The organism is Hyphomonas sp., from assembly GCF_046313975.1.
In the GTDB taxonomy this organism is placed as follows: Bacteria; Pseudomonadota; Alphaproteobacteria; order Caulobacterales; family Hyphomonadaceae; genus Hyphomonas.
Genome location: NZ_JBKBXB010000004.1, coordinates 1 through 107,884, shown reverse-complemented (window position 1 = coordinate 107,884; position 107,884 = coordinate 1). Strand labels below are relative to the sequence as shown.

Annotated in this window: 119 protein-coding genes and 2 tRNA genes; 70 read left to right on the top strand and 51 right to left on the bottom strand. The window is 64.3% G+C overall.

The window, feature by feature from the left end; genetic code table 11:
- Positions 1–437: 437 nt before the first annotated feature.
- Both ACK4TE_RS02995 and ACK4TE_RS02990 read right to left on the bottom strand, forming a co-directional pair.
- Entirely contained in the window at positions 438–2,909 is a 2,472-nt protein-coding gene (locus ACK4TE_RS02995; protein WP_409909991.1) for a DNA translocase FtsK, read from the bottom strand.
- Positions 2,910–3,127: 218 nt separating this feature from the next.
- Positions 3,128–4,486 (bottom strand): ammonium transporter, encoded by a 1,359-nt coding sequence (locus ACK4TE_RS02990; RefSeq protein ID WP_409909990.1) that lies wholly within the window; start codon positions 4,484–4,486, stop codon positions 3,128–3,130.
- A 213-nt stretch (positions 4,487–4,699) separates the two neighbouring features.
- Here ACK4TE_RS02990 and ACK4TE_RS02985 point away from each other — a divergent pair, with 213 nt between their 5' ends.
- On the top strand, positions 4,700–5,938 hold the full coding sequence (locus ACK4TE_RS02985; protein WP_409909989.1) for an FAD-dependent monooxygenase: 1,239 nt from the start codon (positions 4,700–4,702) through the stop codon (positions 5,936–5,938).
- A gap of 55 nt (positions 5,939–5,993) precedes the next feature.
- On the opposite strand, the gene ACK4TE_RS02980 is transcribed toward ACK4TE_RS02985, so the two are convergent.
- From ACK4TE_RS02980 to ACK4TE_RS02965, 4 genes are all read right to left on the bottom strand, one after another.
- Entirely contained in the window at positions 5,994–6,296 is a 303-nt protein-coding gene (locus ACK4TE_RS02980; RefSeq protein ID WP_409909988.1) for a gamma-butyrobetaine hydroxylase-like domain-containing protein, read from the bottom strand.
- Positions 6,293–6,535, bottom strand: coding sequence for a Trm112 family protein (locus ACK4TE_RS02975; RefSeq protein WP_409909987.1), 243 nt, complete (start codon positions 6,533–6,535; stop codon positions 6,293–6,295). Before ACK4TE_RS02975 ends, ACK4TE_RS02980 begins: the two co-directional genes overlap by 4 nt.
- 8 nt (positions 6,536–6,543) lie before the next feature.
- Complete coding sequence (locus ACK4TE_RS02970) at positions 6,544–7,188, bottom strand: LON peptidase substrate-binding domain-containing protein (protein ID WP_409909986.1); 645 nt, start codon at positions 7,186–7,188, stop codon at positions 6,544–6,546.
- 66 nt (positions 7,189–7,254) lie between these two features.
- Positions 7,255–8,142 carry a tetratricopeptide repeat protein gene (locus tag ACK4TE_RS02965; protein WP_409909985.1) on the bottom strand — a complete coding sequence of 296 codons (888 nt, stop codon included), beginning with the start codon at positions 8,140–8,142 and terminating at the stop codon, positions 7,255–7,257.
- Positions 8,143–8,307: 165 nt separating this feature from the next.
- Here ACK4TE_RS02965 and ACK4TE_RS02960 point away from each other — a divergent pair, with 165 nt between their 5' ends.
- Together ACK4TE_RS02960 and ACK4TE_RS02955 are read left to right on the top strand one after the other, a co-directional pair.
- Positions 8,308–8,970, top strand: a complete 663-nt coding sequence (locus ACK4TE_RS02960) for a LolA family protein (RefSeq protein WP_409909984.1) — start codon at positions 8,308–8,310, stop codon at positions 8,968–8,970.
- Positions 8,971–9,216: 246 nt separating this feature from the next.
- Positions 9,217–10,026 carry an exodeoxyribonuclease III gene (locus ACK4TE_RS02955; protein WP_409909983.1) on the top strand — a complete coding sequence of 270 codons (810 nt, stop codon included), beginning with the start codon at positions 9,217–9,219 and terminating at the stop codon, positions 10,024–10,026.
- Between the two features lie 9 nt (positions 10,027–10,035).
- Here the strand turns inward: ACK4TE_RS02955 and ACK4TE_RS02950 are convergent, their stop codons facing one another.
- Positions 10,036–10,722, bottom strand: a complete 687-nt coding sequence (locus ACK4TE_RS02950) for a response regulator transcription factor (protein WP_409909982.1) — start codon at positions 10,720–10,722, stop codon at positions 10,036–10,038.
- A gap of 120 nt (positions 10,723–10,842) precedes the next feature.
- Here ACK4TE_RS02950 and ACK4TE_RS02945 point away from each other — a divergent pair, with 120 nt between their 5' ends.
- Complete coding sequence (locus ACK4TE_RS02945; RefSeq protein ID WP_409909981.1) at positions 10,843–11,337, top strand: L,D-transpeptidase; 495 nt, start codon at positions 10,843–10,845, stop codon at positions 11,335–11,337.
- On the opposite strand, the gene ACK4TE_RS02940 is transcribed toward ACK4TE_RS02945, so the two are convergent.
- The gene (locus tag ACK4TE_RS02940; RefSeq protein ID WP_409909980.1) at positions 11,334–11,993 is read right to left on the bottom strand and encodes a YggS family pyridoxal phosphate-dependent enzyme; all 660 of its coding nucleotides are present in this window, start codon (positions 11,991–11,993) and stop codon (positions 11,334–11,336) included. The genes ACK4TE_RS02945 and ACK4TE_RS02940 overlap by 4 nt on opposite strands.
- Between ACK4TE_RS02940 and ACK4TE_RS02935 the strand changes: the two genes are divergently transcribed.
- A complete protein-coding gene (locus ACK4TE_RS02935; RefSeq protein ID WP_409909979.1) occupies positions 11,992–12,630 on the top strand; it encodes a thiamine phosphate synthase in 639 nt (212 codons plus the stop codon). The two genes, ACK4TE_RS02940 and ACK4TE_RS02935, sit on opposite strands and share 2 nt — an antisense overlap.
- Here the strand turns inward: ACK4TE_RS02935 and ACK4TE_RS02930 are convergent.
- Both ACK4TE_RS02930 and ACK4TE_RS02925 read right to left on the bottom strand, forming a co-directional pair.
- Positions 12,620–13,081, bottom strand: coding sequence for an NtrZ family periplasmic regulatory protein (locus tag ACK4TE_RS02930; RefSeq protein WP_409909978.1), 462 nt, complete (start codon positions 13,079–13,081; stop codon positions 12,620–12,622). The genes ACK4TE_RS02935 and ACK4TE_RS02930 overlap by 11 nt on opposite strands.
- A gap of 74 nt (positions 13,082–13,155) precedes the next feature.
- Complete coding sequence (locus ACK4TE_RS02925; RefSeq protein WP_409909977.1) at positions 13,156–14,334, bottom strand: porin; 1,179 nt, start codon at positions 14,332–14,334, stop codon at positions 13,156–13,158.
- A gap of 121 nt (positions 14,335–14,455) precedes the next feature.
- Between ACK4TE_RS02925 and ACK4TE_RS02920 the strand changes: the two genes are divergently transcribed.
- The 4 genes from ACK4TE_RS02920 to holA are packed head-to-tail and all read left to right on the top strand — an operon-like array spanning position 14,456 to position 19,002.
- Positions 14,456–14,884: a DUF3576 domain-containing protein gene (locus ACK4TE_RS02920; RefSeq protein WP_409909976.1), complete on the top strand. Its 429-nt coding sequence runs from the start codon at positions 14,456–14,458 to the stop codon at positions 14,882–14,884.
- A 49-nt stretch (positions 14,885–14,933) separates the two neighbouring features.
- Positions 14,934–17,498, top strand: coding sequence for a leucine--tRNA ligase (leuS, locus tag ACK4TE_RS02915; protein ID WP_409909975.1), 2,565 nt, complete (start codon positions 14,934–14,936; stop codon positions 17,496–17,498).
- Positions 17,495–17,971 carry a hypothetical protein gene (locus ACK4TE_RS02910; protein ID WP_409909974.1) on the top strand — a complete coding sequence of 159 codons (477 nt, stop codon included), beginning with the start codon at positions 17,495–17,497 and terminating at the stop codon, positions 17,969–17,971. Before leuS ends, ACK4TE_RS02910 begins: the two co-directional genes overlap by 4 nt.
- Positions 17,971–19,002 carry a DNA polymerase III subunit delta gene (holA, locus tag ACK4TE_RS02905; RefSeq protein ID WP_409909973.1) on the top strand — a complete coding sequence of 344 codons (1,032 nt, stop codon included), beginning with the start codon at positions 17,971–17,973 and terminating at the stop codon, positions 19,000–19,002. Before ACK4TE_RS02910 ends, holA begins: the two co-directional genes overlap by 1 nt.
- Here the strand turns inward: holA and ACK4TE_RS02900 are convergent.
- The 9 genes from ACK4TE_RS02900 to hemE form a co-directional block, all read right to left on the bottom strand.
- The gene (locus tag ACK4TE_RS02900; RefSeq protein ID WP_409909972.1) at positions 18,999–19,943 is read right to left on the bottom strand and encodes a ParB/RepB/Spo0J family partition protein; all 945 of its coding nucleotides are present in this window, start codon (positions 19,941–19,943) and stop codon (positions 18,999–19,001) included. The genes holA and ACK4TE_RS02900 overlap by 4 nt on opposite strands.
- Positions 19,940–20,749: a ParA family protein gene (locus ACK4TE_RS02895; RefSeq protein WP_409909971.1), complete on the bottom strand. Its 810-nt coding sequence runs from the start codon at positions 20,747–20,749 to the stop codon at positions 19,940–19,942. Before ACK4TE_RS02895 ends, ACK4TE_RS02900 begins: the two co-directional genes overlap by 4 nt.
- On the bottom strand, positions 20,736–21,365 hold the full coding sequence (gene rsmG, locus ACK4TE_RS02890) for a 16S rRNA (guanine(527)-N(7))-methyltransferase RsmG (protein ID WP_409909970.1): 630 nt from the start codon (positions 21,363–21,365) through the stop codon (positions 20,736–20,738). The genes ACK4TE_RS02895 and rsmG overlap by 14 nt, the downstream gene beginning before the upstream one ends.
- A gap of 3 nt (positions 21,366–21,368) precedes the next feature.
- Positions 21,369–23,234 (bottom strand): tRNA uridine-5-carboxymethylaminomethyl(34) synthesis enzyme MnmG, encoded by a 1,866-nt coding sequence (mnmG, locus tag ACK4TE_RS02885; RefSeq protein ID WP_409909969.1) that lies wholly within the window; start codon positions 23,232–23,234, stop codon positions 21,369–21,371.
- A gap of 66 nt (positions 23,235–23,300) precedes the next feature.
- Positions 23,301–24,632 carry a tRNA uridine-5-carboxymethylaminomethyl(34) synthesis GTPase MnmE gene (mnmE, locus tag ACK4TE_RS02880; RefSeq protein ID WP_409909968.1) on the bottom strand — a complete coding sequence of 444 codons (1,332 nt, stop codon included), beginning with the start codon at positions 24,630–24,632 and terminating at the stop codon, positions 23,301–23,303.
- A 10-nt stretch (positions 24,633–24,642) separates the two neighbouring features.
- Positions 24,643–25,932, bottom strand: a complete 1,290-nt coding sequence (rho, locus tag ACK4TE_RS02875) for a transcription termination factor Rho (protein WP_409909967.1) — start codon at positions 25,930–25,932, stop codon at positions 24,643–24,645.
- Positions 25,933–26,077: 145 nt separating this feature from the next.
- The gene (locus tag ACK4TE_RS02870) at positions 26,078–26,509 is read right to left on the bottom strand and encodes a CopD family protein (RefSeq protein ID WP_409909966.1); all 432 of its coding nucleotides are present in this window, start codon (positions 26,507–26,509) and stop codon (positions 26,078–26,080) included.
- A 10-nt stretch (positions 26,510–26,519) separates the two neighbouring features.
- On the bottom strand, positions 26,520–27,593 hold the full coding sequence (hemH, locus tag ACK4TE_RS02865) for a ferrochelatase (RefSeq protein WP_409909965.1): 1,074 nt from the start codon (positions 27,591–27,593) through the stop codon (positions 26,520–26,522).
- Positions 27,594–27,600: 7 nt separating this feature from the next.
- Positions 27,601–28,638: a uroporphyrinogen decarboxylase gene (gene hemE / locus ACK4TE_RS02860; protein WP_409909964.1), complete on the bottom strand. Its 1,038-nt coding sequence runs from the start codon at positions 28,636–28,638 to the stop codon at positions 27,601–27,603.
- Positions 28,639–28,980: 342 nt separating this feature from the next.
- Between hemE and ACK4TE_RS02855 the strand changes: the two genes are divergently transcribed.
- Genes ACK4TE_RS02855 through dnaQ form a run of 5 tightly spaced genes read left to right on the top strand, consistent with a single transcriptional unit; the run spans position 28,981 to position 32,531 of the window.
- Positions 28,981–29,823 carry a pyruvate, water dikinase regulatory protein gene (locus tag ACK4TE_RS02855; protein ID WP_409909963.1) on the top strand — a complete coding sequence of 281 codons (843 nt, stop codon included), beginning with the start codon at positions 28,981–28,983 and terminating at the stop codon, positions 29,821–29,823.
- A complete protein-coding gene (locus tag ACK4TE_RS02850; protein WP_409909962.1) occupies positions 29,820–30,416 on the top strand; it encodes a Maf family protein in 597 nt (198 codons plus the stop codon). Before ACK4TE_RS02855 ends, ACK4TE_RS02850 begins: the two co-directional genes overlap by 4 nt.
- Positions 30,413–31,228: a shikimate dehydrogenase gene (gene aroE / locus ACK4TE_RS02845; protein WP_409909961.1), complete on the top strand. Its 816-nt coding sequence runs from the start codon at positions 30,413–30,415 to the stop codon at positions 31,226–31,228. Before ACK4TE_RS02850 ends, aroE begins: the two co-directional genes overlap by 4 nt.
- Positions 31,225–31,833, top strand: a complete 609-nt coding sequence (coaE, locus tag ACK4TE_RS02840) for a dephospho-CoA kinase (protein ID WP_409909960.1) — start codon at positions 31,225–31,227, stop codon at positions 31,831–31,833. Before aroE ends, coaE begins: the two co-directional genes overlap by 4 nt.
- On the top strand, positions 31,830–32,531 hold the full coding sequence (gene dnaQ, locus ACK4TE_RS02835; protein WP_409909959.1) for a DNA polymerase III subunit epsilon: 702 nt from the start codon (positions 31,830–31,832) through the stop codon (positions 32,529–32,531). Before coaE ends, dnaQ begins: the two co-directional genes overlap by 4 nt.
- A 3-nt stretch (positions 32,532–32,534) precedes the next feature.
- On the opposite strand, the gene secB is transcribed toward dnaQ, so the two are convergent.
- On the bottom strand, positions 32,535–33,023 hold the full coding sequence (secB, locus tag ACK4TE_RS02830; RefSeq protein ID WP_409909958.1) for a protein-export chaperone SecB: 489 nt from the start codon (positions 33,021–33,023) through the stop codon (positions 32,535–32,537).
- 136 nt (positions 33,024–33,159) lie between these two features.
- On the opposite strand from secB, the gene ACK4TE_RS02825 reads away from it, so the two are divergent.
- From ACK4TE_RS02825 to ACK4TE_RS02815, 3 genes are all read left to right on the top strand, one after another.
- A complete protein-coding gene (locus tag ACK4TE_RS02825) occupies positions 33,160–33,777 on the top strand; it encodes a Tim44/TimA family putative adaptor protein (RefSeq protein WP_409909957.1) in 618 nt (205 codons plus the stop codon).
- Positions 33,778–33,842: 65 nt separating this feature from the next.
- Positions 33,843–35,021, top strand: coding sequence for a murein transglycosylase A (locus tag ACK4TE_RS02820; protein ID WP_409909956.1), 1,179 nt, complete (start codon positions 33,843–33,845; stop codon positions 35,019–35,021).
- Entirely contained in the window at positions 35,018–35,539 is a 522-nt protein-coding gene (locus ACK4TE_RS02815; RefSeq protein ID WP_409909955.1) for a Smr/MutS family protein, read from the top strand. The genes ACK4TE_RS02820 and ACK4TE_RS02815 overlap by 4 nt, the downstream gene beginning before the upstream one ends.
- A gap of 117 nt (positions 35,540–35,656) precedes the next feature.
- Here the strand turns inward: ACK4TE_RS02815 and ACK4TE_RS02810 are convergent, their stop codons facing one another.
- Together ACK4TE_RS02810 and ACK4TE_RS02805 are read right to left on the bottom strand one after the other, a co-directional pair.
- Positions 35,657–36,706: an aspartate-semialdehyde dehydrogenase gene (locus tag ACK4TE_RS02810; RefSeq protein ID WP_409909954.1), complete on the bottom strand. Its 1,050-nt coding sequence runs from the start codon at positions 36,704–36,706 to the stop codon at positions 35,657–35,659.
- Between the two features lie 25 nt (positions 36,707–36,731).
- Positions 36,732–37,403 carry a DUF1013 domain-containing protein gene (locus ACK4TE_RS02805; RefSeq protein ID WP_409909953.1) on the bottom strand — a complete coding sequence of 224 codons (672 nt, stop codon included), beginning with the start codon at positions 37,401–37,403 and terminating at the stop codon, positions 36,732–36,734.
- Positions 37,404–37,621: 218 nt separating this feature from the next.
- On the opposite strand from ACK4TE_RS02805, the gene ACK4TE_RS02800 reads away from it, so the two are divergent.
- Positions 37,622–38,887 (top strand): retroviral-like aspartic protease family protein, encoded by a 1,266-nt coding sequence (locus ACK4TE_RS02800; RefSeq protein ID WP_409909952.1) that lies wholly within the window; start codon positions 37,622–37,624, stop codon positions 38,885–38,887.
- On the opposite strand, the gene ACK4TE_RS02795 is transcribed toward ACK4TE_RS02800, so the two are convergent.
- Positions 38,877–39,851 carry an NAD(P)H-quinone oxidoreductase gene (locus ACK4TE_RS02795; RefSeq protein WP_409909951.1) on the bottom strand — a complete coding sequence of 325 codons (975 nt, stop codon included), beginning with the start codon at positions 39,849–39,851 and terminating at the stop codon, positions 38,877–38,879. The genes ACK4TE_RS02800 and ACK4TE_RS02795 overlap by 11 nt on opposite strands.
- Before the next feature lie 92 nt (positions 39,852–39,943).
- Here ACK4TE_RS02795 and ACK4TE_RS02790 point away from each other — a divergent pair, with 92 nt between their 5' ends.
- Both ACK4TE_RS02790 and ACK4TE_RS02785 read left to right on the top strand, forming a co-directional pair.
- Positions 39,944–40,132 (top strand): DUF1192 family protein, encoded by a 189-nt coding sequence (locus ACK4TE_RS02790; RefSeq protein WP_409909950.1) that lies wholly within the window; start codon positions 39,944–39,946, stop codon positions 40,130–40,132.
- Between the two features lie 62 nt (positions 40,133–40,194).
- Positions 40,195–40,728, top strand: coding sequence for a DUF1465 family protein (locus ACK4TE_RS02785; RefSeq protein ID WP_409909949.1), 534 nt, complete (start codon positions 40,195–40,197; stop codon positions 40,726–40,728).
- 7 nt (positions 40,729–40,735) lie between these two features.
- Here the strand turns inward: ACK4TE_RS02785 and ACK4TE_RS02780 are convergent, their stop codons facing one another.
- Entirely contained in the window at positions 40,736–41,383 is a 648-nt protein-coding gene (locus ACK4TE_RS02780) for a TetR/AcrR family transcriptional regulator (RefSeq protein WP_409909948.1), read from the bottom strand.
- Between the two features lie 149 nt (positions 41,384–41,532).
- Between ACK4TE_RS02780 and ACK4TE_RS02775 the strand changes: the two genes are divergently transcribed.
- Entirely contained in the window at positions 41,533–42,162 is a 630-nt protein-coding gene (locus tag ACK4TE_RS02775) for a carbonic anhydrase (protein ID WP_409909947.1), read from the top strand.
- Positions 42,163–42,280: 118 nt separating this feature from the next.
- A tRNA-Ala gene (locus ACK4TE_RS02770) sits at positions 42,281–42,356 on the top strand.
- 51 nt (positions 42,357–42,407) lie between these two features.
- Here the strand turns inward: ACK4TE_RS02770 and ppa are convergent.
- The 4 genes from ppa to ACK4TE_RS02750 all read right to left on the bottom strand — a co-directional run bounded on the left by ppa (position 42,408) and on the right by ACK4TE_RS02750 (position 44,813).
- Entirely contained in the window at positions 42,408–42,941 is a 534-nt protein-coding gene (gene ppa, locus ACK4TE_RS02765; protein ID WP_409909946.1) for an inorganic diphosphatase, read from the bottom strand.
- A gap of 96 nt (positions 42,942–43,037) precedes the next feature.
- The gene (locus ACK4TE_RS02760) at positions 43,038–43,859 is read right to left on the bottom strand and encodes a lysophospholipase (RefSeq protein WP_409909945.1); all 822 of its coding nucleotides are present in this window, start codon (positions 43,857–43,859) and stop codon (positions 43,038–43,040) included.
- Between the two features lie 49 nt (positions 43,860–43,908).
- Positions 43,909–44,208, bottom strand: coding sequence for a putative quinol monooxygenase (locus ACK4TE_RS02755; RefSeq protein ID WP_409909944.1), 300 nt, complete (start codon positions 44,206–44,208; stop codon positions 43,909–43,911).
- Entirely contained in the window at positions 44,205–44,813 is a 609-nt protein-coding gene (locus ACK4TE_RS02750) for a TIGR02466 family protein (protein WP_409909943.1), read from the bottom strand. Before ACK4TE_RS02750 ends, ACK4TE_RS02755 begins: the two co-directional genes overlap by 4 nt.
- Positions 44,814–44,948: 135 nt before the next feature.
- Between ACK4TE_RS02750 and ACK4TE_RS02745 the strand changes: the two genes are divergently transcribed.
- Positions 44,949–46,124, top strand: coding sequence for a DUF4189 domain-containing protein (locus ACK4TE_RS02745; RefSeq protein ID WP_409909942.1), 1,176 nt, complete (start codon positions 44,949–44,951; stop codon positions 46,122–46,124).
- Positions 46,125–46,162: 38 nt separating this feature from the next.
- Here the strand turns inward: ACK4TE_RS02745 and ACK4TE_RS02740 are convergent, their stop codons facing one another.
- The 4 genes from ACK4TE_RS02740 to ACK4TE_RS02725 form a co-directional block, all read right to left on the bottom strand.
- Positions 46,163–46,768, bottom strand: coding sequence for a dihydrofolate reductase family protein (locus tag ACK4TE_RS02740; RefSeq protein ID WP_409909941.1), 606 nt, complete (start codon positions 46,766–46,768; stop codon positions 46,163–46,165).
- An 11-nt stretch (positions 46,769–46,779) separates the two neighbouring features.
- The gene (locus ACK4TE_RS02735; RefSeq protein ID WP_409909940.1) at positions 46,780–47,223 is read right to left on the bottom strand and encodes an SRPBCC family protein; all 444 of its coding nucleotides are present in this window, start codon (positions 47,221–47,223) and stop codon (positions 46,780–46,782) included.
- Positions 47,224–47,252: 29 nt separating this feature from the next.
- The gene (locus tag ACK4TE_RS02730) at positions 47,253–47,867 is read right to left on the bottom strand and encodes a TetR/AcrR family transcriptional regulator (RefSeq protein WP_409909939.1); all 615 of its coding nucleotides are present in this window, start codon (positions 47,865–47,867) and stop codon (positions 47,253–47,255) included.
- A 155-nt stretch (positions 47,868–48,022) separates the two neighbouring features.
- A complete protein-coding gene (locus tag ACK4TE_RS02725) occupies positions 48,023–48,913 on the bottom strand; it encodes a class I SAM-dependent methyltransferase (protein WP_409909938.1) in 891 nt (296 codons plus the stop codon).
- Between the two features lie 174 nt (positions 48,914–49,087).
- Here ACK4TE_RS02725 and ACK4TE_RS02720 point away from each other — a divergent pair, with 174 nt between their 5' ends.
- A complete protein-coding gene (locus ACK4TE_RS02720) occupies positions 49,088–49,567 on the top strand; it encodes an Hsp20 family protein (RefSeq protein ID WP_409909937.1) in 480 nt (159 codons plus the stop codon).
- 63 nt (positions 49,568–49,630) lie between these two features.
- Here the strand turns inward: ACK4TE_RS02720 and ACK4TE_RS02715 are convergent, their stop codons facing one another.
- Positions 49,631–50,638 carry a glutathione S-transferase family protein gene (locus ACK4TE_RS02715; protein ID WP_409909936.1) on the bottom strand — a complete coding sequence of 336 codons (1,008 nt, stop codon included), beginning with the start codon at positions 50,636–50,638 and terminating at the stop codon, positions 49,631–49,633.
- A gap of 143 nt (positions 50,639–50,781) precedes the next feature.
- On the opposite strand from ACK4TE_RS02715, the gene ACK4TE_RS02710 reads away from it, so the two are divergent.
- Positions 50,782–51,831 carry a glycosyltransferase gene (locus ACK4TE_RS02710; protein WP_409909935.1) on the top strand — a complete coding sequence of 350 codons (1,050 nt, stop codon included), beginning with the start codon at positions 50,782–50,784 and terminating at the stop codon, positions 51,829–51,831.
- Here the strand turns inward: ACK4TE_RS02710 and ACK4TE_RS02705 are convergent, their stop codons facing one another.
- From ACK4TE_RS02705 to ACK4TE_RS02695, 3 genes are read right to left on the bottom strand one after another with little or no spacing between them, the layout of a single operon-like run.
- Positions 51,832–52,278 (bottom strand): bifunctional diaminohydroxyphosphoribosylaminopyrimidine deaminase/5-amino-6-(5-phosphoribosylamino)uracil reductase RibD, encoded by a 447-nt coding sequence (locus tag ACK4TE_RS02705; RefSeq protein WP_409909934.1) that lies wholly within the window; start codon positions 52,276–52,278, stop codon positions 51,832–51,834.
- The gene (gene gpmA / locus ACK4TE_RS02700) at positions 52,275–52,988 is read right to left on the bottom strand and encodes a 2,3-diphosphoglycerate-dependent phosphoglycerate mutase (RefSeq protein WP_409909933.1); all 714 of its coding nucleotides are present in this window, start codon (positions 52,986–52,988) and stop codon (positions 52,275–52,277) included. The genes ACK4TE_RS02705 and gpmA overlap by 4 nt, the downstream gene beginning before the upstream one ends.
- Positions 52,989–53,041: 53 nt before the next feature.
- Positions 53,042–54,184, bottom strand: a complete 1,143-nt coding sequence (locus tag ACK4TE_RS02695) for an AGE family epimerase/isomerase (RefSeq protein ID WP_409909932.1) — start codon at positions 54,182–54,184, stop codon at positions 53,042–53,044.
- 135 nt (positions 54,185–54,319) lie between these two features.
- On the opposite strand from ACK4TE_RS02695, the gene ACK4TE_RS02690 reads away from it, so the two are divergent.
- From ACK4TE_RS02690 to ACK4TE_RS02655, 8 genes are all read left to right on the top strand, one after another.
- Positions 54,320–54,901, top strand: a complete 582-nt coding sequence (locus ACK4TE_RS02690) for a hypothetical protein (protein WP_409909931.1) — start codon at positions 54,320–54,322, stop codon at positions 54,899–54,901.
- An 82-nt stretch (positions 54,902–54,983) separates the two neighbouring features.
- Positions 54,984–57,149 carry a prolyl oligopeptidase family serine peptidase gene (locus ACK4TE_RS02685; RefSeq protein ID WP_409909930.1) on the top strand — a complete coding sequence of 722 codons (2,166 nt, stop codon included), beginning with the start codon at positions 54,984–54,986 and terminating at the stop codon, positions 57,147–57,149.
- A 221-nt stretch (positions 57,150–57,370) separates the two neighbouring features.
- A complete protein-coding gene (gene ffh / locus ACK4TE_RS02680) occupies positions 57,371–58,876 on the top strand; it encodes a signal recognition particle protein (RefSeq protein ID WP_409909929.1) in 1,506 nt (501 codons plus the stop codon).
- The gene (locus tag ACK4TE_RS02675; RefSeq protein WP_409909928.1) at positions 58,873–59,184 is read left to right on the top strand and encodes a chorismate mutase; all 312 of its coding nucleotides are present in this window, start codon (positions 58,873–58,875) and stop codon (positions 59,182–59,184) included. Before ffh ends, ACK4TE_RS02675 begins: the two co-directional genes overlap by 4 nt.
- 41 nt (positions 59,185–59,225) lie before the next feature.
- On the top strand, positions 59,226–59,615 hold the full coding sequence (gene rpsP / locus ACK4TE_RS02670; RefSeq protein WP_409909927.1) for a 30S ribosomal protein S16: 390 nt from the start codon (positions 59,226–59,228) through the stop codon (positions 59,613–59,615).
- 149 nt (positions 59,616–59,764) lie between these two features.
- Positions 59,765–60,646, top strand: coding sequence for a beta/gamma crystallin-related protein (locus ACK4TE_RS02665; protein ID WP_409909926.1), 882 nt, complete (start codon positions 59,765–59,767; stop codon positions 60,644–60,646).
- Between the two features lie 9 nt (positions 60,647–60,655).
- Positions 60,656–61,186 carry a ribosome maturation factor RimM gene (rimM, locus tag ACK4TE_RS02660; protein WP_409909925.1) on the top strand — a complete coding sequence of 177 codons (531 nt, stop codon included), beginning with the start codon at positions 60,656–60,658 and terminating at the stop codon, positions 61,184–61,186.
- A gap of 78 nt (positions 61,187–61,264) precedes the next feature.
- Positions 61,265–62,737 carry a beta/gamma crystallin-related protein gene (locus ACK4TE_RS02655; RefSeq protein ID WP_409909924.1) on the top strand — a complete coding sequence of 491 codons (1,473 nt, stop codon included), beginning with the start codon at positions 61,265–61,267 and terminating at the stop codon, positions 62,735–62,737.
- A gap of 6 nt (positions 62,738–62,743) precedes the next feature.
- Here ACK4TE_RS02655 and ACK4TE_RS02650 read toward each other — a convergent pair whose 3' ends face one another.
- The gene (locus tag ACK4TE_RS02650) at positions 62,744–63,496 is read right to left on the bottom strand and encodes a glycosyltransferase family 2 protein (protein ID WP_409909923.1); all 753 of its coding nucleotides are present in this window, start codon (positions 63,494–63,496) and stop codon (positions 62,744–62,746) included.
- 50 nt (positions 63,497–63,546) lie between these two features.
- Positions 63,547–63,993, bottom strand: a complete 447-nt coding sequence (locus ACK4TE_RS02645; RefSeq protein ID WP_409909922.1) for a hypothetical protein — start codon at positions 63,991–63,993, stop codon at positions 63,547–63,549.
- A 124-nt stretch (positions 63,994–64,117) separates the two neighbouring features.
- Between ACK4TE_RS02645 and ACK4TE_RS02640 the strand changes: the two genes are divergently transcribed.
- Entirely contained in the window at positions 64,118–65,929 is a 1,812-nt protein-coding gene (locus ACK4TE_RS02640; RefSeq protein WP_409909921.1) for a monovalent cation:proton antiporter-2 (CPA2) family protein, read from the top strand.
- A 14-nt stretch (positions 65,930–65,943) separates the two neighbouring features.
- Here the strand turns inward: ACK4TE_RS02640 and ACK4TE_RS02635 are convergent, their stop codons facing one another.
- Positions 65,944–66,678, bottom strand: coding sequence for a hypothetical protein (locus ACK4TE_RS02635; RefSeq protein WP_409909920.1), 735 nt, complete (start codon positions 66,676–66,678; stop codon positions 65,944–65,946).
- A 67-nt stretch (positions 66,679–66,745) separates the two neighbouring features.
- Between ACK4TE_RS02635 and trmD the strand changes: the two genes are divergently transcribed.
- From trmD to leuB, 12 genes are all read left to right on the top strand, one after another.
- Entirely contained in the window at positions 66,746–67,474 is a 729-nt protein-coding gene (gene trmD, locus ACK4TE_RS02630; RefSeq protein ID WP_409909919.1) for a tRNA (guanosine(37)-N1)-methyltransferase TrmD, read from the top strand.
- Positions 67,461–67,994, top strand: a complete 534-nt coding sequence (rplS, locus tag ACK4TE_RS02625) for a 50S ribosomal protein L19 (protein ID WP_409909918.1) — start codon at positions 67,461–67,463, stop codon at positions 67,992–67,994. The genes trmD and rplS overlap by 14 nt, the downstream gene beginning before the upstream one ends.
- Before the next feature lie 206 nt (positions 67,995–68,200).
- Positions 68,201–69,598: a 3-isopropylmalate dehydratase large subunit gene (gene leuC / locus ACK4TE_RS02620; protein ID WP_409909917.1), complete on the top strand. Its 1,398-nt coding sequence runs from the start codon at positions 68,201–68,203 to the stop codon at positions 69,596–69,598.
- A 23-nt stretch (positions 69,599–69,621) separates the two neighbouring features.
- Positions 69,622–70,581: a biotin synthase BioB gene (bioB, locus tag ACK4TE_RS02615; RefSeq protein ID WP_409909916.1), complete on the top strand. Its 960-nt coding sequence runs from the start codon at positions 69,622–69,624 to the stop codon at positions 70,579–70,581.
- A gap of 95 nt (positions 70,582–70,676) precedes the next feature.
- Positions 70,677–71,660, top strand: coding sequence for a cysteine synthase A (gene cysK / locus ACK4TE_RS02610; RefSeq protein WP_409909915.1), 984 nt, complete (start codon positions 70,677–70,679; stop codon positions 71,658–71,660).
- A gap of 85 nt (positions 71,661–71,745) precedes the next feature.
- On the top strand, positions 71,746–72,381 hold the full coding sequence (locus ACK4TE_RS02605) for a glutathione S-transferase family protein (protein WP_409909914.1): 636 nt from the start codon (positions 71,746–71,748) through the stop codon (positions 72,379–72,381).
- Positions 72,378–73,226, top strand: coding sequence for a VOC family protein (locus tag ACK4TE_RS02600; protein ID WP_409909913.1), 849 nt, complete (start codon positions 72,378–72,380; stop codon positions 73,224–73,226). The genes ACK4TE_RS02605 and ACK4TE_RS02600 overlap by 4 nt, the downstream gene beginning before the upstream one ends.
- 9 nt (positions 73,227–73,235) lie before the next feature.
- A complete protein-coding gene (gene leuD, locus ACK4TE_RS02595) occupies positions 73,236–73,865 on the top strand; it encodes a 3-isopropylmalate dehydratase small subunit (RefSeq protein ID WP_409909912.1) in 630 nt (209 codons plus the stop codon).
- Between the two features lie 28 nt (positions 73,866–73,893).
- On the top strand, positions 73,894–74,070 hold the full coding sequence (locus ACK4TE_RS02590) for a hypothetical protein (RefSeq protein ID WP_409909911.1): 177 nt from the start codon (positions 73,894–73,896) through the stop codon (positions 74,068–74,070).
- A gap of 116 nt (positions 74,071–74,186) precedes the next feature.
- Entirely contained in the window at positions 74,187–74,438 is a 252-nt protein-coding gene (locus ACK4TE_RS02585; RefSeq protein ID WP_409909910.1) for a hypothetical protein, read from the top strand.
- A gap of 105 nt (positions 74,439–74,543) precedes the next feature.
- The gene (locus ACK4TE_RS02580) at positions 74,544–74,804 is read left to right on the top strand and encodes a hypothetical protein (RefSeq protein WP_409909909.1); all 261 of its coding nucleotides are present in this window, start codon (positions 74,544–74,546) and stop codon (positions 74,802–74,804) included.
- Positions 74,805–74,859: 55 nt separating this feature from the next.
- Positions 74,860–75,912, top strand: a complete 1,053-nt coding sequence (gene leuB / locus ACK4TE_RS02575; RefSeq protein WP_409909908.1) for a 3-isopropylmalate dehydrogenase — start codon at positions 74,860–74,862, stop codon at positions 75,910–75,912.
- 61 nt (positions 75,913–75,973) lie between these two features.
- Here the strand turns inward: leuB and ACK4TE_RS02570 are convergent, their stop codons facing one another.
- A complete protein-coding gene (locus tag ACK4TE_RS02570) occupies positions 75,974–78,343 on the bottom strand; it encodes a TonB-dependent receptor (protein ID WP_409909907.1) in 2,370 nt (789 codons plus the stop codon).
- Positions 78,344–78,494: 151 nt separating this feature from the next.
- Between ACK4TE_RS02570 and ACK4TE_RS02565 the strand changes: the two genes are divergently transcribed.
- The gene (locus tag ACK4TE_RS02565) at positions 78,495–79,028 is read left to right on the top strand and encodes a GNAT family N-acetyltransferase (protein ID WP_409909906.1); all 534 of its coding nucleotides are present in this window, start codon (positions 78,495–78,497) and stop codon (positions 79,026–79,028) included.
- Between the two features lie 83 nt (positions 79,029–79,111).
- On the opposite strand, the gene ACK4TE_RS02560 is transcribed toward ACK4TE_RS02565, so the two are convergent.
- On the bottom strand, positions 79,112–79,612 hold the full coding sequence (locus ACK4TE_RS02560) for a DUF1772 domain-containing protein (RefSeq protein ID WP_409909905.1): 501 nt from the start codon (positions 79,610–79,612) through the stop codon (positions 79,112–79,114).
- Positions 79,613–79,781: 169 nt separating this feature from the next.
- Between ACK4TE_RS02560 and ACK4TE_RS02555 the strand changes: the two genes are divergently transcribed.
- The 4 genes from ACK4TE_RS02555 to ACK4TE_RS02540 are packed head-to-tail and all read left to right on the top strand — an operon-like array spanning position 79,782 to position 82,557.
- Positions 79,782–80,972: an amidohydrolase family protein gene (locus tag ACK4TE_RS02555; protein WP_409909904.1), complete on the top strand. Its 1,191-nt coding sequence runs from the start codon at positions 79,782–79,784 to the stop codon at positions 80,970–80,972.
- Positions 80,973–81,023: 51 nt separating this feature from the next.
- Positions 81,024–81,404 carry an ArsR/SmtB family transcription factor gene (locus ACK4TE_RS02550; RefSeq protein WP_409909994.1) on the top strand — a complete coding sequence of 127 codons (381 nt, stop codon included), beginning with the start codon at positions 81,024–81,026 and terminating at the stop codon, positions 81,402–81,404.
- Complete coding sequence (locus ACK4TE_RS02545) at positions 81,401–81,934, top strand: SRPBCC family protein (RefSeq protein WP_409909903.1); 534 nt, start codon at positions 81,401–81,403, stop codon at positions 81,932–81,934. The genes ACK4TE_RS02550 and ACK4TE_RS02545 overlap by 4 nt, the downstream gene beginning before the upstream one ends.
- Positions 81,935–81,963: 29 nt before the next feature.
- A complete protein-coding gene (locus tag ACK4TE_RS02540; protein ID WP_409909902.1) occupies positions 81,964–82,557 on the top strand; it encodes a dihydrofolate reductase family protein in 594 nt (197 codons plus the stop codon).
- Here the strand turns inward: ACK4TE_RS02540 and ACK4TE_RS02535 are convergent.
- On the bottom strand, positions 82,554–82,925 hold the full coding sequence (locus ACK4TE_RS02535) for a nuclear transport factor 2 family protein (protein WP_409909901.1): 372 nt from the start codon (positions 82,923–82,925) through the stop codon (positions 82,554–82,556). The genes ACK4TE_RS02540 and ACK4TE_RS02535 overlap by 4 nt on opposite strands.
- Before the next feature lie 127 nt (positions 82,926–83,052).
- Between ACK4TE_RS02535 and ACK4TE_RS02530 the strand changes: the two genes are divergently transcribed.
- Together ACK4TE_RS02530 and ACK4TE_RS02525 are read left to right on the top strand one after the other, a co-directional pair.
- Complete coding sequence (locus tag ACK4TE_RS02530; protein WP_409909900.1) at positions 83,053–84,777, top strand: S8 family serine peptidase; 1,725 nt, start codon at positions 83,053–83,055, stop codon at positions 84,775–84,777.
- Positions 84,778–84,856: 79 nt separating this feature from the next.
- Positions 84,857–85,897, top strand: a complete 1,041-nt coding sequence (locus tag ACK4TE_RS02525) for an aspartate-semialdehyde dehydrogenase (protein ID WP_409909899.1) — start codon at positions 84,857–84,859, stop codon at positions 85,895–85,897.
- A 98-nt stretch (positions 85,898–85,995) separates the two neighbouring features.
- Here the strand turns inward: ACK4TE_RS02525 and ACK4TE_RS02520 are convergent, their stop codons facing one another.
- Positions 85,996–86,493 carry a prolyl-tRNA synthetase associated domain-containing protein gene (locus ACK4TE_RS02520; RefSeq protein WP_409909993.1) on the bottom strand — a complete coding sequence of 166 codons (498 nt, stop codon included), beginning with the start codon at positions 86,491–86,493 and terminating at the stop codon, positions 85,996–85,998.
- A gap of 53 nt (positions 86,494–86,546) precedes the next feature.
- Here ACK4TE_RS02520 and ACK4TE_RS02515 point away from each other — a divergent pair, with 53 nt between their 5' ends.
- Both ACK4TE_RS02515 and ACK4TE_RS02510 read left to right on the top strand, forming a co-directional pair.
- Entirely contained in the window at positions 86,547–87,284 is a 738-nt protein-coding gene (locus ACK4TE_RS02515; protein ID WP_409909898.1) for a DUF6065 family protein, read from the top strand.
- A complete protein-coding gene (locus ACK4TE_RS02510) occupies positions 87,284–87,757 on the top strand; it encodes a hypothetical protein (protein ID WP_409909897.1) in 474 nt (157 codons plus the stop codon). Before ACK4TE_RS02515 ends, ACK4TE_RS02510 begins: the two co-directional genes overlap by 1 nt.
- A 149-nt stretch (positions 87,758–87,906) precedes the next feature.
- On the opposite strand, the gene ACK4TE_RS02505 is transcribed toward ACK4TE_RS02510, so the two are convergent.
- Positions 87,907–88,278 (bottom strand): GIY-YIG nuclease family protein, encoded by a 372-nt coding sequence (locus tag ACK4TE_RS02505; protein ID WP_409909896.1) that lies wholly within the window; start codon positions 88,276–88,278, stop codon positions 87,907–87,909.
- 401 nt (positions 88,279–88,679) lie between these two features.
- On the opposite strand from ACK4TE_RS02505, the gene ACK4TE_RS02500 reads away from it, so the two are divergent.
- The gene (locus tag ACK4TE_RS02500; RefSeq protein WP_409909895.1) at positions 88,680–89,255 is read left to right on the top strand and encodes a hypothetical protein; all 576 of its coding nucleotides are present in this window, start codon (positions 88,680–88,682) and stop codon (positions 89,253–89,255) included.
- Between the two features lie 117 nt (positions 89,256–89,372).
- On the opposite strand, the gene ACK4TE_RS02495 is transcribed toward ACK4TE_RS02500, so the two are convergent.
- Positions 89,373–90,614, bottom strand: coding sequence for an argininosuccinate synthase (locus ACK4TE_RS02495; RefSeq protein WP_409909894.1), 1,242 nt, complete (start codon positions 90,612–90,614; stop codon positions 89,373–89,375).
- Between the two features lie 176 nt (positions 90,615–90,790).
- On the opposite strand from ACK4TE_RS02495, the gene ACK4TE_RS02490 reads away from it, so the two are divergent.
- The 3 genes from ACK4TE_RS02490 (at position 90,791) to ACK4TE_RS02480 (ending at position 94,144) form a co-directional block, all read left to right on the top strand.
- Entirely contained in the window at positions 90,791–92,692 is a 1,902-nt protein-coding gene (locus ACK4TE_RS02490) for a cell envelope integrity protein TolA (protein ID WP_409909893.1), read from the top strand.
- 70 nt (positions 92,693–92,762) lie between these two features.
- Positions 92,763–93,095 carry a DUF952 domain-containing protein gene (locus ACK4TE_RS02485; protein WP_409909892.1) on the top strand — a complete coding sequence of 111 codons (333 nt, stop codon included), beginning with the start codon at positions 92,763–92,765 and terminating at the stop codon, positions 93,093–93,095.
- Positions 93,092–94,144 (top strand): quinone-dependent dihydroorotate dehydrogenase, encoded by a 1,053-nt coding sequence (locus tag ACK4TE_RS02480; protein WP_409909992.1) that lies wholly within the window; start codon positions 93,092–93,094, stop codon positions 94,142–94,144. The genes ACK4TE_RS02485 and ACK4TE_RS02480 overlap by 4 nt, the downstream gene beginning before the upstream one ends.
- Here the strand turns inward: ACK4TE_RS02480 and ACK4TE_RS02475 are convergent.
- On the bottom strand, positions 94,141–95,241 hold the full coding sequence (locus ACK4TE_RS02475) for a Zn-dependent alcohol dehydrogenase (RefSeq protein WP_409909891.1): 1,101 nt from the start codon (positions 95,239–95,241) through the stop codon (positions 94,141–94,143). The genes ACK4TE_RS02480 and ACK4TE_RS02475 overlap by 4 nt on opposite strands.
- A gap of 82 nt (positions 95,242–95,323) precedes the next feature.
- The gene (locus tag ACK4TE_RS02470) at positions 95,324–96,115 is read right to left on the bottom strand and encodes a helix-turn-helix domain-containing protein (RefSeq protein ID WP_409909890.1); all 792 of its coding nucleotides are present in this window, start codon (positions 96,113–96,115) and stop codon (positions 95,324–95,326) included.
- Between the two features lie 106 nt (positions 96,116–96,221).
- Between ACK4TE_RS02470 and ACK4TE_RS02465 the strand changes: the two genes are divergently transcribed.
- On the top strand, positions 96,222–96,650 hold the full coding sequence (locus ACK4TE_RS02465; RefSeq protein ID WP_409909889.1) for a hypothetical protein: 429 nt from the start codon (positions 96,222–96,224) through the stop codon (positions 96,648–96,650).
- 2 nt (positions 96,651–96,652) lie between these two features.
- Here ACK4TE_RS02465 and ACK4TE_RS02460 read toward each other — a convergent pair whose 3' ends face one another.
- From ACK4TE_RS02460 to gluQRS, 3 genes are all read right to left on the bottom strand, one after another.
- On the bottom strand, positions 96,653–98,236 hold the full coding sequence (locus ACK4TE_RS02460; RefSeq protein WP_409909888.1) for an alkaline phosphatase: 1,584 nt from the start codon (positions 98,234–98,236) through the stop codon (positions 96,653–96,655).
- Between the two features lie 64 nt (positions 98,237–98,300).
- Positions 98,301–99,215, bottom strand: coding sequence for a DMT family transporter (locus ACK4TE_RS02455; protein WP_409909887.1), 915 nt, complete (start codon positions 99,213–99,215; stop codon positions 98,301–98,303).
- Positions 99,212–100,060: a tRNA glutamyl-Q(34) synthetase GluQRS gene (gene gluQRS, locus ACK4TE_RS02450; protein WP_409909886.1), complete on the bottom strand. Its 849-nt coding sequence runs from the start codon at positions 100,058–100,060 to the stop codon at positions 99,212–99,214. The genes ACK4TE_RS02455 and gluQRS overlap by 4 nt, the downstream gene beginning before the upstream one ends.
- An 80-nt stretch (positions 100,061–100,140) precedes the next feature.
- On the opposite strand from gluQRS, the gene ACK4TE_RS02445 reads away from it, so the two are divergent.
- On the top strand, positions 100,141–101,208 hold the full coding sequence (locus tag ACK4TE_RS02445) for a hypothetical protein (protein ID WP_409909885.1): 1,068 nt from the start codon (positions 100,141–100,143) through the stop codon (positions 101,206–101,208).
- 8 nt (positions 101,209–101,216) lie between these two features.
- On the opposite strand, the gene msrA is transcribed toward ACK4TE_RS02445, so the two are convergent.
- Complete coding sequence (gene msrA / locus ACK4TE_RS02440; RefSeq protein WP_409909884.1) at positions 101,217–101,873, bottom strand: peptide-methionine (S)-S-oxide reductase MsrA; 657 nt, start codon at positions 101,871–101,873, stop codon at positions 101,217–101,219.
- A 118-nt stretch (positions 101,874–101,991) separates the two neighbouring features.
- Here msrA and ACK4TE_RS02435 point away from each other — a divergent pair.
- The 9 genes from ACK4TE_RS02435 to ACK4TE_RS02395 all read left to right on the top strand — a co-directional run.
- Positions 101,992–102,081, top strand: a tRNA-Ser gene (locus tag ACK4TE_RS02435).
- 172 nt (positions 102,082–102,253) lie between these two features.
- Positions 102,254–102,457, top strand: a complete 204-nt coding sequence (locus ACK4TE_RS02430) for a helix-turn-helix transcriptional regulator (protein ID WP_409896017.1) — start codon at positions 102,254–102,256, stop codon at positions 102,455–102,457.
- A gap of 17 nt (positions 102,458–102,474) precedes the next feature.
- Complete coding sequence (locus ACK4TE_RS02425; protein ID WP_409909883.1) at positions 102,475–103,197, top strand: hypothetical protein; 723 nt, start codon at positions 102,475–102,477, stop codon at positions 103,195–103,197.
- Positions 103,198–103,523: 326 nt separating this feature from the next.
- A complete protein-coding gene (locus ACK4TE_RS02420; protein WP_409909882.1) occupies positions 103,524–103,799 on the top strand; it encodes a hypothetical protein in 276 nt (91 codons plus the stop codon).
- On the top strand, positions 103,796–104,053 hold the full coding sequence (locus ACK4TE_RS02415; protein WP_409909881.1) for a hypothetical protein: 258 nt from the start codon (positions 103,796–103,798) through the stop codon (positions 104,051–104,053). Before ACK4TE_RS02420 ends, ACK4TE_RS02415 begins: the two co-directional genes overlap by 4 nt.
- 106 nt (positions 104,054–104,159) lie before the next feature.
- Entirely contained in the window at positions 104,160–105,755 is a 1,596-nt protein-coding gene (locus tag ACK4TE_RS02410) for an AAA family ATPase (RefSeq protein ID WP_409909880.1), read from the top strand.
- A gap of 358 nt (positions 105,756–106,113) precedes the next feature.
- Positions 106,114–107,151 (top strand): AbiJ-NTD4 domain-containing protein, encoded by a 1,038-nt coding sequence (locus ACK4TE_RS02405; protein WP_409909879.1) that lies wholly within the window; start codon positions 106,114–106,116, stop codon positions 107,149–107,151.
- Positions 107,152–107,364: 213 nt separating this feature from the next.
- Positions 107,365–107,580 (top strand): hypothetical protein, encoded by a 216-nt coding sequence (locus ACK4TE_RS02400; protein ID WP_409909878.1) that lies wholly within the window; start codon positions 107,365–107,367, stop codon positions 107,578–107,580.
- A 4-nt stretch (positions 107,581–107,584) separates the two neighbouring features.
- Positions 107,585–107,884 (top strand): hypothetical protein (locus ACK4TE_RS02395; RefSeq protein WP_409909877.1); only part of this gene is annotated, 300 nt, incomplete at its 3' end.

Genomic DNA, 107,884 nt, shown 5'->3' with positions numbered 1-107,884 from the left:
TGGGCCAGCAGAGCGGGTGAACGTGCCGGAAGAGCGGCGCGAAGTGGGGATCGCTTCGGAGCTGGCGCATCGAGATCATGGATTGCATCATAAGCCCGGTGCCGGGGGTGTAGCGTTCGGGTTCGGATATTTCTGCTTCGGGCTTTGATCCGTAGGGGGATTTTTCCCGTTTGGCCTGATTTGCTGATGCGTAAGGGCGTTTGGGGAAAGCGGCGCAAGGAAGGACTGGACCCCTGCCTGCGCAGGGGTCTTCGGAGAGGTGGGAAATTGGGGCGATGCATTGCGCTTCGCTTAATGTACCCTGCGGGGTTCGCTGTCCGTTTCAGGCGATTCCAGCTTTTTACAGGTTCCCCAGGAAAAGTATGAAGCCCCCGCCTCCGTCTGTGGGAGGTCGGGGGCTTTGTCTTCTCCCACCAAAGCTGGTTTGCTGCGCCGCTCTAGGCCGCGCTCTTGCCCTTGGTGAGGACTTCGCGTTTGCCCGCATGGTTGGGGGCGGAAATGACGCCTTCTTCCTCGAGCCGGTCGATCAGGCCGGCGGCCTTGTTGTAGCCGACCTTGAGGCGGCGCTGGAGGTAGGAGGTGGAGGCGCGCTGGTCGCGGATGACGACCTGGACGGCTTCGGCGAAGAGGGCGTCGTCATCGTCGCCGCTGCCACCGCCGCCTTCGCCGCTGACGCCGAGCATCGCATCCATCACGGCCGATCCGGTGGAGCCGTCATCATGCGACTCGAGGATGTCCATGACATAGTCGGGCTCGCCCTGCTCGCGTAGCCAGTCGGCCACAGTGTTGACTTCCTCGTCCGAAACGAAGGGGCCGTGCAGGCGCTGGGTCTTCTTGCCGGGCTCCTGGTAGAGCAGGTCGCCGTGGCCGAGCAGCTGTTCGGCGCCCTGCTCGTTGAGGATCGTGCGGCTGTCGACCTTGTTGGTGACCATGTAGGAGATACGGGTCGGGAAGTTCGCCTTGATCGTGCCGGTGATGACGTCCACGGACGGACGCTGGGTGGCAGTGATCAGGTGGATGCCGGCGGCGCGCGCCATCTGGGCGAGACGCAGGAGGCAGCCTTCGATTTCCTTGCCGGCGACGACCATCAGGTCGGACATCTCGTCGATGACGATGACGATCTGCGGGATGTGATCCGTCGGCAGCTCTTCGGTCTCGATGATCGGGCGGCCGGTCTCGTCGACACCGGTCTGGCCCTTGCGCACCATCGGCTCGCCCGAAGCGCGGTATTTCGCAGCCTTGTCGTTGAAGCCTGCGAGGTTGCGCACGCCGGCCTTGGACATCAGCTCGTAGCGGCTTTCCATCTCGCGCACGGCCCATTTGAGCGCGTTCACGGCCTCCGGCGGACGGGTGATGACCGGCGTCAGCAGGTGGGGGATGCCTTCATAGACAGTGAATTCGAGTTTCTTCGGGTCGATCAGGATGAAGCGCACCTGATCCGGCGTGTGGCGGTAGAGAAGCGACAGGATCATCGCGTTGACACCGACCGACTTGCCCGAGCCGGTCGTGCCAGCGACGAGCAGGTGAGGCATGCGGGCAAGGTCAACCACGGTCGGCATGCCGCCGATATCCTCGCCGAGCGCGACGGGCAGCGTGGCGCGCGATTTCACATAGGCTTCGGACTGGAGCACGGAGCGCAGGAAGACTTTCTCGCGCTCGTCGTTGGGCAGCTCGATACCGATGGCGTTCTTGCCGGGCACGACTGCGACGCGGGCGGAGACAGCCGACATCGAGCGGGCGATGTCGTCGGCGAGGGTGATCACCTGGTTCGACTTGGTGCCGGGGGCCGGTTCCATTTCGAACAGGGTGATGACCGGACCCGGGCGCACTTCCTTGATGCGGCCCTGGACGCGGAACTCTTTCAGGACGGCCGAGAGGCGGTCTGCCTTGGCGAGGAGGGCGTCCTCGTCGAAGGTTTCGCGGCGCTCTTCGGGCACTTCGAGCAGGTCGATGGGCGGCAGGCGCGTCGAGGTGCGGCGGCGTTCGGGCTTGGCGACTTTCGGGGCGCTGGCGGTTTTCGGTACCGGGCGCGGCACGGCGAAGCGGACGCCGGGGCTGGCGGCGGGGGCGGCATCTTCGTCCGTGTCCTGATCATCATCGTCCCAGGCGGCTGTGTCGTCGTCATCCTCGTCGCCGGCATCGCTGACCGTGGGGCGATAGCGCGAGGACGGGACATAGTCGTCATCATGCTTGATGATCAGGGTGCGGCCATCGGCGGCCACGGCCTCTTCCTCTTCCATGCGCACCGGGCGCTGGGCGGCGAGCTGGTGGCCGATGCGGATGAGGAAGCCGCCGATACCGGCGGCGCCGACAGCGGCCGAGCGGCCGGAGCGGGCCGCGGTTTCCTGCAGGAGCTGGGCGTCGCGGCGCTGGAAGCCGAGCGCGGTGAGGCCGGCCCAGAGCGCGGCGCCGCCCATCAGGAAACCGGCCCATGTGTCCGGGGACGGCAGCATCAGCGCACGGAACGGCAGGACCGAGAGATTGAACAGGGCGTCGCCGAACATGCCGCCGAGCCCGGCGCTGAGCGGCCAGGATTCGGGAACCGGCCAGGCAGCGAAGGCGGCAGCCGACAGTGGCACAGCGACCGCGCCGTAGACCCAGCGGCGGATCCGCGGCTTGCCGACGAGGACAGCGCGCATGGCGCCGCCGATCATCAGGGCGAGACCGGCAATCCAGCCGGACCAGCCGAGGAGCTGGCGGGCAAGGTCGGCAAAGATGGCGCCGCCGGAGCCGAAGAGGTTCTGGGCGCTGGCATCGGTCGCGACGTTCCAGCTCGGATCGGTCGGGGCATAGGAGCCCACCGCGCCGCACATGAACACCCCTGCCCCGAATGCGGCCGCACCTGTCAGGATCCGCCAGACGGGATCGCTGACCGTACGCAGCTCTTCTTCGCGGTAGGTATCTTTCATGAGGGGGAACGCTCCGGGGCTGCGAGAGAGACGGAGCATCAGGTTTCGCCGGTTAGGCTTAACACCCGGCAAACAGGGGCTGTGGAATTCGCAGGAATTTCAGTCCGGAAGGCCTGATTCTGCGGGAATCGGCCGGATTAAGTTTGAGAGAGGAAAATCAAACGCCCCGGCGGGGTTAACCACCGGGGCGCCTAAGATAAACCGGATGTCCGGGCCGATCAGCGGCTGGCGAATTCCGGATAGGCTTCGAGGCCGATTTCAGCGCGGTCGAGACCGGCTTCCTCATCCTCTTCGCTCGGGCGCAGGCCCATCGTGAACTTGAGGGCGAACCAGACAATCGCCGAGGTCACGCTGACGAAGACAGCCGTGAGGCCGACGCCCATCGCCTGCGAGACATAGTTGGTGCCGTCATTGGTCAGCGGGACGATCATCGTGCCCCAGATGCCGCACACAAGGTGAGCCGGGATGGCGCCGACGACATCGTCGATCTTCAGCTTGTCGAGCAGCGGGACCGTCAGGACGACGAGCACACCGCCGACGGCACCGATCAGGACCGACATGCCCATCGACGGGGCGAGCGGCTCGGCCGTGATAGATACAAGGCCGCCGATCGCGCCGTTGAAGACCATCGTTGCGTCGATCTTGCCCTTGAACATGATCGCAGCCGTTATGGTGGCAGCGAGGACGCCGCCGACAGCGGCCATGTTGGTGTTGGCAAAGATCTGCGAGACGGCGTTGATGTCAGCCGCGGTGCCGGCAGCGAGCTGCGAGGCGCCGTTGAAACCGAACCAGCCGAACCACAGGATCAGAGTTCCGAGTGCCGCGAGCGGGATGTTGGAGCCCGGCATCGGGTTTACGGATTTGCCGAAATACTTGCCTTTGCGTGCGCCGATGATGAGCGCGCCCATCAGAGCCGCCCAGCCGCCGGTGGAGTGAACCAGCGTCGAACCGGCAAAGTCGGAGAAGCCATTGGCCGAGAGGAAGCCGCCGCCCCACTGCCAGCTGATCACGACCGGGTAGATGAACGCGGTCAGGACAACGGTGAAGGCGAGGAATGGCAGGAGTTTCACGCGCTCGGCAACGGTGCCGGAAACGATCGAAGCCGCGGTGGCAACGAACACCATCTGGAAGAACCAGTCGGAGGCCGGTGCATAGCCAGCTTCGGATTGGGCTTCAATGTCGCCTCCGCTCCAGGGGCCGAAATTGGTTGGCAGAAGGCCGTTCAGAATGGTTGCATCGCCCGGATAGCCGAGATTGTAGCCGGTGGCCCAGAACATCAGGCCGGCCACGGAGAACAGGGTGACGTTCTTGGTGACCTGCATCGCCGCGTTCTTGGAGCGGACGAGACCCGCTTCGAGCATACAGAAGCCGGCTGCCATGAACATGACGATCAGGCCGCCGATCAGGAACAGGTAGCTGTTATCGACATAGGCCGGCACCGAGGCTGCAGCCTCAAGCGCGGCAAGGCGCTCCTCAAGGCCGGGCGCCTCTTCCTGTGCCCACGCCATGCCCGCTGCGAGCAGCGACAGCGGGGCAAGCATGGCCCCGCGGATCCATCGTCCAGTAGTTCGGCCCATCGGCCCCTCCTTTGTTCCGGTTCTGCAGAGCCCGGGACCCCCCGCGCTCTCCCGGAGCCGATATGATTTCGGCTGCCCGAAAAAGTCGCACGGGAGACGAAGGGGCGGATCGATTCGGCGCCCGAATGGTCAATCGTTAGGCACGCTTGCGGCCAAACGCCCAATTCGCGGCCATCGCTGGACGCCGCAGCGCAGCATCGCTACCTCCTTCACATGAGCGAAACCAAAGCCACCCTCTCCTCCTCTGCGGACCTCGCCGTGATCGGCGCAGGCCCGGTGGGCACAGCGCTGGCGATCCTGGCGGCGAAGGCGGGCTTCGTCACTGTCCTGGTGGATGCACGTCCGGAAACTGCAGCAAATGCAGCAGACACGCGGACGTACGCGATCGTGCGCGGAAGCTGGCGGATGCTGCAGGCGACAGGCATTGGCCCAGAGCTCGCGCCGCTGACCACACCGCTGAACGGGCTGGAAGCCGAAGATGGCGGCACCCACTGGTTTGGTGCCCCGCATGCCGCCTTCGGAACCGCTGACCTTGGACCCGGCCGCGGCGGTGAGGCGCTGGGCGAGATGGTGCCAGCGGGCGCACTGCAAGCGGCGCTCGACCGGCAGGCCGCCGCGACCCCGGGCCTGACCTGGCTGAGAAATGCCCGGTTTTCGGGCATGACGCCCGGACCGGCGCGGGTTTCAGTCAGGCTGGAGGATGGCACGGACTTCCAGGCCGGGCTGATCGCGGCGTGTGACGGCATCCATTCAGCGGTTCGGAATGCAGCTGGCATCCGCACCGAAGGGCGCGAGTATGGCAAGTCCGTCTTCGCGGCGGACGTGGCGTTGGAGCGGCCTCATCACGGGATTGCCCGCCAGCTGTTCACGCCGGAAGGCCCTTTCGCCACCCTTCCCCTGCCGGGCGACCGGGCGAACCTTGCCTGGTACATGAAGACCGGCGCGGCCGAGACGCTGGCGAAACTGCCGAAAGACCAGATCGAGGCGGAGCTGAACGCGCGCTTTGAAACCTTTGCCGGGCGGATGAAGCTGGACGGGCCACCGCTTTCCTATCCTCTGGTGATGCAGATTGCCGTGTCGATGACGGGGCCGCGCGTGGCGCTGCTGGGCGATGCGGCGCGGCGGATCAATCCGCTGGCGGGCCAAGGCCTGAACCTCGGTTTCAAGGATGCCGCGGCGCTGATCGATGTGATCACCGAGGCGCGCGAGACGGGGCTTGATCCGGGCAGCGACACGGTGCTGGCGCAGTATGGCGAGTGGCGCCGGTTTGACTCGGCGGCGACCGCGATGGCGATGGACCTGATCGACCGGACCTTCTCGAACGACAACATCTTCCTGAAATCGCTGCGGAGTGCGGCATTGGTCGTGGCGAACCGCGTGGCGCCGGTGCGCCGCGTGCTGGCCGCGCAGGCGAGCGCGGATCAGGCGCATCTGCCGAGTTTGATGCGGTAGGTTTCAAAGCCCCTCCTCCCTTGGGAGAAGGGTTCTCAGGTTGCGGTCCGGGTGATCAATCCCCGACCGTCAGTGTCCGGAGGATGCCCCAGGTGTAGAGGCCGCTGGAGTGGCCGTCCGAAAAGAACAGGCGCAGGGCGTAGCGGCCGACCGGCTCGGCTTTCAGCACACGGATGTCATCCGGCACGATGGGCGGCGGAGGTTTCGGGCCGCGTCCATGACCCTGAACTTCCGCAGACGGACTTTCCAGGCGGAGCGTGCGATAGGAGGCGCGGCCGGATTTGCCATCGTCCCAGTCGGCGGCGAGTTCCTGCGCGCAGGCGCGGAAGGTGAGCTTGACCGGCCAGGGCGCGCTCATACCTCGCCCTCCCCTTTTCTGTTTTCGGAGAGGTCCGGCAGTTCGTCGAGGTCGCGGGCTTCGTCTTCCAGCATGATCGGGATGCCGCTGCGGATCGGGTAAGCGAGGCGCGCCTTCTTCGAGATCAGCTCGTTCCTGGCGCGGTCATAGACCAACGGCAGGCGCGTCAGCGGGCAGATCAGCACTTCGAGGAGGCGCGGATCAACACCGGAGGATGGGGGATTTTCAGGCTCGCTCATGTCTGTTCCTATTGCACGGGGCCGGAATCGCCGCCACTGGCGCTGAGTTCCATGAGGGCGATCAGAGTGGCGGCGCGTTCGGCAAGGGTTGGTGCTTCGAGCAGGGCCTGTTTCTCGGCGGGCGTGAACGGGCAACCGGCGGCGAGCGCGTTGACGAGGGTTTCCATCGGCGCGGTGTCAACGGCGGACCAGTCGGCGGAGAGACCCTGCGCGGAGGTGTAGGCCTTCAGGGCGCGGGCGAGTTCGGCGCGTTCCGGCAGGCCCGTTTCCGGGGAGTCGAAAATGTCGGCGGCGAAGGGCGACCAGTCGGCCGCGACCTGCCGGTAGGGCGTGGTGACATCCAGTTCGCGCGCGACGGTGAAGCGGCAGATGCCGGTCAGCGTAATCAGGTAGCGGCCATCATCGGTTTCGGTATAGCGCGTCAGCCGGCCGGCGCAGCCGATACGGGCGATGTCGGGATGCGCGCGCGGGCCGCCGAAGGACTGGATCATGCCGATCAGCCGGTGCGAGCGCATCGCGTCGTCGATCATGTTGAGATAGCGCGGCTCGAAGATGTTGAGCGGCAATTCCCAGCGCGGGAACAGCATCGCGCCTGGCAGCGGGAAGACGGGGATCGCTTCCGGCAGGTCGCTGGTGCGGCGGTATTGGGACATGCGCGTCGTACACCTTTCGCTCCCCTGCCCCGGGGATCTGGCCCCATCATGCGGCAGGGGGCGCGATCAGGCAAACATGAGCGAAGCGAGGCGGCGGCGGCCTTCGATGGTGACCGGATCGGTGGCGCCGGCGGCTTCGAAGACTTTCAGCAGTTTTTCCTTCGCCTTGCCGCCGTCCCAGTCGAGCTTGGCCGAGAGGATGATCAGGAGGTGATCGGCGGCGTCCTTGTACCGGCCGGCGGCGGCAAAGTGTTCGGCGAGTTCGAAACGTTTCTGATGATCGGCCGGATTGGCGCTGACGGCGGAGAGGGCCGCGTCGAGCTCGGTCGGCTCCGGCGCGTCTGCGGCCATCTCGATGGCCATACGCACACCCTTGACGAGGCTTTCGTTCTTCTTGGCTTCCGGCACCATCCCCAGCGTGGCGAGGGCGCGCTCTTTGTCGCCATTGGCGAGGTAGCAGCGCGCGAGCCCGGCGATGGCGGGCACGTTCTCCGGCTCCTCCTGCAGGATGGCAGCGTAGATTTCGGCGGCGAGCGCGATGTCGCCCGCCTGGCTGGCAGCTTCGGCCTGCGCGAGCGCTTCGGCGATCACCTGTGCGTTATCGGTGCCGCCCAGGATGCGTTCGATGAAGGCGTTGACCTGGCTTTCCGGCAGCGCGCCGAGGAAACCGTCGACCGGGCGGCCCTTGTGGAAGGCATAGACGGCCGGGATCGAACGCACGCCGAGCTGGCCGGCATAGGCCGGGTGGTCCTCGGTGTTGATCTTGACGAGCTTGACCGCGCCCTTTTTCGCCTCGACCGACTTTTCGAGGATCGGGCCGAGCGTGCGGCAGGGCCCGCACCACGGTGCCCAGAAGTCAACGATAACGGGTTGTTCCATCGAGGCTTCGACCACATCGGCCATGAAGCCCTGATCGGTGCCGTCTTTGGTGTGCTGGAGGCCTGCGGTCGCCATGTCGGGTGTCCCTTGAGATTCAGGCGGCAAGATGGGATGCAACCTGAAAATCCGCAAGCGGCGCGGCCTGCGGCTTCCTGAACGTCTGCTCATCGCCCTGTTTAGGACAGGTTCAGGCGCCTAAGTGTAATCCGGACCCCGACGGTCAATAAGGAGGCCGAAGACATGATGAACCTGATTGCCAGCGTGAGCGCCCTCTCCCTGATCTTCGGGGCCCCGGTAACCCTGGGCCTGAAGCAGGTGCAGCCTGCCCCGGGTATCGCCGCACAGGCGGATGCGGCCGCGCCGATGACGGCTGCGGAACGCTCCAAACTGCTGAAGGAAGCTTCGAAAGCGCTTGCGGGCGTGAAGACGGCGCGCGGCAAGTTCGAGCAGTACTCGCCGGATGGCTCGTTCTCTACCGGCCAGTTTGCAATGTCGCGGCCCGGCAAGGTGCGCTTCGACTATGATGATCCGGTGCCGCTGCTGCTGGTCAGCGACGGGGCGACCGTGGCGCTGCAGGACGCAGACCTCGAAACGACCGACCGCGTGCCGCTGGCCAAGACCCCGCTGAACCTGCTCCTGTCGGACAAGCTCGATTTCGAGGCGCAGGCCGAAGTGATCGATGTGCGCCGCACGGGCGACAAGACCAATATCACGCTGCGCGACAAGTCCGGCGAGATGGAGGGCACGCTGACCGTGATCCTGGCGAGCGCTGACAATTCGCTCGCCGGCTGGCGGACGGTGGACGGCAATGGCGGGCGCACGTCGGTGCTGTTGAGCAGCGTGGAAACCGGCGCCAAGCTGAACCCGCGCCTGTTCATCCTGCGGGACTTCGACAACCGGTAGCAGCGGCAAGTGGAATTACGCCCAATTAACTTGCGAATCCCCGAGGCAGTGACATTATTGCAACTATCGACGGACCAGAGACCTCGCGCAGCATCGACCCCCCGCTGTGAACCTTCTGATCCCTCGACATGACCGGACGCACACTGCCCGGTTTGAAAAAAGACGCTTTTCATAGCGTCCGGCGCGCCCGAACCCCCCGCGTTCGGGCGCGTTGACGTTTAAGGGCCACCTGCCTAGTCAGGCCGGATGGCCAAATCTCTTCGCATCGTCAGCTGGAACATCAACTCGGTCCGCCTGCGCGCGCCGAATGTCGAGGGCTTTGTCGCGGCCGAAAAGCCGGATGTCGTCTGCCTTCAGGAAACGAAATGCCAGGACGGCGAATTTCCCCTCAAGGCGTTCAAGGACATGGGCCTGCCGCATGTGCTGATGCGCGGCCAGCGCGGCGGGCATGCGGGCGTCGCGATTGCCTCGCGCCAGCCGCTGGAGCTGATCGATGCGCCGGATCTCTGCCGCGAAGGCCATGCGCGCGTGATTGCGGCGCGTCTGAAGAACGGACTCGAGATCCACAATATCTACCTGCCCGCCGGCGGCGATATTCCGGACCCGGAGCAAAACGACAAGTTCGCGCACAAGCTGGATTTCCTGGACCGGCTTGGGCCGGCCTACAAGAAACTGAACAAGAGCGGACGTCGCATCCTTGTCGGCGATCTCAATGTCGCGCCGCATGAGAATGATGTGTGGTCACACAAGCAGCTCCTGAGCATCGTCTCGCACACACCTGAAGAGACAGAGCGGCTGGAAGACGGGCGCAAGTCTGCCGGGTTTGCCGATATCGGGCGCCTCGCCGTGCCCACCGAACAGAAGCTGTATTCCTGGTGGAGCTACCGCGCAGCGGACTGGGCCGCGTCGAACAAGGGCCGGCGTCTCGACCATATCTGGGCCAGCAAGGACGCGCTGGCGGATGTGAAAGTGCCCAGCTTCCGGGTCCACCTCGCCTGGCGCGGCGGATGGAAACCGTCCGACCACGCACCAATCAGTGTGGATGTGAAGGCGTAGAGCGCCGCCTCAAGGCTGCAGGCGGTATCCGCCGGGATCGGTCAGCAGGAGGCGGGCGTTGCCGGGGTCGGGTTCGACTTTCTGGCGCAAGCGGTAGATGTGCGTCTCGAGCGTGTGCGTGGTGACCGCAGCATTATAGCCCCAGACTTCCGAGAGGAGCTGTTCGCGCGCGACCGGCTTGCCGCCGGCGCGGTAGAGATATTTCAGGATCTCGGTTTCCTTCTCCGTCAGCCGGATGCGGCGGCCTTCCTTCGAGCGCAGTGTCTTGGTGGACGGGCGGAACTCGTAGGGGCCGATCTCGAAAGTGGCGTCCTCGGTCTGCTCGAAACTGCGCAGCTGGGCGCGCACGCGGGCGAGCAGAACGGAAAAGGCGAAGGGCTTGGTGACATAATCATTGGCGCCTGCGTCCAGGCCGTCGACCGTATCAGTTTCGCCGCCCCGGCCTGTCAGCATGATGACGGGCACGCGGTTGCCGGCGGCGCGCAGGCGGCGGCAGGTTTCGATGCCGCTGATGCCGGGCATGTCGACATCCAGCACGACAAGATCGACCCGGGAGGCCGCGATCTTCTCCAGCGCGTCCTCGCCTGTCGCGGCCGATTGCACTGCGAAGCCGTCCGAAAGCTCGAACTGTTCGGCCAGGGTATCGCGGAAATCCGCTTCATCATCGACGATCAGGATATGTTTCTTGCCATTCATGTCGCCGGTTCCGGACGTGAGGGCGCCGCCCCCTTGGCGCGCGCAATTCGCTAGGCATATGGTGGGCAACAGCCTTGACGCCAATAACAATCCCGGGAGGAGGCCCTGACAAGCAGTTTCGTGGCGTTTGCGGACGGCAGGTTTGAGGGCGAAGGCCTGCGTTTGCTCTGCGCGCTGGGCAAAGGCGGCGTCATTGCTCCGGCGCAGAAGCGCGAAGGCGATGGCGCCTCGCCTGCGGGTATCTGGCCGGTGCGGCGGGTTTACTATCGCCCGGACAAGGGGCCCGCGCCGGAGACCGGGCTGCCGGTCATTGCCCTGAAGCCACAGGATGGCTGGTGCGATGACTCGGCCGAGGCAAATTACAATCGTTTGGTGCCCCTGCCCTGCCCCTACAGCCATGAGCGGATGTGGCGAGCAGATGCGATGTACGATCTCGTCGCGGAGCTGGGGTATAATGACGATCCGGTGGTGCCGGGCAAAGGCAGCGCGATTTTCCTGCATGTCGCACGAGAGGGTTATCCGCCTACGGAAGGGTGCGTGGCCTTGTCGGCGCCGGATCTGCGCGAAGTTCTGAAGTGGCTCGGCGGCGCCTCGCTAGTCGAAATCCGCGCCTAGCCGCGCGCGCCGAACAGCGCCGTCCCGACGCGGACATGCGTTGCGCCGAAGCGGGCGGCGAGTGCGTAGTCCCCGCTCATGCCCATCGATAGAAACGGCAGGCCGCGCTCGCGCGCGAGTTTTGCGAGAAGGGCAAAGTGCGGACCGGCTGGTTCGTCCGCAGGCGGAATACACATCAGGCCTTCCGGCGAGAGACCCAGGGATCCTGTATGCGCGATCAGCGCGTCAAGCTCCGCCGGAATGACGCCTGCCTTCTGAGGCTCCTCGCCTGTGTTCACCTGGATCAGCAGGCGCGGCGCGCGGCCCGCTTTCCGGATGGCGGCGGCAAGTGCGTCGGCGAGTTTCGGGCGGTCGAGCGTCTGGATGACATCGAACAGACGCACGGCGTCTTCCGCCTTGTTGGTCTGCAAGGGACCGATGAGGTGGAGCTCGAGATCGGGAAAGGCGCTGCGCTTTCCTTCCCAATGGGCCCTGGCTTCCTGCACACGGTTTTCACCGAACAGGCGCTGGCCGGTGGCCAGCATTTCGGCGATCGCCTCGTCCGTCTGGGATTTTGACACGGCGATGAGCGCCGGCGGCGGCGCCGCGGCCGCCGCAAGTTCGCCCAGGATGGCGGCGCGGCGTTGGGAAATCGAAAGTTCCGGCGTATCGGTCATGACCATGAGCCTAGAACCCCAAAGCCGGGCGCGGCGCAAGCTCGCCGCCGCTGCACGCCTTGCCGCGCGCCGTGTGCCGGCCGGCATGCCCCCTGCCCTGTTCGTGACCGATCCTGCCCGGACGCCGGAGCCGGCGCGGATCGCGGCCGGGCTGCCGAAGGGCTGGGGAGTGGTCTACCGGCATTTCGGCGCGCCGGACCGGGAGGCAGTTGCGGCGGCCCTGGCAGCGCTTTGCCGGCGGCGCGGACTGGCATTGCTGATCGCAGCAGATCCGCTTCTCGCCGTGAAGGTGGGGGCCGACGGGGTTCACTGGCCCTTCCGGATGCACCGCCGCATGCGGCGCTGGCGCGGGCGGTTCCGGCTGCAGACCCTCAGCGCGCATTCTGCGGACGAATTGCGAGAAGCGGCGCGGCTTCCCGCGGACGGCGCGCTTGTTTCGGCCGTTTTCCCGTCGCGCAGCCCGAGCGCGGGCAAGGCGATGGGCACGCTGAAATTCCGGAAGCTGGTCCGGGAGGCGGGCCTTACGGTTTACGCGCTGGGCGGGGTTACAGCAGAAAATGCGCACACGGTTGCGGCCGTTGCGGGGTATGCGGCGGTGGAGGGAATGGCGCCTTTCGGCGGCGGGCCTAGAACTTGAAGGCCGATTTCAGCCGGATGCCGGCTTCGACTTCCTGGCTTTCCCAGCGGGCCGCGTCGTTCAGCTGGTTGAGTTCGTCTGCGCGGATCGAGAGCTCACCACCGACCGAGAAGCGGGGCGTGATCTTGAACGTAGCGCCGGCCTGCACCTCTTCGCGCGGCAGCGGCGAGATGCCGAGGCGCGTGACCTTGTCGAAGTTCAGTTCCCAGCGGGAATTGCCACCGAGACGCATCGAGAAGTCCTGATTGGGTTCGGCCTGCCATTGCGGGCGGTCTTCAGCCGGTTTGCCTTCGGAAAACTGGCGATACCACTCGGACCGGGCGGCATTTGTTTCCGAAAGCGTGGGGGCTTCGATCCGGATGGCGTCGTCATCCGCGCGCACCTGCGCAAGCGCCGGGGCCGAGAAGGCCGCCGCCGCAAGAGCAAAAGAGAGAGCAAAACGTCCGCGCATGACCAGTATCCTAGCCCCCTGAATAGTGGGCGCGGTCTCTTAATGGAAGATTAACATTCGGAAACGCTGGGCATTTACCGGAAGAGTGTGATTTCGATCACAATGCCATCGGTTTTATCGCCTATCCGGAGAGGCAGCGGCGCAGGATTTCGCGTATAGGTTGTGTCCAGCGTCTGCCATCCGCCGGCGATCCGGAGCGAATCATTGATGTTTCTGGCGAAGGTGAGACCCCAGGCTTCCGATTCGGCGCTGACGCCCTCGTCTTCGGCGTGGGCATATTCGAGCCCCGCATCGACCTTGCCCAGGGTCAAACGGGCGCCGACAGACAAGGCGCTATAGTCCCCGCCCCCGCCCGCAAAGCCATTGTCACTGCCGAGCCAGCTGGCGCCGAAGGCGAAGGAGGAAAACTCTGCCGAACCGCCGGCGGACCAGGTTTCGACCGTGTCGTAGACACCGGGCGCAGCGAAGCTGACATCGGCTGTGCTCCAGCCGGCAGCCGCGCGCAGGCGCACGCCGCTGCGCGGGAGGCGGCGGGACAGGTTCACGGCGAGCTCGGTCGCATTCTCGATGCGCGGTCCGGGCGCGCCACCAAGGCTGCGCTCGGGGTCGCGGTCGAGGCCGCGCCGGTCGGCTTCCAGGGTGAAGGAAGCCCCTGCCCTGAGCCCGAGGATCCGGGGCGTCGAGTAGCTCAGCTTGAGGGCCGGGCCCGTGAGGTCATGATTGGTGCGAGCCAGTGCAAGACCCGTCGGGTCGAGCGCCGGATTGGCGAGAGACGCATGGCGCATCAGCACGGGGGCGCCCTCGAAAAAGCGGGCCGCAGCGCCCTGGTCGAGGCCGGCGCGCGCTTCGCCGTAGCCGCCTTCGACATAGATATAGGCTGTCTCGATGGACCCGCGCGCGCCGATCTCTTCTGAAGCGGGACCGCGGGCGAGACCGGAATAGGCGCCGGACGGGCCCGGGACCGGCTGGCCTGGGCCGTAAACTCCGCTGAAGCCTGCGCGGCCCGGATGGTCGTACTGAACACCCGCGGAGCCCCGAAAACCGGCCTCGACACCGTTCTGGAAGACGTAATTGGCCGAGAAACCGCCCTCCACGAGAAACATAGCCGGTTCGTCGCCGTCCGGGGTGAGCACTAATGCGGCTTCACCCGTCCATTCCGTTTCGATACCGCCGGCATCATCCCAGACATCCTGGGCATGGGACGGCGCAACAATCGCGAGGGCAAAGGCGATGCCCGTCAGGGTGAGGCGCATGGGATCGGGTCCTCCGGCAATACAGTCGTGCGGGCCTGAAGCGCAGAACGTGACTGGCGAGGCCATATCCCCCTTGTTATACACGCGCCGTGAACAAGGTCTTGCACGCGGGAACAGACACATGATGAAGCCGACCCTTGCCATCGCCTTTGCCGGGATGATTGCGCTTTCCGGCTGCCTTTCAGGCGGCGGCAACAAGACCGTGCGGACGGCGCCGGCCGCTCAGTCCTACAGCGCGGCGAACCCCTATCTGTGGCGTGCGTCGCTCGACACGATGGCGGCCCTGCCTGTAGTCAGCTCCGATCCGATCGGCGGCCTGATCATCTATGACTGGCGCACGTTCGAGTCGGCCCCGGACGAGCGGATCAAGGCGACCGTCTATATCCTCGACTCGCGCCTGCGGGCCGATGGCGTGAAGGTGAGCGTCCATCGCCAGGTGAATACCGGCGGGACCTGGACCGATGCGGCCGTCGACCCGGCGACCGGCGAGCAGCTCGAAAACAAGATTCTTGAGCGTGCCCGACTACTTAAGGCGTCCGAAATCGGCTAAGCGCCGGACTTCGTTCTTTCTGATCTGATGCCTTTGATGGGAGCCCTGCATGGCAACCCGATACGATCCGCAAACGGCGGAACCGCGCTGGCGTGACGCCTGGGCCGCGGCCGACCTGTTCCGCACCCGCTCGCCGAAGGACGCAGGCGATGCGCCCAAAGCCTATGTCCTGGAGATGTTCCCCTACCCTTCCGGGCGGCTGCACATGGGCCATGTTCGCAACTATGCGATGGGCGACGTCGTGGCCCGTCACCGGCGCGCGAAGGGGTATAATGTCCTCCACCCGATGGGCTGGGACGCGTTCGGCATGCCGGCGGAGAACGCCGCGATGGAACGCGGCGTGCATCCCGGCAAATGGACCTATGCCAATATCGAGGCGATGAAGGCCCAGTTCATGAAGCTTGGCCTGTCGCTGGACTGGAGCCGCGAGTTTGCGACCTGCGACCCTGAATACTACGGCGCCGAACAGGCCCTGTTCCTGAAGATGCTGGATAAGGGCCTTGTCTACCGCAAGGCCTCGAAAGTGAACTGGGACCCGGTGGACAACACAGTGCTCGCCAACGAGCAGGTGATCGACGGGCGCGGCTGGCGCTCGGGCGCGCTTGTCGAGCAGCGCGAGCTGACCCAGTGGTTCTTCCGGATTACGGCGTATGCGGACGACCTGCTCGAGCAGGTGCAGAAGCTGGACCGCTGGCCGGAAAAGGTCCGCGTGATGCAGGCCAACTGGATCGGCCGGTCGGAAGGCCTGCAGATGAAGTTCCGCTTTGCGGGTGCCGCGCCGGAAGGTTTTGGGGACGGCATCGACGTGTTCACGACACGGCCAGACACGCTGTTCGGAGCAAGCTTCGTGGCGCTGTCGCCAGATCATCCGATCACGGTGCAATTGGCGGCAGGTTCGAAAGAGCTGAAGGACTTCCGCGCGAAATGTGCGCAGATCGGCACCAGCGAAGAGGCGATCGAGAAAGCCGAGAAGCTCGGCTTTGATACCGGGCTGAAAGTCGCGCATCCCTTCATTGAGGGCGCAACCATCCCGGTCTGGATCGCCAACTTCGTGCTGATGGGTTATGGCACCGGCGCCATCTTCGGCTGCCCGGCACATGACCAGCGCGATCTCGACTTTGCGCGCAAGTTCGGCCTCAGCGTCACCCCGGTCGTGTTGCCACCCGACACGACGCCGGCTGACTTCCGAATCGACGACAAGGCCTATACCGGTCCCGGCCGCATCTTCAATTCCGGCTTTCTGGACGGCCTTGCGGTCGAGGATGCCAAGCGCCTTGCGACCGCGCGCATCGAGGAGATGGGCCAAGGTCAGGGTACGGTCAATTACCGCCTGCGCGACTGGGGCGTCTCGCGCCAGCGTTATTGGGGCTGCCCGATCCCGATCGTGCATTGCGAAGTGTGCGGCATCGTTCCGGTGCCGGAGAAACAGCTGCCCGTGCGCCTGCCGGACGATGTCAGCTTTGACAAGCCCGGCAATCCGCTGGAACATCACCCGACCTGGAAGCACACGCCCTGCCCGGCTTGTGGCAAGCCGGCGCGGCGCGAAACCGATACACTCGACACATTCGTTGACAGCTCCTGGTATTTCGCGCGCTTCGCCTCGGTCAATGATCCGGCCGAGCGCAGTTACTGGCTGCCGGTGGACCAGTATATCGGCGGCATCGAGCATGCCGTTCTGCACCTTCTCTATTCCCGCTTCTTCGCCCGCGCGATGCGCGATTGCGGCCTGATGGACCTGCCTTCGGGCGAACCTTTCGCGGGCCTCTTCACGCAAGGCATGGTGACCCACGAGACTTATAGGTCCGTGGACGGAAAATGGCTGGAGCCCAGCGCTGTCGAGAAGCGTGACGGCCAATGGACAGAGATCGCCAGCGGCAAGCCGGTCGCGGTCGGCGCCATCGAGAAGATGTCGAAGTCGAAGAAGAACACGGTCGACCCCGACGCGATCGTCGCCACGTACGGCGCCGATGTTGCGCGCTGGTTTGTGCTGTCGGACTCACCGCCGGAACGGGATGTCGAGTGGACGCAGGCCGGTGTCGAAGGCGCCGCCCGGTTCGCGCAGCGCATCTGGGCACTGGCCGATGCCATGTCGGCTGCCCCCTTCCCTGCCCCCGAGACGGACGAAGCGGCGACCGAAATCCGCCGGGCCAGCCACAAGGCGGCTGCCGCGGTCGATAAGGCCATCATGGACTTCCGCTTCAACTCGGCCATCGCCACCGTGCATGACTGGGTGAACACACTCAAGAAAGCCGAACTGACCGGCGGTTCCATCGGGGCGCGGGCTGAGGCGGTATCCATGCTCGCCCGGTGCATCACGCCCTTCATGCCCCACCTCGCCGAAAGCGTTTGGGAGCGGATCGGCGGGGAAGGCCTCGTCTCGGCCGCAGCATGGCCAGTGCCCGACCCTGCCCTGACGGCTGAGGATTCGATGACGCTGGCGGTGCAGGTGAACGGCAAACGGCGCGGCGAAATCACTGTGGCGAAGGACCTCGCTAATGACGCGGTCGAGGCAGCGGCAAAGGCCCTGCCGGATGTCGCGCCGTTCCTCGCCGGGAAGGACGTGAAGAAAACGATTGTCGTGCCCGGACGCATCGTGAATATCGTGGTGGCATGAAACGCCTGCTCGCCGCCTTGATGCTGATCGGCCTGAGTGCCTGCGGATTCCAGCCGGTCTATGCGCCGGTGGACGGCAAGGCTGCACAAGCGGGCCTGATCGACATCGAGCCGATCAAGGGCCGGTCTGGCCATATGCTGCGCCAGGCCCTGAAGCAGGAACTCGCCCTCGGGGTGCCGGGCCTCACCGAAGAAGTGACCCTGACCATCGATCTGGATGACCGCCTGACCCGGCTTGCCTTCCAGCCGGACGGCGCCGCCTCGCGCTCCAACGTGCTGGCGACCGGCAAGTATGCGATCCAGGGCGAGACGGTCGATGTGCGCGGAAGCGTCGATGTCGAAACCGGCTTCGTGGTTCCCGACTCGCCCTTCGGCGATATCGCGGCGCAGACCAGCGCGTCCGACCGGGCCATGCGGCTGCTGGCGAAACGCATCGCCGACGATATCCGCCTGCAGTTCGCGGCGCGCGACTGATGTTGCTCAAAGGCCGGCAGGCGGAGAGCTTTGCCCGGCGGCCTTCCGGCGATGTCTGGGCGGTGCTCGCCTTTTCAGAAGATGAGGGTTTGTCGTCAGACGCCGCGCAGGCTGTGCTGTCGGCCTGGGCCGGAAAGGCGCAGCTGGATGTCACGCTGCTGGACGATGACGCCATAAAGAAGGAACCGGCGCTGCTGTTTGATGCGCTTGAGGCCATGTCGCTGCTGGGTGATCCGCGCGCCGTCCGTGTGCGCACGAGCGGGGACAAGATCGGCGCGCTTCTGGCCGAGGCGATTTCCATCGGCGAGGCCTCGCCGGAGCGGTTCGCCGCGAAGCTGGTGATCGAGGCGGGCAGCCTTGCCTCGAAATCAAAACTGCGCGCCGCCGCCGAGGGGGCGAGCCGCACGGCCTGCCTGCAACTCTTCGCGGAGGAGGCCGGCGACATTGGCGAACGGGTGAAGGCGGCGCTGCTGGCCGAAGGGGCGACCATCGAGGACGACGCCCTCGCCTTCTTCCTTGGCGACCTGCCCGGCAACCGGGGCATTGCCAATGCCGAGATCGAAAAGCTCGCGCTTTATTCCCGCGGCCTTGGCCGGCCCGTCTCCTTGGCCGACATCGAGGAACTGACCGCGACCGGCATCCGCCAGGACATGGGCGGTGTGATCCTCTCCGCGCTGGAGGGCCGCCCGGCGGATGCGCACCGCGCGCTCGACCGGTTGACCGAGACCGGCACCAGTCCGATCTCGATCCTGCGCACGCTTCAGATGGAAACGCTTCGCATGCTCGCGGCGCATGAGAAGATTGCAGCAGGCGACGGCAATCCCGGTCGCAGCCTGCGGCCGCCGGTCTGGCCGAATGAATGGGGCGCCTTTCGCGCCCGGCTGAACACCTGGCCGCCGAAACGGCTGATGCGCATCATGGAACGGATCCATGATGCCGAACGCCAGGCCAAGACAGCGGGCGCAGCGGCAGAGCCAACCGTCCGTATGCTGATTAACGATCTGGCAAGAACTGCTGAGGCGGCGCGTTAAAGCCGCCGTTTGGCCGTCAGGCGTTTGCAGACATCATCGAGCTGTTCGAGATCGCGGTACTTGATCCGGATCTCGCCCCCTTCCCTGCCATGGCGGATGTCGACGACGAGACCGAGCTCGCGGCTGATGTCAGCTTCAAGGGCTTCGGTATTGATGTCCTTTTCGGGCGCGAGACCCTTAGGCGGCATCGACTTCGTCTCGAAACCGGCCTCCTTTGACTCGCGCGCCCTCGCTTCAACTTCGCGAACGCTGAGCCCTTTCTCGATCGCAAGGTCGAGCAGGGCTTCGGGACTGGCGCTGCCAAGTGCGGCGCGAGCATGGCCGGCCGAAATACGTCCGGCCCGGACATGTGCCCGCGCACTTTCAGGCAACTGGAGCAGGCGGAGCGTATTGGCGATATGAGCCCGGCTCTTGCCAACGCTGGTGGCGAGACTTTCCTGTGTCCGGCCGAACCGTTTGATCAGTGCGTCATAGGCCTCAGCCTCATCCATTGCATTGAGGTCGGCGCGCTGGACGTTCTCGATGATGCCGATCTCGAGGAGGGCAAGCTCGTCAACTTCGCGGATCACGGCCGGGATGGAGGTGAGCCCTGCCAGTCGCGCGGCGCGCCAGCGGCGCTCGCCGGCGATGATCTGATATTTGCCCTGCTCCTTCGGATCGGGCCGCACGAGGATCGCCTGAAGCACGCCTTTGGTCTTGAGAGACTCTGCAAGCTCGCGAAGTTCGGCCTCGTCAAACGTGCGGCGCGGCTGGGCCGGGTTGCGGCGGATGAGGTCGATTGAGATTTCGTTAGCTTTTTCCGTAGGCGGAAGATCAGCAGGCGGAGTACCTGTCGCAGGCGTCCGCACATTCATCGCTTCGACTTCGCCGATCAGGGCCGACAGGCCACGTCCTAATCTCGACACGGGGCGCCCCCTTCCATCATCGCTCTGGTCACTCATGCCACCCTCGCCTTCTCGCGCTGGAGCACCTCCGAGGCGAGACGGATATAGGCCTCGCTGCCGGGGCAGCGATAATCATAGAGGAGTGCCGGCTTGCCGAAGGACGGGGCTTCCGACAGGCGCACGTTGCGCGGGATGACCGTGTTGTAGACCTTCGAGCCGAAGAAGGCGCGCACCTCGTTCGCCACTTGGTCGGAGAGCGAATTGCGCCGGTCATACATGGTGAGCACCACGCCCTGGATTTCGAGCGTCGGATTGAGGCCCGAGCGGACAACCTCGACCGTGCGCAGGAGCTGGGTCAGACCTTCGAGCGCAAGGAACTCGCACTGCAGCGGCACGAGCAGCGCGTCCGATGCCGTCATCGCGTTGACGGTCAGGGCCGACAGCGACGGCGGGCAGTCGATGAGAATGTAGTCGTACTTCACGAGATCGGGCGAGGTCTCGGCGCGCGACACATAGGTGTGGAGCGCTTCCTTGAGACGGTAGGAGCGATGGTTGTCACTCGCCAGTTCGACCTCGACGCCGGACAGGTTCTCATCGCCGGGCACGATGTCGAGGCGAGGAACGATGGTCGACAGGACCGCCTCCTCGAGCGGGATCCGGTCCACAATGATGTCGTATGAAGTTCGCAGCCGTTCGGCGCGGGAAATGCCCAGACCAGTCGAAGCATTCCCCTGCGCGTCGAAATCGACGATCAACACGCGGCGCCCGACCGCGGCCAGCGCCGTGCCGAGATTGATGGACGTGGTCGTCTTCCCGACCCCGCCCTTCTGATTCACAACCGCAAATATCCTAGGCTTGGCCATGGCGTCTCGCCGCCTCCCGCACGTTCAAGATTACACCAGACCCACCACTGCGACTTGGAATCGCTTGATACGCGAAGTTCCACCTTTGCCGGGCCGAGGTCAATTCCTCATTCCAGCGTTCGCCCTTTGGGAAAAGCCCTGTTGCACCGTTGCACAGCCAGGGCGCGGCATAATCCAGAAGTTCGGGAAGTGGGGCGAAGGCCCGCGCCGTGACGATATCTGCCTTGATTTCAGGTGCCTGCTCCACCCGGCCCTGATGGACAGAGGCCGAAAGACCTGCCGCCTCGATGGCCGCCCGGAGGAAGGCACATTTTTTTCCGACCGACTCGATCATCGTGACATGCCCCCCCGGACGGGCCGCGGCAATGATCAGCCCGGGGAATCCCGCCCCCGATCCAAGGTCGACGACGCGGGCCGTCTCTGGGATATATTCAAGAAGCTGGAACGAGTCCCCGACATGCCGGGTCCATATCTGGGGCCATTCTTTCGGACCTATTAGGTTGCTCCTCAGGCGCCAGTCGCCAAGCGCGGCGATCACGCGGTCGAGGCGGGCCAATGTTTCACGTGAAACATCGTAAGCGGCGAGGAAGGCCGCGCGGTCGTTGGCGTTATCCATAGTTCAGGCGGTCCGGCGGAGTCGTTTCACGTGGCCGAGCAGCGCGGTGAGCGCCCCCGGCGTGACCCCCTCGATCCGGGAAGCCTGGCCAAGGGTCATCGGGCGAACGGCTTTCAGCTTCTGGCGCACCTCGTTCGAGAGGCCGCCGATGGCATCATAGTCGATATCCGCCGGAAGGCTCAGCGCCTCATCGCGGCGAAGCGCAGCGACGTCTTCCGACTGCCGGTCGAGATAGGCCGAATAGAGCGCCTCGATTTCGATCTGCTCCGCAACCGTCTTCGGGATCGAGGCCAGATCCGGCCAGACCGCGATCAGGTGATCGAGATTGATGTCCTTGTAAGACAGATACTCCCAGGCGGTCCGCACCCGGCCATCCTGATTGACCGCCCATCCCGCCTTCGCGGCGGCGGCGGGCGACAGGGTCAGGCCTTTGAGTGTTTCCCGGGCACCGTCGAGGGCGGAATGTTTCACGTGAAACACTCCGGCACGCGCCGACCCGACCACACCGGCTTCGATCCCGCGCGGGGTCAGCCGCTGGTCGGCATTGTCCGCGCGGAGGGCCAGACGGTATTCCGCGCGCGAGGTGAACATCCGATAGGGCTCGGTCACACCGCGCGTCACGAGGTCGTCAATAAGCACCCCGATATAGGCTTCGGCCCGGTCGAAGATGACGGGGCCAAGCCCTGCGGCGGCCCGGGCGGCATTGAGGCCGGCCATTAGGCCCTGGGCGCCCGCCTCCTCATACCCGGTCGTCCCGTTGATCTGGCCGGCGAGGTAAAGGCCAGGCTGGGCTTTCACTTCGAGGGCCTGGCTCAGGGCGCGCGGGTCCACATAATCATACTCGATGGCATAGGCATGCTGGAGGATGGCGACGTTCTCGAGGCCGGGAATGGTGCGGATAAATTGCTCCTGCACCTCTTCCGGCAGCGAGGTCGAGATGCCGTTCGGATAGACAGTATGGTCGTCAAGGCCTTCGGGCTCGAGGAAGACCTGATGGCGGTCGCGGTCGCCGAAGCGGTTTACCTTGTCCTCGATGGAGGGACAGTAGCGCGGCCCGCGCCCCGAGATCGCGCCGGAATAGACCGCCGACTGATCCATATGCGTTTCGATGATCGCGTGGGTTTCCGGCGTCGTCCAGGTGATGCCGCACTGGACCTGCGGCACATCAATCCGGTCATTGAGGAAGCTGAAGGGCACCGGGGCCTCATCGGCGGGCTGCATCTCCAGACGGTCCCAATGGATGGTCCGCCCGTCGAGGCGCGCCGGGGTGCCGGTCTTGAGCCGGCCCATCGGCAGGCCCATCGCATAAAGCCGGTCCGACAGACCGATGGCCGGTGCCTCGCCAACCCGGCCGGCGGGGATGCGGCGCGCGCCGATATGGATAACGCCCTTCAGGAAAGTGCCCGTGGTGATCACCACCTTGCGGGCCCGGTAGACGGTTCCGGTGAGGCCCACGACCCCGGCAATCTCGCCGTCCTCGATCACGAGATCTTCGGCGCCGTCCTCGACCAGGGTGAGGTTCGGATAGGCGGCAAGCTCGGCCTGCATCGCTTCGCGGTAGAGCTTCCGGTCGATCTGCGAGCGGGGCCCCCAGACCGCAGGACCCTTGGAGCGGTTCAGCATCCGGTACTGGATGCCGGCCTTGTCCGCCATGCGTCCCATCACGCCGTCGAGCGCATCGATCTCGCGCACGAGATGGCCCTTGCCGAGACCGCCAATGGCTGGGTTGCAGCTCATCTCTCCGATGGTCGACAGCTTGTGCGTGACCAACGCGGTGCGCGCGCCAAAGCGGGCAGACGCGGCCGCCGCCTCGCAGCCGGCATGGCCGCCGCCAATCACGATGACATCAAACTCGACCGGGCCCGGCATTAACCATCTCTTAAGTCGTGGGGTTCGGGCGGGTATATAACGCTGGGGGAGGGGATTCCCTAGAGCCTATTTCCCGATGCAGAAGCGGGAGAAGACGGCCCCGAGAACATCCTCGACTCCGATCTGCCCGAGGATGGATTGCATCTCGCGGATCGCCAGGCGCAGGTCTTCGGCGACGAGTTCGTGGCCAAGTCCGGAGTCGAGGGCATCACGCGCGGAAGTCAGCGCGGCGAGCCCGCGTCCCAGTTTTTCGCGGTGACGAGCCCTTGTGATGGCAGGGGCTTCGACCGAGCCCGCGAAGCTTCGAATGCGCGCTTCAAGATCGGCCTCCAGCCGTTCCATGCCGGAGCCTTCCTTCGCACTTATTATATGTGACGCCCAACCCGGCATCTGAGTCAGAGCGTCCGCCTTGTTTACCACCACCATCCCCTTCGGCTCCGGCCAGGGGAGGGGAGGGGGGGCAGATGGGAGGTCAGACCCGTCGACGAGCAGCAGGCAGAGGTCGGCGTCATCTGCCGTCATCTTTGCGCGGCGGATGCCTTCGGCCTCGATCTCGTCTTCCGTTTCGCGCAGGCCCGCCGTGTCTGCGATCCAAACAACCTGACCGCCAAGCACCCGGCGGATCTCGATCACGTCGCGGGTCGTGCCCGGTCTTGAAGTGACGATGGCGGCTTCGCGTCCGGCGAGGCGGTTGAGCAGGGTCGACTTGCCGGCATTCGGCGCGCCGATAATCGCGATGCGAAAACCGTCGCGGATACGCTCGCCGACCCAGCCCTCGCCGAGCGCGGCAGTCACCTCCCGGATGAGCGCATCCAGCCGCTCGCGGACCGGGGCGTCGGCATCGGCAGACACATCTCCCTCATCCGGGAAGTCCACCATCACCTCAACCAGGGCGAGCAGGTACATCAACTCGTCGCGCCAGCCGGCATAGATGTCCGACAAGCCACCTGTCAGCTGGCGCAGCGCCTGGCTCTTCTGTCCGAGCGTCTCCGCCTCGATCAGGTCGGCGACACCTTCGGCCTGGGTGAGGTCGAGCTTGCCAGCTTCGAAGGCGCGCCGGGTAAACTCGCCGGGCTCGGCGAGGCGCACACCCTCAAGATCCGTCAGGGCACGGAGGGCATGCTCGACCACGGCCGGCCCGCCATGCAGGAAAAGCTCGAGCGTGTCTTCGCCAGTATAGGAATTGGGCGCAGGGAAGAAGAGGACGATGCCCTCATCGATCAGGTTGCCATCCGCATCCTGGAATTTTGCAAGCGTGCCGCGCCGGGCAGGGGGCAGGCCTTCGGCAAGCAGTTGCGCCCCGATGGCATAAACGGCCGGACCCGATACACGCACCACCGCGAGTGCGGAGGGCAGGGTACCGGAGGCGAGAGCGCAGATCGTGTCCTGCGCACCCATGCGCGCCTCCCTAGTTCTTCATCGCTTCGAAGAACTCGTCGTTGGTCTTCGTCTGGCGCAGCTTGTCGATCAAGAAGTCGATCGCGTCCGAGGTGCCCATCGGGCCGAGGATGCGGCGCAGGATGTAGATCTTCGACAGCTGGTCCTGCGGCGTGATGAGTTCTTCCTTCCGCGTGCCGGACTTCATGATGTCGATGGCGGGGAAGGTGCGCTTGTCGGCAATCTTCCGGTCGAGCACGACTTCGGAGTTACCCGTGCCTTTGAATTCCTCGAAGATGACTTCGTCCATCCGGCTGCCGGTATCGATCAGGGCGGTGGCGACGATCGTCAGCGATCCGCCATTCTCGACATTCCGCGCGGCACCAAAGAATCGTTTCGGGCGCTGCAAGGCGTTGGCATCCACACCGCCGGTCAGGACCTTGCCGGAGGAGGGGACAGTCGTGTTGTAGGCGCGGCCGAGGCGCGTGATCGAGTCGAGCAGGATGACGACATCGCGCTTGTGCTCGACAAGGCGTTTGGCTTTCTCGATCACCATTTCGGCAACCTGGACGTGGCGGGTCGCAGGCTCGTCAAAGGTCGAGGCGACAACCTCGCCCTTCACCGTGCGGCGCATGTCGGTCACTTCTTCCGGGCGCTCGTCGATCAGCAGGACGATGAGGTAGCACTCGGGATGGTTCTCTTCGATCGCCGCGGCGATGTTCTGCATAAGGACCGTTTTACCAGTCCGCGGCGGCGCAACGATCAGCGCGCGCTGACCCTTGCCGATCGGCGAGACGATATCGATGACGCGGCCCGAGCGATCCTTCTTGGTCGGATCGCGGCTCTCCATCTTGAGGCGCTTGTCCGGGTAGAGGGGTGTCAGGTTGTCGAAGTGGACCTTCTTGTTGGCCTTGTCCGGGTCTTCGAAGTTGATCTTGCTCACATCGGTGAGGGCGAAGTAGCGCTCCGAATCCTGCGGGGCGACAATCGGGCCTTCGACCGTATCGCCGGTGCGGATGTTTGCCTTCTTCAGGACTTCCGGGCTGACATAGATATCGTCCGGGCCGGGCAGGTAGTTGGATTCCGGCGAGCGCAGGAAGCCGAAGCCGTCGGTCAGCACTTCGAGCACGCCCTGCCCCGTGATCTCGACTTCGCTGTCGGCGAGTTCCTTGAGGATCGCGAACAACATGTCCTGGGTGCGCATCGAGGATGCATTCTCGATCTCGAGCTCCTCAGCATAGGCGAGGAGCTCTTCAGGCGATTTTGCCTTGAGTTCGCGCAGAGTCACGCTGGTGAGGTTGTCGAGCGTCGAGGAAGCCATACGGACGGTCCGGATTCTGGATTGAGTTTTGGGGGTGCCGGTCAGAGGAATTCACGGGGCGCCACGAGGATTGGGCGCACCGGCATGAGTCGTCATCGCCAATTTGAACCCTGCCGTCAAGCGGCAGTGGCGGTTCCGGGCCGTTTCAGACGAAGGGTTTCACAATAACAAGGATGACAACGCCGATCATCAGGATGAAAGGCACCTCGTTCAGCATACGAAGCTGCTTGGCCTGTACAGTGCCGGTCACCCGGTCGACCTTCTTGCCAAGGCCGATGAAATAGCCATGCAGTCCACTGATCGCCAGGACGAGGGCGAGTTTCGCATGCATCCAGCCTTGCTGCAGCAGGCCTGGGTTCAGGAATAGCATCCAGAGTCCAAGGATCCACACGAGTGTTATACTTGGATTGAGGATGATCGTCTTCAGTCGGTTTGAAGCGTCCTTCATCGTCTCGAACAGGGGCTCGCCCGGCTGGCTGGACAGCTGGTGGATCTTGTAGCGCGGATAGACCAGGAGGCCTGCCATCAGCGCGATGACGAAGATCAGGTGCGCCGCCTTGACCCAGAGATACAGCAAATCCGCCTCCTCAGACCGCCGTTTCGATCACGCGGACACCTGCCTTGTGCACTTTTTCCCGGTGCGGGCAACCGCTCCATCCGGCCGGGCAAAGCCGGTCGCCGGCACAGGAGCGGATCGCTTCCTTCATGCCCAGTGCGGCCAGGGTTTCCTGAGCCAGGCTGCGGATGAAGCCCGGATGCGTGCCGAGCGCCTCGACCCGCGTATAGCTTGCCGCGCCATGCTCTTCGGCAATCAGCCGGTACTCCTCGCCCAGCTCTACGAGCGTTTCGATATGTTCCGAGACGAAGGCGATGGGCGCGATCAGGATGTTCTTGCCGTCCTTAGCCGCGTGCTCGACTTCGGCCTCCGTTGCCGGGCCAATCCATTTCAGCGGGCCGACCCGCGACTGGTAGCAGACTTTCACCTCCCATTCGGGCGGCACGCGGCCGGCGATCATTTCCGCCATTGCCTCGCATTGCCACTGGTAGGGATCGCCCGCTTCCACCACGCTTTCGGGCAGGCCGTGTGCAGACAGCAGCAGCGAGACTTTCTCCGGCGAACCCGCCTTGCGGTGCGCTTCCAGGATCCGGTCTACATGCGCTGAAAGGAAGCCTTCCTCGAAGGGATAGCAGCAGATCGTGCGCGCCACGCCCTTGAAAGCCTTCTTCCAGGCTGTGAGTGAGGAGCCGGTTGTCGTTGTCGAAAACTGGGGATACAGGGGCAGGAGCACGACTTCGTCAGCGCCCCATTTTTTCACGTCTGCGGCAGCCTCTTCCGTGAACGGATGCCAGTAGCGCATGGCGATGAAACAGCGCACCTCATCCCCCGGCAGATGTTTCTGCAATTCCGCCTGCAGGGCGGCTGACTGCGCCTCGGTTTCCGGAAGCAGGGGCGAGCCGCCACCGGCATCCATCATCGCATAGTTCTTCTTCGCGGCAGGCGCGCGGCTGCGCGAAATCAGGCGCGCCAGCAGAAAGCGCACGGGAAGGGGGGCCCGGATGATCGCAGGATCGCGGAACAGGTTCTGCAGGAAGGGTTGCACCGCCGCCGGCTTGTCCGGACCGCCGAGATTGAACAGCACAACGGCGATCTTCCGGCCCATGCCAGCCCTACCTCTTCCGGATTCTGTTGATCACACGCTCGACATGCGCAATCGGCGTTTCCGGCCGGATGCCATGGCCGAGATTGAAGATATGGGGCCGGCTCCGGTAGGCGTCCAGAAGTTCATCCACCCGTGCGTCAAGACGCCCGCCTCCCTCGATCAGGAGCAGCGGATCGAGATGGCCTTGCACAGGGAACCCGGCCGGAAGCTCGCGGTTGATGAAAACCGGGGAGACGGCTGTATCGAGCCCGACGGCGGTCACGCCGGTATCGCGCACATATTCTGGGACCATAACGCCTGCGCCGCGCGGAAAGCCGATAATCGGCACCGTGATCCCCATCGCCCGAAGGCGCGAAACCAGTTTCTTCGTGGGCGCAATGATCACTTCGCGAAAGATATTATCCGGCAGCCCCTCGGCCCAGCTGTCGAACAGCATCAGCGCGTCGGCGCCGGCCTCCACCTGCGCCGCGAGATAATGAGCCGTAGCCTCGGCCACCTTGTCCATCGCCGCGGCGAGATCTTCCGGTCGGCCATGCGCCCAGCGCCAGGCCATCGACTTGTCAGTCTTGCCCCGGCCTTCGATGGCATAGAGCGTCACTGTCCAGGGGCTCCCGGCAAAGCCGATCAGCGTGGTGGTTGCGGGCAGGGCCGCCTTTACCCGCGAGACGGTTTCATAGACGGGCGACAGCCGGTCTGCCGCTGCCTGCGGCTTCACCCGGTCGAGGTCCGAAGGCGCCCCGATCGTTTCCACCAGGGGGCCTTCGCCCTTCTCGAAGGCGACATTCAGGCCCATCGCATCGAGGATCAGCAGGATGTCGGCAAACAGGATTGCCCCATCCATGCCGTACCGGCGCACTGGCTGCAGCGTCGCTTCGGCGGCAAGGGAAGGGGTGTAACAGAAGTCGAGGAAGTCCCGTGCCCGTGCCCGCGTTTCCAGATATTCCGGAAGATGCCTGCCCGCCTGCCGCATCATCCAGACCGGGGGCGGAGAGACCGCTTTGCCCGAAAGCACATCGAGGATCTTTTTCCCGTTACTTTCCGCCATTCCCACTAACCCCTTCAAATTTCAAAACGGGCCCGACAGGGCTCTTATGATTATGATCCCTGCAAATGCGGGGAGAACGCTCTTAGAGCGGCTTTGTGAACGAAAATCCACAAGCGAGTCACAGATTGCAGGCACCAACCGGGGGAAAGATTCCGCCAGAGTCTCAATCCTTAACGCTGGGTTAACGCCCCGGGCAGAGTCACAGGCCGGAACAAGGCAGGACCGGGCAGGAGTCGAATTCTGCGGATTGTGGAATGCGTGTGACTCCCTGTGAGCTGCGGCTGAATCCACAGGCGAGTCACAACCCTTGTGCAAAGCAGCGCCACCCGGCAAGAGAAGCGCATGAACCGCCAGTCCCGGCCCGCGATCTATTTCAATGTCCACCTTGTCTCGGACTCAACGGGCGAGACATTGAACGCCGTGCAACGCGCAGCCTGTGCCCAGTTCGAGAACGTGCAGCCGCTGGAACACAACTATTACCTGGTGCGCTCCGAACGCCAGCTCGACCGGGTGACGCGGGAGATCGAGGCTGCTCCCGGCGTCGTCTGGTACACGATCACGGACCCTACCCTCCGGGCCCGGCTCGAAGCCTTCTGCCGTGAACGGAACATTCCGACCCTGCCGGTGCTGGATGCTTCCATCGCCATGCTCGGGCGCCATCTTGGTGTCGCCTCCAATAACCGCGTGGCCGGCCAGCACGCGATGGACGAGGATTATTTCGAGCGGATGGAGGCGATCAACTTCACGCTCGCGCATGATGATGGCCAGAATGTCGAAAGCCTGATCGGGGCCGATGTGATCCTCCTCGGCGTCAGCCGGACATCGAAGACCCCGACCTGCGTCTATCTCGCCAACCGCAAGGTGCGCGCCGGCAACATCCCGCTCGTTCCCGGCGTACCGCTGCCGGACTTTCTCGAACAACTTGGCGACAAGGGACCGCTCGTCGTCGGCCTCAAGATTTCTGCCGAGCGCCTCGTGCAGATCCGCCGCCAGCGCCTGCTCTCGCTCAACCAGGATGATGCCGGCGAATATGCCGATGAGGAATCCGTGCGCGATGAGATTACGCAGGCGAACCGCCTGTTCCAGCGCAACAACTGGAAAACGATCGATGTCTCCCGCCGCTCGGTGGAGGAAACAGCTGCGGCGATCCTCAACCTGCTGAACGAACGGCGGGGGCATCTGTGAGCCTAGCGGTCACGCTTGCCTCTGGCAGCGCCAGTCGGCGCGCTGTTCTGGCCGCGGCCGGCGTGGTGGCCAAGGCGGTCGCGCCGAATGTCGATGAGGACTCTTTCCGCACGGCGCTGCGCGCCGAAGGGGTTTCCGTACGCGACCAGGCGATGCAACTCGCCGAACTGAAAGCCGTCCGCGTCTCTCAATCGCGTGCCGGCCTCGTCATCGGCGGCGACCAGATGCTGGCGCTCGGCGACACGGCATTCGACAAACCGAAAGACATGGCCGAGGCCCGCCGCCATCTTGAACGCCTGTCCGGCCAGACCCACACGCTCGAGACAGCTATCGTCATCTGCGAGGAAGGGCGTCCGGTCTGGCGCCATCTTGCCCGCCCCAAGCTCACGATGCGCCCGCTCTCCCCGGCCTTCATCGACGGATATCTCGATGCCGGCGGCGAGAAGCTGCTCTCGACCGTCGGCGCCTACCAGCTTGAAGGGCTTGGTGCGCAATTGTTCACGCGCATCGAAGGCGACTATTTCTCGATCCTCGGCCTGCCGCTGCTGCCGCTGCTCGACTATCTCCGTGTCCGGAAGGTTCTGCCGCAATGAGAAAACTCCTCGGCGTCATCGGCGACCCTGTTTCGCATTCGCTCTCCCCCTTCATCCAGAACAGCTGGTTGCGGGAAAACCGCATCGAAGCTGTGTATGCCGCGCTCGAAGTGAAGGCCGGCGAGCTGGAACAATCCCTGCGCTCGCTCGAGACACATGGCGCCATCGGCCTGAACGTCACCCTTCCGCACAAGGAAGAAGCGCTTCGCCTCGCCGCAAGTGCCGGCGATACGGCTCGGCGCCTTGGCGCGGCAAACACGCTGATCCCCCGTAAGGAAGGCGGCTGGCATGCGGAGAATACAGATGCGCCGGGCTTCGCCCTCACGCTGGACTATGGCGACATCGACGTGAAGGAGCGCGAAGTTTTCCTGCTCGGGGCAGGGGGCTCTGCCCGCGCGGTTGCCGACACGCTGGTGCAGCGCGGTGCGCGCCTGACGATCTGCAACCGTACCGTCGACCGCGCCGACGCCCTTGCCCTTGCCCTTGCGCCCGCCGCCCGCATCCTGACGCTGGACGAGGGCCTCATGCGCCTTCATTCCGCAGCCCTTGTCGTCAACACGCTCAGCCTCGGCCATCAGGGCGGGCGCCTTCAGCTGCCGGAATCAAGTGGCGGCATCTTCTATGATATCTCCTATGGCAAGGCCGCCGCCGCCTCGCTCGCGCAAGCAAAGGCGAAAGGCTGGCGCGGTCTCGACGGGCTCGGCATGCTGGTCGCACAGGCGGCGCTGAGTTTCGAGAAATGGTTCGGCGTGATGCCCGACCTCGCCAATGCGCACGCACGTGCCCGCAAACTCCTGGAGGCGGTGCAATGATCATCCTGGGTCTGACGGGGTCCATCGGCATGGGAAAGTCAGCGACCGCCGCGCTGTTCCGCGAGGAAGGTACACCGGTCTATGATGCCGACGCCGCCGTCCACGCGCTCTATGCCTCGGGCGGCGCCGCCGTTGCGCCGCTGGAGGAAGCCTTTCCCGGAGTTGCGGAAAACGGCGCCATCAACCGCGCGCGCCTTCGCGACCGCGTGCTCGACGATCCTTCAGCGATGAAACGGCTGGAGGCCATTGTCCACCCGCTCGCCGGCGAAGCGCAGCTCGACTTCCGCCGAAAGGCCCATGCTGACGGCGCGCCTTTTGCGCTGCTCGATATTCCGCTACTGTTTGAAACCGGCGGTCACACGCGCTGCGACTACACGCTTCTCGTCACGGCGCCACCGCATGTTCAGCGCGAGCGTGTCCTTGCCCGGCCCGGCATGACGCCGGAAGCCTTCGAGGCGATCCTCGCCCGCCAGATGCCGGATGCCGAAAAGCGGGCGAAGGCCGATTTCATCCTCTCCACGGCGCACGGCTTCGACTTTGCGCGCGACCAGGTCCGGGCCATAGTCCGCCTGATGATTCGCCTCGCCGAAGAGACCCACCGATGACCGACCGGATCCGCGAGATCGCCTTCGATACCGAGACCACCGGCCTCAACCCGATGGACGGGGACCGGATCATCGAGATCGGCGCGGTCGAAATGATCAACCACATCCCGACCGGGCGCACCTTCCGCCGCCTGATCAATCCCGGCCGCCCGGTCTCCGAAGCAACCATCCGCATCACCGGGATCACGGATGAGCACCTGAAGGACAAACCGCCCTTCGAGCATCCGGACGTGATCGATGCATTCCTGAGCTTCGTCGGCGATGCGACCCTGGTGGCGCATAACGCGTCCTTCGACCGGGGCTTCCTCAACATGGAACTGGATCGATGCGGTCGTCCGCCGATCGGCGAGTCGCGCTGGGTCGATACCGTGATGATCGCCCGCAAGCGCTTCCCCGGCGCCCCGGCGAGCCTCGACGCCCTGTGCAAGCGGTTCGACATTTCCCTCGAAAGCCGCACCTTCCACGGCGCGTTGCTCGACAGCCAGCTACTCGCGGCAGTTTATCTCGAATTGCTTGGCGGGCGTGCCCGCGCCTTTGCCTTTGACGGCGATGACGGCCTCGAAGGCGGTGCCAAACGCCCGCCTGCCCGCCAGCGGCCGCAGCCGCTTGCGCCCCTGATCACGCCGGAAGAGGCTGCTGCGCATGCCGAGCTCGTCGGGAAACTCGGGCCCGACGCGCTCTGGAAGAAATATGGGTAAGGCCTAGGCGGGCTGGCCGTCGCCGGCGGCGCGCTCGGCAGCCTTGCGGTATTGCGCCTGGTAGAGCGCCACAAAGTCCACCGGATCGATCAACAGCGGCGGGAAACCGCCCTCGCGGGTGATCTCGGCGATGATCCGGCGCGCAAACGGGAAGAGCAGGCGCGGGCACTCGATCAGCAGCATCGGCTCGATCTGCTTCTCGGTCACGTTCGACAGCTGGAACAGGCCGGCATAGTCGAGTTCTGTGATGAACAGGGTCGTTTCGCCCGAAAGCGCCTTCGCAGACAGCTTCAGTGAGACCTCGAACAGGCCATTGCCATCGACATGCGGTGCGGCGCCGACATCAATGCCGAGGTCGATGTTCGGCTGCGTCTGGACCGGGGCATGGCCCGGATTCTCGAAGGACAGGTCCTTCACATACTGGCCGAGCACGCGAAGCGACGGGCCACGGTCGCCGGAGGTGGGGTTTGCGGGCGCGCTCGTATCTGTCATTATCAGTCCTCTACATTCAGGGCCCCGCGCCTAGCATGTGCCCCTTGGCCGCGCAATGTTGAGGCTGGCACCGGCATGAACCCTGCACTATCTACCCGGTAGACCCGGTAACTCTATCAAGGAACCCGTCCCGCACATGTCCAACCCCGTGATCGAAGTCCTCATCCTGGCCGCCGTCGCACTGTTTGTGCTGTGGCGCCTCTATGTGGCGCTTGGCCGGGGAGGGGATGAGCGGCCGATGCAGCGGCCCGCTCCGGCGCCGGAACAGCGCGGCGGCGCGCCCGAACAGGCCGCGCCCGCTCCGCGCCGGGTGGATGCGGATCGCCCGGTTTTCACCGGTCCGGCCGCAGGCGGGCTTGAAGATATCTACAATGCTGACCGCAGCTTCACGGCGGAGGATTTCCTGCGCGGTGCCAAGGCGGCCTATCAGATAATTGTCGCCGCCTATGCGCGCGGCGACCGCGCCGCCCTGCGCCCGCTGCTGGACGATGACGTCTATGAAGCCTGGGATCAGGCCATCACCGACCGGGACGCAAGCGGCGCCCGGGCCTTCGAACTCCTGCGCATCAAGCGCGCCGAGATTGACCGGGCAGAGCTCGACGCGCTCGGCATCGCCCGCATATCGGTGCGCTACGAAGCCGATCTCGGCGATGGCGAGACCACCCGCACGGCGAAGGAAATCTGGACCTTCAAGCGGGAAGTCGCCTCCAGCGATCCGAACTGGCTGCTCGACGATGTGGACGTCGCCGCCTGAAGCACTCCCCTGATGGGCGAATGACAAGGTGACAGGCCGCGCCGGTTTGCGGCATACCGTGGCCCATGCGCGCCCTACATCTTCTGCTTCCGATCCTGCTGGTCCTGGCTGCCTGCCAGACGACCCAGCCCGCTCCGATTGTCATCCCGCAGCCCGGCACGGTCTCGCCGCCGCCCTCGTCGTCAGGTCCGGTCAGCTGGAATGAATTGCCGGGCTGGAACACGGCGGACCTCGGCCCGGCGCTCCAGGCTTTCCGGCGCACCTGCGACCGGTTCCAGCTGCGCGCCCACGATGCCACGATCGGCCGCGGCGCGCCCTGGGCCGGTACTGCGGGAGACTGGGCCCCGGCCTGCGCGGCGCTGAAAGCCTCCCATGATCCGGCGCGCACCCGCGCCCTGATGGAAGCGCAGTTCATCCCGCTCGAGATCATCGACCGCGAAGGCAAGGAACGCTTCACCGGCTATTTCGAGCCGATGTACGAAGCGCGCCGCACGCCGGAAGGCGTGTTCACAGAGCCGGTCATGGCGCTGCCCTCCGATTTCGTCGCGAATGGCGACAGCCCCCTGCAACGCCTGCCGGATGGCTCGACCCGGCCCTATCCTCCGCGGGCGGACATTACCGCGCGCGGCGGCGTGGCCATCGCCTATGCCCATCCGGCAGATGTTTTCTTCCTGCAGGTGCAGGGCTCCGGCCGTCTCACTTTCCCGGATGGCACCACCATGCGCGCCGCCTATGCCGCGCATAACGGCCAGCCGTTCAAGTCCGTCGCCAACTGGCTCATCGATACCGGCCGCATCACGCGCGGCGAAGGCTCGATGCAGGGCATCCGCGCGTGGATGGACCGGTCCAGCGCCGCCGAAGTACGCGAGGCGATGAATATCAATCCGCGCTTCGTCTTCTTCCAGGCCCTGCCGGAAGGCGACCCCAACCTCGGCCCCAACGGTGCCCACAACGTGCCGCTCACGCCCTTCGGCTCGATGGCGGTCGATCCGGAATTCCACGCGCTCGGCGTGCCGATGTTTGTGGAAACCACTGCGCCCGGCCTCGGCGGCAAATGGTCCGGCCTCCTCGTCTCGCAGGATACCGGCGGCGCCATCAAGGGCCCCGTGCGCGGCGACATCTATTTCGGCACCGGCGTCGATGCCGGCAACCGCGCCGGCACCATGAACGCCAAGGGCCGCCTCTGGGTGCTGCTCCCGCGCGCGGTGGTAGACCGGATGTTCCGCGACGGTCTCATCAGTTGACGAAGCGCAGCCTGACACCGGATGAAGCGCGCGCCTGGGCGCGCGTCGCCGCGAGCGTCAAGCCGATCGGGCGCAAGGCGGCTGACCTTGAAGCGCTGACCGAAGCGCTGGGTGCAGGCCCCACCGATCCGCCCGCTGCACCGGCCTCCGAGCCCGCCAAGGCCGCAAAGCCAAAAACACCAAAGGCGCCCGGCCCACCTGCCGAACGTTCCGGCGAAAAACGCGTCCGGCGCGGCAAGCTCAGCATTGCGGCAAGTTTCGACCTGCACGGCCACACCCAGGCCAGCGCCGCCCGCGCGCTACCCGCCTTCCTCGAACATCAGCAGGCGGAGGGTGCGCGCTGCGTGCTTGTAATTACCGGCAAGGGCCGGGAAGGGCAGGGCGTCCTGCGCCGCAACTTCCTCATCTGGCTGGAATCGCCCGCCGCCCGCCGCCTCATCTCGGGCTACGCCGAATCCCATCCGAAACACGGCGGTTCCGGCGCGTTCTATGTGTTTCTCAGATCGGCAAACGCGTAACACGGCCATAGGCAGCAACGCTCATCCTGAGCGAAGTCGAAGGATGGCCAAGCCAAACCGTAGCGCGCCCCCGCTCTCCTTCGACTTCGCTCAGGATCAGCCGTTCGAAAGCGCAGATCAGCCGCGCTGAGCCACCAACACTTCCGCCACCTGAACCGCGTTCAGCGCCGCGCCCTTGCGCAGGTTGTCGCCGGTCACGAACAGGGCGAGGCCGTGCTTCACGCTGCGGTCCGGGCGGATACGCCCGACAAAGACCGGGTCCTTGCCGGTGGCCTCAAGCGCGTTCGGCACATCCGTCAGCACCACGCCGGGTGCTGTTTTCAGGATCTCCGTCGCTTCTTCCGCGGTGATCGGGCGCTCGAACTCCACGTTGATCGACAGCGAATGACCCGTATAGACCGGCACGCGCACGCAGGTTCCAGACACCAAAAGATCCGGAATGCCAAGGATCTTGCGGCTCTCGTCGCGCAGCTTCAGTTCTTCGTCCGTGTACCCATCTTCGCCAAGCTTGTAGTTCAGCGCCACCACGTTGAAGGCAATCGGCACGGCCCATTTCTTCGGGGCAGGGAAGTCTTTCGCGCCGCCATCCAGCGCCAGCGCGCCGCTGCCTGCGCCCACCGCATCAATCTGCGATTCCAGCTCGCTCACGCCGGCCACGCCGCCGCCGGAGACGGCCTGATAGGTGCTCGCCACCAGCCGCTTCAGGCCTGCCTTGTCATGCAGCGGCTTCAGCACCGGCATCGCGGCCATCGTTGTGCAGTTCGGGTTCGCAATGATGCCTTTCGGGATCACGCGCAGCGCGTCCGGGTTCACTTCGGAGACAACCAGCGGCACATCCGGATCGCTCCGCCAGGCCGAGGAGTTGTCGATCACCACCGCGCCCGCCGCCGCCACTTTCGGCGCCAGCTCCAGCGAGGTTGATCCGCCTGCGGAGAAGAACACGATGTCGAGCCCCGAATAATCCGCTGTGCCGGCATCCTCGACCGTGATCTCCTTGCCCATGAAGGATATCTTCGATCCCGCCGATTTCGGCGACGCGAAGAAGCGCACCGAACTCAGCGGAAACTTCCGCTCTTCGAGAAGCGCGCGCATGTTTTCGCCGACAAGGCCGGTCGCACCGACAATCCCGACGGCCGGACGGGCCGGCACGGGCAGACGAGCTGTCATTTCAGTTTACTCCGGGCAGGGAAGATCAGTCGAAATCGCGGAACACGTCGTCAGCCGAGATGTTCTTCTTGTAGGCATCCTCCGGCTCGTCCTCGATCACCACGGGCGTGTCCTGTGCCGGGGCAAGGCCCGGGCCTTCGGCGCGGGCGGCTTTCTCCGCTTCGATCTTGCGCCGCTTGTCGGAGGCGCGCGAGATCACATCGTCGAGTTCGATCTGCGAGCACAGGCCGAGCGTCACAGGGTCTACCGGGCGGATGTTCTGCGCATTCCAGTGGCTCTTGTCGCGGACGTTATTGATCGTCGCCTTGGTCGTGCCGATCAGCTTGATAATCTGCGCGTCGGACACTTCCGGGTGGTTACGGATGAACCAGGCCACCGCGTCCGGCTTGTCGGCGCGGCGGATCACCGGCGTATAGCGGCTGCCCTTGCGCTTCGGCTGCGGGATGTGGTCGATCTTCGAGGTCGCCACCTGCAGCACATAGTCAGGGTTCTCCTCGCCGCGCGCGATTTCCTCGCGTGAGAGAATGCCGCCGGCAATCGGGTCAACGCCGCGCATGTTCTCGGCCACATCGCCATCGGCGATGCCTTTCACTTCAAGATGGTGCAGGCCGCAGAATTTCGCGATCTGGGCGAAGGTCAGAGTCGTGTTGTCGAGCAGCCAGACAGCGGTTGCACGCGGCATCAGGACATCGGCCATGGTCTAGTCTCCTTGAACTTTTTCTGCCGCCCGAAATGCAGCCGCCCGGCACTGGGGTGCCGGGCGGAAGAAAGGCTCAGACGGACTGTAAACCTTGGGCGACCCTATAGGCCAAATACGCGGGCAAGGGAAGCGGCCCGGCCCAATCCGTGTGCAAGGCAGTTGGCAGTCCCGCCTTTATCGAATATCAATACGCAATCACAAGGAGCAGAGATTTCATGAAAAACGTGCTGGCAGCCTTCCTCCTATTCGCCGCCCCCGCAATGGCGCAGGCGGACTCACCGGACCTGATCGCCGCGCTCGAGACGGGCGACATCACCACCCTCGAGGTCCTCAGCGGCGACGAGACGGCCGAGGCGCGCATGGCGCGGGGCGCGCTCGCTGCGCTGCGCGGTGAGGATGAAACGGCCCTGGCGGATCTCGTCGCGGCCGGGCAGGACCCTGCGCTTGATCCTGCCCTCATCCGCCTGGCCTGGACAAATGCAGCAGGCGTCTATCTGCGTCAGGGCCGTTTTGCGTTGGCTGCGGAGGCTTTCGACGCAGCCAATGCCGCCGCGCCGGAACCGGACGCGGCCGCAGCCGCCAGCGCCGAGCAGGCCCGGAATTTCGCCCGCACGGCCTCTGCCGCGCAGCCGATGCAGGCAACCGTTGCGACTTTCGGCGCCGCACAGGTCACCCGCGATCTCGCCGGCCTGCCGCGCGCACTGGCGCTCGTGAACGGCGCCCCGCAGGAAGCAGTCCTCGATACCGGCGCCAACTATTCCACGATCATGGCGTCCGTCGCCGAAAGGCTTGGCCTACGCATTCTCGAAGGCGGCATCAGTGTGGGCGCCTCGGGCAATGACGAGGTCGGCGGGCAGATCGCGATCGCGGACAGGATGTCCTTCGCGGGCGCGGACCTCACCGATGTTGTCTTCATCGTCCTTCCCGATGCGGACCTCTCTTTCGCGGACGGCGCCTACACCATTCCCGCCATCATCGGCCTGCCGGTGTTTGCCCCGCTCGGCCGCGTCAGTTTCGAGCGGGAAGGGGGGGCCGAGCTGATCAGCCATACCGCCTCGGGCGCGGGCTGGAGCGATGCCTCAAACCTGATTTTCAGCGGCCTTGCTCCCATCGTGCTGCTGGAAGCAAATGGCTACCCCATGCGCATGTTCATCGACAGCGGCGCGACCGAAAGCCATCTCACGCCGCGCGCGGTTGCCGACTATCCGGCCCTTCTTGAAGGCGCAGGCTCCGGTTCGACGCGGATCGGCGGCGCCGGCGGCGACAAGGTATTCGAGGATGCCGCAATCATTCCTTCGCTATCCGTCAACATCGCCGGGGAGGTTGTGGAGCTCAGCGACATCCATGTCCTCGGCGACTCTCTCGACGGCCGCCACGGCCTTATCGGTCAGGATGTCCTGAATGCGGCTGATGGCTATGTGATCGACTTCGGTGCCCGGCGTTTCGAACTTCGCACGACAGGCGCTCCGCCTACGGAATAAGCAGGATCTTGCCGGAATGCCCGCCCTGGTTCATCCGGGCCAGGGCGGCTTCCGCCTCGGCCAGCGGGAAAGTCCCGTCCAGAACCGGACGGATCGCGCCGGAGAGGACATGCGGCCAAAAATCATGCTCCACGGCGTCTCGGATGCGCCGTTTCTCCAGCACAGGCCGCGCCCGAAGGGTCGACGCCATTAGCGACAGGCGTTTCATCAGCACAGGAGCAAAGTTCACGCTCGCTGCAAACCCGTCCTGATAGGCAATGTTGATGATCCGCCCGTCCGCATTCGCCGCCGAGATGTTCTTCTGGATATAGTCGCCGCCGACCATGTCGAGCGTCACATCCGCCCCACCTTCGGCCTTCACCACCTCCTCGAACACTTCGGTCCGGTAGTTGATCGCCCGCGTCGCGCCGAGTTCGCGGGCAAGCGCGCATTTCTCGTCCGATCCGGCCGTGCCGAAAATCTTCGCCGCGCCCCACACCTTCGCCATCTGCAGCGCCATCACGCCGATGCCGCTGGTCGCGCCATGGCACAGGAAATTCTCGCCCGGTTTCAGCCCCGCCCGGTCAAACACATTCGCCCAGACGGTAAACAGCGCTTCGGGGAAACAGCAGGCGAGCGTGAGATCAAAGCTCTCCGGCACCGCCATCAGCGAGCCTTCATCGGCCACCACATGCGTTGCATATCCTCCGCCCGCCAGCAGCGCACACACACGGCCACCCACTTTGAACCGCTCCGTACCCGGACCAGTTTCCGCAACGATGCCCGACACTTCCAGCCCCAGCACGGGCGAAGCCCCCGGCGGCGGTGGATAGCGCCCGGCCTTCTGCGCAAGGTCCGCGCGGTTGAGGCCCGCGGCCGCCACCTCGATCAGCACCTCGCCCTTGCCGGGCACCGGCCGGTCCATCTCCACCAGGGCCAGCGGCTCGCCCGGCGCGCCATGCGCAGCTTTCATCTTCGCGGTCATCCTTAACCCTTTCACGCTCCCGGAACCGGGGATTCGAGTCGCTTCTAGCCCGTCTTTCTGCTTTCTTGCAGCCCAGAACACGGGAGGCCGCAATGGCGTTGAACGATGAAGAGCCAGTGCTGGTGCGCAAGGCGCAGGCGATCGACCAGATGTCGGTCGAGGAACTCGAATACAGGATCGGGCAGCTGAAGGCGGAGATCGCCGCCTGCGAAGCCGAGATCGAAAAGAAGAAGGCGCAGAAACGCGCGGCCGACGCGCTGTTCGGCGGCGGCAACAATTAAGGCTCGTGAAAGGGCTGGCGGGATAGTCTCTCCCGTCCGGCACCGAATGTGGAGGGGACACAATGGCAGAACGTGATGCGGTCAGTACGCCCGAGGCGTTCACGGGCGGCAAGCTGTTTGACACCGTGTTCACACGCGGCATGGCCCTCGTCGAGGAAACCGCTGCCTATCTCGACGGGCCCGGCCGCGACCAGTCGAAAACTCTGCCGCGCGAAGCGGGCCTCACCTATTCCGCCTGGAGCATGGAGCTGACCACGCGCCTGATGCAGGCCGCGTCCTGGCTCGTCATGCAGAAAGCCGTGCGCGACGGCGAGATGCGCCGCGAAGATGCCAGCGCCCGCAAATACCGCATCCGCCGGGACGAGCCGCCGCTGGATCCTTCCGCCCAGAAAGGCAATGGCCTGCCGCCGCGCTTCCTCGAACTCGTGGGGCGCGCCGAAGCGCTGTTCGAACAGATCTGCCGTCTGGACGAGGCGCTTTACCCGCCGGTCCGCCCGAAAGCGCCTGCCAACCCTGTCTCCGACCAGCTCGCCGCCCTGCAGAAAGCCGCCGAAACCGGCGCCTTCGATCCGCTGATGATCTGGCGCAAGAAGTAGGCGCGCCCTACAGCGCGCCGTTTGTCCGCAGGAACGCCTGCACCTGCTCCGAACAGAAGCCTTCCTTCACCGGCGCGCGCGAGATCGTAAGCCGGTGGAAGATCGGGCCCAGCAACTGCTCCAGCACATCGTCCAGTTCGAAATCGCGCCGGATCACGCGTTTCGCCGCCAGTTCCGCCAGCACCATGCGCAGCGGCTGGCGAATGTCGCGGCCCACCCAGGCGCGCCACACTTCGCCGGCATCCTTGTCGTCCGCCGCCGCCAGCAGCGCCACGCGCAGCACGGCATGGCCATGTCCGGTCCGCGCCGCCGCTTCCAGCGGAATGATCAGCGCGGTGATGCGCTCCTGCGGGTCGCGCCCGCCTTCCGGCGCATCGGGGATCAGCGCGAGGGCGGCATCCACGCACATCGCACCGATGGAAGGCCACCAGCGATAGATCGTCTGTTTCGAGGCGCTCGCGCGCTTGGCCACCGAGTCGACGCTGAACCCGCGCCAGCCATTCTCGGCCATCTCCTCGCGCGCCGCTTCCAGGATGGCTGCCTTGGACACTTCGCTGCGCGTCGGCCCCTTGCGGGACTTGGCACCCCCTGAAGCAGGCGCCGGGGCAGGCGCCGGGGCAGGGGCCGTATTCTGGTCATCGCTCGGGGGGGTCATGCAAATCTCCTGAAGGCCCCGCCGGGTATAGCCGAATTCCGTGCGCGGGCGAAACTGACCGTTCCGTTCTAGGTGCCATTGGTTTCGAAAATGCTTGCAGCGCGATAGGAATTGCCTATCAGGCGGCGGGAAAAGTCAGGAGCACTGCGATGAAAACCGTTGACGACCTGATGGCCGGCTATCGCCGTTTCCGCGCCGGCGTCTATGCCGAACAGGCCCAGCTCTACAAGGAACTCGGCGAGGGGCAGGACCCCGACATCATGCTGATCGCCTGCGCCGACAGCCGGGCGGAACCGTCGGACATCTTCAATGCCGCCCCCGGCCAGATGTTCGTGGTGCGCAACGTCGCCAACCTCGTGCCCCCCTACAAGCCCGATGGCGGCCTGCACGGCGTCTCGGCAGCCCTCGAATTTGCGGTCAACGTGCTGAAAGTGCGCCATATCGTGGTGATGGGCCATGGCGGCTGCGGTGGCGTGTCCGCTTCGCTTCATGGCCCACGCGACCTGCCGATCGGCGAGTTCGTGACGCCCTGGGTGAAGCTGCTCGACGAGGCCCGCCAGCGCGTCATGGAGTCCGGTTCGCTCAACCCGCAATTCGCGCTGGAACTGGAAGGCATCGAAACCTCCCTCGCCAACCTGATGAGCTTTCCCTGGGTGGCCGACAAGGTTCAGGCCGGCGAGCTTGAACTCCACGGCGCCTGGTTCGCCATCAAGCACGGCGAACTCCACTGGCGGAATCCTAAGACAAAACGCTTTGAAATCGTCGACCCGAAGGGCTGATCCTGCCTTCATCCTCCCCCGTTTAGGGGGTGAGGTGGCCACGAAGCGGCCGGAGGCGGGAGAGGCGCAAGACCCACTTCCACTCCCGAAATCCCACCCTTATATCTGCAGTCCGGATGGGGACGTAGCTCAGCTGGGAGAGCGCGGCGTTCGCAATGCCGAGGTCGGGAGTTCGATCCTCCTCGTCTCCACCATCCTGCTTCGCGGCTGCGCCGCTTCGCAGGACTTGTCCTGCGAGTTGGCCCTCAGCCCTCATTCCCCGCCCGGGTAACGCCTTCGCGGATCAGTTCGCGCGCCTTGTCGACGCCGTACCAGCCCTCGACGCGGGTCCATTTGCCCGTCTCGAGGTCTTTGTAGTGCTGGAAGAAGTGGGTGATCTTGTCGATCAGGATTTGCGGCAGGTCGTGATAGGTGGCGATCTTGTCGTAATAGGCCGTCAGCTTCGGGTGCGGCACGGCCAGCACCTTCTCGTCCTGGCCCTTGTCATCAGTCATCAGCAGCACGCCGACCGGGCGCGCGCGAACCACCGAGCCTGGCACCAGCGGCCGGTTGCCCACCACCATTACGTCCACCGGATCGCCGTCGAGGCTCAGCGTGTGCGGGATGAAGCCGTAATTACAGGGGTAGCGCATCTCGGTGTAGAGGAAGCGGTCGACGAACATCGCGCCCGACGCCTTGTCGATCTCGTACTTGATCGCGTCCCCGCCCAGCGGCACCTCGATCAGCACGTTCACATCATCCGGCGGGTTGTTGCCGGCCTTGATCTTGGAGAGGTCCATCGGGTCAGTTTCCTTCGCTGGGGAGGGCAGGAGGGTTCCGGCGATCCGATGACGCGCTGCAGCATGAAGGTCAAGGCCCCCGGGCCATCGGGTGCGTTAACGCGGCGCCCTGTCGCTGAGCCAGCCGAGCACCAGCGCCCGCACTTCCTCCCGGCCAATATCGTTCAGCAGCTCGTGATAGCCGTCCGGGTAGATGACCATCCGCTTGTCCGCCGCAGGCACCATCCCGAAGAAGCGCTCGGACCCCTTCGCCGGCGTCGCCGCATCCTTCGCCCCGTGCACCACCAGCACCGGCACCTGCCAGCCGCCATAGCGCCGCCAGCCGTCTTCTGACACGGCCAGCGCCGTCGCGCCCAGTTTCGCGGGCGGCGGCAACAGGCAGATCATCGGGTCCGCCCGGTAGGCGTTCACCTCTTCCGGAATTCGCGACAGGCTCTCCGGCGCAATCGGCGGGGTCAGCCGCGCTGCGGGCGCAATGCCGCCCAAGAGGGTCGCGATCAGTTTCAGCACCGGCGACAGCTCGATCAGCAGGGCTGGGGCGCTCAGCACAACGCCGGCCACCCCGCGCTGCTGGCGCGCCACGCTCGCCGCTGTCACGAGGCCGCCCAGCGAATGCCCGAACAGGAACAGCGGCGTCCGGTCCAGCGTCAGTGCGTCCCGCGCCGCCAGATGGTCTTCCACCGCTGTCTTGATATCCGCCACGCCCGGCGCGCCGCCGGTCTCACCGTGCCCCTCGAAGTCGAAGGCATGGACATCAAACCCCGCCGCATTCAGTGCCGGGATCAGCCCTGCATACCGCGTCACATACCGCCCGGCATATTCGCCATATCCATGTTGCAGCAGAACCCGCGCCCTCGGCGCCGCCGCGCGCCAGACAAATCCTGCCCGCCCGCGCCCGAAATCCCAGCCCTCCGCCATGCCCGCCTCCTGCTTCGCCCGGCCATCCTGCCGCAGCCCGCGCGGGCCGTCACCCCATGCGGATCTCGGCCGCCTCGAACAGTTTCATCACCGTCGGCGCCGGTGACAGCGCCCGCACCGCCTTCACGAAGGCCCGGCTCTCCGGCACGCGAAAGTGCGCCTCCAGCGCCGCCCGGTCCGCCCAATACTCCACGAACACAACCCGCACCGCGTCTTCCGCGTCTACATGCACATTATGCGCGATACATCCCGGCTCCCCCCGCGACCGCGCCGAATGCGCCCGCCCGAGTTCCAGAATCTCTGCCACCGTCTCCGTAGACGCAATCACATGGCCGATGACGATGATCATTTGCGCTTCAGCGCATAATTGAAACTCACCGAAATCCGGGCCTCTTCGCTCAGCGAAGGCATCACCTCATGCCGCAGCCAGCTCTCCCACAGCAGGGCATGGCCCTCCGTGGGCTGAACATATACGAACCGGCGCGCCTCTTCCGGCGCCGCGTCCGTCAGCTGCGGCGCGGCCATCATCATCGCGAGCCGCGGGTCTTCGAATTTCAGCTTCCCTGCGCCCTCCGGTACGCAGACATAATAGGTGCCGGAAATAACAGACCCCGGATGGATATGCCCCGTATGGTGCCCGCCCTCGCCGAGAATGTTCACCCAGATCGCATCCAGCTCCAGCGCGAAGCCGTCCATGTCCCAGTGCAGCGCCGCCGCAAATTTCGCCGCCGCCTTGTCGAGATGTTTCTTCAGCGCCGCAAATTCCGGAAACCGCTCCGGCAGGTCGTCCAGCGAGGCATAGGAGGTATAGCCCGGATACCCCTCCTTCTCGCACCACTCATTGCCCGCCCTATCGTCCGCCTCCAGCACCCAGGCGGCGCGCTCAAGGCTCTCGCGCAGGCGGGCGTCGCCGGCTTTCACCTCTTCAATCAGGGTCGCAAACAGCTGTCGCATCCGGGCCTCCGCGCTTCGCCGTTACAGGCTCCCGCCCGCCGCGACAAGCATCGCCCGGGCCTGAACATCGGCGATTGTGTCCGGCCGCGCCCGCCCTTATAAATCGGACATTAAATATCCGGAGCCCCTTACCCCATGACCATCCGCCTGCCGGCCTGCCTTACTGCCGCTGCCTTCCTCCTCGCCCTCTGCCTGCCGCAACCGGCACAGGCGCGCAACTATCCCTGCCCCGGCGGTCCCGGCCCGGGCGAGCAGCAGATCGGCGTCACCGGCGGCAGCCACGGCATCGCGGCGACGCCCATCTGCGCAGAAACGGGTGGCGGCTATGGCGGCGGCGGATCCGGTGCCCCGCAAGGCCCCGCCTCGCCGCCCATCGATGTCGACAATTTTGTCGCCGTGGCCGGCCACCCCGGCCAGCGCGATGTCTGGGCCACCTGGGGCCAGTACTATCTCGGCGCCGCCGAGAAGGTCGTCCTCGATGCCTGCACCGCGACAATGGGACAGGGCTGCTACATCATGGTCTCCGGCAAGAACATGTCGGTCGCCGCTGGCGCCGACAAGAAGGGCATCACTCACGCAGCGTTTGCGGCCACGCCCCACAAGGCGCGCAACGCCCTCTCCGATCTTTGCAAGGCGCGCGGTCAGTCCTGTTCGCTGATTGACGTGTTCGACGCCCAGATGCGTTCGGAATACATTGAAGTCGCTATCCTCCTGCGCGAGGATTTCGACCGGGAAGGCGTCTGGAAATCCTACCACTTCCCGAAAGACTCCGTCGTCAGGCCCCCGCCCCGGGGCGAGCCGGATTCCGGCGTCGGCACGCTCACGCCGCAGGATTATGTTCTCAAGAAGATCAAGGTCGACGGAGTCGAGGTCGTCTCATACTCCGCCAACGGAACATGGCTGATGAAGCGTGAGGGGACGAAGAAGGAGGCGAAGAAAGGTCTTGGCTGCTCCATTGCCTATACCCAGGGCGACCAGCGCCTGATCTTCGCGGGCCCCACCGCCACGCGCAAGCAGGGTGGCATCATGATCTCCGGCCCGAATATGCCGCCTGCCACCGAGCCGCGCGCCGCCACCGCCCAGCTTACCTCCTCCGCCGGCCCACAGGACATTCCCGTCATCCTGCTCCCCGTCACCGGCACGGACAGCGCATTCCTGCTCGTCTCCGTCGATATCGACGCCACCGTCGCGAACTTCACCGACACCACGCCCTACAAGCTCGTACTCGACGGCAACACGGTCCTGGATCTTCAGGTCGATGGCGGCATCAAGGCGAAAAACCTGATGCAGCAATGCCGGCGCGGGAGGTAAGACTTCACCGGAACAGGTCCTCGCTCAGGGTTACGCGTTTAGCCGATCCGGCCGGTGCGCAGAGGGCCGGCCGGTTCAAAGGTATGGATCATCAGGCCGCTCGCGCCCGTCCGGCTACGGATCAGTTTCAGCTCCCTTGGCGGCGTCCCTTCCGCGAATACGCGCTTGCCCGTGCCAAGGATTACCGGCACGACAATCAGCACCACCTCATCGGCCAGCCCGTGCTCCAGCAGCGCGGCGGCAACGCTGGAACTTCCCCAGGCCACCAGGTCCGGCCCCTCCTGCGCCTTCAGGCGCCGGATGCCTGCGGCAATATCCGTACCCAGATCTTCCGCCGGCCCCCAGCCAAGGCTTTCCGGCCGGTGGGTCGCCACATATTTCACAGCGCCGTTGAACTTCGTGGCGATCGGGCCGTCTCCGGCATGCGGCCAGTATCCCGCCCAGATGTCATAGGTTCGCCGCCCCAGCAGCAGGTCGAACATCTCCGCATGCGCCGTCTCCACCGCCTCATCCAGAAGGGGGTCATCAAACGGCGCCGACCATCCGCCATACGGAAAGCCTGCATCGCTGTCCTCGCCCGGCCCGCCCGGCGCCTGGATTACGCCGTCCAGCGAGATGTATTCCAGAAGGGTGATCTTGCGCATGACAGGCTCCGCTACATATTGATGTCAGGCTCAACGAGGCGGATCATCTTCTCGAGGGATTGCTGCCAGCCAAGATAGCAACCATCGAGTGGGATCATGTCCGGGATGCCCGCCTGCTCGATAGTCATCTCCGTGCCGGAAGGAACCGCCTTCAGCGTCACGGTCACGGTCATCTCGCCGGGCATGTCCGGATCTTCGAACTTATCCGTGTACTGAATGTGCTTGCCGGGTTCGAAGGCAAGATAAGTCCCGCCAAAGGCATGGTTGCCGCCGGTCGTGAAATTGCGGAACGACATCCGGTGCCTGCCGCCGGCGCGTGCATCAAGCTCGTGCACGGTGCAGAGATAACCATAAGGCGGCAGCCAGCTGGCAATCGCATCCGGCTCCACGAAGGCCCGGAAAACTTTTTCAGGCGGCGCGGCAAGCACGCGGTGCAGGTGAACAGTTCCGGGCATGGTATTTCCTCTCTCAGCTGGCTTAGGTGTCAGCCGGGCGCGCCGCGCCCGAACAGGGTTTCGACATAAAGTTTCAGGTGATCGAAGCTTTCGCGGGCAACGGCCGTGTCGCCGCTCGCCTTGGCCAGGATGAAGGCGCCCTGCGTCACCGCCACGATATGCAGCGCCAGGCTTTGCGAACTCCAGTCCCCGGTGATGCCGTTCGCGGCCCGCGCCGCCTCGATATCCGGCACAAGTTTCTCCGCATGGCCGGCCATGCTCTCCCAGGTCGCCGCTGCCACGGGCGGGCTGGTGCGCCAGGCCTCCTGCGCCATCGTGCCGACGAAGCAGGTGAAGTCGGCAATATCGCCGCCGGTCATCTCGCGGCGCAGATCGATATAACCGGTCACCCGGTCCAGCGGGTCTGCCGGCAGGTGATAGGGCGCCGTGTCAAAAAACGCGCCGGTCATCTCCGACCAGTAATGCGCCGCCTCGGTCGCCAGTTCTTCCTTGCTCTTGAAGTAATGGAAGAACGCGCCCTTCGACACGCCGGCCACCTTGCAGATGTCGTCCACGCTCGTCGCCGCCAGCCCTTGCGACCGCACCAGCCCGAAGGCGGCCTCCATCAGGCTCTCGCGTGTCCTGGGGTTCGCCGTCCGGGCCATCACCAATCTCCTGAAGCATAGACATACCAACTGGTCGGTTTGTATGTCAATCCTCATTTTCCATGGCACCCTCCCCCGCGTCATCCCCAAAAACGCAAAAACCGTCCACACGGACGTGTGGACGGTTTCTGGACTCCCGGGGGAGGGAGGTATTTCTACCCTGGCTTGCGGAACTTCAGGGTCATCCGGTCGCTTTCGCCTATGGCCTTGTACTTTTCGGGATCAAAGCCCTCGACCGATTTTCCTTCCCGGTCCGCCGTCGCCAGGTTCGGCGGCAGGGTCCACACGCCGAACGGGTGGTCCGCCGTGTCGGCCGGGTTGGCGTTGATCTCGCTGGCCTCGACAAATTCGAAACCGGCGGCTGTGGCCATCGCCTTCACATAGTCCTCGTGCACATAGCCGCTGGTTGCTTTCGGGTCCTGCGCCTGTGTCGAAGGCAGGCGGTGCTCCACCACGCCCAGCACGCCGCCCGGCTTCAGGGCCGAATAGGCGTCGGCAAAGAATTTCTCGGTGTATCCGCCCGCCATCCAGTTATGGATGTTGCGGAAGGTCAGGACCATGTCGGCGGTGCCCTCTGCCGTCAGGGGGCCGGAAGAGGCCGAAAAGGCGGTGTATTCGATCGTGCCGAATTCCGGCTTGGCGTAGGTTGCCTTGAACTCTTCAAGGCGCGCTTCTGTACGGGCGCGGCGGTCGGGGTCCTCGATTGAGGCGGCATCGAAACCGGCAGCTACCAGCGTGCCGCCGCCGGAGGCGAGCCAGGGCGCGAGGATGTTGGTGTACCAGCCGCCGCCCGGCCAGATCTCGACCACTTTCATGTCCGGGGTCGCGCCGAAGAATTCCAGCGTCTCGACCGGATGGCGCCAGGCGTCGCGGGCCTTTTCCTCTGCGCTGCGGCGGTCGGAGGCGACGACGTCGGCGAGCGTCAGGGTGGCCACTTCCGTTTCGGCAGGGGCGGCGCTGTCCAGCGAGGCGGGCTGCGGGGTCTTCGCGGGTGTGCACCCGGCCAGGGCTAGGGCCGAAACGGCCGCAATCATCAGATGCTTCATTTGGGTTTCCTCCGGGGCTCTTGATAGCCCCAATACGCTACCCACATAGGGCTTGTCACGGTGCCGCCCAGCGGGCCGGGACCGGGTGTCTTCTGCCAGTGCCGCTTACGGGCTGGATCCACGGACCGCTCCCGCCACCTACAGTTGCTTCTCAGAAACAAGGACTGCATCCACATGAGCAATATCGACCTCACCCCCCTCTACCGCACGATGGTCGGCTTCGACCGCCTCGCCGGCATGATCGACCAGGCCGCACGCCTTGATGGCGCCCAGGGCTACCCGCCCTACAACATTGAACGCGTTGAAGAAAATGCCTTCGCGATCGAAATTGCGGTCGCCGGCTTCACGCAGGACGAGATCGACATCGAAACCAAGGAAGGCCTGCTCACGGTCGCCGGCAAGAAAAACGAGACCGAAGACGGGAACGGCCGCAACTTCCTCCACCGCGGCATCGCCCAGCGCAGTTTCATCCGCCGCTTCCAACTCGCCGATCACGTCATCGTGACGGGCGCCAGCCTCGAGCATGGCGTGCTGCGCATCGACCTGATCCGCGAAATCCCCGAAGAAAAGAAAGCCCGCAAGATCGAGATCGGCGCGCCCGCCGCGCAAGGTCCGAAACTGATCGGCAAGAAAAAGGCGAGTGACGCCGCCTAGGCGTCATTCAGAGAGAGCCCTCCTCCCGGACCCCCGCAGACTCCCCTGCGGGGGTTTTCCGTTTCAGGTATTGGCCGGCGCGCGCACGAAGAAGCTGCGCGCGCCCGCGGCATCAAGGAAAGCCGACAAGGCCGGATCATTCATCCGCCCGGCAATCGCGCCGCGCACGCCATTGAACGCCCGCGCCGCATAGGCCTGCGTCGCCTGCTCGAACAGGCCGTCATCAAGGGTGACGGAAAACTTCTTCTTCTCCCGCGACGCACTCGCCGCATTCGCGTGCGCCCAGGGCAGGTAGGTCCGCGCCACCTCCCCCTCGAACACCGGCAGCAGCGTCGCCTCAAGTTCGGACAGTGGCAGGTAAGGCCCCGATGCCTTCGGGTCTTCCATGTGCTCGCACCATGCCGCCACAAACGGGGCTTTCTCCTTCAGCCAGCTTCCCGGCGTCGGATCGGTCAGCATTTGCTGGAACTGCGCGGCAATCGCAAAGTCAGCCGCACTCGGCCGGCCACCGAAAATGAAGAGGTGGTTCTGCAGGTGGGTATTCAGCCGCAGCGCAAAGCGGCGGTAGGAACTTTCCAGCGTCGGGGCATTCTCCGCCTCGGCGCCGACCAGCGACAGGCGCGCCAGCATTCGGGTCGCAATCTGCCGGGCAGGGGCCTTGAAGGCACGCGGCTTCTTGCCATCGTTCAGCTGGATCAGTACGCGCATCGCCGCCGCATCGCGGTCCGGCTGCTGGCCCCAGCGCTGCTGGAACATGCACTTGTTCAGCCATTCGTCTGCATAATCCTCGAGGATCAGCGACAAGGCCTGCGACGCCGCCTCTTCCGGCCGCGCTGCCGGCTCGGGGTGCGAGGCCTCGAGCTGTGTCAGGATCAGCGTCGAATCCTGCACCGTTCCGGCCGGCGAGATCAGCAGCGGCACGGTCGGCGTCAGCGCATGCTTGCGGAACTCCGCCTCATTGCTGGCCGAGCGCGCGATCCAGTCGAACGCGATCCCCTTGTAGCGAAGGGCCGAGCGCACCTTCAGCGAATAAGGAGAGGTCTCGGCCCCGAAGAGGCGGTAGTCGGCCATCAGTTCACCCGCAATTGCTGCGGCCTGTCTAGGCAGTTACCGCCTGGCTGCCAAGCGCCGTTTGCCCGCGCGCGCATTCGCGGCTAAGCGCTGTGCCTGCAGTGTTACCCGCAAGCCTCAGCGGTGCGGGCAGGGAGAGGACGATGCGCGTTCTGCATGTGATGGCCGGTGCCGAAGAAGGCGGAGCCGAAAACATCATGCTTGAATCCGTGCTCGCGCTTGCCGAAACCGGCATCGCGCAGCATGTGGTCACGCGCCCCGCCAACACGTTCCGCACCGGGAAATTCGAGGCGGCCGGCATCGGTGTCAGCACGGCGAGCTTCAACACGAGCTGGCCCTTTCCGACGCGCGGCATCATCGCAAAGGCCATCGCTGATTTCCGCCCTGATGTCATCGAATACTGGATGGGCCGCGCCGGACAGTTTGCCCCGAAGGCGCACCGCGCCCGCTCGATCGGCTGGTATGGCGGCTATTACAAGCTCGCCCGGTTCCGGAACTGCGAATGGCATGTCGGCCTGACCATCGACCTTCTCCGCCACATCCGCGAGCAGGGCGTCGCCGATGACCGCTCGGCGATCATCCACACCTATGCCGATTTTGTCGGCGCCGAGCCGGCCTCGCGCTCAGCCCTGAACACACCGCCGGATGCGCCTGTCGCCCTCGCGCTCGCGCGCCTGCACGAGAAGAAGGGCCTCGACACCCTGCTGGAGGCGACAGCAAAAATCCCCGGCCTCTATGTGTGGATCGCCGGTGAAGGCCCGCTCGAGGCCGAGTTGAAAGCACAATGTTCCGCTCTCGGACTGGATGACCGCGTGCGCTTTCTCGGCTGGCGCAATGATCGCGGCGCGCTGCTGGCGGCCTGCGATGTGGTCGCTTTCCCGTCGCGCTACGAACCCTTCGGCACGGTAACGGTCGATGCCTGGGCCGCCTCCCGCCCGCTGGTCGCCGCCGATGCCGTCGGTCCGGCCGCCTATGTGAAGGACGGGATCAACGGTCTGCTTATTCCCAAGAATGATGCCGATGCGCTCGCGAATGCGCTCAACCGGGTGATCACCGACAAGGCATTGGCGGAAAGGATCGTGGCAGGCGGGCGCGCCAGTTACGAGGCGCAGTTCACCAAGGCCGTTTTCCAACGCGATTCGCTGGCGTTCTACGAACGCATCCGCGCCCATGCCGGACCGTTCGGGAACTGACTATTTGCAAACGCCGGCAAAGAACCATGCGTAAAGCCGCGCCGCACGCGCCTTGCCCCGGCCTGTCTCGACACGCACGCCCGCCTCGCGAAGGACGCGAAGACCATCCCGCGCGGTCGGGTGCGGGTCTTCGATGGCGACAACCACCCGCGCAATTCCCGCGTTGACCAGCTTGTTCGAGCACGACGCGGCGCCCGATGACCGCTCCCGGCACGGCTCGAGCGTGACATAAGCCGTTCCGCCCCGTGCGCGCTCGCCCGCTTCTTCCAGCGCAATCTCTTCCGCATGCGGACGGCCGCCGTGACCGGTCACGCCTTCGCCGGCGATATGGCCGTCCCTGTCGAGGATCACGCAGCCGACCGAAGGGTTCTCGCCCGAGAGCCCCTGATTGAGCGCGGCGAGTGCCAGCGCCCGGCCCATCATCCGCTGGTCGCGGCGCTTGCTCACGGCAGGGCCGGCAGCTTCTGCGCGCGCGCCGCATCGAGATACCGCACCGAGACCGGCTTCAGGCTTGCATCGAGGTCTATCAGCAGCGGATTTCCGGTCGGAATCTCGACAGAAGTGATCGTTTCGTCCGGTACCCTGAAGAGATGCTTTACCAGCGCGCGCAGCGAGTTACCGTGCGCCGCGATCAGCACATCCTTTCCCGACTTGATTTCCGGCGTGATGCGGCTGTCCCAATAGGGCAGCACACGCTCCAGCGTTGTCTTCAGGCTTTCCGTGTTCGGAATATTGATGCCGCGATAGCGCGGATCGGCGGAGAGGTCGTACTTGCTGCCGATTTCGAGCGGCGGCGGCGGAATGTCATAACTGCGGCGCCAGACATGCACCTGGTCCTCGCCATGCTTCGCCGCGGTCTCGGCCTTGTCGAGCCCGGTCAGGCCGCCATAATGGCGCTCGTTCAGCCGCCAGTCCTTTTCCACCGGCAACCAGGCGCGTTTCATCTCGGTAAGGGCAAGCCACATGGTGCGGATGGCACGGGTCTGCACGCTGGTGAAGCCGGCGCGGAAGTCCGCTTCGAGCTCGCCAAGCAGTTTGCCGGACGCGCGCGCCTCGGCTTCGCCCTGCGCGGTGAGGTCCGCGTCCCACCATCCGGTGAAACGGTTCTCGAGATTCCAGGCGGATTGTCCGTGGCGGAGGAGAACGAGCTTGGTCATGGGGTTCCTGCGTGTTTCTGCGGCGCCTTATTCGGCGCAAAGGGGGGGTGATTTCAAGCGTTCATCACGCGGATCAGCTCTGCAAAAGCGAGCACGACATGATAGCCCGTCGAGGCGGGCATATCCTTTGCCAGCACGGAGCCGTCTGCGGCGAAATGGTCGATCCAGCCGCCATCCTCGGTCAGGAACTCATCCATCAGCACATCGAAACTGCGGCAGGCAGCGGACGCATAGCGCTCTTCACCGCGCTGCTCATACATGGCGAGATGCGCCTTCAGCGCTTCGGTCTGCGGCCATGTCCGGCGGGACGGGTCGCGAGGCGCGCCAGAGCGCGTCACGGCCTGGCAGGCGCGTCCGGCGTCGTCGAGCGTGGACACGCCGAACGTGTAGAGCCGCGCCATCGCCTCCGGCGGGGGCAGGCCTGCCGCGCGCGCATGCGTGTTCAGCAGCCAGACCCATTCGAACTGATGGCCGGGTTCGACGACTTCAGCAGCATCACCTGACGGCGCCGACCAGTCCGGCAGGAATGTCTCGCCCAGCAGGCCGCCGGGCCCGGCCGTGAACCGGGTGTTGAACAGGGTCACGATCTCCGCCGCGCGCGCAGGATGATCCGCCTGCGGATCAGCTTTGGCCAACGACAGGCAAGCCTCCAGCAGGTGCATGTGCGGGTTCTGCTGGCGCGGTCCGGGCGGGGGCAGGGCCTCGGCATAGCCGCCATGGGCCCGGTCCTTCATCGTCTCATCGAGCGCGGAGAGGATGGCCCGCGCAGCCGGAAGGCAGGTCTCCGGCGCGGCGGGACCGCGCGCCGCTTCGGCGAGCGCGAACAGGACAAAGGCAATGTCGTAGAGGTCAGCGGAGGCATCGCGCAGGCCTGAGCCGTCGGCGGCGAGACTGCGACCGGGCAGCCCGGACGGGGCGAGCGCCGGTCCAGAGAGAACGGCGACGCCCGCCTCTGCGAGACGCTTCGCGGTGTCGCGCTTCCAGCCGAGGCGCCAGGCTTCGGAGAAGACATAGGTCTGGCGGGCCTGAACCCGGACACGGGTGGTATCGCGGGCGAGGTCATCATGGTCCAGCGACAGGACCTCCGGGAACAGTCCCGCATCTGTCAGTCCGTGCTCGGCCCAGAGCGGGAAGCAGCTGTCGAACAGCCAGGCGCGGGCTTCACGGGCCCGGCGGCGAAGCGCGCTCTCGGTCATCTTGTGTCCCAATCCTTCTGCCAGCCCCCGAGCCGTGCAAATGGCTCGCCAATCGGCCCGCGACCCTGCTAACAGGAGCCTCCGGGATTTGCCAGCAGGCCTGTCCCGATCCGGAGCGAACCAGAGGCAAGGCCCATGCGTGACCGTCTGTTTTTCCCGCTGGCGGGACTGCTGGTGATCCTGATGGTGGCACTGGCCCTGCAGCCGGGTGTGGGCCGTCTGCCGACGGGGTCAGTCGCCGGCGACGGGCTGAATTATGACCGGATCGAGATCTCGGGCGCCTATTTGAACAAGGTGATTGCCGGCGGGGATGCCCGTACGCGCCTGCAGCGAACGCCGGATCGCGGTTATCTGCTGGAGATTTCGGCAGAGGCGGATGCGTTGCTGGATTCGCCGGAACGGGGCCCGCATTTCCGGCTGGCGCCGGATATCGAAGTGCAGTTCTCCGGCCGGAAGATCCGCGTCACCGTGCGGGCCCGCCCGTCGGAAGATCAGGGCGCGATGCAGATGAAGGTGAACTATGCTGCCGGCCGGGTGGGGGAGTCCGGCTGGAAACAGTTCGATCTGCAACCCGGCTTCACCGATTTCAGTTTCGAGTATGACGTGCCGGTCGCGGAAGGGGAGCAGGGCGTCGATTACATCGCTGTGCGCCCGGTCGTGCCGGAGAAACGGCGCGGCATCCTGATCGAGAGCATCGTTCTGGAGCGCATCGGTTGAGGCTGCCTTGCCGGGTTTGCATTTCCGGATGAGGCCCTTATTCAGGGCGCCGCCCCCTGCACTCTGACTTCAGGAGACCGACGTGCGCCATCTTGCAGCGCCGATCACCGCCCTTGTTCTGGCCGCTTGTGCCAGTGCGCCAGCCCCGGAGACCCTCGTGACCGCTGACACCGCCCCTCAAGCTGCTGCCGCGTTCGATCCCGGCGCCCATATCTGGCTCGAGGAGGTCGAAGGCGCCGATGCGCTCGCCTGGGTCACCGCGCAGAATGAGCGCACGCTCGCCGCGCTGCAGGCCGACCCACATTATGTGGTGTATGAGGCAGCCGCGCTCGAGGTGCTGAACTCGTCGGAGCGGATTCCCTACGGCACGGTGCGCGACGGTCTCGTCTACAATTTCTGGCAGGACGCCGTGAATGTCCGCGGCTTGTGGCGGCGCACGACGCTTGCCTCCTATGCGACCGAGACGCCTGAGTGGGAAACGATTATCGACTTCGACAAGCTCGCCGCCGAGGAAGGCGCCAATTGGGTGTACAAGGGCGCAAACTGTTTCCGCCCGGAGCCCGGCGCGACATACCGCTGCCTCGTCTCGCTGTCGGATGGCGGCAAGGACGCTGTGGTGAACCGCGAGTTCGACATGGAGACGAAGGCTTTCGTGGACGGCGGTTTTGTCACGCCCGAGGCCAAGTCGGGGCTCGCCTGGGCGGGCCCCGATACACTGCTGGTGGCCACTGACTGGGGGGCCGGAACGGTGACGGAATCGGGCTATCCCTTCATCGTCAAGCGCTGGCAGCGCGGCACGCCGCTCGAGGCCGCTGAAGAACTGATCCGGGGCAAGGAAACGGATGTCGGCGTCTGGCCGACCTCGATGAAGCTCGAAGATGGCCGGATCCTGCAGGGCGCTGTCATCGCCGAAACTTTCTTCACGGCGAAATATTTCTGGTTCCCGGACGGCGAGTCCGAGGCCGTGCTCTGGCCGATTCCGCCGAAGGCAACACCCAAGGGCGTATACAAGGGCCAGTACCTGTTCTCACTGGAACAGGACTGGGCTCCGGAAGGGCAGGCCGCGTTCAAGGCGGGCGACCTCGTTTCCTTCCCGCTCGAAGACTTCCTTGAGACGCGCACGCTGCCAAAGCTGAGCCTCGCCTTCCGGCCGTCAGAGACGCAGGCCGTGGAAGGCGTGGCGGTGGCCAGGGGCGCCGCGCTCCTGTCGATCATCGACAATGTCGTCGGCAAGCTGCTCCGCCTCGAGCCCTCCGTGGACGGATGGACGGCAACGCCCGTTACCCTGCCGGGTACCGGCGCCGTCAGCATTGCCTTCGCCGATGATGAAGAGACCGCCGTGTTTCTCAACTACGAGGATTTCCTGACGCCGTCCTCGCTGCTGAACTATGACATCACCACCGGCGCCATCACGCCGCTCAAGAGCCTGCCGGCAAAATACGATACGGACGGCCTCACGGTGGAACAATTCTTCGCCACCTCGAAAGACGGCACGAAGTTTCCCTACTTCATCATCCACCGCGCGGGCATGAAGCTCGATGGCTCCACGCCGACGCTGCTCTATGGCTATGGCGGCTTCCAGGTCTCCTATGGCCCGGCCTACAGCCCGGTCAGCGGGCGGCTCTGGCTGGAGCAGGGCGGCGCCTATGTGCTCGCGAATATCCGCGGCGGCGGCGAATTCGGCCCCAACTGGCACCAGGCCGGCCTGAAGCAGAACCGTCAGCGCGTCTATGACGACTTCATCGCCATCGGCGAAGACCTCGTCGCGCGAGGTATCACAAGCCCGCAGCATCTCGGCATCATGGGCGGCTCGAATGGCGGCCTGTTGATGGGCGTGATGCTGAACCAGAGGCCAGACCTCTGGAATGCCGTTGTCGTGCAAGTCCCGCTGCTCGACATGCTGCGCTATCACCTCCTGCTCGCGGGCGCGTCCTGGGTCGACGAATACGGCTCGCCGGACGTGCCGGAAGAGCGCGCCTTTCTCGAGACCATCTCGCCCTACCATAACTTCGACGCCTCGAAGCCGCACCCCGTGCCCTTCTTCGTCACCTCCACCAAGGATGACCGCGTGCACCCCGGCCATGCCCGCAAGATGGCGAAGCGGTTCGAAGAGGCCGGCCTGCCCTTCTGGTATTTCGAGAACATGGACGGCGGCCACGCCGCCGCAGCCGACCAGACAGCCCGCGCCAAACGCTCGGCCCTCGAATACACCTACCTGCGCCAGCAGTTGTTCCCGAAAGGGGAATAGACGGTCCCCCGCCCCCCCAATGTGCCGCAATGGGGGGTGAAGGCCTTCCTTGACCTGTGGAAAAGGCCGTGCTTTACGGCCCGCACATCTCGCGCATTGAAGAAGCGCGCTCTGACCAGCACATGTTCCTTTATGGAACGGGAGGCGGCGGGGCCCCCTGCCCGGCGAAGGCTCGCCCGGCGGGGATTTTCTGCTTTGTGCGCCGATGAGGAGAGTTTTTGATGTTCGACACCCTGAGCGAACGCCTTGGCAGTATCTTTGACGGCCTTACGGGTCGCGGCGCGCTGTCCGAAAAGGATGTCGGCGAAGCCCTGCGCGAAATCAGGGTGGCCCTGCTCGAGGCGGACGTGGCGCTGCCCGTGGTCAAGGACTTCATCGACAAGGTAAAGACCCGCGCCGTCGGCGAGGAAGTCATTCGCTCGGTAAAGCCCGGCCAGCAGGTCGTGAAGATCGTCTATGACGCGTTGGTCGACATGCTGGGCGCGGACGAGGACGAATCCCACCTGCGCGTCGACGTCCCCCCGGCAGTCGTGATGATGGCGGGCCTCCAAGGCTCGGGTAAGACCACCACGACCGGCAAGATCGCCAAGCGCCTTGCCGATCGCGGCAAGAAGAAAATCCTCCTCGCCTCGCTCGACGTGCGCCGCCCGGCGGCGATGGAACAGCTCGCCATCCTGGCAGGGCAGGCGGGCGATCTCGTCTCCTCCCTGCCGATCATCCCTGGCCAGCTGCCGGCAGACATTGCCCGCCGCGCCGTGCAGGCCGCGAAGATCGGCGGCTATGATGTTCTCTTCCTCGACACCGCAGGTCGTACCTCGATCGACGAGCAGATGATGTCCGAGGCGGCCGAGATCGCCGCCATCGCCAATCCTTCCGAAGTCCTTCTCGTTGCTGACGCCCTCACCGGCCAGGACGCGGTCGAAACCGCCAAACGGTTCCACGAACGCCTGCCGCTCACCGGACTTGTCCTGACACGGATGGACGGCGACGGGCGGGGCGGCGCGGCGCTCTCCATGCGCGCGGTCACCGGCCTGCCAATCAAGTTCCTCGGCGTCGGCGAGAAGCTCGACGGTCTCGACACGTTCGACGCCAAGCGCGTCGCCGGCCGCATCCTCGGGCAGGGGGATATCGTCAGCCTCGTCGAGAAGGCCGCAGAACAGTTCGATGCCGAGAAGGCCGAACGGATGGCGGCCAAGCTCAAGAAAGGCGAGTTTGACCTTGAAGACCTCGCCGAGCAGCTGCGCCAGATGCAGCGCATGGGCGGTATCGGCGGCATCATGGGCATGATGCCCGGCGTGCGCAAAGCCAAGGAAGCGATGGCCGGCGCCAACCTCAACGACAATATACTGAAGCGTCAGGAAGCGATCATCCTGTCGATGACGAAAGCCGAACGCCGCAAGCCTGCGCTGCTTAACGCCTCGCGCAAGAAGCGCGTCGCGGCGGGCGCCGGTGTGGAAGTCTCCGAAATCAACAAGCTGCTGAAGATGCACCTTCAGATGGCGACGATGATGAAGAAGATGCGCACCAAGGGCGGAATGAAGAACATGCTCGGCATGGCGCAGCAGGCCGGCATTTCCCCCGCAGACCTTGCCAAGATGGGCGGCGGCGGCATGGGTGGCGGTCTTCCGGGCGGCATGCCCGGAATGGGCGGACCCTCCGCAGGCGGACTACCCGGCCTCGGTGGCGGCTCGCTGCCCGGTCTTCCCGGAGGGACGAAGAAGAAATGACCAATCCCGACCAGACCCTCGCCCTGTTCCAGCTGAACCAGCTGCGCGCGTCCATCGACAACATGGACTCGATCCTCATCCACACGCTGGCCGAGCGCTTCAAGCTGACCCAGCAGGTCGGCAAGCTGAAGGTGCTCCACGATATGCCGCCTGCGGACAAATCCCGCGAGGCGCAGCAGGTCGAGCGTCTGCGCCGCCTCGCGAACGAATCCGGGCTCGACCCGGCCTTCGCCGAGAAAATCATCGCCTTCATCGTGGCGGAAGTGATCCGTCATCATGAACAGATCCGCGGCCAAGAGGCCGAATAGAACACCAAGAACCCCGAGAGACAAACTTCAGGAGAACCCCCATGTCACTCAAAATCCGGCTCGCCCGTGGCGGCTCGAAAAAACGCCCCTTCTACTCGATCGTCGTCGCCGACGCCCGCGCCCCGCGCGACGGCCGCTTCATCGAGAAGATCGGCACCTATGATCCGCGCCTCGCCAAAGACTCCGCCGACCGCGTGAAGGTCGACGCCGAGAAAGCCGCCGAGTGGATCCGCAAGGGCGCCCAGCCGACCGACCGCGTCGCCCGCTTCCTCTCGAAAGTCGAAGCCGGCGGCAAGCCGGTCGCGACATGGACCAACGGCAACAACCCGAAGAAAGCCGAGCCGGGCAAGAAAGCCCAGGAGCGCGCGAAAGAGCGGGCCGACAAGGCTGCTGCCAAAGCCGCCGCTGCTGCCGAGCCGGCCGAAGGCTAAGCCCTTCCCTCTGCTGAGGCAAATCCGCAGCCAGCGTCCCCACCGGGCGCTGGCTGTTTGTTTTCAAGGCTGAACGCTGGCCAACGGCGCCGGCATGGCGCGTTCAGGCAAGACCGGGCAGAAGAGGTCCGTAATCTGGAGTTTACCCCATGACCCGCACCCTGTTTGCTCCGTCTTTGCTTGCTGCCGCCTTGCTGATGCTGGCCGCCGCGCCCGCCGCCATGGCCCAGAAGGAGGATACCGACAGCGCCCGCTGGCGCCCGCCCTCGTCGGGCCCGGCGCGTATCGTGCTCTATTCGGACACGAACCTGCGCGGCACATCCGTCGAGCTTTCCGCAGACGAATACAATTTCGGCAATATCCGGTTCAACGACAAGGCCCGCAGCGTCGAGGTGAAGGGCGGCGTCTGGCTGCTGTGCGCCGACGCAAATCTCCGGGGCCGCTGCGAGTATGTGGATCGCACGGTCCGCAATCTCGGTGAGATCGGCCTGTCGGGCAGCATCTCCTCGGCGCAGGTCACCGCCTATGACAAGGGCCCGCGCAGCTACGACATCGCCTTCTTCGCAGACGGCAATTTCCGTGGCCCCTTCCTCGGTTTCGATCAGGGTGAGGCCAGCCTCAGCCAGTTCCGCTTCAACGACACGGCCAGCTCCGTGATCGTCAATCGCGGCACCTGGCTCGTCTGCGCCGACAATGACTATCGCGGCCAGTGCGAGTTCATCGATGCCTCCGTTTCCGACCTCGGCGCCATCGGCCTGAATGACCGCATCTCCTCCTTCCGCAAGTATGACGTGCGTAAGGAAGGCCCGTGGCGTCCGCCGGTCACCACACCGGGCTTCCCTCCGGGCGGCGGTCCGGCGAAGGGCATCCAGGGCGAGCAGACCGTCTTCTTCCCGGCCCCGGTCACCCCGCGCGGCCAGCGGATTTCCAACACGTCCGGTGCCGCCACGCGCTTCTGCCAGGACCAGGGCTTTTATGAAGCGGTCTACAAGGCACCGGGAAGTGTTCTCTCCGACGTGCTCTGCCGCTAGAAGCGGCGCATGACGAAGCCTGACAAAGACAAGCTGATTGCCGTGGGCGTCCTGAAGGGCGCCCACGGTGTACGCGGCGAAGTGCGCGTGAAAAGCCTGACGGCCGATCCGGAGGCGGTGTTCGGCTACGGCCCGCTGCTCGACGAGACCGGCGCCGTTCTGCTGACGCCGAAATCCGCCCGCCCGGGCAAGGACCATTTCATCGTGCGCCCGAAGGAGCAGAAGCAGAAGGAAGACTGGGACGCCCTGCGCGGGCGGATCCTGCATGTGCCGCGCGCTGCCCTGCCGGCGGCAGAGGAGGGGGAGTTCTATATCGAGGATCTCGCCGGGCTTGCGGTCTATTCCACCGGTGACTCGCCTACCGGGCGAGTGCGCGCCGTTCAGGATTTCGGCGCGGGTGACCTTCTGGAAATCGAGCTGACCGGGCAGGCTTCAACGATATTCGTGCCCTTCACGCAGGCGGATGTGCCGGTTGTGGATATCCCCGGCCGGCGGGTCGTGATCCCGGATCTCGCCGCCTGGGCGTCTGCAGAAGAATAGCAGCTTCCGGCACCATTGTTGCGAGCGGTTCATATCGCCCGTGTCATTTTGCAGGTGAAATGGACGAAAGGAGTCCGCATGCGCCGCTATTCCCTGCGCGCCGTTGCCGCCATCGCTCTGCCTGCCATCCTGGCAACACCCGCTGCACTCGCGCAGGGCTATGGGGAGGACTATCCTGCGGCGATCGCCCTGTTCAGCGAGAAATACTTCTATGGCGAGATCCGGGATGTCTTCGACCCCTTCGCCACTCTGAGCGACCTGCGTTTCAACGACCGGCCGCGTTCGGTCGCCGTCTTCGGTGGCCAGTGGGAACTCTGCGAGCACAAGAACTTCACCGGCCGCTGCGTGTTCATCACCGAAGATGTCGATGATCTGAGCTGGTTCGGCCTCTCCGGCCGCGTCACGTCCGTGCGCCCGATCTATGAATACACCGAAGCGCGCCACGGTCTGATGTTCTCGCGCGATAACTACGGCTACATACGCTACGCCCATAACGAGACCTATGGCTACGACACCTGGAACTACGGCTATGCCAGTTCCTGGGGCCTCAGCGTCTCGCATTTCGGCTACTCGCCGGACTATTACCGCTACGGCTATTACAACCCCGTCTGGGGATATGACCCCTACGGCTTCGCCTGGGGTCCGCGCGGCACGGTCCGTTACACTTACACGCGTTACAAGCCGCGTCGCCCGTCCATCATAAATGACTACTGGATCGGCTGGGACTGGAAGCGGCCAAGCCGCCGCGATGGTCACTGGAGCTGGCGTGACGGTCGGAATGGTGGCCACGACTGGCGTGACAACCGGGACGGTCGCGATGGGCGTGACGGTAGGGGTGGACGCGACTGGCGCCCCGGAGACAATGATGGACGTGGTGGCCGCGGAAGTGATGGCCGCGGCGGCGGACGGGATGAACGCCCGCCAACACGCGACGTTCCTGGTGATCGCTGGGGACCTGGCGCCGGCGGTTCCGGCACTGTCACACCTGTTCCGAATGATCCGCGTACCAATCGGGATGGCCGTGACTGGCGGCCAGGCACCGGCGATGGCCGCGACAGCCGGGGCGATCGGGATGGCCGTGGAAGCGGCGGCGGCAGAAGCCCCGGCGCTGGCACCAGCGTCGTAACGACTCCTCCGCCAGCGGACATTCCGCGCGACTCGCGCCCGGGCAGGGGCGGCCGCGGCAATGACGATGGCCTGGCCGGCGGCCCCGGTTCCGGTGGGCGCGGCGGCAACAATGATGGCTGGCGCGGCGGTGGCCGAGGCAATGATGAAGGCGCGGGCCGTGGCGGCTCCGGCCGCGGCGGGAGCGGTGATGCGGGCCGCGGTGGCGGTTGGTCCGGAGGCGGAGGATTCAGCCAGCCTTCCGGCGGCGGCCGTCCGCAGACCGTATCCTCTCCGCCTCCACCGCCACCCCCGCCACCGCCTCGGGAAACGCGCCGCGATACGCCGCGCAGCGACTCCGGTAGTGGCCGCGGGAACAGCCGCAATGGCGAGTCCGGTGGGCGCGGCCGCGGCGGCGGCGTCGAAGCCACCCGCAACGAAGACTAGCCGGCGCTAATTGCCGATACGCGGATCGTCCCATTCGGCGGCGATCCCGTATCCGCCGCGCCGGACCAGCCAGAACATGCCCACAAGGTCGAACAGACCCGCCCCCAGCCGGCCGAGGAAGCCGTATTTCGACTGGCCCGCAAGCCGTCTTCGGTCGTTCACGAGTTCCTCGCGCACATCCCATCCGGCCCGTTTCACCAGCGCCGGCAGGAAACGGTGCATCGAGGCAAAATAGGGCAGATCCTGAAACGCCCGTGTACGGATCAGCTTCCAGCCGCAGCCTGTATCAGTGGCGTCATCCTGCAACACGAAACGGCGCACCCCATTGGCAATGCGCGATTGCAGCCATTTGAAACCGGAATCGTTCCGGCTGTTGCGCTTGCCGGCGATGATGCCGAGCCGCGCCGGCGCGCCGGGCACGATGATCGCCTGCCACAGGCGGGCCGTGTCTGCCGGATCGTTCTGCCCGTCGCCATCGAGCAGCTGCACCCATTCCCCGCGCACGGCGCGCAGTCCGGTGAACAGCGCGGCGGATTTCCCCTTGCGGGCAACATGCGTCAGCACCGTCACTGTCTCCGGAAACTTCGCCTTCGCTTCGGCAAGCTCCTCGCCGGTGGCGTCGCCTGAGCAGTCATTGACGCAGATCACCTCGAACCGCACGCCGGACAGCGCGGCATGCACCTCGTCGATCACGGGGTGGACGTTGCCCGCTTCATTGTAGAAGGGGATCAGCACGGAAAGGGCAGGCGCGTCGGTCATTCGCCTCCTGCCTAGTCCAGCGCGGGGAAGATTCCAATCTGCGCGGCGCGTCAGCCCGCAAATACCTGTGCGGCGCCATGCCGGTGCAGTTCGGCGTGCAGGGCCGTTCGGTCTGCCACCGCCTGCTGTTCCAGATCGTCAAACCGGAACGGCGCGGTGTGCCCATAGGTTTCGGTCCAGGCTGCATCAAGGCGGGCGCGGGTCAGCTCGCCCGTGAAGGCAACTTCCTTGACATCATCCGTGCCGGCGCGCCGGCCCCGGGTCTGGGTGCCCGGCAGGTAGATCGTTCCGTTGGAGAAATCGACCGCAAAGGCGATCACGCCCGGCACGAGGAACAGGAGGAGGCCAATGCCGTTCAGGATCGCCACCGTGGGGTCGATCTTGCCGTCGATCTGGCCCTTGCGCTCGGGATACATGATCGTGCCGCACGCGCTGAGCGAGGCGGCGGCGAGGGTGAGGCCGGTACCGGCAAGAATCTGGCGGCGGGACGGTTTCATGGGCGTTTCTCCTGCTGTTGCCCGGATTTATGCCTCAGAATACTGACAAATCCATACCAACCGGCCCTGTCTTGCGCGGAGAACATCGCCCTGTAAGGCTGATTGTTCCAAAGGGAGACAGCTGATGGCCGCAGAATCACACGCCTCGCACGCGGTCGACCTCGCGCCATTCGTGATCCTGCTGGGCTCTGCCGTCATCGCGGTGCCCCTGTTCAAGCGCCTCGGGGTCGGCTCCGTGCTCGGCTATCTCGCCGCCGGCCTCGTGATCGGCCCGTTCGGCTTCGGCTTCTTCACGGAGCCTGCGCAGATCCTGCACGTCGCCGAACTTGGCGTGGTGATGTTCCTGTTCATCGTTGGTCTCGAGATGCAGCCGTCAAGGCTCTGGTCGATGCGCAAGGACATCTTCGGCCTCGGCCTGACGCAGGTCGGGGTCTGCATGTTCCTGCTCGCCTGGGTCGGCATCGCGCTCGGCTATTCGCCGGCCACAGCGCTGATCGCCGGCACCGGCTTCGTGCTCACCTCCACCGCCATCGTCATGCAGATGCTGCACGAACGCGGCGACCTTGCGAAACCGCGCGGGCAGAAGATGGTCTCGGTCCTTCTCTTCGAAGACCTCGCCATCGTGCCGCTGCTCGCCCTCGTCGCCTTCCTGGCGCCGGGGGCAGGGGAGGTGTCGATCACCGAACGTCTCACCGGCGTCGCCATCGGAACCGGGTGCATCATCGGCCTCGTGGTCGCCGGGCGGTACCTGCTGAACCCCATCTTCCGCGTCCTCGCCGCTGCCCGCGCGCGCGAGGTAATGACAGCGGCCGCCCTGCTCGTCGTCCTCGGCGCCGCCTGGTGGATGCAGCTTGGCGGCCTCTCCACCGCGATGGGTGCCTTCCTCGCCGGCGTGCTGCTGTCAGAATCCTCCTACCGTCACGAGCTTGAAGCCGATGTCGAACCCTTCCGCGGCATCCTTCTCGGCCTCTTCTTCCTCGCGGTCGGCATGTCGCTCGACATCACCGTGGTGATGAACAACTGGCAGCTGATCGTTATCAGCGTCGTTGCCTTCACCATCCTTAAGGCCGGGGGCGTCTACGGCGTTGCGCGCCTGTTCAAGGCGGATCACCGCGAAGCACTTGAGCGCACCGTGCTGATGACACAGGGCGGCGAGTTCGCCTTCGTGCTTTACGCCGCCGCGCTCGGTGTTGGCCTGATCACGCTCGAAGGCAACGCGATGCTGACCGCCATCATCATCGTCTCCATGCTGATGACCCCGCTCTTCGTCCTGATCCACGACCGGCTGATGCCGGAGAACAAGGTGGACGCGAGCGGCGTTGAAACCCCGCACGATGCGCGCGGCACTGCGCTGCTCATCGGCTTCGGCCGCTTCGGCCAGGTGGTCAGCCAGCCGCTGCTCGCGCGCGGCTACACCATAACTACCATCGACAACGATCCAGAGATGATCCGCGTTGCCGGGCAGTTCGGTTTCAAGGTCTGGTACGGCGACGGCCAGCGTCTCGACATCCTCCACGCTGCGGGCGCGCATCATGCCTCGCTCGTCCTCGTCTGCATCGACGATCAGGCGGCGGCCACGAAGATTGTCGAGCTCGTGCGCCACGAATTCCCGAACGCCCTGCTGCTCGCCCGCGCCTATGACCGCGATCACGGCCTGCAACTCGTCAAGGCGGGGGTCGACTATCCCGTCCGCGAAACCTTCGAGTCCGCCATCAAGTTCGCCCGCGCCGCCCTCGACAGGCTCGGTGAACCGGAAGCCGCCATCGACGACGCCATCGAGGAAGTCCGCCGCCGCGACGAGGAACGCTTCGCCCTCCAGCTCACCGGCGGCATGATGGCGGGACGCGAGCTGATGATCGGCAACGGCGGCAGCGAAAAGCCGAAAGACGTTGCCGGACCGGATACAACGCCGGACGAGAGCGCGGTTGGCGGGTAACTTTCTAGACTAGCTTACTTCGATTCAGGCGGCAGCCCCATCACCACTGCAATCCGTGGGTCCGATTCAATCAACGTTACTGGCACATAGCCTTGCGTGGTTGAAGCAATGTAGTCCAACGAGCCGGCAAGCATTATGGGAAAGAGCTTTCGCAGGTCTCCACTAGATCCTGTGCTCACAATCTCGGTGGTAAACGCGGGGACGAGTTCCTTTTCTTGCTCCCACCGAGAGGTGAAGTGCGCGTCAACTTTGATGTATCTCGTGTACTCTGTGTACGAATAAACTTTTGTTGTTGATCCAATAACGCCGTACTGTGGCGTATTGGTTGTCGTAGAGGTGGCGGTTCCAGTTCCATAGACAGTGTTGCCAAATCTATTGGCGGTTGCTGTTCCAGTGGTCGTGGTAGTTGAGGAAGCAACGCCAGTTTGGCCATAAACCGGCATGTTGTATGATCCGGTGCGCGTTTGCGGCGCGCCGATTCCATAGTCGAGGAAAGTAATCACATCCGGTAACGTGCGTTCGGCAGCGCGCTTAAAGCCGCGGAGTTCCAAAGCCCTTGAGACTTGTTCGGCGTATTCCCGGAATTGCAGGTCAGATACCTTTACATTGTCGTTGGCCGGCCAGACCCTATAGGTCATTCCCGATTGAACTTCGGGAGCAGTGATACTGCTTACATTGACGTAATAGTTCGGACCTGTTTGGCATCCACCAAGGAAAACAGAACACAATACCGCAACCAACCAACGCATAGCCGCCCCCCGATATGACAATTGTTGAGGAGGGATAGTTCCACAATCTACAACGTTTGCAACTGGAATGATTTTCACCGCCACCTGCATCACCCTCGTGCCCGAGGCCTATCCCGGCCCGCTCGGCGTCTCGATCCTCGGGCGGGCGCGGGCCGAGGGGCTGTGGGCGCTGGAAACCGTGGACCTGCGCTCTTGCGGTCTCGGCAAGCACCGCAAGGTGGATGACACGCCGGCCGGGGGCGGAGCGGGCCTGGTCCTGCGCGCCGATGTGGCCGCTGCTGCCATCGACAGCGTGCCCCGGAACGGCCGCCCCCTCGTTTACCTTTCCCCGCGCGGCCCCCGGTTTAACCAGCGACAAGCCCGCGACTGGGCGGCCGGGCCGGGCGTCATCCTGTTCTGCGGCCGGTTCGAGGGTCTGGACGAGCGGGTGATCGAGGCGCGGGGCCTGCAGGAGGTGTCGTTGGGCGATTTTGTCCTCGCGGGCGGGGATGTGGCAGCCATGGCCATGGTCGAGGCCGCCGTCCGGCTCCTGCCCGGTGTGGCGGGCAATTCCGCCTCCCTGACGGGGGAATCTTTCGAAACGGGTCTGCTCGAACACCCTCAGTACACCCAGCCCCGGGAGTGGGAAGGTCGCCCGATTCCGGACATTCTGCTGTCCGGCAATCACAAGCATATAGAAGAGTGGCGTCTCAGCCGCTCAAAGGCGTTGACTTTTGACCGCCGCCCCGATTTATACGCCGCTTACTCCGAAACCCCGACCCCTAATGCGCCGGAGACTGGCGATGAACCTGATTAAAGAGCTTGAGGCAGCCGAAACAGCGCGCGTCCTCGGCGACAAGAAAATCCCGCACTTCTCGCCCGGCGACACCCTCGCCGTGAACGTGAAGATCAAGGAAGGCGACCGTGAGCGCGTCCAGCGCTATGAGGGCGTGTGCATCGCCCGCGCCGGCCAGGGCCTGAACGAGAGCTTCACGGTCCGCAAGATTTCCTTCGGAGAAGGCGTCGAGCGCGTCTTCCCGGTGGTCTCCCCGCTGATCGACTCGATCGAAGTCGTCCGCAAGGGCCGCGTCCGCCGTGCGAAACTCTACTACCTGCGCGACCTGCGGGGCAAAGGCGCCCGTATCGCCGAGCGCACCACGGGCCATGGCATTGAAGCGGTTGAGGTCGCCGTCTCGAAAACCGAGCGCCGCCGCCAGAAGGATGCTGAAAAGGCAACCCGCAAGGAAGTCGCCGCCAAGACGCGCGCCGACAAGGCCGCAGCAGCGGCTGCTGCCGAAGCCGCCGCTGCTGCCGAGGCGCCTGCCGCCGAGGAATAGGCTCTACGGCCATCCCTGACACCAGACGCCCCGGCTTCACCGCCGGGGCGTTTTGCGTTCCGCCTGCATCGGGGAAGGAATTGCCTCTCCGGGTGCCGGAAGGCGCAGCACGGGGAAAGATTTTGCGCGCCTCCTGAAAAAGTGCTGTGCGGGCGTCTTCCCTCTGCCCGGCGCCCCGCTATTGTGCGGCGCGAAAGTGAGGCCCGATGCTCGGCAAGACGCTCTACGACAAGATCTGGGACGCGCATGTCGTCCACACCGACCCTGCGTCCGGCGAGAGCCTTCTCTATATCGACCTGCACCTCATCCATGAGGTCACCACACCCCAGGCCTTCGCCGGCCTGAAATCTGCTGGCCGCAAGGTGCGCCGCCCGGAACTCACCCTCGCGGTGGCCGATCACAACACGCCCACCGAGAACCAGGCCCTCGGCCTCGCCGGCGTCAAGGACCCCGAAGCCCGCAACCAGCTCGAGACGCTCACCCGCAACGTCGCTGAGCATGGCATCCGGTTCTATCCGATGGGCGATATCAATAACGGCATTGTCCACGTCGTCGGCCCGGAGCAGGGGCGCACACAGCCCGGCATGACCATCGTCTGCGGCGACAGCCACACCTCCACCCACGGCGCCTTCGGCGCGCTCGCCCATGGCATCGGCACGTCAGAAGTCGAGCATGTGCTCGCCACGCAAACCCTGCGCGCCCGCAAAATGCAGAACATGGCTGTTAACGTCTCCGGCCGCCTGCGCGAGGGCGTCACCGCCAAGGATCTTGCCCTCCACATCATCGCCCTCACCGGCACCGCCGGCGGCACCGGCCATGTCATCGAATACCGCGGCGAAGCCGTCCGTGCGCTGACGATGGAAGGGCGCATGACCCTCTGCAACCTCTCCATCGAAGGCGGTGCCCGCGCCGGTCTCGTCGCGCCGGACGAAACCACCTTCGCCTATATGAAAGGCCGCCCCTCCGTGCCCAAAGGCGGCGCCTGGGAAATGGCGGAGCGCTACTGGGCCACGCTCCATTCCGACGATGACGCCGTGTTCGACACGGTGCTCGACATCAAGGGCGAAGAGGTCGAGCCGACGGTCACCTGGGGAACCAGCCCGGAGCAGGGCATACCGCTCTCCGGCATCATTCCGCGCCCGGAGGATTTTTCCGACCCCGTCAAGGCCGCCGCCTGTGAACGCGCCCTCGCCTATATGGGCCTCGAAGGCGGCAAGCCGATTGCCGGCACGCCCGTGCAGCGTGTCTTCATCGGCTCCTGCACGAACAGCCGTATCGAAGACCTGCGCGCCGCCGCCGCCATCGCCAAAGGCAACAAGGTCGCCCCAGGTGTGCGCGCCATGGTCGTGCCCGGCTCCGGCCTCGTGCGGGCGCAGGCGGAAGAAGAAGGCCTCGACCTCGTCTTCCTCGAAGCCGGCTTCGAGTGGCGTGAGCCCGGCTGTTCCATGTGCCTCGGCATGAACCCGGACATCCTCGCCCCCGGCGAGCGCTGCGCCTCCACATCCAACCGCAATTTCGAAGGCCGTCAGGGCCGGGGCGGACGCACCCACCTGATGAGCCCCGCCCTCGCCGCCCGCGCCGCCATCAACGGCGTCATCGGCTGAACCTTCCGCACAAGGATAATTCCATGACCAACGATCTCTCCCCCCGCCAGACCTGGACGCGCGACGAGATCCGCGCCGTCTACGAACTCCCGCTTGACCAGCTCTTCGCGCGCGCCCTCGCCGTGAAGGCCGCCAATTGGCCGGACGGCGCCGTGCAGAAATCCCAGCTCCTGTCGATCAAGACCGGCGGCTGCCCGGAAGATTGCGGCTATTGCAGCCAGTCGGCCAAGTTCGACACCGGCCTCAAGGCCGAAAAACTCATGCCGCTGGACGAGGTCGTCGAAACCGCCCGCCGCGCCAAAGCCAATGGCGCCGACCGTTTCTGCATGGGCGCCGCCTGGCGCTCGCTGAAGGAACGCGACCTGCCGAAGGTCGCCGAGATGATCACCGCGGTCAAAGCAGAAGGCCTCGAAACCTGCGTCACGCTCGGCATGCTCGAGGACGGCCAGGCCGAGGCGCTCAAGGAAGCGGGTCTCGACTATTACAACCACAACCTCGACACCTCGCGCGAGTATTACGGCGAAGTGATCACGACACGGACCTATGAAGATCGTCTCGAAACACTCGGCCGCTGCCGAAAGGCCGGCATCAAGCTCTGCTGCGGCGGCATCCTTGGCATGGGCGAGACGCGTGAAGACCGTATCGGCCTCATCCACGAGCTGTCGAAACTGACGCCCCATCCGGAAAGCGTTCCGGTCAACAAGCTCGTGCCGATCAAGGGCACGCCGCTCGCCGGCAGCGAGGAAATCGACTCTGTCGAGCTTGCCCGCGCCATCGCCACCTGCCGCATCGTCTTCCCTCAAAGCTGGGTGCGCCTCTCGGCCGGCCGCGAGAAGATGACCCAGGAAGGACAAGCCCTTTGCCTGCTTGCTGGCGCCAACTCCATCTTCGTCGGCGACCGCCTGCTGACGACGCCGCTGCCCGGCATGGACCGCGACGAACGCCTGCTCGAATCCGTCGGCGGCAGCTGCGCCAAGTGCTGACCCTTCAGCGCTCCTAAACACGCCCATCGGTTGCCTATCCCCGCGCGGGGGCCGATATAATCTCCCTTCAAGTTCATCTCTGAAGGGAGACACCCATGTCCGGAACCGTGAAACTCGAGGGCGGCGTCACGCTCGATGGCCCGCGCGGCCGTGTCTATGGCTCGATCCTAGAAACCATCGGCTCGACCCCCCTGGTGCGGGCGGAGAAGTTTGCGAAAGCCGAGGGCGTCAAGGCCGACCTTCTCTTCAAGCTCGAATTCTTCAACCCGCTTGCCAGCGTCAAGGACCGGATCGGCCTCGCCATGATCCTCGGCCTCGAAGCCGAGGGCAAGCTGAAGCCCGGCGGCACTCTGATCGAGCCGACCTCCGGCAATACCGGGATTGGCCTCGCCTTCGTGGCCGCGCAGCGCGGCTACCGGCTGATCCTGACGATGCCGGAATCGATGTCGATCGAGCGGCGCAAGATGCTCGCCTATCTCGGCGCCGAGCTGGAGCTGACGCCGAAGGAGAAGGGGATGGGCGGCGCCATCGCCAAGGCGAAGGAGCTCTTGGAGTCCATTCCCGGCGCCGTGATGCCGAGCCAGTTCGACAATCCGTCGAACCCCGCCATCCACGAGAAAACCACCGCCGAGGAAATCTGGGCGGACACGGATGGCAAGGTGGACGCGATTGTTTCCGGCATCGGCACCGGCGGCACCTTCACCGGCTGCGGCCGCGTACTGAAGCCGCGCAAGGCCTCGCTGAAAATGTACGCGGTCGAGCCGGAAGCCTCGCCCGTCCTCTCCGGCGGCGCGCCGGGCCCGCACATGATCCAGGGCATCGGCGCAGGCTTCATTCCAGGCAATGCGGATACGAGCCTGATCGATGAAGTGCTGAAAGTCTCCAACACCGACGCCATCGCCACGGCGCGCAAGCTCGCGAAGATCGAAGGCATCCCGGGCGGCATCTCCTCCGGCGCCGCCGCCCACGCCGCCGTCCAGCTCGGCAAGCGGCCGGAGATGGCGGGCAAGACGATTGTGGTGATCCTTGCGAGCTTTGCGGAGCGGTATGTGTCTACGGCGTTGTTTGAGGGGCTGTAGCTCGCCTTCCGGTCCGCCACGGCAGGCCTCGCCAAATCTCGGGCCATGGTGATAACTGCGGGTGAGAAAACATCCGAGGAAACCCATGGCTCGCTACACGCTTCACGGCATTTTCGCTTCCGGCCCGACCTACAAGGTCGGCCTGATGCTGCGTCTCAACGGCACGCCGTTTCATTATGAGCATGTCGACCTGCGCGCCGGCGCGCACAAGGCGGACGCCTTCCTCGTCAAGAACCGCTACGGTCAGGTGCCCGTGCTGGAAGACAGCCAGACCGACTACTGCCTCTGCCAGTCCTCCGTCATCCTCGACTATCTCGCCGACGAGACCGGCCAGTTCGGCGGCAAGGACCGGGGCGAGCGCCTGCGCGCCCGCGAATGGCAGCTCTGGGGCGCAGGCTCTCTCACCACCGGCATCTACCGCACCCGCGCGTTGAAGCTCGGCTTCTTCAAGTTCCCGGAACAGGTCGCCGAAGCCAATCTGCAGACGGCGCTTTCCGCCCTAAAGGAACTGAACACGCTGCTCGAAGGCCGCGACTGGCTCGTCGGCAAGGGTGCTACGATCGCCGACATCGACATCTACGGCATCGCCGCCTACGCCCCGCAAGCCGGCATCGACCTTCATCCCTTCGGCAATGTCCGCAAATGGGTTGCCCGGGTTGAGGCACTGCCGGGCTTCAAGGATGTGAACACCTGCCTGCCGCAGGCCAGCGTGCAGGCGTGATCAGCGGAGTCGATCATATCGTCCTCCTCGCGCCGGACATCGACGCCGGCGCGGCGGTCTATTCCGCCCTGCTGGGCCGCAAGCCTGACTGGCGCGCGAAGACGGATGACGGCGTCGCCACCGCGCTCTTCCAGCTTGGCAACACCGCGCTCGAACTTGTCGCGCCCTCCGGGGACGGAGCATCGGCAGATCACCTGCGCGCCCGCATATCTGAGGAAGGCCCCGGCCTCAAATCGCTCGCCTTCCGCTCCACCGATCTTGCCGGCGACTATCGCGCCTTCACCCGCCTCGCCCTCTCGCCCACGCCGATCGAAGACGGCGAAAGCGAAGACATGGCCCGCGAACTGCGCCGCCGCTGGCGCCGCTTCCGCACCCCGCCCGAGGCCGGCGCCGGTGTGCGCTGGTTCTTCCTCGAACCCGTCGAGGGCAGCCTCGAAGCGGCGGAAGTGCCGCTCGGCCATGTCCACGCGCTCGACCACCTCGTCATCAACACGCCGAACCCGGACCGCGCGATGGCGCTCTATGGCGCCAAGCTCGGCCTGCGTCTCGCGCTCGACCGCTCTGCGCCGGAATGGGGCGTGCGCCTCCTCTTCTTCCGCACCGGCGGCCTCACGGTCGAAATCGCCCACCGCCTAGGGCAGGGGGAAGATGCCGCCGGCCCGGACAGTTTCTGGGGTCTCACCTGGCGCGTCGGCGATATCGAAGCGGCCCATGACCGCCTCGCCAAATCCGGCTTCAATATCTCCGAAGTCCGCCCCGGCCGGCGCCCCGGCACCCGCGTCTTCACGGTCCGCGACGGCACAATGGGCGTGCCCACCCTGTTCATTTCCGGCGTCGCGGATTAAAAGGCGCGCATGACCCCGTTCACCTCCCTCACCGGCACCGCCGCGCCCCTCCTCGAGAAGGGCAAGCCAATGTCCAATATCGACACGGACATGATCATCCCGAAACAGTTCCTGAAAACCACGGAGCGCACCGGCCTCGCCAAAGGCCTGTTCCATGAGCTGAAAACCAATGCGGACGGCTCGCCCAACCCCGATTTCGTGCTCAACAAGCCCGCCTATGCCAAAGCCTCGATCCTGATCGCCGGCGAAAACTTTGGCTGTGGCTCGTCGCGCGAGCACGCGCCCTGGGCGCTGCTGGACCAGGGCATCACCTGTGTCATCGCGCCAAGCTTTGCCGACATCTTCCACAACAACTGCTACAAGAACGGCATCCTGCCGGTGCGCCTTCCTGCCGCCGTCTGCGAAAAGCTCGCGAAGGAAGCCGGCGGCGCCAACCACGTCTTCACGGTCGACCTTGCCAGCCAGACCGTCACCACGCCGGACGGCGAAGTCTTCACCTTCGACATAGACCCCGGCCGCAAGTCGAACCTCATGGCCGGCCTCGACGAAATCGGCGCCTCGCTCACCGCCGTGAAAGAAATCGACACGTTCGAAGACCAGCGCCGCCTCGCCACCCCCTGGCTCGAACCCGCCCGCTGATCTGAGGCGGTGCAAAGGAGTGTTTCCCATGCGCCATCCCGCCCGCCTCCTTCTGCCGCTCGCCCTGTTGGCTGCGCTGCCCGCCTGCCACACAGACCCTTTCGGCCTGAAGCCGGAAGTGCGCGGTGTCGAAATTCCGGAGAAGCCGGCAAAGCCCGCGAGCAGCGACGCCGAACAGCCGATTGAAGAGGCTGCACCGGAATAAACCGCCCGCCCCGGCACCAGAACGGCCGGGCAACAGTGCTCGGGGGAGATAAGTGTTTGTCCTTGCCGCCCAGGTTCGCTAGGCAGGGAACAAATCACAACTTGGAGTTCCCCCTTATGTCCCGTTCTGCTGTTCGCTTCCTCCCAGCCCTTGCAGTTCTCTTCATCACCGCCTGCGTTGGCACGCACGGCCTCGCCGAGGGTGAAGTGCGCGAATGCCGCAAGATGGAGATCACCGGCTCCAAGATCGCCAAGCAGGATTGCCGGACCAACAAGGAATGGGCGCGTCACGACGCCGAAGAAGCCGCCCGCAACGCAGCCCTGCTCGGCGGCAGCCAGACAGGCGTTGATGCCGGTTCGATGAACTAGGCCCGGTTGCCAGCCTGTCTGCGCCCCGCGCAGGCCGGCGACTGCCTTGTCACGCACGGCCCTGTCGATTACGCAGGCTGCAAACGCAGCCTGTGGAGAATTGCCATGAAATGCAACCTGCTGATTGCCGCTCTCGCTGCAGGCCTTGCCGCTTGCGCCGCCACGCCGGAAGTTGCCGAACTCAACGCCGATGGAACGCCGGTCGAAAAGGAATGCCGCTCGATCAAGCTTCCCGGCTCGAACCTGATCAAACGGGACTGCAAGACCCGCGCCGAATGGGCCAAGTACGATTCCGAGGAAGCGGCGCGCAATGCCGCGCTTCTTGGTAATTCCCGCACTGCCCGCGACCCCTATACAATGCGCTAGTCAGGCCTCAGGGGCCGGGTGCTGCAGCACCGAAGAGTAACGGAGTATGCACGTCATGAAGCGCAAGCTTTTCCTGCTGCCAGGAGACGGGATCGGCCCTGAAGTTGTGGCTGAGGCCCGCCGTATCGCGGAGCTGCTCGTCCCCGACATCGTGATGGAGACGGGCCTTGTTGGCGGCGCCAGCTTCGATGCACACGGTACACCGCTCACGGATGAAACGCTGGAGAAGGCCCGCCAGTCGGACGCCGTCCTGCTCGGCGCCGTCGGCGGCCCGAAATGGGCGGGCGCGGCCCGCGACAAGCGACCCGAAGCCGGCCTCCTCGCCCTGCGCAAGGGCCTCGATGTCTTCGCAAACCTCCGCCCGGCTTTCTGCTTCCCGGCCCTCGTCGATGCCTCCAGCCTGAAACGCGACCGGGTCGAAGGCCTCGATATCATGATCGTCCGTGAGCTGACGGGCGGCGTCTATTTCGGCCAGCCGCGCGGCATCGACGAAGCCGGCGGCCTGCGCCGCGGCTATGACACGGCCGTCTACACCCACCCCGAAATCGAACGCGTTGCCCGCGTCGCCTTCGACATCGCGCGTGGCCGCGAGTCCCGCGTCTGCTCGGTGGAAAAATCCAATGTCATGGAATCCGGCTTGTTCTGGCGCCAGGAAGTCACCCTCGCCCATGCCGAACTCGGCGGCGGCGTCGAGCTCTCCCACATGTATGCCGATGCCTGCGCCATGGAACTCGTGCGTGCGCCCAAACAGTTCGACGTTATCCTCGCCGACAATCTCTTTGGCGACATTCTTTCCGATGAAGCAGCGATGCTAACGGGTTCCATCGGGATGCTGCCGTCCGCTTCGCTCGGCGCGCCGGGCACGCCCGGTCTCTACGAACCCGTCCACGGCTCCGCGCCGGACATTGCGGGGCAGGGCGTCGCTAATCCCTGCGCCGCCATCCTGTCGCTCGAAATGGCGCTGCGCTGGTCGCTCGGCAAGGAGAAGGCCGCTGACGCCCTCTTCGCCGCCGTCGGCAAGGCCCTCGACCGCGGCGCCCGCACGCGCGATCTCGGCGGCTCGCTGAACACAAGACAGATGGCCGACGCGATCATCGCCGCCCTCTAGACATGTGAAAAGCCCCGCAGCGCAAACTGCGGGGCTTCCCTTCAGGTCATCCGTATCCGGATCAGAACGACTTGCGCAGCGTCACACCGATAGTGCGCGGCTGGTTCACATGGAAGCCCAGCCGGGCCCGTCCGCCCCGTTCGCGGTCGAAGGACAGGTCAGCGTCCTCGTCCGTTACGTTGTTGGCATAGAGTGTGACCGACCAGCTATCGAACTCGAGGCCCGCGCTGATGTTCAGCGTCGTATAGGCACCGAGATTCAGGTCCACGAGGTTCCTCGGATTCTCCAACCCGGTCAGCGCGCCAAGGGCAAGCCCGGTTGCGCCCGGCAAACCTTGCGTTGGCAGCTGATCGCTCGGCTGCGTGTAGCGGTCGCCGATATGCTGCACCGAGCCCGAGACGAACGCATCAGCATTCACCCAGCCCGGCGACCAGCGATAGGTTCCGGCTGCAGACAGCTGCAGTTCCGGAACGGAGGGCAGGCGGTTGCCGTCCTCGATACCGCCGATCACATTGTTGGCGCCGTCCCGAACGGTCGAGTCGAACTTCGCTTCGAGCACGCTCGCTGCAAAGGTCAGGTCGAGGCCCGGCGCCGGGCTCCAGCCGAGTTCGGCTTCGATACCGGCCGTATGCGCCTTGTCGACATTGAACACGATGCGCGAAGAGCAGGAGCCCGCATCCAGTGTCACCTGCAGGTCCTGGATATCGGTGTAGAACGCCGCCGCATTGAACGAGACCGTGCCTGTCAGCGCCTTCATGCCGGCTTCGTAGTTCCACAGCTTCTCATCGCCATAGCTCTGGAAGCCGCCGAAGATCTGCTGGTCCTGCGGCGTGCAGAGCGGCACGTTAAGCGGGTCATTCACCCCGCCGAGACGGAAGCCCTGGCTTGCCTGCGCATTCAGCGTGATCGCATCGGTCGCATCATAGCTCAGCAGCACCCGCGGCGAGAAACCGTCCGAGGACGTCGTATCCTGGACATTCGAGTCGCCATTCGCAAACAGGCCGCCCGACGAGATCGTGCGGTCTTCCTCGAAGTCATAGAAACGCCCGCCCGCCGTCACGGTCATCCGTTCGGTCAGGTCATAGCTCGCCTCGCCGAACACCGCCCACTGCGTCAGCGAGTAGGAGAGGTCGGAGTTGAACGGCGAGTTAGCCGGGAAGCCATTGGCCACTGCCGCCGATGTTCCTGCGCCGAGCGCGGCGTCGGTGAATGCATCATAGCCCGGCGTTGGCAAGCGCTGGGCATATACCCGGTCATTGTCGGAATAGAACACCCCGGCCACCCATTGCAGCGGACCCGCCCCATTGGAGCTGAGGCGCAGTTCCTGCGTCACGCTCTCATACGCCGTCGTGTCCCGCAGGTTCGAGGGGATCGTGTAGACCGCCGGGTCATAACCGAGATCCTGCGACACGGACTGTGTCAGTGCGCTCGCATCGCGGCTGACCAGGATGTCCCGGTCGATATAGCTCGTCACCGAGGTCAGCGTCACGCTGCCAAGGTCCAGCGATGCCGTCAGGTCGGCGATCATCGTCTCGTCGGAGAACTCCTCCCCCATCTGCAGGTACTGTGTCCCGCGCGGCAGGCTGGCGACACCCGACAGCCAGTTGAACGCTTCCGACCGGTTGAAGCCATCCGCCCCGATCTCCTGATAGATGATCCTCGGCGTGATCGTCAGCGCATCGCTCGGCTGGAAGGTCAGCGCCACGCGCCCGCCAGTCCGGTTGCCTGAGTTCACATCCTCGCCGCCAGCAGGCCCGATTGCATCGATCCAGCCGCCATATTCGGTGTGATAGCCGACAGCGCGGATCGCAGCATTCTCGCCCATCGGCGCATTGAACATGCCTTTGATATGGCCGCCGGTGCCACCATCATTGATTGTGTTGAGGTTCGCCTCCAGCGAGCCTTCCTGCACGCCCAGCGCTGGCTGATTGGTGATGTAGCGCACCGTGCCGCCCACCGAGCCGGAGCCGAACAGCGTACCCTGCGGCCCGCGCAGCGTCTCCACGCGGTTCAGATCGTAGAGGTCGATATCCGGCGTGAACAGCGACAGCGAGATCACCGACTCGTCGAGATACACGCCCACTTGTTCCTTCACGCCCGGCTGGTCGCGCACGATCTGGCCGGCGGAGACGCCGCGCACGGCCACCTGGCTCTGTCCGGGTCCGAGGTTCTGGATCGACAGGCCTGCGACCGAGCGCGCGACATCCTCGAGGTTTCCGGCGCCGGAGCGCGCAATATCTTCAGCTGTCTGAGCATTGATCGAGAACGGCACGTCCTGGATCGTCTGGTCCCGCTTGGTGGCGGTGACGATGATGGTCTTCTGCCGGGCTTCGGCGTCTTCCTCGCCGCTGGTCTGGGCGATGGCGACTGGCGCAAGCATGAACATCGCGAGGACCAGCGCAGACGCGCCGGCGGTAATGGGACTTCTCATGGTTTTCTCCTCCGGGGATGCGGCCATCCGGTCTTCCGGATTGACGAGGCGCACCCTTGACGGGGAAACTAGACCCGGCGGCATCACCGACAAAGGGAAACCGGGTGGTAAATCCCCATTTCACTACAGATTCCGGGAGATACGGGCAAAAATGTCACGCAGGATTCCCCTTTCGGGCAGCACGGCAGACGCAAATGTTCGCCTGCGGAGCGACTGGCGGCCCGGTGATGCGGAGCTGATCGTCGATTTGCACCGGCGCGGCTACGCCCCCGAAGGCGCGCGTTTCGGCGGCGCGTTCCCGGACTATGTCGGCGAAACCGTCCGGAAGGCGCGCCTCGATCTGCCCGGCCATGCCAGCCGCGTCTGGTTCGCCGAACGCGGCGCCGAAACCCTCGGCTGCGCGGCGATGATCGACCGGGGCAACCGGGGCCAGTTGCGCTGGGTCGTGCTGGTGCCGGAGGCGCGGGGGCTCGGGCTCGGCAAGGCGCTGTTCGCGGCGGCCATGGCTCACGCCGCTGCGCAGGGCTGGCCCGAAGTCTTCCTCGAAACAACCGGCGGCCTTGACGCCTCGATGCAGATGTATCTCGCCAACGGGTTCACCGTGACCAGCGACACGACAGAGGTTCTCTGGGACGGCCCCGGCCGGATGATAGTCATGACCCGGCAACTCGCGCAGTCGGAGTAGTTTTCGCATCAGGAACGTGGCGTGGCCTGTCCGGGATTTGTGCCGGTTCTTGCTGACGGCGTCATCCGTGCACCCAATAGCAGCTAAGCGCCGGCACGGCCACCTGCGCTGCTCTTTGGGGAGACAATCAGCGCCGCAACGAGTGACAGCACAAAAGCAAGCGAAGCGAGCACGCAGCGTGCTGCGTTGACTGCGTCCCACGGCGCCCATTGTTCATGGAAGTCCGCCGGGGGCGACGCCCTGTCCCAGGTCATCAGGGTGTTGTTGATTGGAACGCTCACACTCACGGTCATGATGGCTATTGCAAGTGCGCTGGCAAAGGCGATGGCGACACAGAGAAATTCCAGCGAGCGCCAACGCTCACGGATCAGAAAGAGCCAGACTCCCGTGCCGAGAACCGCACCGAAAACGAATACGGGCATGAACATCTGGTACTGGATGTGGATGACTTGCTGGTAAAACACGGCGCTGGAAGCGTCAGCTTCGAGGCGGAAAAGGCGCCCCCCGGCCCAGTCACTGACATAAATGCCCGTGCTGAACCCGATACAGGCAAGCGCAACAAGCTGAGCATATCGAAGAGCCATGGACGCCCCCCCGTTCACTCGCAGGATATCGAGGTCGGATCGACCGTCAATAATCCAGGAGTTGAGTTTCCCCGGGATAGCAGCACAATCAGGACGCTCCGCCCCACCTTTTGGACAAGCCCGCGCCCTTGTGACATCCTCCGGGAAAATCCCCGGGAGGAACCACGCAATGTCCTACGCCGCCGGACGCCTGATCCATGACGCTGACAGCCATCTCATGGAGATGACCGACGTCCTCGACCCCTATTTCGAAAAGCGCCTGCTGGCGCGCTATCACGCGCTGCCGGTCTATAAATGGAAACATTCCCATGCCGGCTGGATGAACAAGGAACGCGCCCGCCACGAGGACGCGGCCTATCGCGCCGCTGCCGGCGAGGCGATCCTGCTGAAGAAGAATTACGAAGCCCTCGGCAGCTTCCGCCGCGAAGACCGCCCCGCCGCGCTCGAGCGTCTCGGTTTCGCCAGCCAGCTTGTCTTCACCACTTTCTGCCTCGGCAATTTCGGCCTCGACCAGTCGGATGACATGGAACTCTGCTACGCCGCCGCCGATGCGCACAACCGGATGATGACGGACTTCTGTTCCATCGACCGCCGCCTGCTCCCGGTCGCCTATGTGCCGCTGGAAGACTTCGCCCGTGCGGAGGCAACCACGCGCCTTGCCATCAAGCTTGGTGCAAAGGCGATCATGGTTCCCTCCGTATGCCCACAAAAGCATTCGCCCAGCCATATCGGCCTTGACCCCGTCTGGCGCCTCGCCGAAGAAGCGGGCCTGCCGATCCTCCTGCATGTCGGCGGCGAGGAAAAGCTGAACCCCGTCTACAAGCAAAACGGCCTGCCGCCGGTCAAGGACTTCCACGGCGGCGACGACAATTTCACTTCCGTCTCCTACATGCCGATCCCGCAATCGGCGATGCAGACCCTCGCCACGCTGATCTTCGACGGCGTGTTTGACCGTTTCCCGAAGCTGAAATGGGGCGCCATCGAACTCGGCGCGTCCTGGGTACCCGGATGGATGCGCTCCATGGATTCCGCCGCGCACGCCTTCCTGCGCAATGAGGAACGGTTGCAGAAACTCTCCGCCAAGCCGTCCGAAATCGTCCGCCGGAGTTTCCGCGCCGCGCCTTATCCCCACGAGGATGCCGGCTGGATCATCCGCAACGCGGGCGACGAGATCTGCCTCTTCTCTTCCGACTACCCGCATGTCGAAGGCGGCCGCAATCCGCTCAAGCGCTTCGACGAAACGCTCGCCGGCTGCACGCTCACCCAGATCACGAACTTCTACTCGGAAAACTTCATTGACCTGATGGGCGAAGGCCTGGCGGCAGACTTGCGCCGGCCGGTGATGAAGGCTGCCGGATAAATATTAAACCAAACGGTTGACAATCGCGTGGCCCCTGCCATATTCAACCACATGGTTGAACTAGCAGAACCCGCCCGCCTTGACGCCGTCTTCCATGCCCTGGGAGACGCCACCCGCCGCCGCATGCTCCGTGAGCTGAGTGAAGGTGCCCGCACCGTCACAGAGCTTGCCGAGCCGTTCGAGATGTCGCTCGCCGCCGCCTCGAAACATATCAAGGCGCTGGAAGGCGCCGGCCTCATCCGCCGCGAAGTGCGCGGGCGCACGCATGTCTGCCATCTCGAAGCCGGCCCGCTCGCCAGCGCATCCGGCTGGCTCGCCTTCTACGAACGCTTCTGGACCAGCCGCCTCGATATCCTCGATGGCCTCCTGCGCGACGCCGACAAGAAATCCCCACCGCCCAAAGCCCCCCCTTCCAAAGGAAAGAAGTCATGACCCAGACCGCGAAATCCTCCGCCTACGGCCAGCTCGTCGAGCCCACAGTCCTGAAACTCGAACGCCTGCTGCCGGGCCCCGCGTCCCGCGTCTGGGATTATCTGACGAAAAGCGAGCTGCGCCGCCAATGGCTCGCTTCCGGCGACATGGACCTGACGCCCGGCGCCGAGTTCGAATTCGTCTGGCGCAATGACGAGCTGACCGATCCGCCCGGCAAACGCCCCGAAGGCATGGGCGCGGAAAACCGCATGGTCTGCAAAGTCCTCGACGTGGACGCGCCCCGCCGCCTGTTCATCAGCTGGGGCGTCCAGTCGGATGTCCTCTTTGAACTGGTCGAGAAGGGCGCAGACACGCTCCTCACCATCACCCACCGCCGCCCGCCCACGCGCGATGTCCTGCTCAGCGTCTCCGCCGGCTGGCACGCCCATGTCGATGTGCTGGAAGCCCGCCTCGCCGGCACAAAGCCCGCCCCGCACTGGGACAACTGGGTTCGCCTGCGCGAGGTCTACGCCCAGCGCTTCCCGGAATAAGTCCTGATTGAATCCTGCAGGAAACTCCCATGCGTAAACTGATTGCCGCGATGAAAGTCTCGCTCGACGGAATGGTCGCGGACGCGAACGGAGATGCCTTCTGGGTGGAGGCCTGGTCGGAAGACTATGGCCTCACACCGCAGATCGATGCCTGCCTGCTCGGTGCCGGGATGTATCCGGATTATGAGAGATACTGGACTGCCATGCTGGCAGCACCGGACCAGCCCCACCTGATGTCGGGCAATCTGCCGACCCCGGCAGAGCTCGATTGGTGTCTGCGCGTGCCCCGCCTGCCTCACTATGTACTCTCGTCGGTCATGAACAGCGCGGGCTGGGCCAATACAAGCTTCCTGCGAAGCCTTCAGGACATTGAGGCGCTGAAGCAGGAGCCTGGGAAGGATATCTATCTCGTCGGCGGCGCGCGGATGACCGGAAGTCTTATTGAGGCCGGGCTGGTCGATGAGTTGCGCCTCATCACCTCTTCTGTCGTCGCCGGGGGCGGCACACCGCTCTTTGCCGCCGTCTGCTCGCCGAAGCGCCTGCGCCTAAAAGATGTTGCCAGCCTCGGCGGCGGCCGGTTTCGCCAAGTCTACGAATGGGTTGATCCCGCCCAGCCGGTCTAGCTGTAATCCGCAATCCGGCAGAGCAGGGGGCCGCGGAACTCGAAGAAACTTGCCCCGCGCACGCGCACGGTCTCGCCCGCGCGCACGCCGTTCGGCAGGTCCACCGAGGCGCGGCCCTCAAACTCGATCTCGGCGGCCGCCTTGCCATTGCCGCTGACGATATTGATTAGCCGCTGGCGGCGATAGGAAAACGCATTGCCGGACACTTCCGCCACCTGCCGCATCATCGCCTTGCCATCCAGCCGCATCGACCCGCCGGCATTCGAGATATTCTCGAACACGACATCATCCGTCACGCAGGCAAGCATCGCCTCGATATCGCGGTCATTATAACTGGCAATGTAGCGGCGGATCACATCGTCCAGCACGGCATGGCTACCTTGTGTTGCGGATGGATTGCTAACTGCCTGAGCGACCCAGTGTACGCAAGTGCAAGTGCTAATCTATTGCCAGTGATAAGCTCGCCGCTATTCTCGTCGTCGAGAGCGAGGGGCGATGGCTGACGTCTTCATTTCCTACAGAAACACCGAAGATCGGCGGGCGATCGTTTCCCGGCTTGCGACGATTCTGCGTTCTCATGGCCTGACAGTCTGGTGGGACTACGGACTGGCAGCCGGAGTCGGCTTCAAAGAACAGATCGAACGTGAATTGATCGCTGCCAAAGTTGTCATTCCGGTCTGGTGCTCGGAAAGCGTCAAATCAGACTGGGTTAAGCGAGAAGCGACCCTTGCCGAAGACAAGCTTCTACCTGTGCGCCTCCAGAAGGTATCTCCGCCGACGGGTTTTGAGCACCTCCATGCTCACCACTTGGAATCATGGACAGGATCTATTCTTGATCCCCAGCTTGACGAGTTCGTGAAAGCTGTGTGCGCGCGGGCGGGCCATGTAGAGGAAATATCAGCGGATACAAAGAGTGAGCTGGCGAAGTTGCCTCGACTCAAAACGTTGTCTCGCGTCGGTCAGAAACGCTTACTTGCTGCCTGCGTTGGTTTAGGCGCAATTCTACTGCTGGCGGGCGGAGCATACTGGTCTTTGCGACATAGCGAACTTCTCCAGCCGCCAGTGATTGAAATTGCAGATGAAACCCTCGTTGCAACCGAAACACCGATCTCGGAAATCGTGAGACCGGTATTTGAGCCGCGACAGTGGCATCTTGGCCCTGTTGCCACGGGCGGCACAGGTATTTTGGATTATCGCAAACGAACTGGCGCTTCTGGAAAAGGTGTCACCATCGCTCAGATCGACACTGGAATCTATTTTCAGCACAATGAGTTCATTCGTCATCCCAGCTTCTTGCCCGGCTATGACTTTATCTCGGATCCAGAAATGTCGGGAGACGGAGATGGCATCGATGCCGATCCGAATGAAACAGGCGGCGAATGCACAACGTCAGACATCAGCAAAGGTTCGCTGCTTCACGGAAGCTTCCACGCTTCAGTTCTTTTCGCTCGCGGAGAAGGACGTTCAAGAATGACGGGAGTTGCTCCCGACGCCAAGCTGGTGCCCGTAAGGGTGGTAGGTCATTGCGGCGGTAAGTTGTCCGAAGTGAACCTCGGCATTCGCTGGGCGGCCGGACTCGATGTTGGTTTGGGAGTGCCTCTGAATCCCTATCCTGCCGACATCATTCTGGTTCCACTATCCATTCCTGCTGAATGTCCAGAATCTACGCAGCGTGCGGTCGATGCCGCCCGTGCTGAGGGGGCGGTTATCATTTCCGGTGTGGGAAACTCACGCACTTCAAAGAGTTTATCGGCGCCGGCCAATTGCCGCGGCGTGATCTCTGTTGGCGCGACCAGTATGCAAGGCAATCCCGCATCCTATACCAATACCGGCGCAGATCTGATGGCGCCGGGCGGAGACCTCAAACAGGACTTGAACGCAGACGGATTCCCTGATGGCATCATCGGAGCAAAGTATGCCGCGAACTGTATGAATGATGATGGCAGCACAGTTGAGAACTGCGATTATTCTATGGAGCAAGGCACTTCAGCCTCGGCAGCAGTGTTCGCCGGCGCATTGGCGCTTATCAAATCAGCACATCCGGATAAGCCGCTTCGGGAGGCAGTCGATATGCTATTGAACGCTGCTGCACCCATGGACGCCCGTCAATGCAGTCTTCCATGTGACGACCGCCCGGATTTGGAGCCAATCCCTGGTTTGGCAGGCATTTGCTTTGCCAGTTGCGGTGCGGGCCGCCTTGATATGTCGCTGATTCCTTGAGTAACCGCATCCTCGCTTTGACTTAATCAGCAATTGCGCCATAAGCCGCCCCGAACCCTCAGAAGCAGGAGAGAACCTCATGGGCACGCGTATCGCGGTTGTCGGCGCCACAGGCAATGTCGGGCGGGAACTCCTCAACATTCTCGACGAGCGCCTCTTCCCCGCCGATGAGGTTTTCGCCGTCGCCTCCCGCCGCTCCATCGGCAAGGAAGTCTCCTATGGCGAGCGCACCCTGAAATGCCACGATCTCGAACAGTTCGACTTTTCCCGCGTCGATCTCGTCCTGATGTCCGCCGGCGGCAAGGTGTCAAAGGAATGGTGCCCGAAAATCGCCAAGGCCGGCGCCATCACCATCGACAATTCCTCCGCCTGGCGCATGGACCCCGACGTTCCCCTCGTCGTGCCGGAATGCAATGGCGACGCTGTGCTCGGCTATGAGAAGAAGCGCATCATCGCCAATCCCAACTGTTCCACCGCCCAGCTCGTCGTCGCGCTGAAACCGCTGCACGACGCGGTCGGCGTGCGCCGCGTCGTCGTCGCCACCTACCAGTCCGTCTCCGGCGCCGGCAAGGAAGCGATGGACGAACTCTGGAACCAGACCCGCGGCGTCTTCGTCAATGACGAGCCGACCCCGGAGGTCTTCCCCAAGGAAATCGCCTTCAACCTCATCCCGCAGATCGACGTCTTCATGGAAGACGGCTTCACCAAGGAAGAGTGGAAGATGCGCGTCGAAACCAAGAAGATCCTCGATGACAGCATCGAGCTCGTCGCCACCTGCGTGCGCGTGCCGGTCTTCGTCGGTCATTCCGAAGCCGTGCATGTCGAACTCAACGGCGCCATGAGCGCCAAACAGGCCCGCGCCCTGCTGCGCGAAAGCCCCGGCCTGATGGTTGTCGATGATCCGGCCGAAGACCTCTACATCACCCCGAAGGAATGCGTCGGCGAGTGGGCCACCTATATCAGCCGTATACGGAACGATCCCACCGTCGAGAACGGCCTCGCCTTCTGGTGCGTCTCCGACAACCTGCGCAAGGGCGCCGCCCTCAACGCCGTCCAGATCGCCGAAGAACTGCTGAACCGCGGCATCATCAAACCCGAAACGGCGAAAGCGCGGGCGTAAGATCAAACCGCTCACCCCCGCGCAGGCGGGGGTCTCGATCCGCAGGATATTTCCTCACGAGATCCCCGCCTGGCGGGGATGAGCGGAATATTTCGGCCTCACAGAACCGAAAAATCCACCACCTCAAACCCATGTCCAGTCGCGTCCACAAAGCGCCGGAAATCCCCCTGCGAAATCGCCGTCGTCCCGGTATTCACCAGCGGATGGAAGTTCACCGTCTCCGCCGCCGCCAGCACACCGTCCACCAGGAACCGCACGCGCCCGCCCTTGTCATTCATCAGCGCAAACGCCGTCACCGATCCCGGCACCACGCCCAGCACTTCGGTCATCAGCTCCGCCGGCCCGAACGAAAGCCGCTTCGTCCCGATCAACTTGTGCAACTGGTTCAGCCGCAGCGCATTGTGCGCCTCCGCCGCAATCAGCACCAGCGCGCCGCCCGCATCCTTCAGGAACAGGTTCTTCGTATGCGCCCCCGGCATCTGAGCTTTCAGCCCGGCCGATTGCTCCACCGTGAACATCGGCTCGTGCCACACGGTCGAATGCGCAATCCCGAGGGAGTCGAGATAGGCGAACAGGTCTTCAGGGCTTGCTTGCATGGCGCCCATTCGCCAAGACTTCGCTGTCCCGTCAAGGAGTTAAGGCGAAGCCCATGCGCCTCGAATGCTACAAGATCTACGACACCGCTCCGGAAATCGTCCCCGGCCGTTCCGACCGCGCCTGGATGGACGCCTTCGCCGACCGCCACCCTTACCGCTGCCTGCCGCTCACCATGGCGAACTCGACGGGGTGGGAAATCCTCTGCCCGATGGACATCAAGATCATCTGGAATGGCGGCCCCCGCAACGAGGACATCGAGCTGAAAACCACTGGCGACCCGCGCGCCATCGCGTCCTTCGCCGACAGCCATTTCATGCGCGGCATCGTCACCTTCCACACCGGCCATCTCTTCCGCACGCCGCCCGGCTGGGGCGTCTGGGTCACCGGCGCGCCCAACTGGCCCAGGGATGGCATCGCCCCGCTCACAGGCCTCGTCGAAACAGACTGGCTGCCATTCCCCTTCACCATGAACTGGCAGATGACACGCCCCGGCGAAGTCATCTTCCGCAAGGGCGAACCCTTCGCCTTCCTCACCCTCATGGAACACAAACGCCTCGAAGAGGTCGAGCCCATCCGCAAACGCCTCTCCACCAACCCGGACCTCGTGAAGGAATACGAAGCCTGGCGCGACAGCCGCGCCGACTTCAACACCCGCCTCAAGGACGGCGAACAGAACGCCCTGAAAGAACGCTGGCAACGCCACTACATGCGCGGCGAAAAACCCGACGGCGAGAAGGCAGAAGCCCACCAGACGAAGCGCAGGCTGAAACCGCCGAAAGAGGTGAAGTAGTGAGCTATTGGCCCCACTTCAGCGTCAGCCTGCTGGCAGCGTGCTGTTTGGCGGTCTCGGGTTGTAGTTCAGAACAACCCGTTGCATCGGAGACGATTGCCTCAACAGCTGATCCCGGAGAATCTGCGTCCGGACAGCTTACGGACGTGGAGTTGGAAGGGCTGTACACTTCGAGTTTTGAAAGAAGCGCCTTCAAGCCTTGCAACATAGATGAAGTCTTGTGGGCATACTTCCGGACAGATGACCCTGAAGCGATGAGCGTAGCAATGGGGATTGATCCGGATGCGCCGGATTGGAACACAATACAGGTCGCCAATCGTTACCTGTGGGTGCGCGGTGACGTCCAGCGCGCAGACGAGACGGGTCAGGGTTTTGGTCACATGGGACAGTATCAAGGTCGTATCAACATCACAGAGATTCTGGAAACCCGCGAAGCGACCGGTGAAGAAGTTCAGCGCTGCAGACAAGCCTGAACTCAACAGTCTTCGTCATCCCGGTTTCGCCGCAGGCGAAGACCGGGACCCAGAAAAGGCAGAGAGAGAGAAGCGCTGATGGCCCCTGGGTCCCGGACATTTGCTGCGCAAATTCCGGGATGACGAACAACAGGCGATGGAGAAAGGCCTCAGGACACCGCGCCCCACTTCGCCTCCACCAGCCGCTGCAACCCAGATTCCTCCGCCTGCGGAAGAACACTCTCGCGCGGCGCCGCGAACAGTCCCGGCCACAGATCCTGCCAATGCGGATTCTCCGCCTCGATCAGCCGCAATTTCCACGCCCGGTGCCAGCGCTTGATCTGCTTCTCGCGCCGGATCGCGGCGCCGATCTCATTGTGCGTCTCGAACCAGACGAGCAGCTTGCAGTCATGCCTGCGCGCGAAGCCGGGATAAATCTCCCGCTTGTGCTGCCAGATGCGCCCCTCAAGATCGGAGGTGACGCCCGTATAGAGCGTGCCATTCCGCCTCGAGGCGAGCATGTAGACCCAGCTGAACTTCATTCCTAGAACATAACAGGAACAAACTTTCCTGTCACTCCATTTCTTCGTCGTCATCCCGGAATTTGCGCAGCAAATGTCCGGGACCCGGAGAGTCCCGAGGCGCATCCCTCCTGGGTCCCGGCTTTGCGCATTCGCGCAAAGCCGGGATGACGGATTGAGGGGCAGGGGCAGGAAACCTGTTGTAGTCAAAGCCCCTTGCGCAACACCAAACGCCCATCCTGCACCTCTCCCCCCGTCATCCCGGTTTCGCCGCATGCGAAGACCGGGACCCAGAAAGGCCCCGTAGAACAAGGCGTGCGGCATGTGGCGCCCGGCTCCTTCGGTTTCGCCCTCTGGCCGGAAGAAGAGCTTTTTCAGGTTTCCAATCCTGTGGGGTCAACAGCGGGGGTATTCTCCCCCTCATGGCCGAGACGCGTCCTCATCCGAACCTCTGGCGCAGCATTGCGCAGCTGCTCGCCGTGCTGCGCGAGCTGATCATGTCCACCGCGCCGGATGCCTTCGCGGCGGTCTCGGCCGAAGCCCGCGCCCGGCTCACGCATCTCACGGCCCTCGTGCGCCGCTATATCCACATCCTCGCCGCCGAAACCGTCCTGCCGACGCCGCGCGGGGGCAAACCTCTCCTCAAGGAAGCAAAGGCCCGCAAAGCCCGCCGCCCCTTCGAAACCCCGTTCCAGCTTCTCGAACGCCCCGCGCCCGCGCGCCCCGGCCCCTCAAAGCCAGGCGACGGCGACCCGCCCGAGCTGCAATGGGCGCTCCTCTGGGACGCGGCCCGCCGGCTCACCGAGGTCATGGCCGACCCCGCGCGCCATGCCCGCCGTCTCGCCCGCTACCTGCGCAAGCATACCGAAGCGCCCCTGCGAGACCTCGCCGTGCCCTGGTCCGTCCTGCGCCGCCTCGGCCCCGAAGCCGACGCAATCCTCATCCACCTCGACCACAAGGCCAGACCCAAAGCCTGGGAAAACCTCGATACGTCGTGAACGGATCAAAATTGCCGCTGGCCGCGCCTCCCTTGCCTCGCAGGGGAGGGCGGAGGCGCTTGCCCAAACCACTGATTATCCCCGCGAAAGCGGGGACACTCGGATAAGGAGAGGAACTCAGTTCTTCCCGAACTTCCGGTCGCGCGCCGCCAGCAAACGCAGGCGCAGGGCGTTGAGCTTGATGAAGCCCTGCGCGTCTTTCTGGTCATAGGCGCCCTGGTCGTCCTCGAAGGTCACGATCTTTTCCGAGTACAGACTATAGGGAGACGAGCGCCCGATCAGGTAGGCCGTGCCCTTGTAGAGCTTGATCGTCACTTCGCCGGTCACGAAACGCTGCGAATGGTCGATGGCGGCCTGCAGCATCTCGCGCTCCGGGCTCCACCAGAAGCCGTTATAGATCAGCTCCGCATAGCGCGGCATCAGCTCATCCTTCAGGTGCGCCGCGCCGCGGTCCAGCGTCGCCTGCTCGATGCCGCGGTGCGCGACGAGCAGAATGGTGCCGCCCGGCGTCTCGTAAATGCCGCGCGACTTCATGCCGACGAACCGGTTCTCGAGCAGGTCGAGCCGGCCGATGCCATGCTTCTTGCCATAGGCGTTCAGCGCCGTCAGCAAAGTCGCCGGGCTCATCGCCTCGCCATTGATCGAAACCGCATCGCCGCGCTCGAACCCGATGGTGATCACTTCGGCCTGGTCCGGTGCCTCTTCCGGCGAAATCGTCCGCATATGGACGAATTCCGGCGCCGGCTGCGACGGGTCTTCAAGCACCTTGCCCTCGGAGGAGGAGTGGAGAAGGTTCGCATCGACCGAGAAAGGCGCATCGCCACGCTTGTCCTTGGCAATCTCGATGCCTTGCTCTTCGGCGAATTTCAGCAGGTCCGTGCGCGACTTGAACGCCCAGTCCCGCCAGGGCGCAATCACGCGGATGTCGGGGTTCAGGCCATAATAGCCGAGTTCGAAGCGCACCTGGTCATTCCCCTTGCCGGTCGCGCCATGGCAAACCGCATCAGCGCCAACCATGTCGGCAATCTCGATCTGGCGCTTGGCAATCAGCGGGCGGGCAATCGAGGTGCCGAGCAGGTAGACGCCTTCGTAAACGGCGTTTGCCCGGAACATCGGGAAGACGAAATCGCGCACGAATTCCTCGCGCACATCCTCGATGAAGATGTTTTCCGGTTTCACCCCGGCGGCGAGGGCCTTTTTCCGGGCCGGTTCCAGTTCCTCGCCCTGGCCGAGATCGGCGGTGAAGGTGACGACTTCGCAGCCGAATTCGACCTGCAGCCATTTCAGGATGATCGAGGTGTCGAGGCCTCCGGAATAGGCAAGAACGACCTTTTTGGGAGCGGAACGGGCGGTGGACATGAAATTCCTGACAGATTTTTCGGCGGGGAGGGGAAAGTGTTGCCATAAAGACCCGCCGCGACCCTGACAAGGCGGACAGGTTCAGGGAATCCAGTGGTTTCTGAATTCCTAACCCGCTATATTGAATTTGCGAGATCGGACGGGTCGTTAACACCCTTCCGGCAAGGGGTAAGGTGATGCTGAACGATCCGATGGACCCGCCCGTGAGGCGCACTCCGGTTCTGCCGGAAAGCCTGCGCGACGCCGTGCGCGGGGCGGAAGCGACCGGCCGGGCCGCCGAGGAGCGCGCGCATCTGGCCATGCCGTTCCGCGCCCGCCTGCGCGCCCGCGATGCCGTCCGCCCGCAGCCGACCCTGTCGATCCTCACCGGCTCGAAGCCGGTCACCAGTGCGCCCTCGGTCATGCGCCTGCCGCCGCCGGTGCAGATGCCGGTCGCCCCGCCCAGCGAAGTGCGCGCCCTGAAACGCCAGCCCCCGGCCCGGCCGCCAGCCAAGCCGAAGCGGGAAGACAAGGTCGTCCCCGCCGCCGTCACTGGCGCTGCCGTCACGCTGCCAAAGGCCGGCGCGAACGGATCCGGTGCGCGCCGCGCCGCGGATGAGGAAGAGGAAGGCGGCTGGAAGCTCAGCGAGTTTTCGCAGTTCGCCTTTGCCGGCCTCGCCGTGCTCGGCCTCGCCGGCCTCTCCGTCATGGCGGCGGACAATGCGCTGAACGGTGGCAAGGACAAGACGGAAGGGGAGGGCGACACGCTTGCCGCTGCCAGCCTTCCGGACACGGACGTTTCCGTTGCCGCTCTGGGTGATGCCGCCGCGCCGGCCGGCGCCGCGCCAACGCCCTGGTTTGATTACAAGGGCACGGCCGATATCCTGAAGGCCCGCGTTGCCGAGCTTCAGGCGCAAGAGCAGGAAGCCGCGCGCCTCGCCCAGACCGAGGCTGACCGCGAAGCCGCGCTCGCCATTGCTAATGCCGAAGCCGCCCGCGCCGCTGCGGAGCAGCCCGCCGCTTCAGCAGGCCCGACCGTTATCGACGCCCGCCTGCGCGATCGTCTGGCTACGGAAGAAGCGATGCGTCAGGCAGATGCAAACGCCGCCGCGCAACTGCTCGCCGAACAGAACGCCGCTGCCGCCAAGGCAGAAGCCGACCGGATCGCGGCCGAGGAAGCCGCCCGCGCGGCAGCAGCTCAGGCCGAAGCGAAACGGCTCGCCGATCTGGAAGCGCAGCGCCTCGCAGACCTTGAAGCCAAACGTCTCGCTGATCTCGAAGCCAGGCGCCTTGCCGCCGAGGCGGAAGCCAAACGGCTCGCGGACCTGAAAGCGAAAGAATCTGCCGACGCCGCCGAGGCGAAGCGCCTTGCCGATCTCGAAGCAAAACGCGCCGCAGATGCCGAAGCCAATCGCCTTGCCGATCTCGCGGCAAAGGAAAAGGCCGATGCGGAAGCGGCCCGTCTTGCGGTTGTCTCGGCCGCCGCCATTGCGCCTGCAGAGCCGAAGCGACTGTCTGTCCCGCCGGCGGGCGCGCCGTCGCTCAAGCCGAAACGTCCCGCTACGGAGCAGGCGCTCGCCGATGCCAGCGGCCCGAAACTCATCGCCGCCTTGCCGGCAGAGCGCGCCGCGCCGCCAAGCCTTTCGGCGCCGTCGCCCGAAGTGCGTCCGCTCGCCCTGCCGCGCCCGGTGGGGGATTTCATCGCCGAGCGCGCGGAATACACCGCCGGCCGCGCGCTGGATCAGGCCGGTCTTGACGCGCTCAAGGCTGACTTCCTCGCCCTCGTCGAAGCTAGCGCAGATGGCACGCATCACGAGCTTACTACGCCCGATGGCCGCCCGCTGCTGATCCATTTCGAGCGCACCGTTCCGGTTGATCCGCTGAAAGCGAGCATCAGCACCATCGGCTACGCACCTTCCGCAGACGGAGCAGTGACACGCGCCTATCTCCAGCCGGTCAGCGTCAATGTCTATGTGATGTGCCGCGATGTCGCCTATGCCTTCCCGGGTCAGGAGCGCGGCCGCTTCGCTGCATGCCAGGGCGATGACGGAACATGGCGCATGGCCCGCGCTACGAATGTCGCGGCAAACCCGATTTAGCTGCCCCCCGCCGCGCTTCGCCGCCGCATTGCCTCCCGCCGCAAAGCCTGCGACACGGTGCGCCATGACAATGCGGATCTATAAATTGCTGACGGAATCGGACTGGAACGCCGCCGCGGTGTCCGGCCAGACGGCGTCAGCCATCGACCTTTCCGATGGCTATGTGCATCTCTCCACTTCGGCGCAGGTGAAGGAAACCGCGCGGCGCTATTTCAGCGGAGAGGCGCGCGTCAAACTGCTGCGCTTCGATCCGGATACGCTCGGCGATATCCGCTGGGAGCCGAGCCGGGGCGGAGACCTTTTTCCGCACCTCTATGGAGCGCTGATGATCGCTAGGGCCGAAGCCGGCTGGTGGCTTTTGCGCGGCGCGGACGGCGCGCTTGTCTTTCCGGAGAATTTCTGATGCTTGCCGATCTCGCCGCGAAAGCCGCGCATCTGTTGCCGCCGGAAGCGGCGCATGTGGCCACTGTCCGTGTGCTGAGCAAAGGCCTCGGCGCACCGGGCAAGGCGCCGGCCTTTCCGGCGAATATTGCGACTGTGCTGCCGAAGTCTGGACTGAAACTCGCGTCTCCGATTGGCCTGGCGGCGGGTTTCGACAAGAATTGCGAAGTGCCCGAAGCGATGGCGCGGTTCGGTTTCGGCTTTGTCGAGTGCGGCACGGTCACGCCGAAGCCGCAGCCGGGCAATCCGAAGCCGCGTCTCTTCCGCCTGACGGAAGACAGGGCCGTGATCAACCGGATGGGCTTCAACAATTTCGGACTCGACTTCTTCGTCCGCCGCCTTGCGAAATACTCTCACCTCGTGCCCATCGGCGCGAATGTCGGGGCGAACAAGGATAGCGAAGACCGCATCGCCGACTATATCACCGGCATCACAGCCGTAGCGCCGCATGCGGACTATATCACGATCAACATCTCCTCGCCCAACACGCCCGGACTGCGCGGCCTGCAGGACAAGGCTTCGCTTTCGGCGTTGCTCGCCCGTTGCGCGGATGCGGACAGGAAAGCCAAGCCCGTCTTCCTCAAAGTTGCGCCCGACCTTGACGCAGAAGCCGTCAGCGACATCTGCGGCGTCGTGAAGGCCGAAGGCGCCTGGCTCTCGGGCCTGATCATTTCGAATACGACGCTCGCCCGCCCCGAAAGCCTGAAGAGCGCCGATAAAGGCGAAGCCGGCGGCCTTTCCGGCGCGCCGCTCTTCCATCCGTCCACGGAAGTCCTGCGCCTCTTCGCCCGCCAGCTCGGCGGCGCCTTCGACCTCATCGGCGCCGGCGGCATCGCCTCCGGCGCGGACGCGTACGCCAAGATCAAAGCCGGCGCGCACGCCGTGCAGCTTTACTCCATGATGGTCTATGAAGGCCCCGGCCTCGCCGCGCTCGTCGCGCGCGAACTCAGCCACTGCCTCGAACAGGAGGGCCATGCCCGCCTGTTCGAGGCTGTCGGCAAAAGCCTCTAGCTCAGCACCACAACCTGGCGGGCCACCGAACCCTTGTTGTCCTTGAGATTCTGCATCGCCGCCGTGATGCCATCGAGGCCGATCCGGTCGGAGATGAGATCATCGAGGTGCAACCGGCCCTGCTTGTATAGGTCGACGAGGCGCGGGAAGTCGATCCGGAACCGGTTCGATCCCATCACCGCGCCCTGAAGGCGCTTCTCGGTGACCAGCAGTTCGATGCCGGGAATCTCGATGTTCACGCCCGGCTGGATCATGCCGATGATCGTCGCCACGCCGCGCGGGCGCAGCATGTGATAGGCCATCTCGGCCGTCTGCTTCGCGCCGACGCATTCGAAGGAATAATGCACGCCGCCCTTGGTGATCTCCTTCACCTTCTCGATGGCATTGCCCTTGGAAGGGTTGATCACTTCTGTCGCGCCGAAGCGAACGGCGAGCTGCAGCTTCTCGTCGGAAAGGTCCACCGCGATGATCCGGCTCGCCCCCGCAATCGCCGCGCCGTTGATCGCCGCAAGGCCCACGCCGCCGCAGCCGATCACGGCCACAGTCGAGCCGGGCTCAACCTGCGCCGAATGGAACACCGAGCCGACGCCGGTGATCACGCCGCACCCGATCAGCGCCGCCCGGTCGAGCGGCATGTCCTTGTCGACCACGCACAGCGTGTTCTCGTGCACTAGGATCTGCTCGGCGAAGGAAGAGAGGTTCAGGAACTGGCCGACCTTTTCCTTACCGATGGAAAGGCGCGGCGCCTCGGTCGGTGCGCGCTGGAACTGTTCACGGTTCACCGTATGGCAGACGGACATATGGCCGGTGAGGCAATACTCGCAGGTGCCGCAGAAGGGCGAGAGGATCGAGATCACATGATCGCCCGGCTTCACCGCCGAGACCATCGAGCCGACCTGTTCGACGATGCCCGCGCTCTCATGGCCGAGGATCACCGGCAGCTCTGCCGGGAACGCGCCGTCCCAGAAGTGCACGTCGGAATGGCAGACGCCAATCGCCTTCAGCCGCACCAGCACCTCGCGCGGTCCCGGCTTAGAGATCGTCACGTCCTCAATCGACAAAGGCGCCTTCGGCGCCCGCATCACGGCGGCTTTCATGGCTCACATTCCTCCCGGTTTATGTTTGCGGGAAGCATCGCGCAGTGCAGGCTTTTTGGCCAGACTGACGCAGGGTGAAGGCTTAAGCCATCGCCCGAAGCGCCGCGCGGGTCGGCTCGTCGGCGGGGAAGAGGAGTTCGAGGCGCAGGTCGCGCACGGTCACATCCTCGCTGGTTCCGAAATGGGCAACCGTCGAGAGGAATTTCAAGGCGCCGCCCGGCGTGCGGATTTCCAGCGGCACCAGCGGGCGGCGCGCCGCCGGAACCGGCGGATGGCGGGCGATGGTGGCATCGAGGTCAGCAATCAGGGCGGTCAGCTCGCTGTCGCCGGGCGCCTCAAGCGCTTCCAGCGCAATCCGCCCGCGCATTTCGGCCAGCACTTCCGGCAGGTTCGCGATCAACTCCGGCGCAGCCGGCGCGGCCGTCAGCATACGGATCAGGCTCGTCTCGCCGCTGCCCTGAAGCGGGGCGAGCAGGGCGAGCGCGGCCGCGTTCGCATCGCGCACACGCCAGTGCCGGTCGGCGAGGATCGCGGGCCAGGGCGCATGCCGGTCCATCATTTCCTGCAGCACGGCGCGAAAGGGTCCCAGCGCATCGGAATCGAGCGGCGTCGCCGGAAACAGCGGCGCAAACCCGGCCGCCTGAAGCAGCGCATTGCGGCTCGCCAGCGGCAGGATCAATCCGTCGGAAAGCTGCAGCACCATCTCCCGGCTCGGTTTCGCCCGGCCGGTTTCGAGGAAGGAGAGATGGCGTGCCGAGACATTGCAGTCGAGCGCCAGGTCAAGCTGGCTCATCCGCCGCGCGCCTCGGAAGTGGCGCAGCAGGCGGGCGAAAGCATCTTCGCCTTCAAGGGCCTGAAGGGTCGTGTCTGACATACTGCATCGTCTCAGGCCACCGCGCGGAAGTCCATGACCTCCGAGGTAATTGTCGCGCCTACGCCGTTTCAGTCATCCTCAGGCTCATCAACACAAGGAGGCTCGGATGAGCAAATTCTGGAAAACATGGATGACCGTCTGGTGCTGGGGCGTCATTCTCTTTGGCGCAGTTCTCGCGGGCGGCGCCTTTCCTGCAACCGACGGCATCGTCCGCGCGCTGTACGCAATTCTTGGCGGCGCACCTGCAACGCCGGAAATGTTCGATGCGCCCGGCATGCGCTTCTCGGTCGGGCTGATGGGCGCGGTCACCATCGGCTGGGGCGCGACCATTCTCAACCTTCTGCCCGCCATCCATCAAGCCGGCGCCGCGGCATGGCGCGGGCTGACGCTCGCCCTCGCCCTCTGGTTCGTCATCGACGGCGTGATCTCGGCCGCCACCGGCTACGCACTCAACAACCTGCCGAACACGGCGCTGGCGGTCCTCTACTTCATCCCGGTACTGACGACCGGCGTCCTGAAGCGCAGCGCGGGCTGATCTCAGTCCGCAGCCGGAGCCGCAACGAGTCCCAGCGCGCGGGCCATGATGTGGTAGATCTCGTTCTGCTCGATCACGCCGGTCATCAGGTTGGCGCCGGGTCCGGAAGCGAGGGCGGCAACGTCCTCGCCTCCATGTGTTTCGGAATAGAGCGGCACGAGGGCGGGCTGGCGGAAGTCCGGTGCATATGTGTCGGCTCCGGTCAGGTCCTCGCGCGTGCAGTCATAAACCGGCTTGCCGTCCGCATCCTTTCCGGTCTCGCGGCAGGCGCCGGGACCGTTGGCATAGGACAGCGTCGTGTAGGGCAACCCGTCGATGCCGGTTGATCCGCCTTCGCCGCCGAGGCCGGATACCGCCAGCCCGAGGATCGGGTTGCCGCGCTGCGGATAGCCTGCAATGCTGAGCGTGTGCGAATGGTCGGCCGTGACGATGATCAGGGTTTCATCCGCATTCGTCATTTCAAGCGCCGCGGCAACCGCGGCATCAAAGGCCATCGCATCTTCCAGCGCGCGGATGGCATTGCCGCCATGATGCGCATGGTCGATGCGCCCGCCTTCCACCATCAGCACGAAACCATCCGGGTTCTGGCCGAGCCGCGTGATCGCCGCCCGGGTCATGTCGGCCAGATGCGGTTCACCGGCCTTGTCGGCGCCGCGGTCGAGTTCGAACTGCATATGCGAGGGCTCGAACAGGCCCATGATCCGGTCGCCCGAGGCAAAGTTGGTGACCTCGAAACCGGCCTTGTCGAAGATGAACCTGTGCGAACCGGATTTGGCCGTCCATTCCGCAATCAGGTTGCGGCCATCGCCGCGTTCGCCCTTGATGTCCGGATATTCCGGGTCCGGCGTATCTGACGGCAGGAACTTTGCGCGCCCGCCGCCAAGCACGACATCGAAGCTGCCTTCCCGCCACTCGATCAGCTGGCGGGCAATGTCCTTGCAGGTGTCGGAAGAGGCGCCGCGCATGTTGGTGTCGGCTTCCCAGTCGCGGTGCGGCACCTTTGCATAAGCCGAAGCGGGCGTGGCGTGGGTGATGCGGGTGGTGGTGACGAGACCTGTGGCAAGCCCGGCGCGGGCGGCGAGTTCGAACAGCGTATCCGCTTCATTGCCGGCAACCGTGGCGCAGTTACCGTAAGACACCTGGCTGGTCACGCCGAGTACGCCGGAGAGGGTCTTCATACCGCTGACCATGGCCGAAGCGGTACCAGCCGAGTCAGCAACCTGGAAATTGTGGCTGTATGTTTTCGACAGGGCCGAATAGGGCAGCGAATCCATCGCGAGGTGATGGCTCTCGCCGTCTTCGCCGGCAGACTGCCCGGCATAGATGCGCGCGGCGGTGATGGTCGAAATGCCCATGCCATCGCCGATGAAGAGGATGACATTCTTGGCCGGCTTGATCCCGCGCGCCGCGATGCGCGCATCCACGGCGGCTTCGGCGGCAATATAATAGCTGTCACCCGACTGGCGGGTGATGAAGGTCTCGCGGGCGGGCACGGCGCTTGCACCGGCCGATGGCCCGGCACCATCGGACTGGCAGGCGCCGAGTGCGGTGAGAGCAACGAGGCTGGCGATGAGGGCTGGGCGCATGGGTTGGTCTCCGGCGATGTCTCTTTGAGACGCCTTAGCGCAGGATCGTGACAGTGGCGACCCGTTACGGGGCGGGAGGCGCTTTCGGTTTCTGGCGCTGGGCAAGCCAGACGGCGACAAGGATCGCCCCGGCGCCAGCGGCCTGGATCGTGGTCAGCGGTTCCTTGAACAGGCCCCATGATATTGCGGCGGCGACCACCGGTTGGGCGAGAACGAGGATTCCGGCAACGGCGGTATCAGTGGAGCCGAGCCCGGAAATGATCAGGCCTTGCCCGGCCACCTGCACGACGATCGCCAGCGCCAGCGGCATCGCGAACCCGGCCAGCGTCGCGGGCATGAAACGCTCGCCCGAAAGCGCCACGATGATGAAGGCCATGCCGGCTTCGAACACGCTCAGCCAGAACATCGCCTCAACGCCGCCCAGCGTGCGCCGCGCGAGTTTCGAGAACAGCATGTAGAAAGACACGAACACCGCCGCCGCAAGCGCCAGCAGATCACCCCGCAGCGCGCCGCCGGTCAGCACCTTTCCGCCAAGCGACAGCGCCGCAGCGCCCGCAACCGCGAGAACCGCGGCAATCGCCCAGTTCATGCCCGGCCGTTCCTTCAGGAAGGCCCAGGCCGTGAGGCCGACGAGGACATTGCCGAGGTTCACGATGAAGGTCGCGTTCGACACGCTCGTCATCGTCAGGCTCCAGTGCCAGAGCGCCATGTCGAGGGTGAAGAAGAGGGCCGCGAAGAAGATCGCGCGGTTGGGTTTGCTTGGCAGGCGGCGGTCGACGGCGAGCACGAGGACGAACAGCATCGGCACGGCGAACAGGTAGCGCCAGAAGGCAATCGCCTGCGGACCGAGATCATCGAGACCGAGGCGCAGGCCGATCGGCGCGAAGCCAAGCGCGACGCCGCCACCAAGCACCATCAGCGGGCCAAGCCAAGGACGGTGTACTTTGACAGGGCGGGGCTGGGGAACGGTGTTGGTCATCCGGCGCGCGTCATTGCGCGAATATCGTCCGGCGTCATCCCTTCTTTTCTGTAGTCGCTGAGACTTTTGTCCCCGAAGCGCTTTGACAGCTTCTTTCCGTCTGGCCCGAGGATCAGGGGATGGAAATGATAGACCGGCTGCGGCCAGCCCATCAGCGCCTGAAGCAGGGTGTGAACCGAGGTCACGTCCCGCAGGTCTTCGCCGCGGATGACATGCGTAATGCCTTGCAGCGCATCATCATGGCAGCAGGCGAGATGGTAGCTCGTCGGCGTATCCTTGCGCGCGAGCACGACATCACCAAACCGCTCCGGCCGGGCCGGCACGGTGCGCAGTCCCTGCCGGTCGGCCCAGACCGGATAGCTGAGCGTGTCATAGTCCGGCCCGAGCGCGGCTCTTGCTGCCGACAGCGACAGGCGCCAGGCAAAGGGCGCGTTGAGTTCCAGCCGCCGCGCTTCATCCTCCGGGGCCAGAGGATGGCTGACCAGGCCGCCTTCATCCGGATCGGCCCCGGCGGGCAGGCGGGCGGCAATCTCGCGCCGGGTGAGAAAGCAGCGGTAGACCAGCCCTCGCGCGCGAAGCACGTTGAGCGCGGCTTCATACTCGGCAAAGTGCTCCGACTGGCGGCGCACCGGGCCTGCCCAGCCACATCCCAGCCAGGCGAGGTCCTCATAGATACCGGTTTCGTACTCCGGCCGGCACCGCGTCTGGTCGATATCCTCGATCCGGAGCAGGACGTCGGCGCCGATCATGGCCGCCTCGTCCCAGACGGCAAAGGCGGAGGCGGCATGCCCAAGGTGCAGGCGGCCGGTCGGGGAAGGGGCAAATCGGGTGCGATAGAGGGCCATGCGGGGACAGTTACAGCGTTTCCTTGTTGCAAGGATTTGGTAAGAAACGTATCGCCTTGGGGCGTGAGAGGGTAGCTCTGATGTTGATCGCCGGCTGGCTTGAGACCGCCGATAAGTGGCTGAAAACAAACGTGCCGGGGTCCGAATGGCTGGACCTCGTCGGCGCCGGCGTGGTCGCGGTTGCGGGGCTGATGGTTCTCTCCTGGCTGACGGTGCGTGTCTTCCGGGTCACAGCCTCCGTCTATAACGCCGGCAAGGCGCGCGCTGCCAAGGCCAGCAAGTCGCCCGGTTTCCGCATCCTGCTGGCAAAGCCGGAAGGCGCGATGAGCCGCCGCACCGACAAATGGCTGACGCAGGCCCTTACCTCCAACCTCCCGGTTTACGCCTTCGGCGCGCCCTTCTCGCTGGTGCCGATGGGCCGCATCAAGGGCGGGCTCGAAACCGCCTCGGTCGCCCGCGCGCGCAAGCGCATGGCGATGGCCGATGCCGACCTGTTCGTCTGGGTCAGCCGCCACGGAAAAGGCGAGCGCGGCCTCGAGCTGCATGGCCTCAGCCGCGGCGGCGGTTTGTCGCCCGCCGATGCGCGCCTGTTCACGATTGCCCTGCCGGGCGCGCGCAAGGCGCAGACCTCGGAAGTCGCGCGCGTTGCGGCCTATCTGATCGCCAAGCAGCTGCAGCCTGCGCTCAGCGATCCGCAGGCCTTCCGCGCCGAAAAGATCCGCGACCTTGCCGCCGAACTCGACAGCGTGATGACGGCCGAGCTGCCGGTTTCGCAGACACTGCGTTCGGAAATCGAGGCGGACTATTGCGCCGCCGGAGTGCGCGTCGCCGAAGAGCTCGGCGAGCTGTCCGCGCTCGACAAAGTGATCCAGCTGCGCCGCCGGCATCTCGAGGACGCAAACCTCAAGGCCGATACGGGGCGCATCATCCAGGCCAAGCTCGAACTCGGCCGTGCGCTGATCGTGCGCGCCGAGAAGCAGTTCGATCAGACCGTTGTGAAAGAGGCGATCATGCACCTCGCCGCCGCGGTCGAAGGCCTGCGCGGCGACCCCGCCATCCAGCGCGCGCAGTCCGCATCAGACGCGCTGTTCAAGGCGCAGGCGATGATTGAATCGCGCAAGCGCTTCTCGTTGAATTTCGGGTCGTAGAGCGAGATTTATCCCGCCCTCACCGGAGGCAGCGGACAGCTCACGCCGGTTCCGCCAATCCCGCAATAGCCATTCGGGTTCTTGGCGAGGTATTGCTGGTGATAGCCCTCGGCGAGGTAGACTTCCGTACGCGGAGCAAGCTCGGTCGTCACGGCGGCGCGGTGGCCGGCAGCGGCAAGCTCGGCATTATAGGCGGCGATCATCTGGCGCGCGACCCGCTCCTGATCCGGCGAGGCGAAGTAGAGGGCCGAGCGGTACTGCGTTCCGATATCATTGCCCTGGCGCATGCCCTGGGTCGGGTCATGGCTCTCGAGGAAGAGTTTGACGAGCGCGGCAAACGAGACCTTTGCCGGATCGAAGATCACCTCGACGATCTCGGTATGGCCGGTGCCGCCGGAGCAGACTTCCTCATAGGTCGGGTTGGGCGTGAAGCCGCCAGCGTAACCGACACGGGTCAGCCAGACGCCCGGCGTCTGCCAGAACAGGCGCTCGGCGCCCCAGAAACAGCCAAGGCCGAACACGGCGGTCTCGAAGCCGGCGGGGGCTTCGGCCTCCAGCGGCAGGCCGGAAACATAATGGACACTGGCGGTCGGGATGGGCCGGGCGCGGCCGGGAAGGGCGGTTTCGGCAGTGGGTAGGGCAAGCGGCTTGCGGGAGAACAGCATGGGGCGGTCCCTCCTTTCGGACCCAGATATGGGGCTTCGGCACGCGTGCGGCAATCACATGCTTGCGAGGGACGGGCGCATCCGGTATCTGGGCCGCTTCCTGCCGCAGGGCAGGCGCGGAGAGGTGGCCGAGTGGTCGAAGGCGCACGCCTGGAAAGTGTGTAGACGGGAGACCGTCTCCAGGGTTCGAATCCCTGTCTCTCCGCCATAAAGCCCCGTAAACACTACGATCTGGACCGGTTTTCAAACCGCACCCGCCAATACACCCCCCAATCGAACAGCGACGGGATGGGACGGCAGACCCCCTGAAATCCAGACCTGACGGGCGAAGATTTATTTTTCCGCGAAGGCAAGTTGAGGGCTCAATTGGAGCCCGAGACATGAAGCCCTTACCGGCAACCGGCTACATCCGGCAATCGCTACTGTTGCAATACGTGCCTTTCAGCGGCGCAACGCTTTGGCGCCGTGTCAAAGACGGCACCTTTCCCGCACCGGTCAAACTGTCTGCGAACGTGACCGCTTGGGACGTGTCGAAAGTCCGCGCGTGGATGCAGTCGCTCGAAACAACCGAAATCCAAAACTGACAGCAAAGGAATACCACATGGCCAATCAAATCCATGGCAAACACGAAGCTGGTACGCACTTGCTTCGGAAGCTGCCTGAACTTTCATCCAAGCACCCAATTGCAAAACCGTACATTGATCGGATGATGAACAATTCTTCGCCGCTTGTGGCGAAGACACTTGCGCTTGCAGACATGGCAGGCACGCCCAACCCTCTGTACACCGCCGACGGCAACTTTGAGCGACTTTTCAAGAAGGTCGAAGTCTATGGAAAAGAAGGCACCGCCGCACTGAACGCAAATTCGTACGAACGCGAAGAAGGTGCCAAGGCACTGAATGCACTCGCTGACGCTCGCCTGAAGCTGAACGTCAAAAGCGAAAACCACAGCGCATTCATGCTGCGCTTTGCGAACATGTCGAAATCTGAAATCTGGCGCGAAGCCGTGACAGCAATGAAGAACGGCGACAGTGAATTTATGGCAACCGTACTGAAGGCTCACCCCTTCTTGTCGGGATTGTCCGCCGAAGACATGCAACGCCTACGATCTGACTATGTGAAGGTGCAGGCGCCTGACATTTCGGGCGCGCTTGAAGCGCTTGATGAGGCGTTCAACACAGTTCTCGCAATCGACCGTGTGACGCAATCGGTCAAAACCGCTTTGTCAGACCCGCGCCGGTACGAAGAAATTCGGCAAGGTGTCGATGCAGCCGAGCGAGCTGAAGCGGCATTCAATGCACCGCCACCGCCTGGGTCAGAGTGACCACATGACACCCACAGAACTTCATCGCCAACGCTGGCAGTATGTTAGCCCTGTCGGGATCGTGCGTGATGGCGCCCCCGCGCTGTACACGCGCGGTATCGTTGGCGGTGAAGACTTCTGTGTTGCAATCACTGTGAACGGTCACAGGTTTGACCGCTTGTCCAATGAACGTTGGGATGACCTGCTAGCGCGTGTACGGAACGATCTGGACGCACGCGGCGATCCGATGAACATCGCAACCTGCATTTACAATCCGCACGTTGACCCCAAGCCCGTGCGGCAGGTGCAACCCCGTTTCCAATATGAAAACGCAAGGTACGGGTGAAATGACCGTCGAAAAGCGCGACGAAGTTCCGGTGCAACCTGCTGCCGTGACAGGTGTTTTGTTGGCGCCTACCCCTCGCGCGCGTTCGCGTCTCACGACTATTCGGGAAATCCGCCGCGAAATGGCGAAGGTGTACCTTGAGGCCCGGAACGGCGAACTGCGAACCGACACGGCAACCCGCTTCGTGTATATGCTTGTGCAGCTTTCAAACCTAATCCGCGACAGCGAACTTGAAGGCCGGGTGCAGCAACTCGAACAAGAGATTGCACGCCGATGAGCAAGGGGCTGACAACGCGCATTGGCCGTATCGAACTCCGCATGTCGAAGCGAAACGCCAGCTTTCCGCCAATCGTCTGCACACTGTTTGACGTTGATGACGAAGCCATCATCGGCTTGATCGCTGGCAATGAACAGATCGCCCGGCGACCGGGTGAGACGCTTGACGAATTGCTTGAACGCGCCCGCGTTCAAACCGGCATCCCAATGTGGGTTGCTCAATACGAGGATTTGGAAATCGGGGAGGTCGAATAAACCCAATGGCTTACTCAGAAGAACAGGCCCGCGCTGCGAACGCGGACCTGTCAGGTGACGTGGCTTACTACGGGCCAATAGATAGCCCGTATGCGGAGGAAGCGCAATGAGCGACCTTCGGATTGGCGAGCATCTGGTATGCATTGTAGACGCCGAAATGAAAGCTTCACGAAGCGGGGAAGGCGGCTTCCTCGCGCTGACGATTGAAGCACTTTCGGGCGACTGTGACCGGCACACCCACACCGACCGATTGAACCTGAAGAATGCGAAGCCGCACGTTGAGCGCATCGCAGGCGAGCGCCTAGCCGCGTATGCCACTGCTGTAGGCATCGCACCGCACGAAATGACGAACCCGGCTGACCTGCTGTTCAAGCCTTTCATTGTGACGTTGGGGCCGCAATCGAATGCGCCCGGTCGCGTGGAGGTGAAGAAGCTGGCGCCGGTCAGCGACACATGGAAACCGGATGCCCGCGAAATCGCGTGGCAACGGCAGGCAGAGGCCCGGAAGCGAAAGGCAGCACAACCTGACCCGGTTGCCCATCTGGTGCCCTCTCCGGCGCCCGTAGCCGCCCCTGCTGACGCGCTGATGATCCGCCGGGTGTCTGACGTGCCTATCGAGCGCATAGATTGGCTGTGGGATCAAAGGTTCGCCATCGGTAAGGTCGCAATCGTCACGGGTGATCCTGGCCTTGGCAAATCGCAGTTCACAATGTTCCTCGCAGCGCAGGTGACAACCGGCGGCGAATGGCCGAACGGTGAAGGCCGCGCACCTGAAGGCGACGTACTGATTTTATGCTGTGAAGACGAAATCGGTGACACGATCCGCCCGCGACTTGAAGCCGTGAACGGTGACGTTAGCCGGGTGTACTCGATTGACGCTGTTGCGACGGTGAGCGGGAAGCGCCGGACATTTGACCTGCAATCGGACCTAGCCGCGCTAGACGCATTGATTGCCAGCGCACCCGGCAACCTGAAACTCGTAATCATTGACCCGATCAGCGCTTACATGGGCGGCGGGAAAGATACCCACAAAGCGTCTGACGTGCGCGCCGTATTGAACCCGGTTCAAGAACTGGCAGCGAGACATGACGTTGCGATTGTCTGCGTAGCGCACCCGCCGAAAAGCGTAGCAGGTGGCAAAGCAGTGAACGCCGTGAACGGATCGGGCGCGTATATCGCTTCCTCTCGCGTATCTTGGCTATTCTCGAAAGAGTACAGCCAAAGCGAAGAAACCGGCGACCGTGTTGAGACAGGACGTGTCTTGATGACTGAAGCCAAAAACAATCTTGGCAAGGCAAGAGGTCTGGCACTTCGCATCTGTACCCGATCAATCCAAACCGACATTGGCTTTGTCACTGCACCCTACGTTGGCTTTGAAAATGGCTACGTTGACACGACGGCGGATCAAGCGCTTTCGGACACGCCGCAAATCAGCGCCGGACTTGGCCGCAACAAGATGGATCGTGCAAAAGCATTTTTGCACCGCGAACTTGCGAACGGCCCTGTTGAACATTCGGTGTTGATGGAACGCGCTGAACACGAAAGCCTGGCCCTTCGGACGCTACAGAAGGCAGCGACCGAAATACACGTCAGCAAGCGCAAGAAGGGTTTTGACGGCGGATGGGAATGGGGCTTCCCCGTCTCACGCCAGCAGATCAACGAACTGTTCGCACCCTTCGACCTGCCGCCGATGGAACACTGACTGCCGAAGGCGCCAAACTCGCCTGTCATAAAATCCGGCGTCTTCGGGCGCCTTCGGGGAAAAGTGCGAAGACGAACGAAGGCGCCCGAAGACGAACGAAGACGAATAAATATTTGTTAGAGAGAGTTGGCGCCTTCGGGCTTTATACGGCGCACAGAAACCGGGCCGCGCATGTGGGCAACTATACGCTCAACTTGTCGGTCGGTTGGTGGGTGCATTGATGGGTTTGCGTCACGTGCACGCTGACAAGCCAATGAAACAAGGCATACATAGCGGAATAGGGCTCCGCCGATTCGACATTTCGCTACCTCAAAATGCAGACTAACATCGCTTACCGATTCTTGAGGTAAGCCACGAAATGATTACCGACATTTTTGCCCGGCGATACGAACACGTCCCCGTTCGGACGGGATACGGTCAAGACGATGCGCGGCTCATGCTTCAAGCTTCCGAGATGATCCATGACAGGCTCTGGCTTGGCTACAAACCAGAAAAAACCTCTGAAGTAGCCGAGCGCTGCATCAAAGAGGTTCACGACGCTTTGGCATTGGAACTTGGTCGGCAGTACCTGTCTGACAGATTTTGGGTTCAGACGACTGTTCGCAACGGCGACACGTACAGGCGAGCGCATACCAATACCTACGCGAAAATCTGCAAAAAATTTCTGGAACTGGTGCCGCCGGACACAAAGAACGCTGACCAACATATCAAAGAGCGCGTAAGTTTTGTCGAATTGGCCTTCCGGCAACGGATGGTACAGATCGAAACAGAAAATCTGCACCTTAGAGAAATTGAACAACGAGACGCCCAAGTGGTACTTGCAGCGGCCAACTACCGCATAGACTCGTTGCGCACACAAAATCTGCGCATGAACGAGAACTTCAAGCTGATATGCGACGAATTGAACGAACGAATGAGGATGGCGGGCTACCCACTTACCTACCACAACGGCATGATCCAGTTCGCAACCGATACCAGGATCACGGCGCAGATCGAGCAACCGTTTTGGACGCTGGTATCTGCGCCACTTTGGAAAAACGTTGATGAGCAAATGAAAGAAGCATTTGACCGGCGTGACCGTGGCGACCGAACCGCTGCTTTTCATGCTGCCTGCGCACTCGAAAGTGCAATCAAGATTATATCGGATACGAAGAATTGGACGCGCGGAACTGAAAAAGGTGCGTCTTACTACATCGACAACTTGGTCAGCCAGAAGAACGGACGCTTCATTGAAGTGTGGGAAAGCGAAATGTTGAAAACTCTGTTCAGCGACGTTCGCGCACCATTTGCGCACGGCCCCGGTCAAGCGCCAATGCCTCAATTGAGCAGCGAACAAACCGATTGGGCGATAGATACAGCTATGTCGTGGATCAAAGCACTAATTCGCCGGATGTAGTCAGCCGCGTTTCGCTGGTTCATCTTTGCTTTGATGGGTGCATTGGCGGGTGTGCTGATTAGCAGGGCGTAAAAGCTAGTATACTAGGGTGTACTTGGCGGAGTAATCATCCGCTATGTCTGTCTCATTGCGGTTCAGTCTGGTGTCTAAGCACGAATCCCGCTTCATGTTTTAGTTGTCGGAATTTCGCCGTAAGCACTTCAGGGGTCAGTTATGCAGACAGCCGGTGACAGGTGGTGGGCATTTTCAGAAATGCTGCTTTTCGGCACCATCGGATTGCTCGGTCTTTGCGTCGTGCTTTTGGTTCTTGGCGCAATTGAAGGTGCGATCCGAAGCTTTATCGGAATGCGCCGTTTGCGGAAGATGCTGAAAGACGCAGAGAACGAAGGTAGAGCGATTGCACGTAACAGTGCGGCGGATGCAGGGTAAGCAAATGAACGAGCCTACATCCGCCGAAAATCACGATTGGGACTTAACGCTTAACGCTGCTTACATGCTTTTACAGACTGGCGCTGTGCTAGATAAGCAGCAGCGAACAGGCACCCTCAGTATGGGGTACGCTCACTTCACCGGCTCAATGCTGTTGTCATTCGCAACGATAGAAAGTTTCTCCGCGTCAGTCGCTTTTTCAATGTCGCGGACTTCACTGTACGCCGGTTTTGATTATCAAAAGTACCGACGCACCTCCCGCTTCAAGGAAAAGATTGACCAGATTTTTGACGCCGCTGGTACG

Coding starts and splice junctions, on each gene's coding strand:
- ACK4TE_RS02825 (WP_409909957.1), top strand. CDS start 33,160: ATGTCCAACCCCGTGATCGAAGTCCTCATCCTGGCCGCCGTCGCACTG.
- ACK4TE_RS02490 (WP_409909893.1), top strand. CDS start 90,791: ATGCTGAACGATCCGATGGACCCGCCCGTGAGGCGCACTCCGGTTCTG.
- ACK4TE_RS02555 (WP_409909904.1), top strand. CDS start 79,782: ATGTCCTACGCCGCCGGACGCCTGATCCATGACGCTGACAGCCATCTC.
- hemH (WP_409909965.1), bottom strand. CDS start 27,593: ATGGGCCGGAAGATCGCCGTTGTGCTGTTCAATCTCGGCGGTCCGGAC.
- ACK4TE_RS02585 (WP_409909910.1), top strand. CDS start 74,187: ATGTCCCGTTCTGCTGTTCGCTTCCTCCCAGCCCTTGCAGTTCTCTTC.
- ACK4TE_RS02690 (WP_409909931.1), top strand. CDS start 54,320: ATGCGTGACCGTCTGTTTTTCCCGCTGGCGGGACTGCTGGTGATCCTG.
- ACK4TE_RS02910 (WP_409909974.1), top strand. CDS start 17,495: ATGAAACGCCTGCTCGCCGCCTTGATGCTGATCGGCCTGAGTGCCTGC.
- ACK4TE_RS02975 (WP_409909987.1), bottom strand. CDS start 6,535: ATGAGCGAGCCTGAAAATCCCCCATCCTCCGGTGTTGATCCGCGCCTC.
- ACK4TE_RS02470 (WP_409909890.1), bottom strand. CDS start 96,115: ATGTCAGACACGACCCTTCAGGCCCTTGAAGGCGAAGATGCTTTCGCC.
- ACK4TE_RS02710 (WP_409909935.1), top strand. CDS start 50,782: ATGCGCGTTCTGCATGTGATGGCCGGTGCCGAAGAAGGCGGAGCCGAA.
- ACK4TE_RS02545 (WP_409909903.1), top strand. CDS start 81,401: ATGACCCAGACCGCGAAATCCTCCGCCTACGGCCAGCTCGTCGAGCCC.
- ACK4TE_RS02720 (WP_409909937.1), top strand. CDS start 49,088: ATGAGCAATATCGACCTCACCCCCCTCTACCGCACGATGGTCGGCTTC.
- ACK4TE_RS02735 (WP_409909940.1), bottom strand. CDS start 47,223: ATGCCCGGAACTGTTCACCTGCACCGCGTGCTTGCCGCGCCGCCTGAA.
- ACK4TE_RS02560 (WP_409909905.1), bottom strand. CDS start 79,612: ATGGCTCTTCGATATGCTCAGCTTGTTGCGCTTGCCTGTATCGGGTTC.
- ACK4TE_RS02755 (WP_409909944.1), bottom strand. CDS start 44,208: ATGATCATCGTCATCGGCCATGTGATTGCGTCTACGGAGACGGTGGCA.
- ACK4TE_RS02635 (WP_409909920.1), bottom strand. CDS start 66,678: ATGCGTTGGTTGGTTGCGGTATTGTGTTCTGTTTTCCTTGGTGGATGC.
- ACK4TE_RS02930 (WP_409909978.1), bottom strand. CDS start 13,081: ATGCGCGGACGTTTTGCTCTCTCTTTTGCTCTTGCGGCGGCGGCCTTC.
- ACK4TE_RS02640 (WP_409909921.1), top strand. CDS start 64,118: ATGGCCGCAGAATCACACGCCTCGCACGCGGTCGACCTCGCGCCATTC.
- rplS (WP_409909918.1), top strand. CDS start 67,461: ATGAACCTGATTAAAGAGCTTGAGGCAGCCGAAACAGCGCGCGTCCTC.
- leuC (WP_409909917.1), top strand. CDS start 68,201: ATGCTCGGCAAGACGCTCTACGACAAGATCTGGGACGCGCATGTCGTC.
- ACK4TE_RS02775 (WP_409909947.1), top strand. CDS start 41,533: ATGAAAACCGTTGACGACCTGATGGCCGGCTATCGCCGTTTCCGCGCC.
- ACK4TE_RS02965 (WP_409909985.1), bottom strand. CDS start 8,142: ATGGCGACCGCAGGCCTCCAGCACACCAAAGACGGCACCGATCAGGGC.
- leuS (WP_409909975.1), top strand. CDS start 14,934: ATGGCAACCCGATACGATCCGCAAACGGCGGAACCGCGCTGGCGTGAC.
- ACK4TE_RS02665 (WP_409909926.1), top strand. CDS start 59,765: ATGACCCGCACCCTGTTTGCTCCGTCTTTGCTTGCTGCCGCCTTGCTG.
- ACK4TE_RS02645 (WP_409909922.1), bottom strand. CDS start 63,993: ATGAAACCGTCCCGCCGCCAGATTCTTGCCGGTACCGGCCTCACCCTC.
- ACK4TE_RS02515 (WP_409909898.1), top strand. CDS start 86,547: ATGCGCCTCGAATGCTACAAGATCTACGACACCGCTCCGGAAATCGTC.
- trmD (WP_409909919.1), top strand. CDS start 66,746: ATGATTTTCACCGCCACCTGCATCACCCTCGTGCCCGAGGCCTATCCC.
- ACK4TE_RS02985 (WP_409909989.1), top strand. CDS start 4,700: ATGAGCGAAACCAAAGCCACCCTCTCCTCCTCTGCGGACCTCGCCGTG.
- mnmG (WP_409909969.1), bottom strand. CDS start 23,234: ATGCCGGGCCCGGTCGAGTTTGATGTCATCGTGATTGGCGGCGGCCAT.
- ACK4TE_RS02400 (WP_409909878.1), top strand. CDS start 107,365: ATGCAGACAGCCGGTGACAGGTGGTGGGCATTTTCAGAAATGCTGCTT.
- ACK4TE_RS02715 (WP_409909936.1), bottom strand. CDS start 50,638: ATGGCCGACTACCGCCTCTTCGGGGCCGAGACCTCTCCTTATTCGCTG.
- ppa (WP_409909946.1), bottom strand. CDS start 42,941: ATGGACCTCTCCAAGATCAAGGCCGGCAACAACCCGCCGGATGATGTG.
- ACK4TE_RS02745 (WP_409909942.1), top strand. CDS start 44,949: ATGACCATCCGCCTGCCGGCCTGCCTTACTGCCGCTGCCTTCCTCCTC.
- holA (WP_409909973.1), top strand. CDS start 17,971: ATGTTGCTCAAAGGCCGGCAGGCGGAGAGCTTTGCCCGGCGGCCTTCC.
- ACK4TE_RS02800 (WP_409909952.1), top strand. CDS start 37,622: ATGAAAAACGTGCTGGCAGCCTTCCTCCTATTCGCCGCCCCCGCAATG.
- ACK4TE_RS02695 (WP_409909932.1), bottom strand. CDS start 54,184: ATGACCGAGAGCGCGCTTCGCCGCCGGGCCCGTGAAGCCCGCGCCTGG.
- ACK4TE_RS02465 (WP_409909889.1), top strand. CDS start 96,222: ATGAGCAAATTCTGGAAAACATGGATGACCGTCTGGTGCTGGGGCGTC.
- ACK4TE_RS02605 (WP_409909914.1), top strand. CDS start 71,746: ATGGCTCGCTACACGCTTCACGGCATTTTCGCTTCCGGCCCGACCTAC.
- leuD (WP_409909912.1), top strand. CDS start 73,236: ATGACCCCGTTCACCTCCCTCACCGGCACCGCCGCGCCCCTCCTCGAG.
- rimM (WP_409909925.1), top strand. CDS start 60,656: ATGACGAAGCCTGACAAAGACAAGCTGATTGCCGTGGGCGTCCTGAAG.
- ACK4TE_RS02960 (WP_409909984.1), top strand. CDS start 8,308: ATGATGAACCTGATTGCCAGCGTGAGCGCCCTCTCCCTGATCTTCGGG.
- coaE (WP_409909960.1), top strand. CDS start 31,225: ATGATCATCCTGGGTCTGACGGGGTCCATCGGCATGGGAAAGTCAGCG.
- aroE (WP_409909961.1), top strand. CDS start 30,413: ATGAGAAAACTCCTCGGCGTCATCGGCGACCCTGTTTCGCATTCGCTC.
- rpsP (WP_409909927.1), top strand. CDS start 59,226: ATGTCACTCAAAATCCGGCTCGCCCGTGGCGGCTCGAAAAAACGCCCC.
- ACK4TE_RS02540 (WP_409909902.1), top strand. CDS start 81,964: ATGCGTAAACTGATTGCCGCGATGAAAGTCTCGCTCGACGGAATGGTC.
- ACK4TE_RS02990 (WP_409909990.1), bottom strand. CDS start 4,486: ATGGGCCGAACTACTGGACGATGGATCCGCGGGGCCATGCTTGCCCCG.
- ACK4TE_RS02650 (WP_409909923.1), bottom strand. CDS start 63,496: ATGACCGACGCGCCTGCCCTTTCCGTGCTGATCCCCTTCTACAATGAA.
- ACK4TE_RS02750 (WP_409909943.1), bottom strand. CDS start 44,813: ATGCGACAGCTGTTTGCGACCCTGATTGAAGAGGTGAAAGCCGGCGAC.
- ACK4TE_RS02505 (WP_409909896.1), bottom strand. CDS start 88,278: ATGAAGTTCAGCTGGGTCTACATGCTCGCCTCGAGGCGGAATGGCACG.
- ACK4TE_RS02780 (WP_409909948.1), bottom strand. CDS start 41,383: ATGACCCCCCCGAGCGATGACCAGAATACGGCCCCTGCCCCGGCGCCT.
- secB (WP_409909958.1), bottom strand. CDS start 33,023: ATGACAGATACGAGCGCGCCCGCAAACCCCACCTCCGGCGACCGTGGC.
- ACK4TE_RS02935 (WP_409909979.1), top strand. CDS start 11,992: ATGACCATGAGCCTAGAACCCCAAAGCCGGGCGCGGCGCAAGCTCGCC.
- ACK4TE_RS02940 (WP_409909980.1), bottom strand. CDS start 11,993: ATGACCGATACGCCGGAACTTTCGATTTCCCAACGCCGCGCCGCCATC.
- ffh (WP_409909929.1), top strand. CDS start 57,371: ATGTTCGACACCCTGAGCGAACGCCTTGGCAGTATCTTTGACGGCCTT.
- ACK4TE_RS02925 (WP_409909977.1), bottom strand. CDS start 14,334: ATGCGCCTCACCCTGACGGGCATCGCCTTTGCCCTCGCGATTGTTGCG.
- ACK4TE_RS02520 (WP_409909993.1), bottom strand. CDS start 86,493: ATGCAAGCAAGCCCTGAAGACCTGTTCGCCTATCTCGACTCCCTCGGG.
- ACK4TE_RS02425 (WP_409909883.1), top strand. CDS start 102,475: ATGGCCAATCAAATCCATGGCAAACACGAAGCTGGTACGCACTTGCTT.
- ACK4TE_RS02430 (WP_409896017.1), top strand. CDS start 102,254: ATGAAGCCCTTACCGGCAACCGGCTACATCCGGCAATCGCTACTGTTG.
- gpmA (WP_409909933.1), bottom strand. CDS start 52,988: ATGACCAAGCTCGTTCTCCTCCGCCACGGACAATCCGCCTGGAATCTC.
- ACK4TE_RS02530 (WP_409909900.1), top strand. CDS start 83,053: ATGGCTGACGTCTTCATTTCCTACAGAAACACCGAAGATCGGCGGGCG.
- ACK4TE_RS02570 (WP_409909907.1), bottom strand. CDS start 78,343: ATGAGAAGTCCCATTACCGCCGGCGCGTCTGCGCTGGTCCTCGCGATG.
- ACK4TE_RS02415 (WP_409909881.1), top strand. CDS start 103,796: ATGAGCAAGGGGCTGACAACGCGCATTGGCCGTATCGAACTCCGCATG.
- ACK4TE_RS02805 (WP_409909953.1), bottom strand. CDS start 37,403: ATGGCCGATGTCCTGATGCCGCGTGCAACCGCTGTCTGGCTGCTCGAC.
- ACK4TE_RS02730 (WP_409909939.1), bottom strand. CDS start 47,867: ATGGCCCGGACGGCGAACCCCAGGACACGCGAGAGCCTGATGGAGGCC.
- ACK4TE_RS02580 (WP_409909909.1), top strand. CDS start 74,544: ATGAAATGCAACCTGCTGATTGCCGCTCTCGCTGCAGGCCTTGCCGCT.
- ACK4TE_RS02500 (WP_409909895.1), top strand. CDS start 88,680: ATGGCCGAGACGCGTCCTCATCCGAACCTCTGGCGCAGCATTGCGCAG.
- ACK4TE_RS02810 (WP_409909954.1), bottom strand. CDS start 36,706: ATGACAGCTCGTCTGCCCGTGCCGGCCCGTCCGGCCGTCGGGATTGTC.
- rsmG (WP_409909970.1), bottom strand. CDS start 21,365: ATGGATAACGCCAACGACCGCGCGGCCTTCCTCGCCGCTTACGATGTT.
- ACK4TE_RS02950 (WP_409909982.1), bottom strand. CDS start 10,722: ATGAATGGCAAGAAACATATCCTGATCGTCGATGATGAAGCGGATTTC.
- leuB (WP_409909908.1), top strand. CDS start 74,860: ATGAAGCGCAAGCTTTTCCTGCTGCCAGGAGACGGGATCGGCCCTGAA.
- ACK4TE_RS02495 (WP_409909894.1), bottom strand. CDS start 90,614: ATGTCCACCGCCCGTTCCGCTCCCAAAAAGGTCGTTCTTGCCTATTCC.
- ACK4TE_RS02820 (WP_409909956.1), top strand. CDS start 33,843: ATGCGCGCCCTACATCTTCTGCTTCCGATCCTGCTGGTCCTGGCTGCC.
- ACK4TE_RS02970 (WP_409909986.1), bottom strand. CDS start 7,188: ATGTCCCAATACCGCCGCACCAGCGACCTGCCGGAAGCGATCCCCGTC.
- ACK4TE_RS02475 (WP_409909891.1), bottom strand. CDS start 95,241: ATGAAAGCCGCCGTGATGCGGGCGCCGAAGGCGCCTTTGTCGATTGAG.
- ACK4TE_RS02445 (WP_409909885.1), top strand. CDS start 100,141: ATGTTGATCGCCGGCTGGCTTGAGACCGCCGATAAGTGGCTGAAAACA.
- cysK (WP_409909915.1), top strand. CDS start 70,677: ATGTCCGGAACCGTGAAACTCGAGGGCGGCGTCACGCTCGATGGCCCG.
- dnaQ (WP_409909959.1), top strand. CDS start 31,830: ATGACCGACCGGATCCGCGAGATCGCCTTCGATACCGAGACCACCGGC.
- ACK4TE_RS02895 (WP_409909971.1), bottom strand. CDS start 20,749: ATGGCCAAGCCTAGGATATTTGCGGTTGTGAATCAGAAGGGCGGGGTC.
- ACK4TE_RS02460 (WP_409909888.1), bottom strand. CDS start 98,236: ATGCGCCCAGCCCTCATCGCCAGCCTCGTTGCTCTCACCGCACTCGGC.
- msrA (WP_409909884.1), bottom strand. CDS start 101,873: ATGCTGTTCTCCCGCAAGCCGCTTGCCCTACCCACTGCCGAAACCGCC.
- ACK4TE_RS02725 (WP_409909938.1), bottom strand. CDS start 48,913: ATGAAGCATCTGATGATTGCGGCCGTTTCGGCCCTAGCCCTGGCCGGG.
- ACK4TE_RS02920 (WP_409909976.1), top strand. CDS start 14,456: ATGATGAAGCCGACCCTTGCCATCGCCTTTGCCGGGATGATTGCGCTT.
- ACK4TE_RS02995 (WP_409909991.1), bottom strand. CDS start 2,909: ATGAAAGATACCTACCGCGAAGAAGAGCTGCGTACGGTCAGCGATCCC.
- ACK4TE_RS02405 (WP_409909879.1), top strand. CDS start 106,114: ATGATTACCGACATTTTTGCCCGGCGATACGAACACGTCCCCGTTCGG.
- bioB (WP_409909916.1), top strand. CDS start 69,622: ATGACCAACGATCTCTCCCCCCGCCAGACCTGGACGCGCGACGAGATC.
- ACK4TE_RS02855 (WP_409909963.1), top strand. CDS start 28,981: ATGAACCGCCAGTCCCGGCCCGCGATCTATTTCAATGTCCACCTTGTC.
- ACK4TE_RS02790 (WP_409909950.1), top strand. CDS start 39,944: ATGGCGTTGAACGATGAAGAGCCAGTGCTGGTGCGCAAGGCGCAGGCG.
- ACK4TE_RS02485 (WP_409909892.1), top strand. CDS start 92,763: ATGCGGATCTATAAATTGCTGACGGAATCGGACTGGAACGCCGCCGCG.
- ACK4TE_RS02980 (WP_409909988.1), bottom strand. CDS start 6,296: ATGAGCGCGCCCTGGCCGGTCAAGCTCACCTTCCGCGCCTGCGCGCAG.
- gluQRS (WP_409909886.1), bottom strand. CDS start 100,060: ATGGCCCTCTATCGCACCCGATTTGCCCCTTCCCCGACCGGCCGCCTG.
- hemE (WP_409909964.1), bottom strand. CDS start 28,638: ATGGCGGAAAGTAACGGGAAAAAGATCCTCGATGTGCTTTCGGGCAAA.
- ACK4TE_RS02760 (WP_409909945.1), bottom strand. CDS start 43,859: ATGGCGGAGGGCTGGGATTTCGGGCGCGGGCGGGCAGGATTTGTCTGG.
- ACK4TE_RS02550 (WP_409909994.1), top strand. CDS start 81,024: ATGGTTGAACTAGCAGAACCCGCCCGCCTTGACGCCGTCTTCCATGCC.
- rho (WP_409909967.1), bottom strand. CDS start 25,932: ATGGCTTCCTCGACGCTCGACAACCTCACCAGCGTGACTCTGCGCGAA.
- ACK4TE_RS02675 (WP_409909928.1), top strand. CDS start 58,873: ATGACCAATCCCGACCAGACCCTCGCCCTGTTCCAGCTGAACCAGCTG.
- ACK4TE_RS02740 (WP_409909941.1), bottom strand. CDS start 46,768: ATGCGCAAGATCACCCTTCTGGAATACATCTCGCTGGACGGCGTAATC.
- ACK4TE_RS02410 (WP_409909880.1), top strand. CDS start 104,160: ATGAGCGACCTTCGGATTGGCGAGCATCTGGTATGCATTGTAGACGCC.
- ACK4TE_RS02525 (WP_409909899.1), top strand. CDS start 84,857: ATGGGCACGCGTATCGCGGTTGTCGGCGCCACAGGCAATGTCGGGCGG.
- ACK4TE_RS02955 (WP_409909983.1), top strand. CDS start 9,217: ATGGCCAAATCTCTTCGCATCGTCAGCTGGAACATCAACTCGGTCCGC.
- ACK4TE_RS02455 (WP_409909887.1), bottom strand. CDS start 99,215: ATGACCAACACCGTTCCCCAGCCCCGCCCTGTCAAAGTACACCGTCCT.
- ACK4TE_RS02420 (WP_409909882.1), top strand. CDS start 103,524: ATGACCGTCGAAAAGCGCGACGAAGTTCCGGTGCAACCTGCTGCCGTG.
- ACK4TE_RS02785 (WP_409909949.1), top strand. CDS start 40,195: ATGGCAGAACGTGATGCGGTCAGTACGCCCGAGGCGTTCACGGGCGGC.
- mnmE (WP_409909968.1), bottom strand. CDS start 24,632: ATGGGTGCGCAGGACACGATCTGCGCTCTCGCCTCCGGTACCCTGCCC.
- ACK4TE_RS02655 (WP_409909924.1), top strand. CDS start 61,265: ATGCGCCGCTATTCCCTGCGCGCCGTTGCCGCCATCGCTCTGCCTGCC.
- ACK4TE_RS02900 (WP_409909972.1), bottom strand. CDS start 19,943: ATGAGTGACCAGAGCGATGATGGAAGGGGGCGCCCCGTGTCGAGATTA.
- ACK4TE_RS02590 (WP_409909911.1), top strand. CDS start 73,894: ATGCGCCATCCCGCCCGCCTCCTTCTGCCGCTCGCCCTGTTGGCTGCG.
- ACK4TE_RS02565 (WP_409909906.1), top strand. CDS start 78,495: ATGTCACGCAGGATTCCCCTTTCGGGCAGCACGGCAGACGCAAATGTT.
- ACK4TE_RS02795 (WP_409909951.1), bottom strand. CDS start 39,851: ATGACCGCGAAGATGAAAGCTGCGCATGGCGCGCCGGGCGAGCCGCTG.